The organism is Allobosea sp. GW821-FHT10B12 (assembly GCF_059415545.1).
Map to the genome: position 1 here is coordinate 164364 of NZ_JBWKNL010000002.1, position 112197 is coordinate 276560.

Annotated in this window: 108 protein-coding genes (2 of these 108 running past the window's edge); 48 read left to right on the forward strand and 60 right to left on the reverse strand. The window is 66.7% G+C overall.

All coding sequences use genetic code 11. The features are described from left to right. The 3 genes from AC07O0_RS06065 to AC07O0_RS06075 form a co-directional block, all read left to right on the forward strand. A protein-coding gene (locus AC07O0_RS06065; protein WP_494620991.1) for a vitamin B12-dependent ribonucleotide reductase crosses the window boundary here: on the forward strand, nt 1-1535 show its final stretch. 2191 nt of this gene lie to the left of the window's left edge; 1535 of the gene's 3726 nt are visible here — the last part of the coding sequence; its start codon lies off the left edge, out of view; it ends in the stop codon at nt 1533-1535. Between the two features lie 70 nt (nt 1536-1605). Next, complete coding sequence (locus tag AC07O0_RS06070) at nt 1606-2472, forward strand: protein NO VEIN domain-containing protein (RefSeq protein WP_494620993.1); 867 nt, start codon at nt 1606-1608, stop codon at nt 2470-2472. Between the two features lie 32 nt (nt 2473-2504). Beyond that, nucleotides 2505-2963: a Rid family hydrolase gene (locus AC07O0_RS06075; RefSeq protein ID WP_494620995.1), complete on the forward strand. Its 459-nt coding sequence runs from the start codon at nt 2505-2507 to the stop codon at nt 2961-2963. Here the strand turns inward: AC07O0_RS06075 and AC07O0_RS06080 are convergent. From AC07O0_RS06080 to AC07O0_RS06090, 3 genes are all read right to left on the reverse strand, one after another. Beyond that, on the reverse strand, nt 2918-4672 hold the full coding sequence (locus AC07O0_RS06080; RefSeq protein ID WP_494620997.1) for an ABC transporter permease: 1755 nt from the start codon (nt 4670-4672) through the stop codon (nt 2918-2920). The two genes, AC07O0_RS06075 and AC07O0_RS06080, sit on opposite strands and share 46 nt — an antisense overlap. Further along, nucleotides 4669-5718, reverse strand: a complete 1050-nt coding sequence (locus AC07O0_RS06085) for an ABC transporter substrate-binding protein (RefSeq protein WP_494620999.1) — start codon at nt 5716-5718, stop codon at nt 4669-4671. The genes AC07O0_RS06080 and AC07O0_RS06085 overlap by 4 nt, the downstream gene beginning before the upstream one ends. A 190-nt stretch (nt 5719-5908) precedes the next feature. Next, nucleotides 5909-6949, reverse strand: coding sequence for an alpha/beta fold hydrolase (locus tag AC07O0_RS06090; RefSeq protein WP_494621001.1), 1041 nt, complete (start codon nt 6947-6949; stop codon nt 5909-5911). On the opposite strand from AC07O0_RS06090, the gene AC07O0_RS06095 reads away from it, so the two are divergent. Genes AC07O0_RS06095 through AC07O0_RS06115 form a run of 5 tightly spaced genes read left to right on the forward strand, consistent with a single transcriptional unit; the run spans nt 6909 to nt 11451 of the window. Further along, nucleotides 6909-8069, forward strand: a complete 1161-nt coding sequence (locus AC07O0_RS06095; RefSeq protein ID WP_494621003.1) for a thiolase family protein — start codon at nt 6909-6911, stop codon at nt 8067-8069. The genes AC07O0_RS06090 and AC07O0_RS06095 overlap by 41 nt on opposite strands. A gap of 3 nt (nt 8070-8072) precedes the next feature. Beyond that, complete coding sequence (locus AC07O0_RS06100) at nt 8073-8471, forward strand: Zn-ribbon domain-containing OB-fold protein (protein WP_494621005.1); 399 nt, start codon at nt 8073-8075, stop codon at nt 8469-8471. Between the two features lie 26 nt (nt 8472-8497). After that, nucleotides 8498-9229 carry a dienelactone hydrolase family protein gene (locus AC07O0_RS06105; RefSeq protein WP_494621007.1) on the forward strand — a complete coding sequence of 244 codons (732 nt, stop codon included), beginning with the start codon at nt 8498-8500 and terminating at the stop codon, nt 9227-9229. A gap of 45 nt (nt 9230-9274) precedes the next feature. Continuing rightward, entirely contained in the window at nt 9275-10297 is a 1023-nt protein-coding gene (locus AC07O0_RS06110) for a CoA transferase (RefSeq protein ID WP_494621009.1), read from the forward strand. Continuing rightward, nucleotides 10297-11451 carry a CaiB/BaiF CoA transferase family protein gene (locus AC07O0_RS06115; protein ID WP_494621011.1) on the forward strand — a complete coding sequence of 385 codons (1155 nt, stop codon included), beginning with the start codon at nt 10297-10299 and terminating at the stop codon, nt 11449-11451. Before AC07O0_RS06110 ends, AC07O0_RS06115 begins: the two co-directional genes overlap by 1 nt. Before the next feature lie 120 nt (nt 11452-11571). Here the strand turns inward: AC07O0_RS06115 and gcvA are convergent, their stop codons facing one another. Continuing rightward, nucleotides 11572-12525 carry a transcriptional regulator GcvA gene (gcvA, locus tag AC07O0_RS06120; RefSeq protein WP_494621013.1) on the reverse strand — a complete coding sequence of 318 codons (954 nt, stop codon included), beginning with the start codon at nt 12523-12525 and terminating at the stop codon, nt 11572-11574. Between the two features lie 238 nt (nt 12526-12763). Here gcvA and AC07O0_RS06125 point away from each other — a divergent pair, with 238 nt between their 5' ends. From AC07O0_RS06125 to AC07O0_RS06190, 14 genes are all read left to right on the forward strand, one after another. Next, on the forward strand, nt 12764-13429 hold the full coding sequence (locus tag AC07O0_RS06125; protein ID WP_494621015.1) for a glutathione S-transferase family protein: 666 nt from the start codon (nt 12764-12766) through the stop codon (nt 13427-13429). Continuing rightward, complete coding sequence (locus AC07O0_RS06130) at nt 13426-14595, forward strand: thiolase family protein (RefSeq protein ID WP_494621017.1); 1170 nt, start codon at nt 13426-13428, stop codon at nt 14593-14595. The genes AC07O0_RS06125 and AC07O0_RS06130 overlap by 4 nt, the downstream gene beginning before the upstream one ends. A 5-nt stretch (nt 14596-14600) precedes the next feature. Next, on the forward strand, nt 14601-14987 hold the full coding sequence (locus tag AC07O0_RS06135) for a Zn-ribbon domain-containing OB-fold protein (RefSeq protein ID WP_494621019.1): 387 nt from the start codon (nt 14601-14603) through the stop codon (nt 14985-14987). A gap of 81 nt (nt 14988-15068) precedes the next feature. Next, nucleotides 15069-16433: an MmgE/PrpD family protein gene (locus AC07O0_RS06140; RefSeq protein ID WP_494621021.1), complete on the forward strand. Its 1365-nt coding sequence runs from the start codon at nt 15069-15071 to the stop codon at nt 16431-16433. 152 nt (nt 16434-16585) lie between these two features. Further along, the gene (locus AC07O0_RS06145; RefSeq protein ID WP_494621023.1) at nt 16586-17377 is read left to right on the forward strand and encodes an enoyl-CoA hydratase/isomerase family protein; all 792 of its coding nucleotides are present in this window, start codon (nt 16586-16588) and stop codon (nt 17375-17377) included. Between the two features lie 22 nt (nt 17378-17399). Next, complete coding sequence (locus AC07O0_RS06150) at nt 17400-18107, forward strand: 3-oxoacid CoA-transferase subunit A (RefSeq protein WP_494622357.1); 708 nt, start codon at nt 17400-17402, stop codon at nt 18105-18107. After that, nucleotides 18104-18766 carry a 3-oxoacid CoA-transferase subunit B gene (locus AC07O0_RS06155; RefSeq protein WP_494621025.1) on the forward strand — a complete coding sequence of 221 codons (663 nt, stop codon included), beginning with the start codon at nt 18104-18106 and terminating at the stop codon, nt 18764-18766. Before AC07O0_RS06150 ends, AC07O0_RS06155 begins: the two co-directional genes overlap by 4 nt. Before the next feature lie 24 nt (nt 18767-18790). Continuing rightward, nucleotides 18791-19945 carry an ABC transporter ATP-binding protein gene (locus AC07O0_RS06160; RefSeq protein ID WP_494621027.1) on the forward strand — a complete coding sequence of 385 codons (1155 nt, stop codon included), beginning with the start codon at nt 18791-18793 and terminating at the stop codon, nt 19943-19945. Nucleotides 19946-20244: 299 nt separating this feature from the next. After that, nucleotides 20245-21060, forward strand: coding sequence for an alpha/beta fold hydrolase (locus tag AC07O0_RS06165; protein ID WP_494621029.1), 816 nt, complete (start codon nt 20245-20247; stop codon nt 21058-21060). A 239-nt stretch (nt 21061-21299) separates the two neighbouring features. Continuing rightward, complete coding sequence (locus AC07O0_RS06170) at nt 21300-22844, forward strand: ABC transporter substrate-binding protein (protein ID WP_494621031.1); 1545 nt, start codon at nt 21300-21302, stop codon at nt 22842-22844. A gap of 57 nt (nt 22845-22901) precedes the next feature. After that, complete coding sequence (locus AC07O0_RS06175) at nt 22902-23819, forward strand: ABC transporter permease (RefSeq protein ID WP_494621033.1); 918 nt, start codon at nt 22902-22904, stop codon at nt 23817-23819. A gap of 65 nt (nt 23820-23884) precedes the next feature. Beyond that, nucleotides 23885-24745: an ABC transporter permease gene (locus AC07O0_RS06180; protein WP_494621035.1), complete on the forward strand. Its 861-nt coding sequence runs from the start codon at nt 23885-23887 to the stop codon at nt 24743-24745. 3 nt (nt 24746-24748) lie between these two features. Beyond that, nucleotides 24749-25768 carry an ABC transporter ATP-binding protein gene (locus tag AC07O0_RS06185; RefSeq protein WP_494621037.1) on the forward strand — a complete coding sequence of 340 codons (1020 nt, stop codon included), beginning with the start codon at nt 24749-24751 and terminating at the stop codon, nt 25766-25768. Between the two features lie 7 nt (nt 25769-25775). After that, the gene (locus AC07O0_RS06190) at nt 25776-26735 is read left to right on the forward strand and encodes an ABC transporter ATP-binding protein (protein ID WP_494621039.1); all 960 of its coding nucleotides are present in this window, start codon (nt 25776-25778) and stop codon (nt 26733-26735) included. A gap of 42 nt (nt 26736-26777) precedes the next feature. Here the strand turns inward: AC07O0_RS06190 and AC07O0_RS06195 are convergent, their stop codons facing one another. The 7 genes from AC07O0_RS06195 to AC07O0_RS06225 form a co-directional block, all read right to left on the reverse strand. Next, entirely contained in the window at nt 26778-27179 is a 402-nt protein-coding gene (locus AC07O0_RS06195; RefSeq protein ID WP_494621041.1) for a RidA family protein, read from the reverse strand. 135 nt (nt 27180-27314) lie between these two features. Beyond that, on the reverse strand, nt 27315-27743 hold the full coding sequence (locus AC07O0_RS06200) for a lipocalin-like domain-containing protein (protein WP_494621043.1): 429 nt from the start codon (nt 27741-27743) through the stop codon (nt 27315-27317). A gap of 42 nt (nt 27744-27785) precedes the next feature. Next, nucleotides 27786-28904: an NADH:flavin oxidoreductase/NADH oxidase gene (locus AC07O0_RS06205; protein WP_494621044.1), complete on the reverse strand. Its 1119-nt coding sequence runs from the start codon at nt 28902-28904 to the stop codon at nt 27786-27788. Continuing rightward, nucleotides 28904-30400, reverse strand: coding sequence for an aldehyde dehydrogenase family protein (locus tag AC07O0_RS06210; protein ID WP_494621046.1), 1497 nt, complete (start codon nt 30398-30400; stop codon nt 28904-28906). Before AC07O0_RS06210 ends, AC07O0_RS06205 begins: the two co-directional genes overlap by 1 nt. Nucleotides 30401-30486: 86 nt before the next feature. Next, a complete protein-coding gene (locus AC07O0_RS06215) occupies nt 30487-31365 on the reverse strand; it encodes a carbohydrate ABC transporter permease (protein WP_494621048.1) in 879 nt (292 codons plus the stop codon). A gap of 10 nt (nt 31366-31375) precedes the next feature. After that, a complete protein-coding gene (locus AC07O0_RS06220) occupies nt 31376-32395 on the reverse strand; it encodes a carbohydrate ABC transporter permease (RefSeq protein WP_494621050.1) in 1020 nt (339 codons plus the stop codon). A gap of 4 nt (nt 32396-32399) precedes the next feature. Then, the gene (locus tag AC07O0_RS06225) at nt 32400-33716 is read right to left on the reverse strand and encodes an ABC transporter substrate-binding protein (protein ID WP_494621051.1); all 1317 of its coding nucleotides are present in this window, start codon (nt 33714-33716) and stop codon (nt 32400-32402) included. 242 nt (nt 33717-33958) lie between these two features. Between AC07O0_RS06225 and AC07O0_RS06230 the strand changes: the two genes are divergently transcribed. Together AC07O0_RS06230 and AC07O0_RS06235 are read left to right on the forward strand one after the other, a co-directional pair. After that, a complete protein-coding gene (locus AC07O0_RS06230) occupies nt 33959-36538 on the forward strand; it encodes a N,N-dimethylformamidase beta subunit family domain-containing protein (protein WP_494621053.1) in 2580 nt (859 codons plus the stop codon). A gap of 155 nt (nt 36539-36693) precedes the next feature. Continuing rightward, nucleotides 36694-37230, forward strand: a complete 537-nt coding sequence (locus AC07O0_RS06235) for an Lrp/AsnC family transcriptional regulator (protein ID WP_494621054.1) — start codon at nt 36694-36696, stop codon at nt 37228-37230. On the opposite strand, the gene meaB is transcribed toward AC07O0_RS06235, so the two are convergent. The 5 genes from meaB to AC07O0_RS06260 are packed head-to-tail and all read right to left on the reverse strand — an operon-like array spanning nt 37231 to nt 43160. Further along, nucleotides 37231-38280 carry a methylmalonyl Co-A mutase-associated GTPase MeaB gene (gene meaB / locus AC07O0_RS06240; protein ID WP_494621056.1) on the reverse strand — a complete coding sequence of 350 codons (1050 nt, stop codon included), beginning with the start codon at nt 38278-38280 and terminating at the stop codon, nt 37231-37233. Then, nucleotides 38277-39476, reverse strand: coding sequence for a thiolase family protein (locus AC07O0_RS06245; RefSeq protein ID WP_494621057.1), 1200 nt, complete (start codon nt 39474-39476; stop codon nt 38277-38279). The genes meaB and AC07O0_RS06245 overlap by 4 nt, the downstream gene beginning before the upstream one ends. Then, on the reverse strand, nt 39469-41010 hold the full coding sequence (locus AC07O0_RS06250) for a class I adenylate-forming enzyme family protein (RefSeq protein ID WP_494621058.1): 1542 nt from the start codon (nt 41008-41010) through the stop codon (nt 39469-39471). Before AC07O0_RS06250 ends, AC07O0_RS06245 begins: the two co-directional genes overlap by 8 nt. Then, nucleotides 41003-41410: a cobalamin B12-binding domain-containing protein gene (locus AC07O0_RS06255; protein ID WP_126112509.1), complete on the reverse strand. Its 408-nt coding sequence runs from the start codon at nt 41408-41410 to the stop codon at nt 41003-41005. Before AC07O0_RS06255 ends, AC07O0_RS06250 begins: the two co-directional genes overlap by 8 nt. 4 nt (nt 41411-41414) lie before the next feature. Then, nucleotides 41415-43160, reverse strand: a complete 1746-nt coding sequence (locus AC07O0_RS06260; protein ID WP_494621060.1) for a methylmalonyl-CoA mutase family protein — start codon at nt 43158-43160, stop codon at nt 41415-41417. Between the two features lie 207 nt (nt 43161-43367). Here AC07O0_RS06260 and AC07O0_RS06265 point away from each other — a divergent pair, with 207 nt between their 5' ends. The 3 genes from AC07O0_RS06265 (at nt 43368) to AC07O0_RS06275 (ending at nt 46590) form a co-directional block, all read left to right on the forward strand. Continuing rightward, nucleotides 43368-44384: an SMP-30/gluconolactonase/LRE family protein gene (locus tag AC07O0_RS06265; protein WP_494621062.1), complete on the forward strand. Its 1017-nt coding sequence runs from the start codon at nt 43368-43370 to the stop codon at nt 44382-44384. A gap of 335 nt (nt 44385-44719) precedes the next feature. Beyond that, nucleotides 44720-44965: a hypothetical protein gene (locus AC07O0_RS06270; protein WP_494621064.1), complete on the forward strand. Its 246-nt coding sequence runs from the start codon at nt 44720-44722 to the stop codon at nt 44963-44965. A gap of 131 nt (nt 44966-45096) precedes the next feature. Then, nucleotides 45097-46590, forward strand: a complete 1494-nt coding sequence (locus AC07O0_RS06275) for a phospholipase D-like domain-containing protein (RefSeq protein ID WP_494621066.1) — start codon at nt 45097-45099, stop codon at nt 46588-46590. On the opposite strand, the gene AC07O0_RS06280 is transcribed toward AC07O0_RS06275, so the two are convergent. The 5 genes from AC07O0_RS06280 to AC07O0_RS06300 all read right to left on the reverse strand — a co-directional run bounded on the left by AC07O0_RS06280 (nt 46587) and on the right by AC07O0_RS06300 (nt 53546). Beyond that, on the reverse strand, nt 46587-47534 hold the full coding sequence (locus tag AC07O0_RS06280) for a lysylphosphatidylglycerol synthase transmembrane domain-containing protein (RefSeq protein ID WP_494621068.1): 948 nt from the start codon (nt 47532-47534) through the stop codon (nt 46587-46589). The two genes, AC07O0_RS06275 and AC07O0_RS06280, sit on opposite strands and share 4 nt — an antisense overlap. After that, entirely contained in the window at nt 47524-48324 is an 801-nt protein-coding gene (locus tag AC07O0_RS06285; protein WP_494621070.1) for an endonuclease/exonuclease/phosphatase family protein, read from the reverse strand. The genes AC07O0_RS06280 and AC07O0_RS06285 overlap by 11 nt, the downstream gene beginning before the upstream one ends. A gap of 273 nt (nt 48325-48597) precedes the next feature. Beyond that, nucleotides 48598-50142 (reverse strand): SpoVR family protein, encoded by a 1545-nt coding sequence (locus AC07O0_RS06290; RefSeq protein WP_494621072.1) that lies wholly within the window; start codon nt 50140-50142, stop codon nt 48598-48600. 11 nt (nt 50143-50153) lie between these two features. Continuing rightward, nucleotides 50154-51458 carry a YeaH/YhbH family protein gene (locus AC07O0_RS06295; protein WP_494621074.1) on the reverse strand — a complete coding sequence of 435 codons (1305 nt, stop codon included), beginning with the start codon at nt 51456-51458 and terminating at the stop codon, nt 50154-50156. A 138-nt stretch (nt 51459-51596) separates the two neighbouring features. After that, the gene (locus AC07O0_RS06300) at nt 51597-53546 is read right to left on the reverse strand and encodes a PrkA family serine protein kinase (RefSeq protein ID WP_494621076.1); all 1950 of its coding nucleotides are present in this window, start codon (nt 53544-53546) and stop codon (nt 51597-51599) included. 409 nt (nt 53547-53955) lie between these two features. Between AC07O0_RS06300 and AC07O0_RS06305 the strand changes: the two genes are divergently transcribed. From AC07O0_RS06305 to AC07O0_RS06345, 9 genes are read left to right on the forward strand one after another with little or no spacing between them, the layout of a single operon-like run. Next, nucleotides 53956-54744: an enoyl-CoA hydratase/isomerase family protein gene (locus tag AC07O0_RS06305; protein WP_494621078.1), complete on the forward strand. Its 789-nt coding sequence runs from the start codon at nt 53956-53958 to the stop codon at nt 54742-54744. A gap of 1 nt (nt 54745) precedes the next feature. Continuing rightward, nucleotides 54746-55561: an ABC transporter ATP-binding protein gene (locus AC07O0_RS06310; RefSeq protein WP_494621080.1), complete on the forward strand. Its 816-nt coding sequence runs from the start codon at nt 54746-54748 to the stop codon at nt 55559-55561. Next, entirely contained in the window at nt 55561-56439 is an 879-nt protein-coding gene (locus tag AC07O0_RS06315; RefSeq protein WP_494621082.1) for a branched-chain amino acid ABC transporter permease, read from the forward strand. Before AC07O0_RS06310 ends, AC07O0_RS06315 begins: the two co-directional genes overlap by 1 nt. A 4-nt stretch (nt 56440-56443) precedes the next feature. Beyond that, nucleotides 56444-57484 (forward strand): branched-chain amino acid ABC transporter permease, encoded by a 1041-nt coding sequence (locus tag AC07O0_RS06320; protein ID WP_494621084.1) that lies wholly within the window; start codon nt 56444-56446, stop codon nt 57482-57484. 54 nt (nt 57485-57538) lie between these two features. After that, nucleotides 57539-58720, forward strand: coding sequence for an ABC transporter substrate-binding protein (locus tag AC07O0_RS06325; protein WP_494621086.1), 1182 nt, complete (start codon nt 57539-57541; stop codon nt 58718-58720). 30 nt (nt 58721-58750) lie between these two features. Beyond that, complete coding sequence (locus AC07O0_RS06330; RefSeq protein WP_494621088.1) at nt 58751-59560, forward strand: ABC transporter ATP-binding protein; 810 nt, start codon at nt 58751-58753, stop codon at nt 59558-59560. Nucleotides 59561-59571: 11 nt separating this feature from the next. Next, nucleotides 59572-61395, forward strand: a complete 1824-nt coding sequence (locus AC07O0_RS06335) for an AMP-dependent synthetase/ligase (protein ID WP_494621090.1) — start codon at nt 59572-59574, stop codon at nt 61393-61395. Nucleotides 61396-61406: 11 nt separating this feature from the next. Further along, nucleotides 61407-62588 carry a beta-ketothiolase BktB gene (gene bktB, locus AC07O0_RS06340; RefSeq protein WP_494621092.1) on the forward strand — a complete coding sequence of 394 codons (1182 nt, stop codon included), beginning with the start codon at nt 61407-61409 and terminating at the stop codon, nt 62586-62588. A gap of 7 nt (nt 62589-62595) precedes the next feature. Then, a complete protein-coding gene (locus AC07O0_RS06345; protein WP_494621094.1) occupies nt 62596-63264 on the forward strand; it encodes a TetR/AcrR family transcriptional regulator in 669 nt (222 codons plus the stop codon). A 64-nt stretch (nt 63265-63328) separates the two neighbouring features. Here the strand turns inward: AC07O0_RS06345 and AC07O0_RS06350 are convergent, their stop codons facing one another. The 7 genes from AC07O0_RS06350 to psrA form a co-directional block, all read right to left on the reverse strand. After that, nucleotides 63329-64069, reverse strand: coding sequence for a metallophosphoesterase family protein (locus tag AC07O0_RS06350; protein ID WP_494621096.1), 741 nt, complete (start codon nt 64067-64069; stop codon nt 63329-63331). A gap of 118 nt (nt 64070-64187) precedes the next feature. Then, a complete protein-coding gene (gene phnY, locus AC07O0_RS06355) occupies nt 64188-65639 on the reverse strand; it encodes a phosphonoacetaldehyde dehydrogenase (protein WP_494621098.1) in 1452 nt (483 codons plus the stop codon). A gap of 2 nt (nt 65640-65641) precedes the next feature. After that, a complete protein-coding gene (phnA, locus tag AC07O0_RS06360) occupies nt 65642-66895 on the reverse strand; it encodes a phosphonoacetate hydrolase (RefSeq protein WP_494621100.1) in 1254 nt (417 codons plus the stop codon). A 25-nt stretch (nt 66896-66920) separates the two neighbouring features. Further along, complete coding sequence (phnE, locus tag AC07O0_RS06365; RefSeq protein WP_494621102.1) at nt 66921-67724, reverse strand: phosphonate ABC transporter, permease protein PhnE; 804 nt, start codon at nt 67722-67724, stop codon at nt 66921-66923. Between the two features lie 14 nt (nt 67725-67738). Beyond that, on the reverse strand, nt 67739-68548 hold the full coding sequence (phnC, locus tag AC07O0_RS06370) for a phosphonate ABC transporter ATP-binding protein (protein WP_494621104.1): 810 nt from the start codon (nt 68546-68548) through the stop codon (nt 67739-67741). Nucleotides 68549-68578: 30 nt separating this feature from the next. Then, entirely contained in the window at nt 68579-69454 is an 876-nt protein-coding gene (gene phnD / locus AC07O0_RS06375) for a phosphonate ABC transporter substrate-binding protein (protein ID WP_494621106.1), read from the reverse strand. Between the two features lie 77 nt (nt 69455-69531). Beyond that, a complete protein-coding gene (gene psrA, locus AC07O0_RS06380; protein WP_494621108.1) occupies nt 69532-70620 on the reverse strand; it encodes an iron-containing alcohol dehydrogenase PsrA in 1089 nt (362 codons plus the stop codon). A 108-nt stretch (nt 70621-70728) separates the two neighbouring features. On the opposite strand from psrA, the gene AC07O0_RS06385 reads away from it, so the two are divergent. Beyond that, nucleotides 70729-71622 (forward strand): LysR substrate-binding domain-containing protein, encoded by an 894-nt coding sequence (locus AC07O0_RS06385; protein ID WP_494621110.1) that lies wholly within the window; start codon nt 70729-70731, stop codon nt 71620-71622. A 67-nt stretch (nt 71623-71689) separates the two neighbouring features. Here the strand turns inward: AC07O0_RS06385 and AC07O0_RS06390 are convergent, their stop codons facing one another. Further along, entirely contained in the window at nt 71690-72331 is a 642-nt protein-coding gene (locus AC07O0_RS06390) for an alpha/beta hydrolase family protein (RefSeq protein ID WP_494621112.1), read from the reverse strand. 349 nt (nt 72332-72680) lie between these two features. On the opposite strand from AC07O0_RS06390, the gene AC07O0_RS06395 reads away from it, so the two are divergent. The 4 genes from AC07O0_RS06395 to AC07O0_RS06410 are packed head-to-tail and all read left to right on the forward strand — an operon-like array spanning nt 72681 to nt 76740. Continuing rightward, a complete protein-coding gene (locus AC07O0_RS06395; protein ID WP_494621114.1) occupies nt 72681-73724 on the forward strand; it encodes an ABC transporter substrate-binding protein in 1044 nt (347 codons plus the stop codon). Between the two features lie 41 nt (nt 73725-73765). Beyond that, nucleotides 73766-74620 (forward strand): ABC transporter permease, encoded by an 855-nt coding sequence (locus AC07O0_RS06400; RefSeq protein WP_494621116.1) that lies wholly within the window; start codon nt 73766-73768, stop codon nt 74618-74620. Then, nucleotides 74617-75363: an ABC transporter ATP-binding protein gene (locus tag AC07O0_RS06405; protein WP_494621118.1), complete on the forward strand. Its 747-nt coding sequence runs from the start codon at nt 74617-74619 to the stop codon at nt 75361-75363. The genes AC07O0_RS06400 and AC07O0_RS06405 overlap by 4 nt, the downstream gene beginning before the upstream one ends. A gap of 27 nt (nt 75364-75390) precedes the next feature. After that, nucleotides 75391-76740 carry an LLM class flavin-dependent oxidoreductase gene (locus AC07O0_RS06410; protein ID WP_494621120.1) on the forward strand — a complete coding sequence of 450 codons (1350 nt, stop codon included), beginning with the start codon at nt 75391-75393 and terminating at the stop codon, nt 76738-76740. A 41-nt stretch (nt 76741-76781) separates the two neighbouring features. On the opposite strand, the gene AC07O0_RS06415 is transcribed toward AC07O0_RS06410, so the two are convergent. From AC07O0_RS06415 to ehuR, 11 genes are all read right to left on the reverse strand, one after another. Further along, nucleotides 76782-78173 carry an aspartate aminotransferase family protein gene (locus AC07O0_RS06415; protein ID WP_494621122.1) on the reverse strand — a complete coding sequence of 464 codons (1392 nt, stop codon included), beginning with the start codon at nt 78171-78173 and terminating at the stop codon, nt 76782-76784. 35 nt (nt 78174-78208) lie between these two features. After that, complete coding sequence (locus AC07O0_RS06420; RefSeq protein ID WP_494621124.1) at nt 78209-79726, reverse strand: NAD-dependent succinate-semialdehyde dehydrogenase; 1518 nt, start codon at nt 79724-79726, stop codon at nt 78209-78211. A gap of 126 nt (nt 79727-79852) precedes the next feature. Further along, entirely contained in the window at nt 79853-80632 is a 780-nt protein-coding gene (gene ehuA, locus AC07O0_RS06425) for an ectoine/hydroxyectoine ABC transporter ATP-binding protein EhuA (protein WP_494621126.1), read from the reverse strand. Continuing rightward, nucleotides 80629-81321 carry an ectoine/hydroxyectoine ABC transporter permease subunit EhuD gene (gene ehuD, locus AC07O0_RS06430; RefSeq protein ID WP_494621128.1) on the reverse strand — a complete coding sequence of 231 codons (693 nt, stop codon included), beginning with the start codon at nt 81319-81321 and terminating at the stop codon, nt 80629-80631. The genes ehuA and ehuD overlap by 4 nt, the downstream gene beginning before the upstream one ends. A gap of 10 nt (nt 81322-81331) precedes the next feature. After that, nucleotides 81332-81997: an ectoine/hydroxyectoine ABC transporter permease subunit EhuC gene (gene ehuC, locus AC07O0_RS06435; protein ID WP_494621130.1), complete on the reverse strand. Its 666-nt coding sequence runs from the start codon at nt 81995-81997 to the stop codon at nt 81332-81334. 80 nt (nt 81998-82077) lie between these two features. Then, nucleotides 82078-82929, reverse strand: a complete 852-nt coding sequence (gene ehuB, locus AC07O0_RS06440; RefSeq protein ID WP_494621132.1) for an ectoine/hydroxyectoine ABC transporter substrate-binding protein EhuB — start codon at nt 82927-82929, stop codon at nt 82078-82080. Between the two features lie 106 nt (nt 82930-83035). Beyond that, nucleotides 83036-84049, reverse strand: coding sequence for a N(2)-acetyl-L-2,4-diaminobutanoate deacetylase DoeB (gene doeB, locus AC07O0_RS06445; protein WP_494621134.1), 1014 nt, complete (start codon nt 84047-84049; stop codon nt 83036-83038). Between the two features lie 4 nt (nt 84050-84053). Continuing rightward, nucleotides 84054-85232 (reverse strand): ectoine hydrolase DoeA, encoded by a 1179-nt coding sequence (gene doeA / locus AC07O0_RS06450; protein ID WP_494621136.1) that lies wholly within the window; start codon nt 85230-85232, stop codon nt 84054-84056. Further along, complete coding sequence (gene eutC / locus AC07O0_RS06455) at nt 85229-86242, reverse strand: ectoine utilization protein EutC (protein WP_494621138.1); 1014 nt, start codon at nt 86240-86242, stop codon at nt 85229-85231. Before eutC ends, doeA begins: the two co-directional genes overlap by 4 nt. Next, nucleotides 86239-87255, reverse strand: a complete 1017-nt coding sequence (eutB, locus tag AC07O0_RS06460; protein ID WP_494621140.1) for a hydroxyectoine utilization dehydratase EutB — start codon at nt 87253-87255, stop codon at nt 86239-86241. Before eutB ends, eutC begins: the two co-directional genes overlap by 4 nt. 130 nt (nt 87256-87385) lie before the next feature. Continuing rightward, a complete protein-coding gene (gene ehuR / locus AC07O0_RS06465; RefSeq protein WP_494621142.1) occupies nt 87386-88840 on the reverse strand; it encodes a MocR-like ectoine utilization transcription factor EhuR in 1455 nt (484 codons plus the stop codon). A gap of 60 nt (nt 88841-88900) precedes the next feature. Between ehuR and AC07O0_RS06470 the strand changes: the two genes are divergently transcribed. Next, a complete protein-coding gene (locus tag AC07O0_RS06470) occupies nt 88901-89350 on the forward strand; it encodes an Lrp/AsnC family transcriptional regulator (protein WP_494621144.1) in 450 nt (149 codons plus the stop codon). Nucleotides 89351-89365: 15 nt separating this feature from the next. On the opposite strand, the gene AC07O0_RS06475 is transcribed toward AC07O0_RS06470, so the two are convergent. The 7 genes from AC07O0_RS06475 to AC07O0_RS06505 form a co-directional block, all read right to left on the reverse strand. Further along, on the reverse strand, nt 89366-90667 hold the full coding sequence (locus tag AC07O0_RS06475) for a TRAP transporter large permease (protein WP_494621146.1): 1302 nt from the start codon (nt 90665-90667) through the stop codon (nt 89366-89368). After that, a complete protein-coding gene (locus tag AC07O0_RS06480) occupies nt 90664-91209 on the reverse strand; it encodes a TRAP transporter small permease (RefSeq protein WP_494621148.1) in 546 nt (181 codons plus the stop codon). Before AC07O0_RS06480 ends, AC07O0_RS06475 begins: the two co-directional genes overlap by 4 nt. Beyond that, nucleotides 91206-92246, reverse strand: a complete 1041-nt coding sequence (locus AC07O0_RS06485; RefSeq protein WP_494621149.1) for a TRAP transporter substrate-binding protein — start codon at nt 92244-92246, stop codon at nt 91206-91208. Before AC07O0_RS06485 ends, AC07O0_RS06480 begins: the two co-directional genes overlap by 4 nt. Nucleotides 92247-92289: 43 nt before the next feature. After that, nucleotides 92290-93951, reverse strand: coding sequence for an FAD-dependent monooxygenase (locus AC07O0_RS06490; RefSeq protein WP_494621151.1), 1662 nt, complete (start codon nt 93949-93951; stop codon nt 92290-92292). A 26-nt stretch (nt 93952-93977) separates the two neighbouring features. Continuing rightward, nucleotides 93978-94862: a fumarylacetoacetate hydrolase family protein gene (locus tag AC07O0_RS06495; protein ID WP_494621153.1), complete on the reverse strand. Its 885-nt coding sequence runs from the start codon at nt 94860-94862 to the stop codon at nt 93978-93980. Nucleotides 94863-94923: 61 nt separating this feature from the next. Beyond that, nucleotides 94924-95349, reverse strand: a complete 426-nt coding sequence (locus AC07O0_RS06500) for a nuclear transport factor 2 family protein (RefSeq protein WP_494621155.1) — start codon at nt 95347-95349, stop codon at nt 94924-94926. Then, nucleotides 95346-95924 (reverse strand): VOC family protein, encoded by a 579-nt coding sequence (locus tag AC07O0_RS06505; RefSeq protein WP_494621157.1) that lies wholly within the window; start codon nt 95922-95924, stop codon nt 95346-95348. The genes AC07O0_RS06500 and AC07O0_RS06505 overlap by 4 nt, the downstream gene beginning before the upstream one ends. Before the next feature lie 157 nt (nt 95925-96081). Between AC07O0_RS06505 and AC07O0_RS06510 the strand changes: the two genes are divergently transcribed. Both AC07O0_RS06510 and AC07O0_RS06515 read left to right on the forward strand, forming a co-directional pair. Then, nucleotides 96082-96987, forward strand: a complete 906-nt coding sequence (locus AC07O0_RS06510) for a LysR family transcriptional regulator (protein ID WP_494621158.1) — start codon at nt 96082-96084, stop codon at nt 96985-96987. 173 nt (nt 96988-97160) lie between these two features. Then, nucleotides 97161-98759 carry an AMP-binding protein gene (locus AC07O0_RS06515; protein ID WP_494621160.1) on the forward strand — a complete coding sequence of 533 codons (1599 nt, stop codon included), beginning with the start codon at nt 97161-97163 and terminating at the stop codon, nt 98757-98759. 76 nt (nt 98760-98835) lie between these two features. On the opposite strand, the gene AC07O0_RS06520 is transcribed toward AC07O0_RS06515, so the two are convergent. Further along, entirely contained in the window at nt 98836-99096 is a 261-nt protein-coding gene (locus AC07O0_RS06520; protein WP_494621162.1) for a hypothetical protein, read from the reverse strand. Continuing rightward, nucleotides 99093-99806, reverse strand: coding sequence for a VOC family protein (locus AC07O0_RS06525; protein ID WP_494621164.1), 714 nt, complete (start codon nt 99804-99806; stop codon nt 99093-99095). The genes AC07O0_RS06520 and AC07O0_RS06525 overlap by 4 nt, the downstream gene beginning before the upstream one ends. A 107-nt stretch (nt 99807-99913) precedes the next feature. Between AC07O0_RS06525 and AC07O0_RS06530 the strand changes: the two genes are divergently transcribed. Next, nucleotides 99914-100651, forward strand: coding sequence for a TetR/AcrR family transcriptional regulator (locus AC07O0_RS06530; RefSeq protein WP_494621166.1), 738 nt, complete (start codon nt 99914-99916; stop codon nt 100649-100651). A 48-nt stretch (nt 100652-100699) separates the two neighbouring features. On the opposite strand, the gene AC07O0_RS06535 is transcribed toward AC07O0_RS06530, so the two are convergent. The 10 genes from AC07O0_RS06535 to AC07O0_RS06580 form a co-directional block, all read right to left on the reverse strand. Continuing rightward, a complete protein-coding gene (locus AC07O0_RS06535) occupies nt 100700-101386 on the reverse strand; it encodes an ABC transporter ATP-binding protein (protein WP_494621168.1) in 687 nt (228 codons plus the stop codon). Continuing rightward, nucleotides 101383-102132, reverse strand: coding sequence for an ABC transporter ATP-binding protein (locus AC07O0_RS06540; RefSeq protein ID WP_494621170.1), 750 nt, complete (start codon nt 102130-102132; stop codon nt 101383-101385). Before AC07O0_RS06540 ends, AC07O0_RS06535 begins: the two co-directional genes overlap by 4 nt. Further along, nucleotides 102125-103105: a branched-chain amino acid ABC transporter permease gene (locus tag AC07O0_RS06545; RefSeq protein ID WP_494621172.1), complete on the reverse strand. Its 981-nt coding sequence runs from the start codon at nt 103103-103105 to the stop codon at nt 102125-102127. The genes AC07O0_RS06540 and AC07O0_RS06545 overlap by 8 nt, the downstream gene beginning before the upstream one ends. Before the next feature lie 2 nt (nt 103106-103107). Further along, the gene (locus tag AC07O0_RS06550; RefSeq protein ID WP_494621174.1) at nt 103108-104028 is read right to left on the reverse strand and encodes a branched-chain amino acid ABC transporter permease; all 921 of its coding nucleotides are present in this window, start codon (nt 104026-104028) and stop codon (nt 103108-103110) included. Nucleotides 104029-104174: 146 nt separating this feature from the next. After that, on the reverse strand, nt 104175-105314 hold the full coding sequence (locus AC07O0_RS06555) for an ABC transporter substrate-binding protein (protein WP_494621176.1): 1140 nt from the start codon (nt 105312-105314) through the stop codon (nt 104175-104177). Nucleotides 105315-105373: 59 nt separating this feature from the next. Further along, nucleotides 105374-106135, reverse strand: coding sequence for a maleate cis-trans isomerase family protein (locus AC07O0_RS06560; protein ID WP_494621178.1), 762 nt, complete (start codon nt 106133-106135; stop codon nt 105374-105376). Then, nucleotides 106132-106641, reverse strand: a complete 510-nt coding sequence (locus AC07O0_RS06565; RefSeq protein ID WP_494621180.1) for an acyl-CoA thioesterase — start codon at nt 106639-106641, stop codon at nt 106132-106134. The genes AC07O0_RS06560 and AC07O0_RS06565 overlap by 4 nt, the downstream gene beginning before the upstream one ends. Continuing rightward, on the reverse strand, nt 106638-107783 hold the full coding sequence (locus AC07O0_RS06570; protein ID WP_494621182.1) for an FAD-dependent monooxygenase: 1146 nt from the start codon (nt 107781-107783) through the stop codon (nt 106638-106640). Before AC07O0_RS06570 ends, AC07O0_RS06565 begins: the two co-directional genes overlap by 4 nt. A gap of 51 nt (nt 107784-107834) precedes the next feature. Then, nucleotides 107835-109073, reverse strand: a complete 1239-nt coding sequence (locus tag AC07O0_RS06575) for a hypothetical protein (RefSeq protein WP_494621184.1) — start codon at nt 109071-109073, stop codon at nt 107835-107837. A 192-nt stretch (nt 109074-109265) separates the two neighbouring features. Continuing rightward, the gene (locus AC07O0_RS06580) at nt 109266-109931 is read right to left on the reverse strand and encodes a TenA family protein (protein ID WP_494621186.1); all 666 of its coding nucleotides are present in this window, start codon (nt 109929-109931) and stop codon (nt 109266-109268) included. Between the two features lie 161 nt (nt 109932-110092). On the opposite strand from AC07O0_RS06580, the gene AC07O0_RS06585 reads away from it, so the two are divergent. Both AC07O0_RS06585 and AC07O0_RS06590 read left to right on the forward strand, forming a co-directional pair. After that, entirely contained in the window at nt 110093-110482 is a 390-nt protein-coding gene (locus tag AC07O0_RS06585; protein WP_494621188.1) for a DUF6152 family protein, read from the forward strand. Nucleotides 110483-110488: 6 nt separating this feature from the next. Further along, on the forward strand, nt 110489-110956 hold the full coding sequence (locus tag AC07O0_RS06590; protein WP_494621190.1) for a DUF2214 domain-containing protein: 468 nt from the start codon (nt 110489-110491) through the stop codon (nt 110954-110956). A gap of 6 nt (nt 110957-110962) precedes the next feature. Here the strand turns inward: AC07O0_RS06590 and AC07O0_RS06595 are convergent, their stop codons facing one another. Next, complete coding sequence (locus AC07O0_RS06595; protein WP_494621192.1) at nt 110963-111883, reverse strand: MerR family transcriptional regulator; 921 nt, start codon at nt 111881-111883, stop codon at nt 110963-110965. A 170-nt stretch (nt 111884-112053) separates the two neighbouring features. On the opposite strand from AC07O0_RS06595, the gene AC07O0_RS06600 reads away from it, so the two are divergent. Further along, a protein-coding gene (locus AC07O0_RS06600) for a GGDEF domain-containing protein (RefSeq protein ID WP_494621194.1) crosses the window boundary here: on the forward strand, nt 112054-112197 show its 5' end (the start). The gene runs 1083 nt beyond the window's last position; the window shows 144 of its 1227 coding nt (coding positions 1-144); it begins with the start codon at nt 112054-112056; the stop codon falls past the right edge of the window.

The following is a 112197-nucleotide window of genomic DNA, read 5'->3' on the forward strand; positions in this document are numbered from 1 at the left end:
AGGCGGATATCGCCGAGATCGAGGCCTATGCCGTCGGCCACGGCTCGATGAAGCAGGCGCCCGCCATCAACCCCGGCTCGCTGCGGGCCAAGGGCTTCACCGACGAGAAGATCGAGGCGGTCGAGAAGGGGCTGAAGAGCGCCTTCGACATTAAGTTCGTCTTCAACAAGTGGACGCTGGGCGAGGACTTCCTCACCGGTACGCTGAACGTGCCGGCCGAGAAGCTGGGCGACATGTCGTTCGAGCTCTTGGCCTTCCTCGGCTTCAGCAAGGCCGAGATCGAGGCCGCCAATGTCCATGTCTGCGGTGCGATGACGCTGGAAGGCGCACCGCACCTGAAGAAGGAGCACTACAACGTCTTCGACTGCGCCAACCCCTGCGGGCGCATCGGCAAGCGCTATCTCTCGGTCGAGAGCCATATCCGCATGATGGCGGCGGCGCAGCCCTTCATCTCCGGCGCGATCTCGAAGACCATCAACATGCCGAACGACGCCACCGTCGAGGATTGCAAGAGCGCCTATCTGCTCTCCTGGAAGCTGGCGCTGAAGGCGAACGCGCTCTATCGCGACGGCTCCAAGCTGTCGCAGCCGCTGAACTCGGCCCTGATCGCCGACGAGGACGACGACGCCGACGACGCGACCGAGGCGCTCTACCAGCAGCCGCTGGCGGCGCGCGCGACGCAGATCGCCGAGAAGATCGTCGAACGCGTGGTCGAGCGTGTCGAGCGCATCCGGGACCGCGAGAAGCTGCCGGCGCGTCGCACCGGCTACATCCAGAAGGCGGTGGTCGGCGGCCACAAGGTCTATGTCCACACCGGCGAATATGCCGATGGGCGCCTCGGCGAGATCTTCATCGACATGCACAAGGAGGGCGCGGCCTTCCGGGCGATGATGAACAACTTCGCCATCGCGGTCTCGCTCGGCCTGCAATACGGCGTGCCGCTGGAGGAGTATGTCGAGGCCTTCACCTTCACCCGCTTCGAGCCCTCGGGCTTCGTGCAGGGCAACCAGTCGATCAAGAACGCGACCTCGATCCTCGACTACGTCTTCCGCGAGCTGGCGATCTCCTATCTCGGCCGGCACGACCTCGCCCATGTCGATCCCAGCGAGATCGGCCATGACGTGATGGGCGGCGGCGTCGAGCAGGGCAAGATGCCGGATGCGGCCGGGCCGATCACCTCGACCCCGCTGGCCTCCTCGGGCTTCCGCCGCGGCAAGCCGATCAACCTGCTCGCCATCCAGGGCGGGGCGGCGGCCAATGACGCGGTTGCCCGCTCGGCGGGCACCGTCACCGGCCTTGCCACCGCCGGCGCGACCGCGCTGAAGGAGGAGCCTGAGGCCTATGGCGAGGAGCAGATGAGCAAGCTCGGCTTCGCCGCACCGGCCGCCCAGCCGACCGCCTCCGAGCGCCGGGCCGAGGCGATCATGAAGGGCTATGTCGGCGACAGCTGCGGCGAATGCGGCAACTTCACGCTGGTGCGCAATGGCACCTGCCTGAAGTGCAACACCTGCGGCTCGACGACTGGGTGTTCGTGAGGGATCTCTCTTTTCTCGAAACCCACTCGACATTAACAATGAGGCCGGCCCTATTGGGGCCGGCCTTTGCATGTGGGCTGACGATTTGATGCCGAGTGAGAGCTGGTCTGACGACGAAAACGATCTAACAGTCGTCACATATTTCGAGATGCTTTCAGCCGAGCTGAGGCGAGAGCCGTACGTGAAATCTCGAGCGCGTGACGCGTTGGTACCTTTGCTCAAAGGCCGTTCAGCAAAAGCGGTAGAGTACAAGTTTCAGAATATCAGCGCGGTGCTTCTACTGGTGAGAGAGCCTTGGATCGACGGCTACAAGCCAGCAACTCGCTTCCAGAATAGTTTGATGGACGCTGTCCTAAGGTGGTTTGACGCGCATCCTCTCTGGACGACGCAACAGCTTGAGAGCACCGCCAAAGTCGCTGGAAGAAGCGGCTTCCGCGATGAAGCGAGCCTTTGGATCGGCCCGCCGCCGACATTTTCAAACAGCCCTTCGCCAATCGAGCCCGCTTTGGTCGAACTGGTTGCTCGGAAGTTTGATGTTGCGGCCCGTGATGCGCGCAATCGCGCTCTAGGAGAGGCGGGAGAGGAACTCGTTCTCCGCCATGAGAGGAATACCTTGCGCGCTGCCGGCCAGGAAAATTTAGCGGCCCGGGTTCGCTGGGTTTCACACGAAGACGGAGATGGGGCCGGATTTGATATCGCAAGCTTTGAGTCAGACGGGCGCTCGCGGCTGATCGAGGTGAAGACGACGAATGGCTGGGAACGAACGCCTTTTCACATCACGCGAACTGAGATGGCCGCGGCCGACGCTCATCGCGATAACTGGCATCTTGTAAGGCTCTGGAATTTCGCGCGCTCGCCACGCGCATTCGCGATTCGACCGCCGCTCGATGTTCACGTGCAGCTGACGCCCACGACCTTTCTCGCATCGCTCCATTGAGAGTTGACGCCCTCGGCGATGGAGGATCGCCCATGCCCAACAGCGCCATCATCCCTCCCGAGTTTCGCGCCGCCGCCGAGCAGCTTCGGATGTCGCCGGCGATTCTGTCCGGCGGCTTCGCCTTCCTGACTGGCGTCACCGGCGGCGATGCGCAGGGGCGGATGCCGGAGGAAGCCGAAGCGCAGTTTCGCAACGTCTTCCGCAAGATCGGGCTCGTCCTTGCCGAGACCGGGCTGGACTTCGGCGCGGTCGTCGAGATGACCAGCTACCATGTCGGTCTGCGCCAGCATTTCGATCTGTTCGACAGGATCAGGCTGGAGCATATGAGCGAGCCCTTCGCGGCCTGGACCGCGGTCGAGATCGCAGGGCTCCGGCGCGAGGGTGCGCTCGTCAATGTCCCGGTCTTGGCGGGAGGTCGTGATCGCTCTCTTGCTTTCTCTGACTCTCACACCCCGAAGATCATCGTGCCGCGGCGCTTCATCACCAGGTAGAAGACCGTCGCGATCGTGCTCATCAGCAGCGACCAGAGCAGGCCGAGCGCCGCGACTTCGCTGAGCTCGCCATTGACGGCGCGGTCGAAGATCGCGACCGCGATCGTCTTGGTGTCGGGACCGGCGAGGATGATCGCGGTCGAGAGGTCACGCGAGGCGTTGAGGAAGATGAAGACCCAGCCGGCCATGATCGCCGGCCAGAGCAGCGGCATCACGATCTTGAGCAGCGTCCTGCCGGGCGAGGCGCCGCAGACCCCGGCCGATTCCTCCAGCTCCTTGTGGATCTGCAGCACGCCGCCATAGGTGTAGCGCATGCCGAAGGGCAGGAAATGGATGACAAAGGCGATCACCACGATCGTCAGCGTCGAATAGAGCGGGATCGGTGCGCGCAGCGCCACATCCATCATCGCGACGCTGAGCACGATGCCGGGCAGGATCATCGGCAGCGTGATCAACTGGTCGGTTACGGCATGGAAGGCCTGCCGGCGCGCGACGAGCCAGCCGCAGACCACCATCAGCGCCATGGTCACGCTCGCGGCAGCGGCGGCGGTGATCAAGGTGTTTACGATCAGCTCGAAATAGCCCTGGCTGCCGAGCACGATCCTGAAATTGTCGAGCGTCAGCGACTTGAAGGCCGCGACCCGGACCGGGCGGACGAAGGGCGTCAGCGCGATCCAGAGCAGGGTCAGGATCGGCAGCACCAGCACGACGATGCAATTGGCCCAGATCAGCGCGCCGCCGAGCCAGCGCAGCCGCCCGAGCGGCAGCGGGCGCGGGCGAAAACCCTTGCCGGTCACCGTCGCGAAGCGCGAGGCATTCAGGGACAGGCGGCTGTAGAGATACATCAAGCCGGCGACGAGCACGGTCAGCACAACCGAATAGGCGCTGGCATGGCCGACCCTGGGCGGCACCGCTGCACGGATGTCGTCATAGATATCGGTGGTCAGCAGCTTGATGCCGGCCGAGGTGCCGACGAGCTTGGGCACGTCGAAGGCCTGCAGCGTCTTGATGAAGATGAACAGGCCGGTCGCCAGCGCCGCCGGCGCCGCCAGCGGGATCGAGATGCGCAGCACCATGGTCAGGATGCCGGCGCCGCTCATGCGCGCCGCTTCCTCCAGTTCGGCATTGGCGGTGCGGAAGCTAGCGGCGAAGAGAAGGAACGACATCGGCAGCCAGCCCAGCGTCTCGATCACGACCATGCCGGCGATCGAGTTGACGGTGATGAGGTTGCCGCCATTGCCGGTCAGGTTGCGGTAGAGCTCGTTGAACGGGCCGACCGGGCCGAGCAGGAAGAGCCAGGCCGGGACATAGATGATCAAGGGGATGCCGAGCGACACCACCGTCATCAGATAGGCGAGCGAGCGGTGCGGCGCGTCGGTCCGCTCCACCACCCAGGCGAGCGAGGCGCCGAAGACGAGCGAGAACAATGTCGACAGCGCCGCGAACTGGATCGAGTTCCAGCCGCTGGCGAGGATGCCCTTCTCGCTGGCGAGATGCGTGAAGTTGTCGAGTGTGAAGGCGCCGTGCGAGCCGTCCGGGTTCATCACGAACAGGCTGTTCTGGACCAGCGTGACGACAGGTGGCAGCACCAGGCAGGCGATGACGAGCAGCATCGCCAGCGCCAGCAGATTGGTATGCGCCGGGCGTTTGGCCAGCCCGGCGCGCCGTTGCCGCGGCAATGTCGCGGCAGCGTCGATGACTTCGGTCATTTGAACAGCTCGTCGTAGATCTTCAGCCAGCCCGCGAGCGGCTCGCTCTCCTGCGAGGAGATCTCCGGCGCAAGCAGGGTCGAGGTGAAGCCGCCGGTCACCGGGCCGATCGAGGGGTCCTTCGGCGGCACGTCGGGATTGCCCGGCGGATAGCCGGCCTCGGCGATGATCTTCTGGCCATCATCCGAGAACATGAATTCGAGGAAGAGCTTGGCGGCGTTCGGGCGCGGAGCGCCCTTGACCAGCGCGATGACGCCAAGATTGGCGACGAGCGGCTCCATCTTGACCCAGGCGATCGGGGCCTCCTTGGCCCGGCTGATCACCGCGTGATGATTATAGGTCATCAGGCCGATCGCGTATTGGCCGGAGATCACCTTGTCGAGGATGACGCGCTGGTTGCCGGGCTCGCGCACGATCTTCTGCTTCGACAGCTCGCGCAGATAGGCCATGCCCTTGTCCTGGCCCATTACGGAGAGGACATTGCCGATGAAGCCGGGCGGGCCGGAAATGGCGCGGGTGTCGGACCAGACCATCTTGCTCCGCCATTTCGGGTCGAGCAGGTCCTCATAGGACTTCGGCGCTTCGGCTGCCTTGACCAGATCAGTGTTGTAGGTCGTCGTCAGATAGAGCGCGTAGATGCCGGAATAGAGCTGACTCTGCGGCTTGAAGGTCGGCGCGTATTTGGCGAGCGCCTCGGGCGCGAATGGTTCGATCAACCCGGCCTTGCTCAAAGGCGGGATCGAGGTACCGGGCGAGTCGAACAGGTCGACCTCAATCTTGCCGGCCCGCGCCTGGCTGGTGATCTTGAGGACCGTGTCGGAATCGCCGGTGGTCGCATAACGGACCTCGATGCCGTATTTGGCTTGGAATTTTTCGGCGAGCGGGCGCACGACCTGGCTGACCACCATGCCGGTGTACCAGACGAGCTGGCGTTCGGCCTTGGCCTTGGCGATCAAATCGGCGGCCGGCTGGCTCTGGGCGAAGCCGGCGGTCGGCAACAGCGCGAGCGCGCTCGCCCCGGCGATGAAGCCGCGTCTGGTCTGCATGTCCTTCCTCCCAATCCTCATGCTGCACCGATGCCGGCGCCTGAGTTCCTGGCGGTCTGTCGCCGCCGTGGCGCCCCTCGATCGAGAGGGGAGCATGCTACGGAAACTGCCCGTGCGCTCATGCCTGGTCAAACGAGTAAACGAGACAGGCGTATGAGGAATTCTCAATGGTCCAGGGCTTGACCAACACTCACTGGACACGCGCGAAACCGGCGCGATTAAGGAAGCCCCGGAGCGTCCCCGCTACGAGTTCGGGCGTATCGATTGCCATGACATGGCTGGTCTTCAGGACCATGAACTCGGCTCCTTCGATCTTCGCGGCGACGCTCGCGACATGCTCAGGCGGGCGCGCCGCATCCTGACGACCGGCGACGATGAGGGTCGGGCAGCGTATCGCTGCCAGATCGGCATCGAGATCGAGTCCGGCCAGCATCCGCCAGGTCGCCGCCAGCCCCGCTGGATCGGCGGCTAGGCGTAGTTCCTCATAGCGCGAACGCGCCTTTGCGGCTTCGTCGGCGTAGGCCTGGCGGATGCCGAAGCGCTCGATTGCTGCGATCCGCTGTTCGGTCCGTGCCTGCTTTGTTTCATCAAGCACGGTTGCCGGCGCGAGCAAGGCGAGCGCTGCGATCGCCTGCGGGTGACGCGCGGCGAAAGTGGCGGCCACGGCCGCTCCGACCGCAGCGCCGACGACGGCGACGGGTTCGGTGATGGCGAGCGCAGCGAGGAGGGCGGCAAGATCGTCCGCCGCCTGCGCGATGGCGTAGGGGCCGGGCGGCTTCTCCGATAGCCCGGCGCCGCGCTGGTCATAGCGCAGCACGCTAGCGAAGGGCGCGAGCAGCGGCACGACCGCATCCCAGCTCTCCAGCATGCCGCCCATTTCGTGCAGCAGCACGATCGTCGCAGCCGGCCCCGCTTGCAGTTCGTAGCGCAGTTGGACGCCGTTGGCCTCGATCCAGCGGTTCGGCATGAGATGCTCCTCCCGCTGCGAGCCTTGGCGTTGTCCCGAGCCTGCGTCAAACGAGGGAAACTGAGCCGGGTTTGAGGAATGCTGCGGCATCGGCGCTTGTGAGCATTGCTCAATCGCTCTTTCGGTTAAGTCGTTTGACCCTTCGCCGGCGTTGCGAAAAACCTCCGAAGTCTCACCGGTGATCCGGCCGAGGCTTTCGCGCAAGGCAGAATGAGGTTTCCGCATGACGGGTTCGCTGTCCGGGGTCGCTTCGGTGATCGGCATCGGCCAGAGCGATTGGGTCGGCGACCACCAGCGGGTTCGCGCCGGCGAGCGGCCGCATGATTCCTATGGCTATGGCGCGCAGGCCTTCCTCTCGGCGCTGGCCGATTCCGGCATTGCGCGCGACGAGATCGACGGGCTGATCGTCGGGCCGACCACGGCCTATGAGCGCGTCGGCGAACTGCTCGGCCTCAATGTCCGCTGGGGCGGGCAGGCGGATGCGATGACGGCGGTGATGGAGGCCTGCATGGCGATCCATGCCGGCCTCGCCTCGGTCGTCGCGCTGGTCTACGGCAATGACCAGCGCTCGGCGCAGGTCAACTATGGTGGGCCGGATGCGCAGGGCGGCGGCGCTTTCCTCGCCTATGTCTATCACGCGCCCTGGGGTTTCACCTCGCAGGGCGCGCTCTATGCGATGATGGCGCGCCGCTACATGCATGAGCGCGGCCTGACGGAAGCCGAGCTAGGCGAGGTCGCGGTGGCGCAGCGCCTTGCCGCCTCGCGCAATCCCCGCGCCCTGATGCGCAAGCCGATCACCGTCGAGGATTATCTCGCCTCGCCCTTCATCTGCGAGCCGCTACATCTCTTCGACTATTGCCTGATCAATGATGGCGGCGTCGCGCTGATCATCGCCGAGGCCGGCAAGGCGCGCCGCGTCGGCCGGGCGCCGGTCGCGATCAAGGGCGTCGGCCGCTACGATCTCAACCGCGGCGCGACCAGCCTCGAGCCGCGTCTGCTCGATTATTATTTGCCGGCACAGCAAGCGGTCGCTGCCCAGGTCTTCGAGATGGCCTCGCTCGGTCCCAAGGACATGGACGCGCTGCAGATCTATGACAGCTTCTCGCTGCATATCCCGCTCGCGCTCGAAGGCTATGGCTACTGCCCGGTCGGCGGCGCCGGCCAGTTCATGCGCGAGACCGGGATCTCGCTGGACAAGGGCCTGCCGGTCAACACCAGCGGCGGACACCTCTCCGAAAGCTACATGCAGGGCTGGAACCACCAGACCGAAGCGGTCCGGCAGGTCCGCGGCGAGGCCGGCGACCACCAGGTCGAGGGTTGCCGCCACGTCCATTACAGCTCCGACGTCGCCGGCAAGGCGATCTCGATCATCTACGGAGCCTGAGCCATGGCGAACAGCCAACCCGTCGTCACGCTCTACGACGCGCCGATGTGGGAGAGCCTCTCCCGCGAATGCATGCAGCTCCAGTCCTGCGGCCATTGCGGCACGCTGCGCTATCCGCCGGGGCCGATCTGCACGGCCTGCACCAGTCTCGACTATCGCTGGACCGATCTGTCGGGCGGCGGCGAGATCCTGTCCTGGGTGCGCTTCCACCGCGCCTATTTCGACGACCATCCGCCGCCCTACAACGCTATCGCGGTGCGGCTCAAGGAAGGGCCGATCGTCGTCTCCAACCTGATCGGCCCGGTGCCGGAGGGCGAGTGGATCGGCCGGCGCGTCAGGCTCGCCTATCGCCGTCATCTTGATCGCACGCAGCACGCTTTCATGCTGTCCGAGCAAACCTGACGGCGAGCCGTCGCGCGGAGAAGACCATGTTCGAGAAAGACGTTTCCATCGTGACCCGGCACGGCCGGATGCCGGCCTTCGCCGTCAGGCCGGACGGGCCGGGCCCCTATCCGGTCGTCATCCTCTATATGGACGCGCCGGGCATCCGCGAGGAGCTGCGCCACATGGCGCGCCGGATCGCGAGCGCCGGCTATTACTGTCTGCTGCCCGATCTCTATTACCGGATCGGTACCGTGCGCTTCGACCTGCCGCGGCGCGACGAGCGCATGTCGGCCGTGGTCGGCGCCTGCATGCGCTCGATCGACAATGAGCGCACCACCGACGATACCGCCGGCATGCTCGCCTTCCTCGACGGCGAGGCCGAGGCGAATGCCCAGAAGGTCTCCTGCCTCGGCTTCTGCATGAGCGGGCGCTATGTCGTCGCAGCCGCCGCGAAGTTCGGCCCGCGCATCGCTTCGGCCGCTTCGCTCTATGGCGTCGGCCTCGTCACCGAGGATGAGGGCTCGCCGCACAAGCTGGTCGCGAAGGTGCCGGGCGAGCTCTATTTCGCCTTCGCCGAGACCGACGGAGCCGCTCCGCCGGCGACGATTGCCGCACTGCAGGAAGCGCTCGCCGCGACCAGCGTGACGCATGACGTCGATGTCTTCCCGAACAGCGAGCACGGCTACTGCTTCACTGCCGGCCGCTGCTACCAGCCGGAGGCGGCAGAGGCGACCTGGTCCAAGCTCTTTGCGCTCTGGCAGCGGACGCTGGCCTAAGCCCATGACCTTTGCAGCGCCCAACATGCTCGATCGGACGTGGCTATGACGGCCCGGCGCCCCTATGCCGGCCTCACCGTCGCCGAGGTGATCTCCGACATGGCGGACGACGCGCTCGTGCTCGCCGCGGGCATGGCCGGTCGTATCCTCGCCGATCTCGGCGCCGAGGTGGTCCGCCGGCCGGGGCGCGAGCGTGGCTTCGAAGGCAGCACCGAGCTGTTCCTGTCGCGTGGCAAGACTATGTCGGGCAAAGACGCGGCCGAACTGCTCGGTCGCGCCGATGTCGCACTCGTCGATGGCGCAGTGCTGAACGAGCGAGGGCGAGGGGGCCTCCCCCCTGTCACGGCGGTGCTTAGCCTGTTCGGCGGGAATCTTGCCGAGAGCGACAGGCCAGTCAGCGCCTTCACCGCCGCCGCCTCGGCCGGGCTGCTGGCAATGGTCGGCGATCCCCAGCGCGAGCCCCTGCGCCTTGGCGGTCATCAGGAGGCCTTCGCCCTTGGCCTCTCCGTCTATGCCGGCCTGGCGGCGGCGCTGGCCTCGGCCCGGCCGCTAGCCGTTCCCGTCACGATCCGGGCCAGCCTGCTTGAGACTCTCGTCTGGCTGAACTGGAAGGCCGTGCCGCTGGAGGGCTACGATACGTTGCCGGGCCGGACCGGTGCTGCCGCGGAATGGCAAGTGCTGCGCTGCGCCGACGGCTATGCCGTGCTGGTCTACCAGGAGCCGGATTGGCAGCGATTGAAGGCTGCGCTGGCCGAGCCCGCTCTGGACGAGATGCGCTTTGCGACGCGGGCGAGCCGGCTCGCTTATCTGGGTGAACTCGCCGCAATCATCGAACGACGCTTCCTGGCGCTGACCCGCCGGGAAATCCATGCTTTGGCGCGCCAGCATCGCCTGCCGCTCGGGCCGGTCTGGAGCCCGGCCGAAGCTTTCGACGAGCCGCACAACCGGGCGCGCGGCCTGTTCGAGTCGCTCGGCACCGATTTCGTCGTGCAGGCGCCGCGCCTGCCGCTCGTCTGGCTCGGTCAGGCGGCGGCGCAACAGGCCAAGATCGCAGCGGGAACGGCGTGATGAAGCTGCTGGAAGGCTGCCGCGTCCTCGACCTCGGCATCATCACCGCTGGTGCCGCGACGGCGGCGCTGCTCGCCGATTTCGGCGCCGAGGTGATCAAGGTGGAATCGCCGACCTATCGCGACCCGTTCCGCGCCTGGAGCGCGCAGGACGGGCCCGATGCGATGCCGGCGCTGTTCCGCGCCACCAACCGCAACAAGCGCGCGATCAGCATCGATCTCAAGCGGCCGGAAGGGCAGGCGATCCTGCTGCGCCTTGTGCGTCGCGCCGATGTCGTGGTCGAGAACTTCCGGCGCGGCGTGATGGAAGGGCTCGGGCTGAGCTTCGCCAGGCTGCGCGAGGCCAATCCCGACATCATCCTCGCCTCGATCTCGAGCCAGGGCGAGACCGGCCCCGATGCCGGCCATGTCTCCTATGGCTCGACGCTGGAGGCGCTGAGCGGCCTCGCCTGGGTGACCGGCTATGACGGCGGCAAGCCGGAAGTCTCCGGTCGCGACGTCAACTATCCCGACCAGATCGTCGCGCTGTTCGCGGCCGGGGCGATCGCGACGGCGCTGCGCTCGGTGCGCAAGGGCGATGGCGGCAGCCATCTCGACCTGTCGCAGCGCGATCTCGCCGCCTTCATGATCGGCGATCGCTTCGCTGCCGCCTCGCAAGGCGAGGCCGTCACGCGCCAGGGCAACGCGCAGCCGCATTATCCGCTGCAGGACTGCTTCCTCGCCGCCGATGGCATCTGGGTCGCGCTTTCGGTGCCGGCCTCGGCTCTGCCGCTGCTGTCGGATGCGCTTGCGGCTGATAGTCTGGATCGCCCGGATGCCCTGCGGACGGCGGTTGCCGCCACGATCAAGGCGCGGTCCGCCCGGGAGGCGGTGAGCTTTTTTGTCGAGCAGGGCGTCCCCGCAGCCATCGTCAATGACGGCAACGGCATGATGGCCGATTGGGGCAAAGCCTGGCAGCACGCGCTGCAACACGACGAGCGCGGCCTGATCGTCAAGGGCTTCCCGCTGCAGGTCGACGAGACGCCGCTCGCGGTCGAGCGGGCGGCTCCGCAGGTCGGCGCGCAGACCTATGCCGTCCTTGCCGAGATCGCCGGCTATAGCTCCAACGAGATCGCCGACTTCGCCGCGGCCGGGATCGTCGAGATCGCGCGCTGAGGCCAGAGTAGTTCCACGATTCTCCGAAGCGCGGAACTACTCTGGCACCTTGTTTTATCGCATTTTCTTCACGCGAACCGGTGTCCACTTCGCTCGAAAATGCTCTAGTGGGCCGGCCGCTCAGGCCGGCACCAGGCTCTCGCCTCCGGGCAGCCGCATATGGCGCAGCGCCGCCTCGTATTCGACGGATTGCCCGAGGATCCAGTCTCGGAACTCGGCCACGCCGGGCTTCTTCACCGCATGCTCGACATAGGTGAGGTAGTAGGCGATGCCGTTGTCGTGGATGAAATCGAACGGCGCGACCAGCCGGCCAGCATTGAGGTCCTCCAGCACCAGCGCCATCTGCCCGATGGCCATGCCGATGCCCTCCATTGCCGATTGATAGGCGAGGGTCGAGCTTTCGAAATAAAGGCCGCGATCGCTCTCGATCTGCTCGCCTCCGGCAGCGTCGAGCCATTCGCGCCAGTCACTCGGGCGGACGGTGGAATGCAGCAGGGTCTGCTCGGCGAGGATGTCGATGCCGATCTCGGGGCCGAGGCGCTCCAGAAAGGCCGGGCTGCAGACCGGGATCAGCGCGCTGCCGGCGAGGCGATGCGAGACCAGTCCCGGCCAGTCGCCGTCGCCTTGCTGGATCGCGATGTCGATATCGCCCATCGAGAGCTGATTGATCGGTCGCGGCGAGAGCGAGGTGGCGAGCTGGATTTCGCGCTTCGGATAGAGGCGATGGAACAGCGGCAGGCGCGGCACGAGCCAGCGCAAGGTGAAGGTCATCGGGCAGTGCACCCGCAGCGAGCTTTCGCCCTGCGCGCCCATCAGCCGCTTGGTGGCGCGCTCCATTTGGTCGAAGGCGGTGCCGAGCGCCGCGACATAGTCGTTCGCCTCGGCGGAGATGCGCAGGTCGCGGCCGGTGCGCTCGAACAGTTCGACCCCGAGCACGTCCTCCAGCAGCTTGATCTGCCGGCTGATCGCGCCGGGCGTCACCGAAAGCTCGTCGGCCGCCTTGGTGAAGCTGACATGCCGGCCGGCCGCCTCGAAGGCGCGCAGCGCGTTCAGCGGGGGCAGGCGACGCAGCATATCTCACACGCTTGATGATTTCTCACAGGTGGCCTCCCTTTTAGTCGATTGACGCTTCTGTGCTTTTCGCGTTGCTTGTGGAACATGGGCGATGATGGATCAAATCGCGTGGATCATCAACAGGATGAAGCATGTTTTGCCTCGGTTTCGAGCCGATTTCGATGCGAATGCGAGCGCTGCGGCGAGATTCCGCAGCGGTGCCGCTTCATGTGATTTTTCCTGAGCCTGGGCCGGCCAAATGATGAGGCTTTTCTGGTCGCCGCGCTCGCCTTTCGTCCGCAAGGTCCTGGTCGTCGCCCATGAGGTCGGCCTGAACGAGGCGATCGAGCGCGTGCCGATGGTCATCCTCTCGACCCAGCCGAACGACACGCTGCTTGCCCTCAATCCGCTCGGCCAGATCCCGACGCTGGTCACCGAGGGTGGCGAGCCGATCTACGATTCCGTGGCGATCTGCCACTATCTCGACGTCGTGCGTGGCGATGGCCGGCTGCATCCGGGGGCTCCCGAGGCCCGGACGGCTGCGCTCCGGCGCCAGGCGCTCGGTGATGGGCTCTCCTGGCTCCTGCTCAACTGGCTGGGCGAGCGTTCGCGCCGGCAGGGCGAGCAGTCGGCCATGCGTATCGCCGCCGTGCACAAGAAGCTGCCGCACATCTTCCGGGTGCTCGAGGCGGAAGCCGCGGCGGCGGACGCCACCTCGTTCGATGTCGGTCATGCCGCGATCGTGGCGGCGCTCGGCTATCTCGATTTCCGCTTCGCGCCGGATTTTCCCTGGCATGAGCGCTATCCGCGCCTGGCGCAGTGGTGGCAGGGCGCGCAGCAGCGCCCCTCCGTCGCCGCGACGGTGCACTACGACGAACTCGCGACGGCCGGCTCCGCCCTGTCGCGCCAGAAGGGCAGGGCATGAGCATCAACGGACAGGCCTATATCGTCGGCGCCTACGAGCATCCGCTGCGCAAGGCGCCGGACAAGTCGCTGGCGCAATTGCATGCCGAAGTCGCGCTCGGCGCGCTCGCCGATGCCGGGCTGAGCAAGGACGATGTCGACGGCTATTTCTGCGGTGGCGACGTGCCGGGCACCGGCCCGTTCTCGATGGTTGACTATCTCAACCTCAAGGTCCGACATGCCGATTCCACCAATATCGGCGGCGCCTCCTATATCCTGCACGTCAACCATGCAGCGCAGGCGATCGCGGCCGGGAAATGCGACGTGGCACTGGTCACGCTCGCCGGACGGCCGCGCAGCGAAGGTGTTCCCAAGGGCGGGCTGAAGCGGTCCGACAGTCCGGTCCAGCCGGATTATGCCTGGGAAACGCCGTTCGGCATGACGATCCTCAACGTCTACGCCATGTGCGCGATGCGCCACATGCACGAATTCGGCACGACCCCCGAGCAACTGGCCTGGGTCAAGGTCGCAGCCTCCCATCACGCCCAGCACAATCCCAACGCCATGCTGCGCGACCTCGTCACGGTCGATGACGTACTGAGTTCGACGCTGGTCGCCGACCCCCTGCACAAGCTCGATTGCTGCATCGTCTCGGATGGCGGCGGCGCCGTCATCGTCACCCGGCCGGAGATCGCCCGCCAACTGAAGCGCCCGCTGGTGAAGATCCGCGGCGCGGGGGAGGCGGTGAAGCACACCGCGGGCGGCGCGATCGACCTGACCTATTCGGCCGGCCGTTTCAGCGGGGCTGCGGCTTTCGCCGAGGCCCAGTTGACGCCGGCCGACGTCAAATATGCCTCGGTCTATGACAGCTTCACCATCACCGTGATCGTGCAGCTCGAGGATCTCGGCTTCTGCGCCAAGGGCGAGGGCGGCCGCTTCGTCGCCGATGGCAACCTGATCGCGGGTATCGGCCGCCTGCCGGTCAACACCGATGGCGGCGGCCTCTGCAACAACCACCCGTTCAACCGCGGCGGCATCACCAAGATCATCGAGGCCGTCCGGCAATTGCGCGGCGAGGCGCATCCAGCCGTCCAGGTCGCCAATTGCGATATCGCGCTGGCGCACGGCACTGGCGGCATGCTCGGCACCCGGCATGGCGGCGCCACCCTCATCATGGAGCGGGAGTAAGGCCCATGTCGGTTCTGCGTGAGGCGCTGGATCACCAGCCCGAGACCAAGGCGTTCTGGAGCGAGCTCGCCGAGGGACGTTTCAAACTGCGCCATTGCCGCGCCTGCGAGCGGGCGCACTGGTACCCACGGGTGATCTGCCCGCATTGCGCCAGTTCGGAGACGGAATGGCGGCCGGCGAGCGGGCAGGGCACGATCTATTCCTACAGCATCGCCCGCACCGCGGCTGAGCCCTTCGCCATTGCCTATGTCACCCTCGCGGAGGGGCCGACCATGATGACCAACATCGTCGGCGGCGACTTCGCGGAGATCGCGATCGGCAAGTCCGTCGAGATCGCCTTCGGCCATCAGGTCGAGGACGGCATCACCTTACCGGTGTTCAGGCTCGCCTGAGGCGGCGTCTGCGCCGGACCAAATGGCGCGGCGTGCTCGATCACGCCGCGCGCGACCACAACGACATCAGAGGAAACGACCATGCCGACAGCCCTGTCACGCTCGCTCGCCGGCTTCGTCGCCGGCCTGCGTTATGAGCACTTGCCGGCCCGCGCGCTCGAAGCCATCCGCATCGGCATGGCCGACACGGTCGGCGTCATGCTCTCCGGCATCGACATGCCGGTCTCCCGCCATGTCCTGGCCAGCCTCGGCACGCGCGGGCTGAAGAATGAAGCGCGCATCCAGCTCGGCTCGGAGAAGGCCTCGGTTGTCGACGCGACGCTGGTCAATGCGGTGACGACGAGCAGCGTCGTCTTCGACGATGTCGCCTTCGCCGGCTGCCACACCAGCACGGTGCTGATGCCGGCTTTGCTCGCCGAGGGCGAGCGGATCGGCGCCAGCGGCAAGCAGGTCATCCAGGCCTATGCCGCCGGCTACGAGGTCTGGGCGCGGCTCGCCGAGCGCGATTCCGACAGCTATTCGAGCAAGGGCTGGCATGCCACCGCCTGCTTCGGGCCATCGGCCGTCGCGCTGGCGCTGGCCAATCTGCGTGGTTTCGACGAGGCGACGACGCTGCGTGCGCTCGGCATCGCCGCCTCGATGTCGGGCGGCATCACCGCGAGCTTCGACACCGATGTCGGCCCGTTCCAGATCGGCCGTGGTGCCGCCGGCGGTGTCCTGGCGGCGCAACTGGCCGAGGTCGGCATGTCGGCGCCGGCAGACGCGCTGGAACGCTCCGGGCGCGGCATGCTGGTTGCGCTCTCGCCCAAGGGGGGGGTCGATCTGGAGAGCCCGCTCGCGGATCTCGGCAGCGCCTGGCGCCTCGAAAGTATCGGCATCAACGTCAAGCAGTACCCGTTCGGCAATATCGCGCAGCGGGCCGTGGACGGTGCGCTCGATCTTGCGAATGCGCATGACGTCGAGCCGCAGCAGGTCACGCGGGTCGAACTGCTGATCAGCGACGCGCAATATGCGGTGATCTCGAAGTCGCCCTCGGTGCTGCATTTCGTGCCCTCGCACAGCGTGCCGCTGGCGGTCGTCGCGGCGCTGTTCGAGCGGCGTGTCACCTTCGATGCGCTGGAAGAAGCCTTCCATGGCCGCCCTGAGGTGCAGGCGCTGATGAAGAAGGTCGAGACCGTCGCCGACAGCCGCATCCCGGCCGACACCCAGCCCAATCTCGGCTTCAGCGGCGGCGTCCGGCTGCACCTGGCCGATGGCCGCGTGCTCGAAAGCCCCAGCGTCGACTATGCCCGCGGCCACTGGACGCGGCCGATGAGCGAGGCCGAGCTCTGGCAGAAGTTCTGGTCCTGCAGCGCTAAGCAGCTCGCCCAGCCGCAGGCGGAAAAGCTCTTCGCCAACCTGATCAGGCTCGACGAGGTCGCCAATGTCGGAACGCTCAATCGTTGAACGATCGCGATGGCGAGCGGCCGCAAAGAGCGGCCGCGTCGGGCCTTTGATTGAGGAAAGCTCATCGGCCTGCGCGGTTAACTCGTTTGACCGGTAACGGTGCAGGGGCCTACCTCGGTGGCAGCCAGCGCTTGATCCGGCGGAGAGACTGAATGGCTCCCGAAACCCCATCGCTCCAGTTCAGCCAGGCCGGTCATGTCGCGACAATCGTGCTCGACCGGCAGCAGGCGCTGAACGCGATCGACCCCGAGACGGGCGCCGCGCTCGTCGCCTGCTTCGAGCGCATCGCGAACGATGACGGCATCCGGGCGGTGGTCCTGACCGGGGCAGGCGAACGGGCATTCAGCGCCGGCGCCGACCTCAAGAAGACCGCCGAGGTCACCGGCCCTTATGCGGCGCAGGCCTTCGCCGGCGGTGGCGATAGCAGCTTCGCATCGGCGCTCGATTGCGAGAAGCCGCTGATCGCCGCGGTCAATGGCCTTGCGCTGGGGGGCGGGCTGGAGCTCGCTCTGGCCTGCGACATCCGTCTCGCGGCGCCGCAGGCGCGCTTCGGCCTGCCTGAGGTCAAGGTCGGCACGATTCCTGGCGCCGGCGGTACGCAGCGCCTGCCGCGCAGCATCGGCCAAAGCGATGCGATGCTGATGCTGCTCTCGGGCGACATGATCGATGCACCGGAAGCTCTGCGTCTCGGGCTGATCAGCCGGATCGTTCCGGCGCCGGATCTGCTGGCGGAAGCGCAGGCGCTCGCCGCCAGGATCGCGGCGAATGCGCCGCTCTCCGTCCGGGCGGTCAAGCGTCTGGTCCGCAGCGGCGGCGAACTGCCCTTGCCCGAGGCGCTGCGGCTGGAGCGGCTGGTCTGGGGCATGCTGCGCGATACGCAGGACAGGGCGGAGGGCCGGCGCGCCTTCGCCGAGAAACGCCCGCCCGTCTTCACCGGGCGCTGAGACTGGAAGCGAGAGGCCGATGATCGACAAGCAGGTTCCCGACATGGCTGCGGCGCTGGCTGATATAGGCGACGGCGCCTCCGTCCTCGTCGGCGGCTTCGGCGCGGTCGGCCAGCCCAATGCGTTGATCGACGCGCTGGCGCTGAGTGGGGTGCGCGGCCTGACGGTGATCGCCAACAATGCCGGCTTCGAGCCTCAGACCGGGCTCGGCAAGCTGATCGGCAGTGGCGCTGTCTCGAAGCTGATCTGCAGCTTCCCGCGCGGCTCCACCGCTTTCGACGCGCGCTATGAAAAGGGCGAGATCGAGCTCGAAGTCGTGCCGCAAGGCACGCTGGCCGAGCGGATCAGGGCGGCCGGCGCCGGGATCGGGGCCTTCTATACGCCGACCGGCGCGGGCACACGCCTCGCCGAGGGCAAGGAGACCCGCAATATCGGCGGGCGCGACCACGTCCTGGAATATGCGCTCGGCGCCGATGTCGCGCTGATCCAGGCCTATACCGCCGATCGCTGGGGCAACCTGACCTACAAGGGCAGCGGCCGGAACTTCAATCCCATCATGGCGATGGCGGGCAGGCTCACCATCGCTCAGGTCGCGAATGTCGCCCCGCTCGGCGAGCTCGATCCCAACATCATCGTCACCCCCGGCATCTTCGTGAACCGCGTGCTGACGGTCGCGGGCGGCGATCCGCCTCTGGCGACGACGTCTGCCAGCAAGGAGGGCGCCCGATGACTGCCGCGCTGGATCACACCCCGTTCAGCCGCAAGGAGATGGCCGGTCTCGTCGCGAACGACATCGCCGAGGGCTGGTACGTCAATCTCGGCATCGGACTGCCGACCTTGGTCGCCGACCATATCCCCGCCGGGCGCGAGGTCGTGCTGCACTCGGAGAACGGCATTCTCGGCATGGGCCCGGTGCCTGGTCCGAACGAGGCCGACCCCTGGCTGGTCAATGCCGGCAAGGAGAACGTCACTTTGGTGGCGGGTGCTTCGCTCTTCCACCATGCCGACAGCTTCGCGATGATCCGCGGCGGCCATATCGATCTGTGCGTACTCGGCGCCTTCGAGATCGCCGAGACCGGTGACCTCGCCAACTGGTCGACCTCCGGCAGCGACCGCACGCCCGCGGTCGGCGGCGCCATGGACCTCGCTGCCGGCGCCCGCAATGTCTGGGTGATGACCACCCATGTCACCAAGGCGGGCGAGCCCAAGCTGGTGCGGCATTGCCGCTATCCCCTGACCGCGGCAAAGGCGGTGAACCGCATCTATTCGGATCTCGCGGTCATCGATGTGGCCGAGGGCGGCTTCGTGGTGCGCGCCATGGCGCCGGGGATGACGCAAGGAAGATTGCAGGAATTGACCGGCGCACCCCTCGCATTTTCGTTGAGGTGAGCGCGTGTTGCGGGAGGATACACAATGACGGCGGACACCACCGCAGCGATCGAGGTTCGGGGCCTCGAGAAGATCTTCTTCAACACGCAGGACGGGCCGGCCGGCGGCGTCCGCGATGTCGCCTTCGCGCTCAAGCCCGGCACCTTCTTCACCCTGCTCGGGCCGAGCGGCTGCGGCAAGACCACGACCTTGCGCTGCATCGCCGGGCTGGAGCAGCCGGATCGCGGTTCGATCCGGGTCGGCACCCAGCCGCTCTTCGACGATACTGCCGGCGTCAACGTGCCGCTCAATCGGCGCAATATCGGCATGGTCTTCCAGTCCTATGCGATCTGGCCGCATATGAGCGTGTTCGAGAACGTCGCCTTTCCCTTGCGCGTCTCGAAAGACCACGGCTTCGACCGCTCGCAGATCGAGCGGATGACCAACGATGCACTGAAGCGGGTCGGCCTCGACGGCTATGGCAGCCGCTCGGCGACGCGTCTCTCCGGCGGGCAGCAGCAACGCGTCGCTCTCGCCCGGGCCATCGTGCGCCAGCCGAAGCTGCTGCTGCTCGACGAGCCGCTCTCCAATCTCGACGCGACCTTGCGCGAGGAGATGCGCACCGAATTGAAGCGGCTGCAGCAGGAGGTCGGCGTCACCACCATCTATGTGACGCACGACCAGGCCGAGGCTCTGGAAATGTCCGATCTCGTCGCGGTCATGGACCGCGGCCGGATCGTCCAGCTCGATCATCCGCGCGAGGTCTATTTCCGCCCGGCCAATCGCTTCGTCGCCGGCTTCGTCGGCGCGACCAACCTGCTCGACGGCACGCTCGCCGCGCCGCCCGACAGCCGCGGCATCGCCAGGGTCAGCCTGGGCGCGGCCGGAGAGGTCGGCAGCCTGCTGCAGGACAGTGTCGCGCCGGGCCAACCGGTCGCCGTCTCGATCAGGCCTGAGGCCTTCGTGCTGCGGTCTCCGCAGGAGCCAGTGGCAGAGGGTTCGAGCCGGCTCACCGGCACGGTCGAAATCTCCGGCTTTCTCGGCAACATGATGCGCTATCGCGTGCGGGTGGCAGGCGGCGTGCTCCAGGTCAGCGCCGGGGCCGAGACGGTCTTCGACAACGGCACCGCGGTCTGCCTCGACGTGCGCGACGAGGCCGTGCTGGGCCTTGCCTCCGAGGCTCGGGCCGAGGCGGCTTGAGTCGGGTCTTGTCGATGATGCGATCGGAATTGCTTCTCGGGTTTGAGTTTCGATCGCGTCTTGATGAGAAAATTGACATGGATGGAGAATAGATAATCTGCGTTGATTGCCTTCGTGATTGTCATAACAAGAAGAGGGTGGTCATGAATTCTGGTGGTAAATCTGTTTCCGCTGACACCTTGCAAGGTTACGAGCCGGGGCGGCGGAGGCTTTTGCAAGCTAGCGCCGCGCTTGGCCTGACGGCGTTCGCGTTCTCACAAGCGAGCGTCGCGGGCGCTGCGCCGGCCGCCGATCAGGGCGTGAAGCCGGTGCCGCCTCCGGCTCCGATCAAGGCGACCGAAGGTTTGGTCGAGGTCGGGGACGGGCACAGCATCTGGTATTTCGATACCGGCGGCGACGGCGTCCCGGTGATCTTCCTGCACGCCGGGACGGGCAGCGGGCTGGTCTGGCTTTATCAGACGCCGGTCTTCGCCAAGGCCGGCTATCGCGTCATCGGCTATTCCCGGCGTGGCTATCACGGCTCGGTCGTCGGCGACCCGGCCAAGCCCGGCACTGGGGCCGGCGACCTGCTCAAGCTGGTCGACTACCTCAAGCTGACGAAGTTCCACCTTGTCGGTTCGGCTGCCGGCGGCATGGTCGCGACCGATTTCGCCGTATCGCACCCGCAGCGCCTGCGCAGCGTCGTGCTCTCCAACACGATCGTCGGCATCCGCGACGAGGATTACCGAGCGATCTACAAGCTGATCTGGCCGAAGGAGTTCGATGCCCTGCCGCACGACTTCAAGGAGCTCGGCCCGTCCTATCGCCATCTCGACCAGGAGGGCCGGCGCCTCTGGAACGAGCTGGAGCACAAGGCGAAGACGGGGAAAATGGAAAGCCAGGCCTACGAGAACAACGTGACCTGGAAGTCGATCGCGGCCTGGCGCATGCCGGTGCTGGTGACGACAGGCGATGGCGACCTCTACACGCCGCCCTCGATGGCGCGTCTCGTCCATTCCCGCATCCAGGGCGCCGAGTTCAGCCTCATCCCCGATTGCGGCCACTCCGCCTATTGGGAGCGCCCGGAGATCTGGAACGAGTTGGTGCTGGGCTTCATCGGCAAGCACAGCGCCTGAGTGTCAAAAGGCCATCTCGGGAGCCGGACCAGTCCTGGCTCCCGAGACCTGTTTGGTTTTGAGCGACTGCGTGCTTTCAGCTCACTTGCGTGGCTGACATGGCAAATTTTTGAATTTGATTTGGCTGTAATCGCAATATGAATTGACATATTCGACGGAAAGCGCAAATTTATAGAAATGGCGCCTGTGGCCCGCCGAGGCCTCGACAAGAACGCAGAGCGCCGCGAGGGAGGATCGCGATGTTCAAACGCTCGATGGCGGCGTTCGTCGGCAGTGTTCTGGCCTGTGCAGCGTTCACGACCCCGGCGACGGCAGGAAAAAGCGACGATACGCTGACCTGGGCGACGTCGACCGAGATCGACACCTTCGACATCTATTATCAGGGCCTGCGCGAAGTGGTCATCGCGACCATGTTCAATTGCGACTCCCTGTTCCATCGCGATCCCGCCAGCGGCGAATACAAGCCGCTCCTGGCCTCGTCCTATCGCTGGGTCGACGACGTCACGCTCGAGGTCGAGCTGCGCAAAGGCATCAAGTTCCATGACGGTACCGATCTCGACGCCGAGGACGTGGTCTCGACCTTCCGCCATGTGATGCCGGCCGATAGCGGCATCAATGTCCGCCTCGCGATCGACTGGATCAAGGCGGTCGAGGCCGTCGACCCGCACAGGGTCCGCTTCATCGCCAGGGCGCCAACGCCGGCGGCGCTCGAATTCCTCTCGGGCAACACCGCGATCTACCCGTCAGGCCATTACGACAAGGCACCCGTCGTCAGCGCTGCCGGCGGCAAGACCCGGCGCGACTGGGGCGCGGTCCGGCCGGTCTGCACCGGCCCCTACATCATGACGGATTTCAAGGCCGGCCAGTCCGCTACATTCGTCAAGAATCCCAATTATTTCAAGGAAAGCCCTAAGGGGCAGCCGAAGATCGGCAAGATCGTCTACCGCACCATTGCCGACAACGAGGCGCAGCTCGCCGAACTGCTCGCCGGCACGGTCGACTGGATCTGGGGCGTCCCGCCCGAAAACGTGCCGCAGCTCTCCTCCATGGGCGTCACCGTCAAGACCGCGCCGACGACGCGGATGTCCTTCCTGCTGTTCGATGCCGCCGGCCGCTCGGGCGATACCCCGCTTAGGGATGTCCGGGTCCGCCAGGCGATCTTCCACGCCATCGACCGGGAGGCGATCGCCAAGCTCGTCGGCAACTCGGCCGAGGTGCTGAAGTCGATGTGCTACCCGACGCAGGTCGGCTGCACCGCCGACGTCACCCAGCATGCCTACGACCCGGCCAAGGCCAAGGCGCTATTGGCCGAGGCCGGCTATGCCAAGGGGCTGAAGCTCCCCTTCTACGCCTATCGCGACAAATCCTATTCGGAGGCGGTGCTCGCCTATCTGCGCGCCGTCGGCATCGAGCCCGATTTCCGCTTCATCCAGAACGTCGCGCTGCGGCCATTGATCATCGGTGGCAAGGCCGAGCTCGCCCATCTGACCTGGGGCTCGCAGGGCATGCAGGACGCCTCCGCCTCGGTCAGCCTCTATTTCAAGTTCGGCGCCGACGACTATGCCCGCGACGCCGAGGTCAGGGACTGGATCGAGAAGGCAGACAGCACCATGGATCCGGCCCAGCGCCGCGCCCTGTACGCCAAGGCCCTGGAGAAGATCAACGCCCAAGCCTATGGCGTGCCGCTCTTCGCCTATGGCCGGGCTTACGCTTACACCAAAGACCTCGACTATCCGGTCACCCCGGACGAACTCGCCCATTTCTATCTGGCGCGCTGGAAGTAGCTGGCATCGGGCTGGGCGACCGGCTCCGGCCGGCCGCCTCGCCGCACGGAGTGCGGAATGGGTTCCTTCGTCCTGAAGCGGTTGCTGGTCACCGTCCTCGTCCTGATCGTCGTCTCGATCATCTCGTTCTCGCTCGTCCATCTTTCCGGCGATCCGGCGGTGGCGATGGCGGGCGAGCGCGCCTCGCCCGAGCAGATCGCCGAGATCCGCAAGGCCTATGGCTATGACCGGCCATTCCATGAGCAGTATCTGAGCTGGGTCGGCCGCTTCGTCACCGGCGATTTCGGCCGCTCGACCTATCTAAAGGAGGATGTCGGGTCGGTCCTGGCGCGCCATATCCCGATCACCGCGACGCTCGGCGTCCTCGCGCTCGCCTTCGCGCTGCTGGTGGCGGTGCCGCTCGGCGTCATCGCCGCGCTCTGGCCCAACACGATCATCGACCGGGTCGCGCTGGTCCTGGCTGTGGCCGGGCAGGCGATGCCGTCCTTCCTGTCCTCTCTGGCGCTGATCTACGGCTTCGGCGTGATGCTGCGCTGGCTGCCGGTCTCCGGCACGGCGACATGGCAGCACTATATCCTGCCAGCGGTGGCGCTCGGCTATTACGCGGCCCCGGCGATCATGCGGCTGACCCGCTCCGGCATGATGGACGTGCTGAAATCCGACCATGTCCGAACCGCGCGCGCCTATGGCCTCAGCCCGTGGCGGGTCGTGCTGCGCCATGGCCTGCGCCACGCGATCATCCCGGTGGTGGCAGTCGCGACCGTGCAGTTCGGCTACATGCTCGGCGGCTCGGTCGTGGTCGAGGCGGTGTTCTCGATGAACGGGCTCGGCAACCTGGCCTGGCTCTCGATCCGTCGCTACGACGTCGAGGTCATCCAGGCGATCCTGCTCGTGATCGCCGCGACCTATGCGGTGCTGACGCTCGCGGCCGATCTCCTGAACGCTGCCCTCGACCCCAGGATCCGGACGAGCTGATGGCCGATACCAGCCTCATCGACGGCGCATCGGCGCCAGTCTCAGCAGTATCTGCTGCAAAGCCGATGCCGACGCCCGGTCAGATCGCGCTGCGCCGCATGGCCAGGCATCCCGGCTTCTGGTTCGGCGGGATCGTGCTTGGGGTTTTCGTTCTGGCGGCGATCGCCGCACCCCTGCTGACGCCCTATGACCCTGGCACGCAGGACCTGGCACGGCGCCTGGCTGCGCCGGTCTGGAACAGCGCCGGCAGCTGGCAGCATCCGCTCGGCACCGACCATCTCGGCCGCGACTATCTGGCGCTGCTGCTCTATGGCGCCCGCATCTCGCTGTTCGTTGGCTTCGCCACCGTGCTGATCTCCGGCCTGATCGGCACGGTGCTCGGCGTCGCCGCCGGCTATTGGGGCGGGCGGGTCGATCTCTTCGTCAATTTCCTGCTGACCGTCCGCCTGACCCTGCCGGTGGTGCTCGTCGCGCTCGTCGCCGTCGCCGTGCTCGGCCAGTCGCTGCCCTTGCTGGTGCTGGTCATCGGCGGCCTGCTCTGGGACCGGCTGGTGATCGTGACGCGTACCGCGACGCAGCAGCTCGTCGGGCGCGAATTCGTCACCGCCGCCCGCGCCATCGGCAGCTCGACGCCGCGCATCCTGCTGCGCGAGATCCTGCCGAACATCACCAGCGCCCTGATCGTCGTCGGCACGCTCGAACTCGCCCGCGCCATCCTGATGGAGGCGACGCTGACCTTTCTCGGGCTCGGCATCCAGCCGCCGCTGACCTCCTGGGGCTTGATGATCTCGGAAGCGAAGAGCCAGTTCCTGTTCCGGCCCTGGCTGATCGCCATTCCCGGCACGGCGCTGATCCTGCTGATCCTGGCGATCAACATCCTTGGCGATGCACTGCGCGATGTCCTCTCGCCCGAGGGGAGGGCCTGAGCCATGGCGCCGCTGCTCGAAATCCGTGGTCTCAGCCTGGACATCCCCGTCAATGACGGGCTCTTGCGCCCGATCCGCAGCGTTGATCTCACGGTCGAGCGCGGCGAGACTGTCGCCATCGTCGGCGAATCCGGCTGCGGCAAGAGCCTGACCTCGCTGGCCGTGATGGGGCTGCAGCCGCAGAACGCGCGGCTCTCGGCCGAGCGCCTGGCCTTCCAGGGCGAGTCCCTGCTCGGCCTCGACCGGCGGCGCTGGCAGGCGATCCGCGGCAAGCGCATCGCCATGATCTTCCAGGACCCGATGACGGCCTTCGATCCCTGCTATCGCATGGGCGACCAGATGGCCGAGATTCTGCGCCAGCATCGCCCGGTCTCGCGGGCGCAGGCGCGCGAGCGCATCGTCGCCCTGCTGCGAAGGGTCGGCGTGCCGGCGCCGGAAGACCGGCTCGATCAGTTCCCGCACCAGCTCTCGGGCGGGCTGCGCCAGCGCATGATGATCGCGACCGCCTTGCTGTGCGAGCCCGAGCTGATCATCGCCGACGAGCCGACGACCGCGCTCGACGTCACCATCCAGGCCCAGATCCTGCGGCTTCTCGCCGAGGTGCAGAAGGAGACTGGCATCGGGCTTATCCTGGTTACGCACGATATCGGCGTCGTCGCCGGCCTCGCCGACCGGGTGGTGGTGATGTATGACGGCGAGGTCGTCGAGAGCGGCACCACCGACGAGGTGCTCGGCAGCCCGCGCCATCCCTACACCGCTGGGCTGATGCGCTCGATCCCGGTGCCGGGGCGCACCCGCCGCGGCCAGCCGCTCGGCTATATCCCCGGCCTCGTTCCGCGCCCGATCGCGCCGCTGACGGCCTGCGGTTTCCTCGATCGCTGCGAGTTCCACCACGAGGCCTGCGCGGCAGCGCCGGTCTCGCTCCGTAACGCCGCCGGCGGACGCCAGTTGCGCTGCCTGCTGCCGATCGAGGCGCCGCACCAGCCGGCCGCGCCGCTCGCCGCCGCTACGGCCATCGCATGAGGACAAGATGAGCCTGCTCGAAATCACAGGCGCGACGCGCAATTATCAGGTCAGCGCCGGCCTGCGCCGTGGGCGGGTGCTGCAGGCCGTGCGCGGCATCGACCTTGCGGTCGAGGAGGGCGAGATCCTCGCCATCGTCGGCGAGTCCGGCTGCGGCAAGAGCACGCTGGCGCGGCTCCTGCTCGGCATCGAGGAGCCGAGCTCGGGCAGCATCACGGTCGGCGGCAAGCCGATCGGCGCCTATGGAAGGGTCGAGCGCGCCAAGCTGATCCAGCCGATCTTCCAGGACCCGTATTCCTCGCTCAACCCGCGCATGACGGTGGCGGGCGCGATCGCCGCGCCGCTCGAAGTCCGCGGCGTCGGCAATGGCCGCTCGCGTCTCGCGGCCGTGCACGAGATCATGGATGCGGTCGGGCTGGCGCGCTATCTTGCCGGCGCCTATCCGAGCCAGCTCTCGGGCGGGCAGCGCCAGCGCGTCGCCATCGCGCGCGCCTTGATCGGCGAGCCCAAGATCCTGATCTGCGACGAACCGACCTCGGCACTCGACGTCTCCGTGCAGTCGCAGATCCTCAACCTGCTGGCCCGTCTGCATCGCAGCTTCCGGCTGACCATCGTGCTGATCAGCCACAACCTCGCCGTCGTCGGCCATCTCGCCGACCGGGTCGCGGTGATGTATCTCGGCAAGGTCGTCGAGGCCGGGCCGACCGAGGCGGTCTTCGCCGAGCCGCGCCATCCCTATACGCGCGAATTGATGCAGGCGATCCTGCCGCCGGAGCCCGGCCGCGGCCTGCCGGAGCTGCATCTCAAGGGCGAGTTCCCGAGCCCGCTCGCCCCGCCGGCCGGCTGCGCCTTCCATCCGCGCTGCGTCCGGGCCGGTGATGTCTGCCGCGAGGCCGTGCCAGAGCTCGCCGGGCGCGAGCGCCTCGTCGCCTGCCATTATCCCCTGCGCGAGCCCGTCCATGCCTGATGGCGGAGCAGCCCTTCGGCCGCTCCGCTACCGATTGTTAGGTCAATCCCGCTTGGCTGCGGTGAGATCGGCTTCGATCAACCACTCCGATAGAGCGAGGCCGGCGACGACGACTGCGGTCGTGGCCGGCGGATTGCCCTTGAAATAGCGGTTGCGGATATTGGCGTAGGTGATGATGTCGGCCGGCTTCAGGCAGTAGGCGGTGATCTTCACGACATCGGCAAAGCCCATGCCGGCCGAGGCGAGGATCGCTTCGAAATTCGCCATCAACTGCTCGACCTGCTCCTCCAGCGTCGCCGGCAGCGTGCCGTCGCGGCGCACGCCGACCTGGCCGGCGACATAGAGCTGGCGGCTGTTGGTCGGGACCTCGACGCCATGGGCGTAGAGGTTCTGCGTCGGCGGCGCGACGGCGTCGGGGTTATGACGAAGGTTGGCTGAGGTCATCGCTCGTCTCCTGTCGTTTCACGAAAAGCCGATGCATGCGCCGCCGCTCACGCGCAGCCGCGATCGATCGCCCTGGCGGGGCATCGGATCCGCCAGGGCGTCGCTCAGTGAGTTGTCGGTGCGCTCAGCGCGGGATCAGCGCACGCGATCCCAGATCAGCGTCGAGATCGTCAGCCTTCCGTCCCAGGGGCTGTGAGAGGGGCCGGCGATGATGGTCAGGGTGTCGCCTTCGAGCTTGAAGCGACGGACCTGATCGGTGCCGGACCAGGCCTCGTTCCACGAGATCTCGACATGATGTGTCACCGTCTCGCCGTCGACCGAGTAATGGCCGGCATAGGCGGTCAGGGCCTTGAACAAAGCGAGCGCCTCCTCGTCTGTCGGGCCGAGGCCCTTGGGCGGTGCCCGTTCTTCCGGTGCATTGATGATCGAGAAGCGGCGATCGGCGGTGTAGGTCAGCAATCCCTGCGGCTTGTCGCCTCGTGGATAAAGCACCTCGCCGGTTTCCGGCATTTCCTGCCTGTGCGATTTCAGCCGCCAGGTCGAGATCAGGCCTTCAGGGATCATGTCGGTCTCCGCAACAGGATGAATGTGAGATGGCGGCCGGAATCAGCCGGCGGCATGGGCTCGTGGGCGCAAGGTCGCGCCCTTCCAGAGCGAGGGATCAGCGCCGCGATATTGCTGGGGATAGGCGAGCTCGGCGCCGAGCGCCTCGGCCGCATGCCAGACCCAGCGCGGATCATCGAGGAAGCCGCGCGCCAGCGCGACCATGTCGACCTGCCCTGACGCGACCGCGTCCTCCGCCATGCGTGGATCGACGATCAGCCCGACGGCCTGGGTGACCATCCCGGTCGCCTGGCGCAAGGCTGCGGCGAGCGGCAGCAGGTAGCCCGGCCAGGAGATGATCTTCTGCTCGCCGGAGAGGCTGCCGCGCGACAGGCAGACATAGTCGAAGCCGATCGCCTTGAGCTCGCGCGCATAGGCGATCGTCTCGACAAGCGAAGCCGCATCGGTCGCATCCTCGGCATCGAGCCTGGCGCCCAGCGCCTTCCGCGCCGGCCAGGCTTCGCGTAGCCGCCGCGCGATCGCGAGCGGGAAGCGCATGCGATTATCGAGCGAGCCGCCATAGCCGTCCTGCCGCCGGTTGCTCTGCGCCGACAGGAAGGAGTGCAGGAGATAGCCATGGGCGCAGTGATATTCGACGACGTCGAAGCCGATGCGGTCGGCCCGCCCGGCCGCATCGACGAAGGCCGCGGCGATGCGCTCCATGCCGACTTCATCCAGCGCCTCCGGCACGGCGCGCCTGCCGTCATAGGGCAGGGCGCTCGGGCCGACGATCGGCCAGCCGCCTTCTTCGGGCTTAAGGCCGTGCCCGCCATCCCAGGGCATGTGGCAGGAGCCCTTGCGCCCGGCATGGCCGAGCTGGATGCCGAGCGGCATGCCGCCGCCGGCATAGCGCAGCATCGTCACCACCCGGGCGAGCGCGGCCTCCTGCACGTCGGAATAAAGCGCGAGGCAGAGCGGCGAGATCCGCCCGGCCGGCTCGACCGCGGTGGCCTCCAGCAGGAGGAGGCCGGCCCGCGACATGGCGAATTGCCCGAGATGGGCCATGTGCCAGTCGGAAGCCGCGCCATCGGGCGCGCTGTACTGGCACATCGGCGAGATGACCACGCGGTTGGGGAATGTGACCCCGGACAGCGTGATCGGCGAGAACAGCCTGCTGGTCATCAGGCGGTCCGCAGCCAGACCGACTTCACGTTGAGATAGTCGTTGAACTGCTGCACGCCGGATTCGCGGCCATAGCCGCTGCGCTTGTAGCCGCCGAAGGGCATCGCCGGATCCATCATCTGGTAGCAGTTGATCCAGACCGAGCCGGCGCGGATCGCCTTGGCGAGATAGTGCGCCTTGCGCACGTCATTGGTCCAGACGCCGCTGCCGAGCCCGTACATGGTGTTGTTGGCGCGCCGCGCGACTTCTTCCAGGTCGCTGAAGGGCAGGCTCGACACCACTGGCCCGAAGATCTCCTCCTGTGCGATCCGCATCTCGTCGCGCACGCCGGCGAAGACCGTCGGCGGGATGAAGTAGCCGCTGGCGAGCTCGTCCTCGGTCAGCCTGCGCCCGCCGGAAAGGAGCTTCGCGCCCTCCTGCTGGCCGATGTCGAGATAGCTGGAGACGCGGCTGAGCTGCTGCTCGGAGACCAGCGGCCCGATCTGCACCTCGGGATCCAGGCTGTTGCCGACCTTCAGCGTCCGGCTGAAAGCGGCGACGCGCTCCATGAACTCGTCATAGATCTTGTCCTCGACGAAGAGGCGGGTGCCGGCGCTGCAGACCTGGCCGGAATTGCCGAAGCAGCCCATGGCGGCGCCCGGCACGGCGAGGTCGAGATCGACATCGGCGAAGACGATGTCTGGCGACTTGCCGCCGAGTTCGAGCGTCACCCGCTTGAGATTGCCGACCGAGGCCTGGACGATCTTCTGCCCGGTCTCGAAGGAGCCGGTGAAGGCGATCTTGTCGACATCGGGATGGCCGGCGAGCGCCGCGCCCGCTGTCTCGCCGAAGCCGGTGACGATGTTGACGACGCCATCGGGCAGGCCGGCTTCGAGCAGGAGCTCGCCCATGCGCAGGGCCGAGAGCGGCGATTCCTCGGCCGGCTTCAGCACGGCGGTGCAGCCTGTGGCGAGGACCGGGCCGATCTTCCAGATCCAGGAGACGAGCGGGCCGTTCCACGGCGTGATCGCGCCGACGACGCCGACCGGTTCCTTCAGCGTATAGGTGACGAACTCGCCGGGCATGGAGTTGTCGACGGTCTCGCCATGCAGCGCCGTCGCCATGCCGGCATAATAGCGCAGCAGGCCGAGCAGGCGCCGCCGCGAGGCGCGCGTGCGGCTGATCGGAGCGCCCATGTCGAGCGTGTCGATCAGCGAGAGCTCGTCGAAATGCTTGTCGACGAGATCGGCGAGCTTGAGGATGACCTGCTGGCGGTCATAGGGCTTGAACTTGCGCCAGGGCCCGTCGAAGGCGCGCCGCGCCGCTGCGACCGCGGCATCGATGTCCTGCCGATCGCCTTCGGCGACGCGGGCCAGCACCTGGCCGGTCGACGGGTCGATCGTCTCGAAGGTCTTGCCGGAGGCGGCGTCGACCCAGCGCCCGTCGATCAGCAGTTTCTTCGGGCCGCCTTCGAGGAAGGCGAGGTGCATGTCGGGCTTTCTTGGCACGATCGTCATCGGATCTGTCCTTTCGCGGATGCGCGGTTTTGAAAGGCCCGCCGGCGCGTTCTGATTGCGCACGCGGCGGGCAGTCCTGGGGAAGATCAGCCCTTCACCGACCCGGCGGTGAGCCCCTGGACCATGTAGCGTTGGAAGACGAGGGCGAGGATCACCGCCGGAATGGCCGAGAGAAAGCCCGAGGCAGCGATCACCGAGTAGTCGATATTGGCCTGGCCCAGCATGCCGGCGACGGTCGGCGGCAGGGTCGTGGTGCCTGGTTTCGAGTTCAGCACCTGCGCCACCAGGAACTCGTTCCAGCACAGGACGAAGGTGAAGGCGCCGGCGGCGACGAGCCCGGGCCCCGAGATCGGCAGGATCACCTTCACGAAGGCTTGCATCCGAGAGCAGCCATCGACCAGCGCACTCTCCTCGAGCTCACGCGGGATCGTCTCGAAATAGGATTTCAGGATCCAGATCGTGAAGGGGAAGGTGAAGGAGCAATAGGCGAGCACGAGCCCGCTCAGCGTGTTCTGCAGGCCGAGCTGGCGCATGATCAGGAACAGCGCCGGCATCAGCACCACGACCGGCAGCATGCGGGTGAACAGGATGGCGTAGAGCGTGATCTTCATCACCGGGTGCTGGAAGCGGGCATAGGCGTAGCCGGCACCGCTCCCCAGCACGATGTTGAGCGCGGTGACGATCAGCGTGACGACGACGCTGTTGCCGAGCGAAGGCAGGATCTGCGCCGACTGGTGCTGGGCGTGGAATTCGACGAGGCCGAAGATCTTGGCGTAGTTGGTGAAGCTCGGATTGGGCGGGAAGAGGGGCATTGGTCGTGCCAGCAGATCGCGCTGCTCGCTGATGCTGCTGATGAACAGCCAGAGGAACGGCCCGATCAGCCAGAGCGCGACCAGCGCGACGAGGCCGTAGAGGCCGAGTGTCGGCCAGAGCTTGCTGTGGTTGCGCGCGATGACGGTCGGCATGGCGCGCCTCCTACTCGCTCTGGAACTTCGAGAGGACGAGGCGGTGGTAGACCACCGTCAGCACGACGCAGATCAGCGTCAGCGTGAACAGGATCGCCGTGCCCGGGCCGAACTTGAAGAAGCTGAAGGCGGTGCGGTAGCCGAGCCAGGTCACCGTGGTGGTGTCGTTGCCGGGGCCGCCCGAGGTCATCACATAGATGAGGTCGAGCATCAGGAAGCCGTTGACGGTCGCGAGCACCAGGACGAGGAACATCATCGGCCGCAGCGAAGGCAGGGTGATGTGCCAGAGCTTGCGCCAGAAGCCGGCGCCGTCGACCGAGGCCGCGTGGTAGAGGTCCTGCGGGATCGATTGCAGCCCGGCCAGGAACAGGATCGTCGCGAAGGGCGCCTGGTTCCAGACATAGACGACGATCAGCACGTTGAGCGCCGTGAAGCCGTCGCTGAAGAATGACAAATAGTGGTCGATCAGGCCGAGCCGGTAGAGGATGCCGTTGATCGCGCCGAAATCGGCGTCGAGCATGCCGAGCCAGAGGATGCCGACCGCGATGCGCGACATCGACCACGGCACCAGCAGCATCGCCCGCATCAGCCCGCGCCCGGCGAAATGGGCGTTGAGCACCAGCGCCATGGCGAGGCCGATCACCACCGCCTCGATCACGAAGAGCGCGACGAAATAGACGGTGCGCAGCAGCGCCCGCCAGTAGAGCGGGTCGGACAGGACCTTGCTGTAATTGGCGAGCCCGGTGAAGCGGTAGAGCGGCAGCCGCATGCCGAAGATCGTGATCGCCGTGCCGCCCGGCCGCAGCAGGTCGACCTCGGCGAAGCTCAGCCAGATCGAATAGACCAGCGGCAGGAAGACGATCAGCAGGATCACCAGCAGCGCCGGCGAGACCAGCGCCGCCGCGAACCAGCCCTCGGACTGCACAGCCTGCCGGTCCTTGCGCGCGAACCAGCGGGTTCGGCCTGAGCCGGAGGCCGCAGCCTCCGGCTGGAGCGTAAGATCGGGCCGGCCGGTGTCGAGCGTGGTCATCCGCTCAGGCCAGCGACTTGTGCAGGGCCACGAGCGCCTTGATCGTCTCGGCGACCGACAGGTTCTTGCGGATCATGTCGTGCAGGATCGTCACCGAGCGGGCGTCGTATTCCGGGTACCACTGCTCCTTGAAGGCGCCGCTGACCTTGCCCTTGTCGTATTGGGCCCGCAGCGTCGGCAGGTCGACCCAGTTGGCATAGGAGGCGACGACGGCCGGCTCCTTGTAGAGATCGGGGTAGACGTTATCGAGGCCCGAGCCGATCGCCCATTGCTGCTGCACATACCAATCCTTGTGCAGATTGCCGCCGACGAACTGCATCAGCTTCCAGGCGCTCTCGATCGACTTGGTGTTGGCGTTGAGCACATAGGAGTCGGTCCACATGTAGGTGCTGCCGACCTTGCCCGGATAAGGCGTCATCTTCGCCTTCTTCGGCGCGAGCAGGGATTCCTTGGTGTCGCTGGCGATCGTCTGCAGATAGTTCGAGATGTTGCTGTGATAGGCGTAGCGCCCGGTGAACATCATCCGGTGCACGTCGGTCGAGGACGGCTTGGTGAAGATCTCGGGCGTGACCAGGCCGAGCGCATAGACCTTCTTCCAGCGCTCCAGCACCTGGGCCACTGCCGGGTCCTGGTCGATCACCAGTCTGTTCTTGGCGTCGAAGACGGTGGCGCCCTCGGCGAAGCAATCGGTCAGGAACTGCGGCGTCGTGCCGGTGATCGTCGGGTTCCAGTTCGGCAGATACGGGTACTCGGCGATCTTGTCCTTCTTCAGCTTGACGCATTGCTCGATCAGCTCGTCGAAGCTCGCCGCCGGCTTGTCGAAGCCGCCCTGCTGCAGCATCGGCTCGTTGTGCATCAGGATGTAGAGATTGACGAAGTAGGGCAGCGCGATGAGCTTGCCCTCTTTGCTCAACAGGCTCTCGAGATTGGCCGGCATCATCGCCCGCTTCAGCTCGTCCGCCTCCGGCAGATCGTCGAGCGCGCGGATCAGCCCCGTCTGCGCCCAGCGCTCCCGGAAGGTGTGGAAGCAGTACATCACGTCGACGATGTCGCCGGCGAAGGCGCGTGATTCCAGCGTCTGGTGGAATTGCGGCCAGGGCAGCGTCGAATAGGCGACCTGCTCGCCATAGGTCTTGTTGTAGAAGTCGACATAGCCCTGGACCATGTCCGGCCGGAAGGTCCAGCCGACGAAGTTGATCGGCGCTGCCGCCTGTGCGGCGCCGAAGCGGCCGGCTCCCGCCAAGGTCGCTGCTGAGGCGGCGCCTGCTCCCACGATGAGCTGCCGCCGGTTGATCGAACCCGTCCTGCTGAGCGTCTCCATGTCGTCCTCCCCGGACCGGCGTTGATCGCCGTTACCGCGACATTAGCGACGTGATTGTGCTCATTCAACAGAAATATCGTTCTTATATTGCGCTTTATGCAAAATTATGAAACCAGTTAGGCGTTTTCGGCGAGCAAGCCTCCGCGCCATGGCGGATTCGGTCAGCTCGGGCATGCGCCGAGCGCGCTGGTGGAGCCCGGGAGGGCCGGGCAGATTGCCGCCACGGGGAGTGAAGGCCTGCGATGTACGAGATCGATCCCTCGCGCCTGGATCTGGCACATGAGTTCCGGCGCCGTCCGCTCGGCCATCACAGCCCCGAACTCCAGGCGGTGCTCGACCGGATGCGCAGCGCCCCGATCGAGGGCAAGCACTGCCTGATCGTCGAGACCCCCAAGGCGCGCTGGCTGCTGGCGCGGATGACCGGCAATCCCCTGCGGCCCGTGCCGGTGCCCGGCGTTGTCTTCACCGATCTCGCCGAAGCCGAATGGACCGTGTTCAAGCTGCGCTGGCATGCGATGACCGGCCACGATCTCGCCACCGCTTTGGGTGAGCTCGCCATCCCGGAGCCGCCGGCCGGTGGGCCGCCGGTCGTCGGGCCCGATCCGGCCAGGGCCATCCTCGCCTATGCCGACCGCATCAGCGCCGCGCCGGGAGACCGCATCGACTTCAAGGTGAGCACACCGGGGATCGCCGGCTATCGCGCCGATATCGTTCGTCTGCGTGCGCCGCAGACCGGCCGAGGCGGGGAGGGCTATCGCGAGACGGAGATCGCGTCGCCCGCCAGCGGCGACTATCCGGGCGGCGAGCAGGCGCTGCGGCTCGGCTCCTATGTCGAGTTGCCCGCATTGCCCGTGGCGCTGGAGAGCTTCAGCTTGCAGGTCCTGGCCTGGCCTACCTTGATCGGGAAGCAGCCGCGGGCGCTGCTCGGTGCCTGGTCGCAGCGCTCGAAGCGCGGTTTCGGGCTTTATCTCGATGAAGGTGGCGCACTGGCGTTGCGGCTCGGCGATGGCAGTGAGGTCGTCAATGTCTCGACCGGTGTCCCCGTGGCCGAGCGGCGCTGGCATCTGCTCTCGGCGAGCTTCGATGCCGCTTCGCGCCGGATCGAGCTATCGCAGCGTCCGCTGGAGGATCACAGCGTCCACACCGGCCGGGCGGCCTCTGTTGCGCGCGATGTCGCAATCCTGCCGGCTGCGCCGAATGCGCCGCTGATGATCGCCGCCTGGCCCGATGCGAGCGCTGACGGCCTGGCGCCCGGCGCCCATTACAACGGCAAGCTGGAGGCGCCGCGCCTGTTCGCGACGGCGCTTTCGCGAGAACAGCTCGACCAGCCGATTGCGGCCGAAGAGGCCGGCGAAGCGCTGCTCGCCGCTTGGGATTTCTCGCAGGAGATCGGCTCCGACCGGATCATCGATCGCGGGCCGCACCAGTTGCACGGCAGGACGGTCAACCTGCCGACCCGTGCGGTGACCGGGCATAACTGGGACGCTGCCGAGATGGATTGGAAGCGGACGCCGCAGCAATATGGCGCGATCCATTTCCATGACGACGACATCGACGATGCCCGCTGGCAGACGAGCTTTATCTTCACCGTTCCGGAGGATTTGCCGAGCGGCATCTATGCCGCGCGCCTGCGCGGCGATGGCGCCGAGACCTATGTCCCGTTCTTCGTCCGCCCGCCGCGCGGAAAACGCACCGCCAAGGTCGCCTATCTCGCGCCGACCGCGACCTACACGATCTACGCCAACAACAAGGCCCGCTTCCTCGCCTCGGGCACCGAGATGCTGCGCGGGCACCTGCTCGATTTCGACGTCACCGACATGCAGCTGCTGCACTACCCGATCGGGCTGTCGACCTATTGTGTGCACAATGACGGCAGCGGCGTCTGCTACGGCACGCGCCTGCGCCCGATGACGAATGTCCGGCCGAAGGGGCGGCTCTGGAACTTCTCCAGCGACCTCTTCGTCGTCGACTGGCTGGAGGCGATCGGCTGCGACTATGACGTCGTCACCGATGACGATCTGCATCGCGAGGGCGCGGGCCTGCTCGACGGCTACCGGGCTGTGCTAACCGGTTCGCATCCCGAATATGTCTCGCTCGAGATGATGAATGCGCTGGAAGGCCATCTGAAGGGCGGCGGCCGCCTGATGTATCTCGGCGGCAACGGCTTCTACTGGCGCGTCGCCTATCACCCGCATTCGGACGGGATCATCGAGGTGCGCCGGGCCGAGGACGGCACCCGCGCCTGGCATGCGGCGCCGGGCGAATATTATATGAGCTTCACCGGCGAATATGGCGGGCTCTGGAGCCGCCAGGGCCGCTCGCCGAACACGCTGGCCGGTGTCGGCTTCATCGCCCAGGGCTTCGACGCCTCCTCCTATTACCGCCGCCGGCCCGAGAGCCGGGATCCGCGCGCCGCCTTCATCTTCGCCGGCATTGAGGACGAGATCCTCGGCGATTTCGGGCATCTCGGGGGCGGCGCTGCGGGCGATGAGATCGATGCTTGCGATGTCAGCGCCGGTTCGCCGCCGCATACGCTGGTCCTGGCTTCTTCCGAGAACCACACCAACGCCTTCCACATGGCCAATGATGCGGTGCTCGTTCCGAACGGGGCGACCAACGCCTTGCAGAGCGCCCGCATCCGGGCAGACATGGTGTTCTTCGAATGCCCGTCGGGCGGCGCGGTGTTCTCGACCGGCTCGATCGCCTATGTCGGCAGCCTCGCGCACAACGGCTACGACAACAATATCTCGTGCTTGACCCGCAATGTTCTGGAGCGCTTCCTCGATCCGGCTCCGTTCGCCATGCCCGGCAAGGGCGGATGACGAGATTGCGCAATTCCGCCTGAGACCGGCGCAATCCCGGCGTTTCCGTGGCTTGCGGCAGTCAGTTCTGCTCTTTTCGGCGGCGCAGCAATTGCGGCTCGCCCGGCCGCCTCCTATGGTTTTGCGATTCGAAGGCGCAATTGCAGGAGAAGCGGGTGGCGGCTCTGGACGAAATCGACGTCGGCATCATCAATCTCCTGCACAAGGATGCCCGCGCTCCCGCCAAGTCCATCGCCGAAGCGCTCGAAATCCCTGAGTCGACCATCCGCAACCGCATGGCGCGGCTGGTCGAGTCCGGCGTGATCGAGTTCGTCGCCCTCTCCAACCCGCTGCAGCTCGGCCACTCCGTCTGGGTGATGATGGAGATCGAGGTCGAGACGCGCCGGATCCGGCAGGCCGCGCGCGAATTGTCTGCGATCCCGGAGATGTATTTCGTCTACATCACCACCGGCGGCTTCGACATCTTCGCGGGCGCAACCTTCTCCGACAACACCGAGCTCGTCGACTTCGTCACCAACCGGCTGTCACAGGTCGAAGGCATCGTGCGCGTCAACACCCGCACCATCCTCGAAGTCCACAAGCGGGCCTTCAAGTTCATGCCGAAGCCCTCGGTGATGCGCCCGAGCAAGGCCCCCCGCGAGCAGGCGGTGAAGGCCGAACCGGCGCCGAAGAAGAGCGGCAAGGCGCGTTGATCAGCGCAAGCTGCGCCTGACCAGCTCCGCCACCGCCTCGGCCGGGCTCGTATCGCTGGCGAGGACGCGCTCGATGCTGCCGGCGAGAGCCTCCGCGGCCTGCCCGGTGCCTCGCAGATAGGGCTCGATCAGCGCTGAGCCGAGGGTTCTCAGCATCTGCGCCCGAATACGGCTGCGCCGACGCAGCGCTAGCCGCCCGCTCTCGCCGCACCAGCCGAAGAAGGCATCGATCGCTTGCGCGAGCTCGGCGATGCCGTCGCCGCTGCGGGCGCTGACGAGCTGGACGGGTGGGCGCCAGAGCGTGCCGTCACGCGCCGGGTCACCGTGCCGGCGCAACACGGCGAGGCGGCCGGGCGAGGAGGAGGGCTGCGCCGTTACCAAGGCAGGGGCGGTCTCGTTGACGCCGGGCGTGCCGGCATAGGCGACGCCGATCGCGCCGTTGATCTCTGCGACGGTCGCCTTGGCACCGGGCAGATCGCCCTTGTTGACGGCGTAGACGTCGCCGACCTCCATCAGCCCGGCCTTGGCCGCCTGGATATCGTCGCCGAGGCCCGGCACGAAGACGACCAGCGTGCAGTCGGCGGCATCAGCCACGGCGATATCGGCCTGGCCGGCGCCGACCGTCTCGATCACGACGCGATCGAATCCGGCCTCGTCAAGCAGCGCGACGATATCGCAGACGGCCGCGCTGAGGCCGCCGCCTTCGCCGCGCGCCGAGATGCTGCGCAGATAGACGCCGGGCAAATCGGAGCTGCGGTCCATGCGGACGCGATCGCCGAGCACGGCGCCGCCGGAGAACGGGCTGGACGGATCGACCGCGAGGACAGCGACGCGCTCGCCAGTGCCGGCCCAATAGGCGGTCAGCGCGTCGACCAGCGTCGACTTGCCGGCGCCCGGCGGACCGGTGACGCCGATCACTCTGGCCTTCGCCGGAGCCCGGTAGGCGCCCGAGAGGATCTCCTCATAGCCGGTAGCGCGATCCTCGACCGTGCTGATCGCGCGCGACAGCCGGCGGATCGTCCGGCCGTCGAGCGCTCCTGCGCCGCTCATGCACCGACCTCGAGCAGCAGGGCATCGCCCTGGCCGTAGCCGCCGCAGATCGCGGCCGCGCCGCGCCCGCCGCCGCGCCGCGTCAGCCCGTTGACCAGCGTCATGGCGAGCCGCGCGCCGCTCGCACCGAGCGGGTGGCCGAGTGCCACGGCGCCGCCATGGAGGTTCGTCCGGGCTCGGAGCTTTTCAGCCGTGCCGACATCGCCATCGGCGAGGCGCAAAGTGCTGACCAGCGGCGTCGCGGCGAAGGCCTCGTTGATCTCGATCAGGTCGAGGTCTGCGGCGGTGTGTTCGGCCTTGGCGAGCAGGCGGGAGATGCTGATCGCCGGCGTATACGAGCCCGAGGTCGGCCCGTCCGCGACCTGGCCGTAATGCGTGATCTCGGCCAGGATCGGCAGCCCGCACGCCTCGGCGAGCCGGCGCGAGACCAAGAGCAGGAAGGCGGCACCGTCGTTGAGGCCGGGCGCGTTGCCGGCGGTGATCGTCTCGCTGTCATAGACCGTCCGCAACGTTGCGAGCTTTTCGCGCGACGTATCGCGGCGGGGAGACTCATCCGAGGCGATGCGCTCGTTGCCGCTCTTGCCGGGCAGGTCGAGCGGCACCCGCTCGGCCTCGAAATAGCCTGCCGCTTCCGCCGCAAAATAGCGCTCATGGCTGCCGGCTGCCCAGTCGTCCTGCGCGGCGCGGTCGATGCCGTGCCCGATCGCCTCGCGCGAGGTATAGGCCGCGATCGCGGCGTTGACCGTCGGCGAGCGCAGCAGCAGCGGGTCCTCGGCAGTGACCGGCCCGAGTGGCTTATCGCGCCGCCGCGGCCAGAGCAGCGGCGTCTGGCTGAGATTGTCGACGCCGCCGCAGATCACCGCATCGGCGAAGCCGAGGCGGATGTCGCGCCAGCCGAGGCCGATCGCGCTCATGCCCGAGCAGCAGGCGCGGTCGATGGCGAGCGAGGGCGTCTCCTGCCGCAAGCGCGACAAAAGGACCGCTTGCCGCGCCGGGGTGAAGGCGGCCGAGGCGATCATGCCGACGCCCATATAGAGCGCCTCGACCGCGGCGGGCTCGAGCTCGGTCCGGTCGAGCACCGCATCGATCGCGATGGCGGCGAGGCGCGGCGCGAAGACCTCGGCGAGAGCACCGCCGAAGCGGCCGAACGGAGTGCGTGCGAAGGCGGTGACGATGACGTCGTTGCCGTCAGACATGATCGGCCTCCCGCTGCGGTTCGGCGAGGCGCTGGCGCAGCAGCTTCTTGTCGACCTTGCCGTTCGGGTTCTTCGGCAGGGCGTCCTCGATCAGGATGCGCTTGGGCGCCTTGAAGCCGAGAATGGCGCGGCAGCCAGCGCGGACCTCCTCCGCCGAAAGCGCGGCACCCTGCACCGGCGCGACGAAGGCGATCGCGACCTCGCCCCATTCGGGATCGGGCAGGCCGAGCACCGCCGCCTCGGCGACGTCAGCGAGGCTGGTCAGCACCGCCTCGACCTCCTGCGGGTAGATGTTGAAGCCGCCGCTGATCAGCATGTCCTTGCTGCGCCCGGTCAGCGTGACCAGCCCGTCCTCGCTGATCCGGCAGAGATCGCCCGACCAGAGCCAGCCGTCGCGCAATACCTTCGCTGTTTCCTCCGGCATGCCCCAATAGCCGCGCATGACATGGTCGGCGCGCACGGTCAGCTCGCCGATCTCGCCGGCGGGAACCGGGCTGCCGTCGGGCGCACGGGCGACGATCTCGACGAAGCTGTAGGGCCGGCCGATGCAGCCGATCCGCGCTGCGCCATTGGCGTCGAAATGGTCTTCCGGCGGCAGGAAGACGCAGGTCATCATCGCTTCGGTCAGCCCATAGTTCTGGGTCAGGATCGGGCCGAAACGGAGGAGGGCCTTCTCCAGCGTATTGCGTGGGATCGGCTCGGCGCCATAGCCGATGAAGCGCAGCGAGGAGGTGTCGATCCGGCCGATGCGCGGATGGTTGACGATGCGCGTCAGCACCGTCGGCACGCAGGTGAAGGCGGTGACGCCCAAAGCCGGGATCGCATCGAGCAGGGTATCGACGCCGGAGATGAGCACGCTGGTCGCGCCGCGCAGGAACCAGGGCGCGAAATAGGTGCCGCTGGCATGGGTGAGCGGGCCGATATGGGCGACGACGTCGTCGCGGCGCATGTCGCGGTCGAGCAGCATGTTGCGGGTCACCGCCAGCCAGTGGTGATGTTCCAGCATGACGCCCTTCGGCCGTCCCGAACTGCCGGAGGTGTAGTTGATCGAGGCAAGATCGTCCGGCGCCGGGTTGCGGTCGGTCGCTGCAGCCGCGGGCTGGAGCAGCTGGGCGAAGTCCGGGCCGCCGCTGGCCGGGCCGCCATCGACCGGACAGAACCAGAGCGCTTTGCCGGCAGGCAGCAGGGCGGCGGTTTCCGCATCGTGGAACACGGCCGCCGCGCCGCAATCGGCGAGGATGGCTGCAGCCTCGACGCCGGTCAGCCGAGCGTTGAGCGGCACGCGCACCAGCCCGGCGCGCTCGATCGCGCTCTGCAGCATCAGATACTCCGGCCGGTTGGCCATGAAGAGCCCGACACGAGCGCCGGCGGGCAGGCGCTGCGCGAGATTGCCGGCGAGGGTGGCGGCGATCTCGTCGAATTCGCGGAAGGACCAGCGTCGTTCGCCGGCGATCAGTGCGATGCGCCCGGCAAAGCGCTGCGCCGCCCGGCGCATCAGCTCGGGAAGGGTCGGCGGTGCGAAAGGCTCAGTCATGGACGGTCTCGGCCATCAGATAGTCGACGATCTCGGCGATCGCTGTGCCCGACAGGAAGACGCGCGAGACGCCCGCCTTGCTGAGCTCGGGGATGTCTTCCTGCGGGATGATGCCGCCCGCCATGATGCGGATGTCCTCCGCCCCGTTTTCGTCGAGCAGGCGGCGCAGGCGTGGCAACAAGGTCAGGTGGGCGCCGGAGAGGATGCTGATCCCGATCCAGTCGACATCTTCCTCGACGGCGGCACGCGCGACCTGTTCGGGCGTGCGGCGCAGCCCTGTGTAGATCACCTCCATGCCGGCTTCGAGGAGGCCGCGAGCGACGACTCGGGCGCCGACATCGTGGCCGTCCAGGCCGACCTTCGCCATCAGGACGCGGATCTTGCGGTTCGACAGCGTCATCGGCTCAGAATTCGGTCGAGGGGGAGAAATGGCCGAAGATGTCGCGCCAGATCTCGACGATCTCGCCCACCGTGGCATAGGCCCGCACCGCTTCGAGCACCGAAGGCGTGACATTGGCGCCGGATGCAGTCGCCTCGCGCACCGCCGCCAGCGCAGCACTGACGCGGGCTTCGTCGCGCTCGGCGCGCACGCGTTGCAGGCGTGCCACCTGATCGATCGCGGCGCCCGGATCGATGCGGAAGGCGGTGTTGGCGACATCGGGCTTCTGTGGCCGCTGGTTGACCGTGACCCAGGGCCGCTGGCCGCTGTCGATCGCCTTCTGCCGGCGCACCGCACCCTCGGTCATCAGGCGCCGGCCGATGCCGTCGCGGATGACGGCGAGGGCGCCGCCTTTCTCCTCGATCATGCCGAGCGCATCGAGGATCTGGCGCTCGACGCCATGGGTCAGGCTCTCGACATAATAGGAGCCGCCGAGCGGATCGACCGTGTCGGCGAAGCCGTGCTCGCTGGCGATCACCTGCTGGGTCCGCAGCGCGACCTTGAGCGACTGCTCGCCGGGCGTCGAGACCGCCTCGTCATAGGAGGCGATGTAAACGTAAGACGCGCCGCCCAGCACATAGGCGAGGGTACCGAAGGCGATGCGCGAGATGTTGTTGAGCGGCTCCTGCAGCGCCTCCTGGCCATGGCCGTAGACGGTCAGGCGCAGGGCCATCGCGGCAGGCAGAGTCGCACAGTAGCGCTCGCGCATGCGCCGCGCCCAGATCCGCCGCAGCGCGCGCAGGTTGGCGATGCTGACGAAGAAGTCGTGGCGCTCGTCGGCGAACATGTGCAGAAGCGGCGCGACCTCGTCGATCGAATGGCCGCGCGCCAGGAGATCGTCGAGATAGTAATGGGCGTTGGCGAGGGCGATCGCTGTGCCCAGGCTCGAACCGGCGCCGCCGGCATTGATGTGGTTGACGCAGACGGTCATCGGCGACCAGTTCGGCGCATTGTCGATGCACCACTCGACCGCGTCGCAGGCGAGCTTGGCCGCCGGTTCCGCCGGCAGGATCTGGGTGCCGCGGGCGATGTATTCCTTGAGCGGGTCGTTCTGCAGATTGACGACGTAATTCGCCCAGGGAATGCCCTGCTTCTCGCCGAGCGCCGCGAACAGCGCCAGGACGATCGGGCCGATCGAATTGCCGAGCGTGCCGACGCGCTTGATGCTGTCGAGCGGGATGCCGTCGAAGAGCTGCTCCATATCGGCGAGCGAGCTGACGGCGACGCCGACCTGGCCGACCTCGGCGGTGGCCATGGCATGGTCTGAATCGTAGCCGCACTGGGTCGGCAGGTCCAAGGCGACGAGGATCTGCTCGGCGCCCCAGTCGATCAGGGTGCGGAAGCGCTGGTTGCAGCGCTGCGCCTCGCCGAAGCCGGAATAGGCGGAGACGACGAAGGGCTCGCCCCGGTTCATCGCGCCGCGATCGCCACGGGTGAAGGGGAACTCGCCGGGGAAGCCGAGATCGGCGCCGTAGTCGAAGCCGATCGCGCCGAGGTCCGCCGGCGTGTAGAGCGGCTTCACCTCGAGGCCGCAATCGGTGACGAAGGCGCGCTGCCGTTCGGCCCGAGCCGCATCCGGTGCGAAGGTCTCGCGCCGCCAGCGCGCTTCCTCGGCGATCAGCTCGGTCGCCGCGCTGCTGTGCCGCTCGGCCGGCTCAGGCAGCTCCTCTTCGTCCAGATCGTGTCGGCGGCTGGCCAGCATTCTCGTCATGATGTTCTCCCGCAAGGCGTCGTCGCCTGCGCCGTCGCGCCGCGAGCGAACCTCCCCGGTTTCTCCCTGTGAAAGCTGCTCATTGCGCTAACAATGGCATTCACTATTGCTGTATCAGCGATTTTAATATCATAGTAAAGCAGAAAGCGCGACAAAGAGCGTGTAGGATTGTTGGAAGCGCAACGGCGCGACGGGAGGATGGACGCCATGGGCATTTCGCGACGGCATCTGCTGGCCGGTTCCGGCGCAATCGCAGCGAATGGGTGGGTCGAGGCGGCCAAGGCCGACTGGCAGCCGAGCCCGCGTTATCCCGATCCGGCGGTGCAGGCGCTCGATCCGAGCTTTGCCAAATACACGGTGTTTTTCGCCGCGGTGGAGCGCATCGCCACCGGTAACACCCGCTACACCGAAGGCCCGGTCTGGTTCGGCGACGGGCGCTATCTGCTCTGGACCGACATCCCCAACAACCGCATCCTGAAATGGGAGGAGGAGACCGGGGCGGTCAGCATCTTCCGGCGCCCGGCGAACTACGCCAACGGCCTGACGCGGGACCGGCAGGGGCGACTGATCGCCGCCGAGCATGGCCGGCGCGTCACCCGCACCGAGCATGACGGCAAGATCACCGTGCTGATCGACAGCTATGACGGCAAGAAGCTGAACTCGCCCAATGATGTCGTCGTCGCCTCGGACGGCGCGATCTGGTTCACCGATCCGCCCTTCGGCATCTCGGGCAACTATTCCGGCGACAAGGCGACGCCTGAGCTGCCGAACAATGTTTACCGGGTCGATCCCACAGGCAAGGCGAGCGTCGTGGCTAGCGACGTTACCGCGCCCAACGGGCTCTGCTTCTCGCCGGGCGAGAAGAAGCTCTACGTGGTCGATTCCTTCTCGAAACCGGTCAGCATCCGCGCCTACGACGTCGTCGATGGCGGCACGCGCCTCGCCAACGGCTCGGTCTTCTTTTCCTGCGGGGAGGGCGAGGCGCCCGACGGCATCCGCTGCGATATCGACGGCAATCTCTGGTGCGCCTATGGCGCCGTGAAGGAAGGCATCGACGGGGTGCTGGTGCTCTCGCCCGAGGGCAAGCGCATCGGCAGGGTCGCCCTGCCGGAGCGGGCGGCGAACCTCTGCTTCGGCGGCCCCAAGCGCAACCGGCTGTTCATGGTCACCGGCCGCGGCGTCTATTCGCTCTATGTCAACACACAGGGTGTTCCCGGAGGCTGAGGAGAAGTCTCCCCGCCGCGACGTCTCATGGGGACGGGGCAAGCGCCTCCGTCGCGGGAAAGCCGCGGCGGCGTTCGCGCCGACATCTCCTCGTGAATCGATGTTCGCCTGCGCGAACCCTGGGCCTCATTGCTCCACAGGCGTCACTTCGTCTGGGAATGTCCGGTTTCAGACAGGATGCCAGGTTCCGCCGTTGGCGCTCAGCGACAGCTCACGTCTCCGAGCACCGGCCGGCTCTGGGGCGGATACCGAGCAGTCTCGTATAAGCGACTCGTATTCCAGTGGTTTGGTCGCTAGCGTAGCGAGTGTGAGTTGCGTAGCGATGAGGTGGTGTCATGCCCAACGCCGACGCCGTGGTGATCTCGTCTTATGAGCAGCGGAAGGCTGCTGTGCTGCGAGCCGCGCAGCTGATCTCATCCTCGAGAGGCTCCGATGGTGAGTGGGAATTCGAGATGCTGACCGAGGCTATCGCGGACTTCGATATCCGCCAGGAAGCTCTCGGCTACATCGAGATCCCGCCGGCTTTCATGCAGTTCCTGTCCGGTGGGCATCAGGGCCGGGTTTCAGGCAGCCGGCGCTGAGACGAACAGGGCTGTTCGGTAGGCGGCGCGCTGGAGCGTGATGCTGCGCGCTTCACTGACGCGGGCCGATCGTCCCCGGTCGCTCGAAAATGCGGAACAATGCCCCGCCGCGGAACGTTGCGCGCTCCGTGATGAGCTTGTCCTCGCGCTTGAACGCATTCTGGAAAGAGGGCCGGTCGCGGCATCCAGCGACCCCTCGATCCCCGGCTTCGGTGTTCTGCCCCGGCCGCAACTGCCTCGATGTCGTGCAGGCCGAGCGTGCAGCCGTCCTCGTCGACGGCTGCGACTATTTCCGTCACCTCGAAAGCAGCCTTCGCCAGGCGAGGCAGTCGATCATCATCATCGGTTGGGACTTCGACGGCCGCATCCGCCTGCGCCCGCAAGCCAGCGAGGAGGAATCGCCGCCGCTCGGCCCGCTGCTGCGCGCGCTGGTCGAGGCGAAGCCGGAGCTTTCCGTCCATATCCTGATCTGGAGCATCTCGGTGCTGCACGGGCCGAGCGCTATCGCGCCCGCGCTGTTCGGCAGCGATTGGCAGCATCACCCGCGCATTCAGCTCAAATTCGATATGCACCACCCGTTCTATGGTTCGCACCACCAGAAGATCGTTTGTGTCGATGGTGCGGTCGCCTTTGTCGGCGGCATGGACCTCACTGTCCGGCGCTGGGATACGCCAGAGCATCTGGCCGAGGACGCGCGCCGAGTCGACTGCGATGGCGAACCCTACCCACCCGTCCACGATGTTCAGATGGTCTTCGATGGTCGTGCTGCGGCCACGATATGCACGATGGCGAGCGAGCGCTGGCACAGCGCGACCGGAGAGCTCCTTAGCTTCCCGGCGGGCGAGTGCGACCGATCCGGCGGTGCACCATGGCCCGATGATCTGCTGCCGGACTTCCGCGATGCGGCCATCGCGATAGCGCGGACCGAGCCGGCCTATGCCGGGCGCTGCGAGATTCACGAGTCATCGACGCAGGCGCTCGACATGATCGCTGCCGCAGAGCACTCGATCTACATCGAAGCGCAGTACCTGACCGCAAGGACCATCGGCGCGGGGCTGTCGCGGCGGCTCAAGGCGTCCAACGGGCCGGACATCGTCATCGTGATGACGCAGGAATCCCGCGGACTGCTCGAACGCCTCGCCATGTCGGAGAACCGTGATCGGCTGCTCCGCCGCCTCGCCCGGGCGGATCGTTTCGGCAGGCTTCGCGTCTGTTATCCGGTGGTCCCCAGCGGAAGCGGCAAGGCCGAAGTGCTGGTTCACGCCAAGCTCATCATCGTGGACGACCGGATGGTCCGGGTCGGCTCCTCGAACCTGAACAACCGCTCGATCGGCCTCGACACCGAATGCGATGTCGCGATCGAGGCTGGCAGCCCGGACGATCGCAGAGCCATTGCCGGGATCCGCAACCGGCTCCTGGCCGAGCATCTGGGTTGTTCGGTCGGCGATATCGATGCCGCGATCACAGCCGCCGGACTGGCGGTCGCAATCGATCGGCTCAATCATCGACCTCGCGGGCTAAGGCCGTTCGATGTGGACAGATCCGGCGGTCCGTTCCGCTCGCTTCCGGGAACGCGCTTTCTGGATCCCGTGCGGATCTTCCGCCTGCCCTGGCCGTTCCGCTAGCCTCTCCGCTCGGACAGCAGGGAGAACGCCAGGAGCGCCGCGCCGGGGAGCAGCGGCACGAGAAAGTAGACGGCACGGAAGATGATCAAGCCGGCGACCACGCCGGCGCCTGGCAATATCGTCGCAACGACCGCCTCGATGACGCCCAGGCCGCCGGGGGTGTGAGCGATCAGCGAAGCGATGTTGGCCAGCACATAGCTCGCGGCGACATCGGGGTAGGAAACCGCCCCCACGCTCGACAGCGCCTGGTGCAAGCAGGCGGCGACCAGTGCGAAGTTCAGGGGGCCGATGACGAATTGCGCCGCGGCCAGGCGCGGGCTCGGCAACTCGATCTCCCAGGAGCCTATGCGCCATCGGCCGCTGATGAAGATGCAGAGGACGAGATAGGCCACCAGCGCGATGATCAGGCCGACGGCCATGGCGACGACGGCGCTGACCGGCAGCCCGGTCAATTTAACCGCGAGATCCGAACGCAGCAGGAGTGCCAGGGCCGCGAGCGTGCCGAGGCCGATGCCGACGGTCGCCCCGCAGAACAGGATCACCTTGGCGACCTCTCCGACGGTAAGGCCCGATCGCGCGTAGAAATGATAGCGGATCGCGCCGCTGCTCAGCGCCGCCAGGCCGATATTGTGGCCGAGCGAGAGGCTGGTGAACGAGGTCAAGGCCGCCCGCCGGTAGGGCAGTGGCTTGCCGGCATATCGCAAGGCCAGGAAATCGAACAAGGTCAGGCAGGCATAGCTGCACAGGGCGAAGCCCAGCGCCGCCACCACCCGGGCCGGAGCTGCCGAGCGCAGCAGCTCGCTCAGCTCCGCATAGCTGTGGCCGCGCAAGGTCCTGTAGAGTAGGTAAGCCGCGAGCGAGATCGCTGCCAGCGCCAGGGTTGCTCTGAGGATGGCCGGCCAGCCTCGGCTGGACCGATCCTGCCCGGTAGCTTCAATGGCCATGGGCATCGACAAGACTGATCTTGCCCTCCTCGGCCGGGATGCGCAGCTGCGCAATCAGCGGCAGGTGATCCGATGCGACTCTGGTCAATGGCGACCGCACGGCCTCGGCGCTGGCGACCTCGATATCCTCGGAGACGAAGATGTGGTCGATGCGCAGTAGCGGGCGTCGCGACGGGAAGGTGGGGGCAGGGCTCCCCGGCGCCCCTGCAAGATGAGCATCGCGCAGCCGAGCCGCGAAGCTGCGATAGACCGAGCTGCCTGGCAGGGAGTTCAGGTCGCCGACGACCGCGTAAGGCGGACGGCACCGTTCGAGCCAGTCACCGCCGAGCAGTGCAATCGCTTGTGCTCTTCTCTCCCGGCGCCTCAGCCCGAAATGCGTGTTGATCACCTGCAGGCGAATGCCGTCGATCACCGCCTCGACCCAGATGGCGCCGCGCGGTTCCGATGGCCAGGGTTTGTGCAGGCGAGGCAGGAACCCGACCTTGACGAGGCGTGACGGGCACCGCGTCAGCACCGCGTCGCCATATTGCTCCTCCGCAATGCGCAAGGCCGGATGGAAATGGCTGGCGAAGCCGAGCTTCTGCGCGATGAGGCCGGCCTGATCGACGCCGCCGCTGCGCAGCCTGCCGACATCGATCTCCTGCAACGCGACGATGTCGGCGCCACAATCGGCGATCACATCCGCGATGCGATCCGGCGACAGGCGTCGATCGGTGCCGAGGCAGCGGCGGACATTGTAGGTCGCAAGGGTTACGGGCACCTGGGCCGGCGGCTGAGCGGAGCGGGTCATCTGCAGTAAATGCCGGAGCGCGACCGAAGTTCACCTTCGACGAGGGCAGGCGGCGTCATCTCCTGCTGCGGATGCCTGGCCGAGAGCGTAGACCCGGAGCAGCATCATGACGTCGAAGACGACGCGCCTGCTATGGTCGAGCCGGCCGGCGACGAGACGCGCAATCTTGAAAAAACGCGAGAACGACGACTGCGGCGATGATCTTTGCCTGCAAGGTGGCATTGGCATAGATCATCGCGGCATAGCCGCTTGACTGAGGTCAATGGGGAATGGTCAGTCAGTAAGCTCTCGGCTGGATCGTTCGTAAACCGCAGCCCCCGTCTGCGCGTCGATGCCTTCGAGACTGACCTCATAGCCCCAGAGCCTCTGGACATGGCGCAGCGTCGTATCGCAGCTGCCGCTTTCCAGCATGATGCCGTCGCGGACCTTGTGCTGCAGGCGCAGGTGCCGCTGGCCGAGCAGGTCGACATCCACGACCTGGATGTCCGAATGGCTGGCGCCGATGTCGTATCTCTGGGCCAGGGCGGCGCGGATCTGCGCGTAACCGCGCTCGTTGTGGATCGAGGCGACGCTATAAAACGACTCGTTCGCCACGTCGGAGAGCGTGAACAGCCGCCATTTGCGGATCAAGGCCGGGCTGAGGAACTGGCGGATGAAGGATTCATCGCGGTGGTTGGCCCAGGCGTCGAGCAGGATCGCCCGCCAATCGCCTGTTCCGGCGATCTCGGGGAACCAGTCGCGATCCTCGGCAGTCGGTTCGGTCGCGATGCGCTGGATGTCCTGCATCATGTCGAGGCCGAGCGCATAGGGGTTGATGCCGGAGAAGCGGGGATCGTCGAAGCCCGGCTGGAAGATGACGTTCGAGTGGTTGCGCAGGATTTCCAGCATGGCGCCTTCGCTGATCCGGCCGCGGTCGAACAGTGCGTTCATCACCGTGTAATGCACGAAGGTAGCGCAGCCCTCGTTCATCACCTGCGTCTGCCGCTGGGGGTAGAAATACTGCGCGATCACCCGGACGATTCTGAGGATCTCGCGCTGCCAGGGCTCGAGGATCAGGCTGTTCTTTTCGAGGAAATAAAGCAGGTTCTCCTCGGGAAGATTGAGCGCCTTCTTCCATTCGGCGATCGCTTCCACCGGCACCTTACCACCGTCCGCCGGGCGCGGGACGGTGCGCCAGAGATCGTTGTAGGAGCGCTCTTCGTATTCCAGCCGCTCGCGCAGGCCCTCGCGCTGCTTGTCGGAGGAGAGCCTGGGCGGGCGGCGATAGCGGAACACGCCCTGGTCCATCAGGGCGTGCGCGGCGTCGAGAATCGCCTCTACCGCGGAAACGCCGTGCCTTTCCTCGCAGCGGTTGATGTAGCCCTTGGCGAAATCGAGATAGCCCAGGATGGCGTCGGCATCGGTCCATTGCCGGAACAGGTAGTTGTTCTTGAAGAAATGGTTGTGCCCGAGCGCCGCATGCGCCGTCACCAGGGCCTGCAGGGCCATGGTGTTCTCTTCCATCAGATAGACGATGCAAGGGTCTGAATTGATGACGATCTCGTAGGCGAGGCCGCGGCCGCCCTTCCGGTAGAGCAATTCGTGATGGAGGAAGTGCTTGCCGAATGACCAGTGCCGATACATCAGCGGCATGCCGATCGAGGAATAGGCGTCGAGCATCTGCTCGGAGGAAATGATCTCCATCTGCACCGGATAGATGTCGAGGTGCAGCTCCTCCTTCGCCACCGCCTCGATGACGTCGTAGGCATGCGACAAGGTCCCGAAATTCCAGTCGGAGCCGGAGAACAGCAGTTGGGCTCGGGACGCATGCTTGTGCATCGGGGCTCCCCTCAATTGCGCGGCCGAGCCGGCTGCCGGGTGAAGAGCTGGCGGAAGACCGGATAGATGTCGGAGGCCTTGGCGATGCGGCTCATGTCGAAATTGGGCCAGCGCTCCTTGACCGTGAGATAGGCGCGCCAGAGCGAGGTGCCGTTGTCGGTGGAGCCGAAGATCTCGCTCTCGCGTTCGTCGATGATCTCGACATAGGCGAAATATTGGCACAGGCCCATGATCCCATCGTCCAGCATGTGCAGGCAGCGCTCGGAATCCGTGGCGAGATTGTCGCCGTCCGAGGCCTGGGCGGCGTAGATGTTCCACTCCCGGCTGGGATAGCGCTTCGCGATGATGCCCTGCATCTCCTCCAGCGCGGTGGAGACGACGGTGCCACCGCTCTGCGGGCTGTAGAAAAAGGTCTCCTCGTCGACCTCCTGCGCCGTGTGGGTGTGGCGGATGAAGACGATGTCGGTGCGGTCGTAGCGCCGCTTCAGGAACAGGTGCAGCAGCACGAAGAAGCGCTTGGCCAGATCCTTCTCGCGCTCGCCCATCGAGCCGGAGACGTCCATCAGGCAGAACATCACCGCGTTCGCATTGGGCTGAGGCTGCGCGTCGAAGCGATTGAAGCGGATGTCGACGGGATCGACGAAGGAGATCACCCGGCGCCGGCGCTCCAGCCGGTCGAGCTCGGCGCGCAAAGCCGCGGTGTCGGCGCCGGCCGCGCCCGGCCCATCGGCCTCGATCCTGGCCAACTCGGCGAGGATGGCCTCGACCTCCGCGCGCTTGGGGCGCTGGAGGGCGATGCGGCGGCCATGGCTGTTGCGCATGGTGCGGGCGATACTGATGTTGGTCGGCGACCCGCTCGTCGAGAAGCCGGCCCGCCGCGGCTTGAAGGCGAGGATTTCCTTGAGGTTGAGCTTGACCATGTCGGGAAGCTCCAGATCCTCGAAGAACAGGTCGAGCACTTCCTCGCGCGAAAGCACGAAGCGGAAATCGTCCTCGGAATCCTGCAGGCCGGGCGACGATCCTGCTCCGCCGCCCTGGCCGGGCTTCGGCATCTTGTCCCCGGGCGAGAACTGCTTGTTGCCGGGCAGGACATGCTGGCGCCGGCCGCTGTCCCCGGCGGCGCGGAAGCTAGGCTCGCGCGTGCCCTTCGCCGGGATCGAGACGGCATGCTCGCCATCCGCATCGGCGATCTTGCCGGAGCGGATCTGCTCCTGGACGCTGCGCTTCAGCTCCGCCCGGACCCGGTGCAGGAAGCGCTGGCGATTGCCCAGGCTCTTGTCCTTCGGGTTCAGGCGGCGGTCGATGAAGATCGGCATGGCAGGCTCCCGCCGGCATCTTTAACTTTGCATCGGCTTGATCCGAAAACCGCACCCCACTTTCCGGGCCGATGCTCTAAACTCAAAGTAAGAGACGGATTCACCGATCAGGTCGATCCAACCTGATCGGATCCGGCTTTAGCCCGCCTTGTTGACGCGCATGTACCAGTCGACCAGGCGCCGGACCTGGCGCTCGGTATAGCCACGCTCGACCATGCGCTGCACGAAGCCGTGATGGCGCTTCTCGGTCACGCTGTCCTGCTTCGAGCCGAAGCTGATCACCGGCAGCAGGTCCTCGACCTGGCCGAACATCCGCTTCTCGATCACCTCGCGCAGCTTCTCATAGCTGGTCCAGGATGGGTTGCGGCCGTTGTTCCTGGCCCGCGCGCGCAAGGTGAATTTCACGACCTCGTTGCGGAAGTCCTTGGGATTGGCGATGCCGGCCGGCTTCTCGATCTGCGATAATTCGTTGTCCAGGACCTGCCGGTTGAGGATCTGGCCGGTATCGGGGTCCTTGTAGTCCTGATCCTCGACCCAGGCGTCGGCATAGGCGATGTAGCGGTCGAACAGGTTCTGGCCGTATTCGCCGTAGGACTCCAGATAAGCCTTCTGGATCTCGTGCCCGATGAACTCGGCATAGCGCGTCGCCAGCTCCGACTTGATGAAGTCGAGATAGGCCGCTTCCGTCTCCTTGGGGAACTGCTCGCGCTTGATCGCCCCCTCCAGGATGTACATCAGGTGTACGGGGTCGGCGGCGAGCTCCTCGGTGTCGTAGTTGAAGGTCTGCGAGAGGATCTTGAAGGCAAAGCGCGTGCTGACGCCGGTCATGCCCTCGTCGACGCCGGCGGCGTCGCGATACTCCTGGATGGCCTTGGCCTTGGGCTCCAGCTCCTTGAGGTTCTCGCCGTCATAGACGCGCATCTTGGTGTAGAGCGGCGAGTTCTCGAATTCGGCCAACCGGGTCGAGACCGAGAAGCGGCTGAGCAGGTCGAGCACCTCCGGCGCGCAGGGGCTGCCGGCCAGCTCGCTATCTCGCAGCAGCTTTTCGTAAATCTGCCGCTCCTCGGTGATGCGCAGGCAATAGGGCACCTTGATCACCAGGATGCGGTCGAGGAAGGCCTCGTTGTTCCGGTTGTTCTTGAACTGGAGCCATTCGGACTCGTTGGAGTGCGCCAGGACGATGCCCTGATAGGGGAAGGCGCCGAAGTTCTCGGTGCCGTTGTAGCTGCCCTCCTGGGTCGCGGTCAGCAGCGGATGCAGCACCTTGATCGGCGCCTTGAACATCTCGACGAATTCGAGCAGGCCCTGCGTCGTCCGGTTCAGCCCGCCGCTGTAGGAATAGGCGTCCGGGTCCGATTGGCTGAAGTTTTCGAGCTGGCGGATGTCGACTTTGCCGACCAGCGTCGAGACATCCTGATTGTTCTCGTCACCCGGTTCGGTCTTGGCGATGCCGACCTGGCGCAGGCGTGAAGGGGTCAGCTTGACGACGCTGAACTTGGAGATGTCGCCGGAGAGCTCGTCGAGCCGCTTTGCCGCCCAAGGCGAGATCAGGCCGGTCAGGCGGCGTCGTGCGATCCCGTACTTGTCCTCGAAGAGGTCGCCCATGCGGTCCGGCCGGAACAGGCCGAGCGGCGATTCGAAGACCGGGCTGATCCGGTCGCCGATCTTGAGCGTGTAGAACGGACGCTCCTCCATCAGCTTCTTGAGCCGCTCGGCCAGCGACGACTTGCCGCCGCCTACAGGGCCGAGCAAATAGAGGATCTGCTTGCGCTCCTCCAGGCCCTGCGATGCGTAGCGGAAATAGCCGGCGATCCGCTCGATCGTATCCTCCATGCCGAAGAAGTCGGCGAAGGATGGGTAGATCTTGATCGTCCGGTTGGAAAAGATGCGGCCGAGGCGCTCGTCCTGGCTGGTATCGAACAGTTTCGGTTTTCCGATCGCGTCGAGCATTCGCTCGGCGGCAGAGGCATACATCGACTTGTCTTCGCGGCAAGCCAGCAGGTACTCCTGTAGGCTCATCTCCTCCTGCGAATAACTACGGTAATCCTCAGAGAACAGGCGGAATATCTCGCTGGCCTTCTCGCTCATGGTAGCCATCCCGCGGCAGCCGGAGCCGTCGGCGACAGCCCCATCAATCAACCGACGACGGCCTCGCAAGTTCCTGCACAACGGCCGCCCTCGCCCGCGCATTATGCGACAACGGACGGGCTGTGGCGACCGGTAACCAAGCGCTACTCAGCCGGATGTAGCGGCATGCCGCTCTTTTTTTCGACAGACGAGCAGTTCGATCCTGATGACAGGCTTGCATTTCCTCGCGCCATGAGTGCGGATCCCGTCCGCGACAATTTGACCGCCCGTTCCGTTTTGACAATTCCAGTCGTGCGCAATTGCACATAGCGCATCTCGCCGGCTTTCGCCTTACTCATGAGTAAGGTCATTAATACCAAGTAGGCGAGCGACACCGCGGCGGAACGATCGTGGGCTCGAGGGGAACGTCATGGACCAGGCCGGGAGCCCGGTGCTGCTCACGATCGAGCAGACCGTCGCCATCGTCACGCTCAACCGTCCGCACGTGCTCAACGCGATCGACGCGCAGCTGGCCCGCGGCCTTGCGGATGCGGTCGCACAGGTCGAGCAGGACGGCACGGCACGCGTCCTGCTGCTGCGCGGGGTGGGGCGGGCCTTCTGCGCCGGTGGCGATGTCGCCAGCTTTGCGGGAGAAGACCCGGCAGCCGCGGTCGAGGCGATCATCGACCCGTTTCACACCGCACTGCGCGCGCTCGACGCGCTGAAGCTGCCGACGCTGGCTGCCGTGCAGGGCCCGGTCGCCGGAGCTGGCTTCAGCCTCGCCATGGCTTGCGATCTCTGCATCGCCGCCGACGATGCCGTCTTCACCATGGCCTATTCCCGCATCGGCGCTTCCCCGGACGGCTCGGCGACCTATCGGCTGCCGCGCTTGGTCGGCGAGCGCAAAGCGCTCGAACTCGCCTTGCTGGCCGAGCCCATCGGCGTGGCCGAAGCGCAGGCACTCGGCCTGGTCAACCGGGTAGTGCCGGCCGCTTCGCTGCAATCCGAAGCCGCGGCACTGGCGCGCCGCCTGGCGCAAGGACCGACCGCTGCCTATGCCCGGATCAAGCATCTCGTCGGGCGCTCGCTCGGCAACGACCTTCCCGCCCAGCTCGATCTCGAGCGCGAGGCTTTCCTCGCCGGCACGCGCACGGCAGACTTCCGGGAGGGCGCGCAGGCCTTCCTGGCCAAGCGACCGCCGCTATTCGAGGGGCGCTGAGATGGTGGCTTCCCCCATTCTGGAGGTCTCGGGCGTCTCGCTCGCCTTCGGCGGGGTGCGGGCGCTCAGCGACGTCTCGTTCAACGTGCCGGAAGGCGCGATCACTGCCGTGATCGGTCCGAACGGCGCCGGCAAGACCTCGCTGTTCAACACCATCTCGGGCTTCTACCGGCCGCAGGCCGGCAATATCCGCTTCGCCGGCGAGAGCCTGGAGGGCGTACGAGCCCCGCAGCGCGCCGCGCGCGGGCTTGCCCGCACCTTCCAGAACATCGCGCTGTTCCGCGGCATGACCGTGCTCGACAACATCAAGCTCGGCCGCCACGCCCATATGCGCACCGGCGTGCTCGATGCGCTGTTCTATTGGGGCCGGGCCCAGAAGGAGGAGCTGGAACTCCGGGCCGAGATCGAGGAGCGCATCATCGACTTCCTCGAGATCCAGCACATTCGCAATGCCTCGGTCGGCACGCTCTCCTACGGTTTGCAGAAGCGCGTCGAGTTGGCGCGTGCGCTCGCCATGCGCCCGCGCATCCTGATGCTGGATGAGCCGGTCGCGGGCATGAACCGCGAGGAGACCGAGGACATGGCCCGCTTCATCCTCGACGTGAAGGAGGAATGGGGCGTCACCATCCTGATGGTCGAGCACGACATGGGCATGGTGATGGACATCTCCGACCATGTCGTGGTGCTGAATTTCGGCCAGGTCATCGCCAGCGGCACGCCGCGCGAGGTCCAGGGCAACGAGGCGGTGATCGCCGCCTATCTCGGCTCGGGCGATGTCGGGGCGATCGCGCGCCGGATCAAGGCGGAGGCGGCGTGATGGACGCGCTCTTCCTCTTCGAAGTCACCCTCGCCGGGCTCGGCGCCGGCGCGCTCTATGCATTGACCGGCGTCGCCTTCGTGCTGATCTACAAGGCCACGCGCGTTGTGAACCTCGCCATCGGCGAGATCCTGATGCTCGGCGGCTATGCCTTCCTCGGCTTCGCGGCCGGGCTCGGCCTCTCGCCCTGGCTGGCGCTGCCGCTCGCCATCGCGGCCGGCGGCGCGCTCGGCTGGCTGGTCGAGCGCGCCCTGATCCGGCCGATGCTGGGCGAGAGCCCGATCTCGGTGTTCATGGTGACGATCGGCCTCGGCTCGATCCTGGCCGGCGTGGTTCAGCTCGGCTGGGGCGCCGACCCGCTGCGCTTGCCCGAATTCATGCCCTCGGCACCGGTCTTCCTCGGCGATGCCTATCTTGCACCCAAGGTCGCGATCGGCTTCGTCGCCGCGGCCGTGGTGATCGGGCTCTTCCTCGCCTTGTTCCGCTTCTCGCGCGGCGGCGTCGCTCTGAAGGCGACGGCGGCCGACCAGGGCGCGGCCTATTCGGTCGGCATCGACGTTCCCCGCGTCTTCTCGATAGCCTGGATCCTCGCCTGCGCCACCGCAGCCGGCGCCGGCGTGCTGGTCGGGGCGATCGGCGGGATCTCGCCGACCATGGGCGTGTTCGGCCTCTCCGTCCTTGTCGTCGTCATCATCGGCGGACTCGACTCGATCGCCGGCGCGCTGGTCGGCGGCCTCCTGATCGGGCTGGTCGAGGCGCTCGCCGGCGCCTTCCTCGGCGGCGAATTCAAGCTCGTCGTCACCTTCGCGCTGCTGCTCGTGCTGCTGATGGTCCGTCCCTACGGGCTGTTCGGCACCCACGAGATCGAGAGGCTCTAGCGCCATGCGGATCGGCACGCTCAAGACCAGCTATGCCGCCGACGAGGCGCTGTTCGACACATCCGTGCAGCGCACCCTGCTGGTGCTGCTCGCGCTCGCTGCGATCGCCTTTCCGTTCGTCGCCAGCCCGTACTGGCTCTTTCTCGCCTGCCTCTGCGCGATCAATGTCGCCAGCGCGACCGGGCTCAACCTGCTCACCGGCTATACCGGCCTCGTCAGCCTCGGCCAGGCCGCCTTCATGAGCGTCGGCGCCTATACTGTCGCGGTGCTGGAAATCCGGCTCGGCACGCCCTTCCTGCTAAATTTGCTGATCGGCGCAAGTTTCGCCGCGGCGATCGGCGTCATCGTCGGCATTCCCAGCCTCAAGGTGAAGGGGCTCTATCTCGCCATCGCGACGATCGCGGCCTCGGTCATCCTGCATTTCCTGTTCTCGCACTGGTCGCTGACCGGCGAGTCGCGGGGCCTGTCGATGCCGCCCGCGCGCCTGTTCGGCCTCAACCTCGACCAGCCCTTCCTGCTCTACTGGCTGATCATGCCGGTGACCTGCCTGATGGTGCTGGGCGCTGCCAACCTCCTGCGCACCCGGATCGGGCGCGCCTTCATCGCCATCCGCGACCGCGACATCTCGGCCGAGGTGCTTGGCATCCCGCTGCTGCGCTACAAGCTGACGAGCTTTGCGATCTCGTCCTTCTATGCCGGCCTCGCCGGCGGGCTCTGGGCCTATTTCTTCCGCGTCGTCACGCCGGAGAGCTTTCCGCTGGTCAATTCGATCTTCTATCTCGCGGCGATCATCGTCGGCGGCATGGGCACGATCCTCGGCGGCATCCTCGGCGCGGTCTTCATGACGCTGGTGCCGGAACTGCTGAAGTTCGTCGCGAACTGGGCAACGCCGTTCTATCCGGACGCGCTCGCCGCGCTGGCGCCAGTGCGCACCATCGTCTTCGGCGGGCTGATCGTCGGTTTCCTGATCTTCGAGCCGCGCGGCCTCGCCGAGATCTGGCGGCGCCTGCGGCGCTTCTTCCATCTCTGGCCGTTCAGGACCTGAGAACTTCGCTGAAACGGCTGCCGGCAAGAGCAGCCAAACCTTGGGGAGGATGACATGACCAAGCTCATCGACAGGCGCCAGCTTCTCGCCGGCACCGCAGTGCTCGCCAGCGGATTGGCGCTCGGCGTCAGGCCGCTCGCAGCACAGGAGGGCGGCGACATCGTGCTCGGCGGCTCGATCCCGCTGACCGGCGTCTTCGCCTTCGCCGGCGTCGGCATCCATGCCGGCATCCAAGACTATCTCAAGATCCTGAATGATGGCGGCGGCATCAAGGGCCGCAAGATCAAGTACGTCGCCGAGGACACCGCCTACAAGGTCGACGCCTCGGTCGCCGCCTTCAACAAGATCACCGGCCAGGACAAGGTCTCGCTCTACTATGGCGACTCCACCGGCTTCTCGAAGACGATCAATCCCGAGCTCGAGCGCCGCGGCAGCATGATGATGGCCGGCGCCTCCTTCGCGACCGAGCTCAACGATCCCAAGAAGTTCCCGCTGCAGTTCATGGCGGGACCCGACTACACCGAGATGTTCGGCATCCTCTTGCGCTACATCGCCAAGGAGAAGCCGGGCGCCCGCGTCGCCTTCGTCTATTCCGACAGCGAGTTCGGGCGCGATCCGATCGGGCCGAGCGAGACCGTCGCCAAAGAGCTGAAGCTCAGCGTGGTCGAGAAAATCGTGACGCCGCCCGGCAGCGTCGACGTCTCGACCGAGGTGCTGAAGCTGCGCCGCGCCAACCCGGACTTCACGATCTTCCACGGCTATGTGCTGGCGCCGATCCCGGAATTCGTCACCCAGGCGAAGCAGATGGGCATGAAGAGCCAGTTCATGGGCACGTTCTGGACCATGGACAACTCGACGGTGCAGCGCATGGGCGATGCCGCAGAGGGCTTCATGGGCGTGATGCCCTACCGCTATTACTACGACAAGGAAGGCACCGCGCCGATGCTGGAGAAAATCCGGCAGATGCGGCCTGAATACCAGTCGACCGGCTACCTGCAGGGCTTCGTCACCGCCATGCTGATGGCCGAGGCGGTGAAGCGCACGCTCGACGCCGGCAAGGAGCTCAACGGCGCCAATCTCAAGGCCGGGCTCAACAGCATCAAGGATTTCGACACCGGCGGCCTTTTCGGCGTGCCGATCTCGATCCCCGGCAATTCCGTGCCGGTCGGGCGCATCTACCGCTTCGACGCCAAGGCCAAGCAGATGCAGCCGGCTTCCGACTGGATCAAGCTGTAGTCACGGCTGCCGGATGAAGGGCTAGAGGTCATGGCCGGTTCCGCGGTGCTCGACGTCAACAATGTCGAGGTGGTCTATAACCGAACCGTGCAGGTGCTGCGCGGGCTGTCGCTGCAAGTGCCGCAGGGCGAGATCGTCGCCCTACTCGGCTCGAACGGCGCCGGCAAGTCGACGCTGCTGAAAGCGGTGTCGAACCTGCTCTCGCTTGAGGATGGCGACGTCACCGCCGGCGCCATCCGCTTCCGCGGCGACGACATCGCCAGCCTGACTCCGCACGGTCTCGTTCGGCGCGGCCTCTTCCATGTGATGGAGGGGCGGCGGATCTTCGAGGACCTCTCCGTCGAGGAGAACCTCACCGCCGCGACCTTCGCGCTGACCGGGCGCAAGCTGCCCGCAGCCGATTTCGACCTAGTCTACAGCTACTTTCCGCGGCTGCACGAACGTCGCAAGGGCCTCGCCGGCTACCTCTCCGGCGGCGAGCAGCAGATGCTGGCGATCGGGCGCGCCCTGATCGCAAGGCCTTCGCTGATCCTGCTCGACGAGCCCTCGCTCGGCCTCGCGCCCAAGCTGGTCGAGGAGATCTTCGCGATCATCGCCCGCATCAATGCCGAGCAGAAGGTCTCGATGCTGCTGGTCGAGCAGAACGCCGCGGTCGCCTTCGCCGTGGCGAATTACGGCTACATCCTCGAAATGGGCAAGGTCGTGATCGATGGGCCGGTCGAGAAGCTGATGCGCGATCAGGACGTGCGCGAATTCTATCTCGGCCTCGGCGGCGCGGGGGCCGAGCGCAGCTATCGCGACATCAAGCACTACAAGCGCCGCAAGCGCTGGCTCTCGTGAGGACGGCGGCGATGCGCGAGCTTCCGAACCTCACTCTGCCGCAAATGCTGCGCGAGAACGCCCGGACGATGCCGGAGCGTGTCGCGATCAGGCAGAAGGATTTCGGCATCTGGCTGCCGATCAGCTGGGCGCAGTACGACCAGCGCTCCCGCCATTTCGGCCTCGGACTGCGGGCACTCGGCCTCGCCGAGGGCGGTCATGTCGGCATCCTCTCCGAGAACCGCGCCGAATGGGTTGTCGCCCAGCTCGGCGCCGGCATGGTCAATGCTGTCGCGATCGGCGTCTATGCGACCAGCCCGGCCAACGAGGTCGCCTATGTGCTGGGGCATTCCGAGGTCGAGATCGTGGTCTGCGAGGACCAGGAGCAGACCGACAAGGTGCTGGAGCGGCTGGAGGAACTGCCACGGCTGAAGCGGATCGTGGTGATCGATCCCAAGGGGCTGCGGGGTTACGCCTCGGAACTGGTCGTCGCCTTCGCCGAGGTGCTGCGGCTCGGCGCCGAGCACGAGGCGAAGCTTCCCGGGCTGGTCGAATCTTGCCTCGCCGCGCAGACGCCGGCCGATATCGGCCTGATGGTCTATACCTCCGGCTCGACCGGCAAGCCCAAGGGCGCGATGCTGAGCTATCGCAACATGCGCGCCCAGGCGGCCGGCGTCGTCGAGCGGCTCGGCTACGATGCCACGACGACCAACCTGTCCTATCTGCCGCTCTGCCATGTCGCCGAGCAGATGCTGAGCACGATGGCGCCGATCTATTCAGGCTCCTGCGTCTCCTTCGGCGAGTCGATCCGCACCGTGCAGGAGGACCTGCGCGAGATCGCGCCGACTCTTTTCCTCGGCGTCCCCCGCATCTGGGAGAAGCTGCACGCCGCGATCCACATCAAGCTGATAGAGGCCGGCGGCTGGCGCCGGGCCCTGTTCGAGGCCGGCCTTGCCGCCTGCGAGCCCTTCGCGACCAAGCCGAAGGCGGTACGCAGCCTGCGCGAGAAGGCGATCGCGGGCTTCTACCACCTCGTCATCTTCCGGGCGCTGCAGAACTTCATCGGCCTGCGCAAGGCCAAGGTCGCGCTGACCGGCGCGGCACCGATCCCGCCGCGCATCGTGCAGTTCTTCCGCACCCTCGGCGTGCCGCTGGTCGAGGTCTACGGCCTGACCGAGACCTCGGGCATGTCAGTCGGCCAGCGCCGCGAGCACCTGCTACCTGCTTCAGTCGGCGAGGCCGTCGCGGGCACCGAGCTCAAGCTCGGCGATCAGGGCGAGCTGCTGCTGCGCGGCGACATCGTTTTCGAAGGCTATTTCCGCAATCCCGAGGCGACGGCTGGCGTGCTGCGCGAGGGTTGGCTCCACACCGGCGACGTCGCCGTGATCGAGGCCGGACAGGTTCGGATCGTCGACCGGCTCAAGGACATCATGATCACCGCCGGCGGCAAGAATCTCAGCCCCTCGGAGATCGAGAACACGGTGAAGGGCAGCGCCTTCATCAAGGAGTGCATCGTCGTCGCCGACGGGCGCCGCTACCCTTCCGCCCTGATCCAGATCGATGCCGAGACCGTCGGCAAATGGGCCGAGGAGAACCGCATCGCCTTCACCCATTTCCGCAGCCTCGCGGAGCATGAGCGCGTGCGCGAGTTGGTCTCCGCCGAGATCGAGCGGGCGAACAGCCAGCTTGCGCCGGTGGCGCAGCTCAAGCGCTTCCACCTCCTCGTCAAGGAACTCGACCATGACGATGACGAGGTCACCGCGACGATGAAGGTGCGCCGCGCCAACATCGCAAAAAAATATGCCGCCGAGATCGAGGGCCTGTACAAGCCCGAGCGGCAGGCCGAACCAGCCTGAAGGAGAGTTCCATGAGCCGTCATGTCGTCATCACCGCGGGCGTGCGTACCGCGATCGGAACCTTCGGCGGGGCGCTGTCCGGCCATGCGCCGACCGCGCTCGGCGCAGCTTGCGTCGGCGAGGCGCTGCGCCGGGCCGAGCTGCCGGCTTCGGAGGTCGGCCATGTCGTGTTCGGCAACGTCATCCTGACCGAATCCAAGGACGCCTATCTCGCCCGCATCGCAGCCATCGACGCGGGCATTCCGGTCGAGGTTCCGGCAATGACGCTGAACCGGCTCTGCGGCTCCGGAGTGCAGGCGATCGTCTCCGCGGCGCAGGCGATCATGCTCGGCGACTGCGACACCGCCGTCGCCGGCGGCGCGGAGACGATGAGCCGGGCGCCGCATCTGCTCTCGACGGCCCGCTTCGGCCAGCGCATGGGCGACACGGTCGCCAGCGACCATCTCACCGGCATCCTGACCGACCCGTTCGGCAACGGCATCATGGGCATCACCGCCGAGAACGTCGCCGAGCGCTATGGCATCGACCGCGAGGCGCAGGACGAGTTCGCAGCCGAGAGCCAGCGCCGCGCCGCCGAGGCGATCAAGAACGGCCGCTTCCGCGAGCAGATCCTGCCGGTCGAAGTCCGCAAGGGTCGCGACACCATCAGCTTCGACACCGACGAGCATCCCAAGCCGGGCACCACGGCGGAGACGCTCAAGGGCTTGCGCCCGACCTTCAAGAAGGACGGCACGGTGACGCCCGGCAACGCCTCGGGCATCAATGACGGCGCTGCCGCCATGGTGCTGATGGAGGAAGGCCGCGCCGGCCGCGAGGGCAAGCCGGTGCTCGCCCGTATCGTCGGCTATGCCCATGCCGGCGTCGAGCCCGGCGTGATGGGCATCGGCCCTGTGCCGGCGGTGCAGGCGCTGCTCAAGCGCACCGGGCTTTCGCTCGGCGATTTCGACGTGATCGAGTCGAACGAGGCCTTCGCCGCGCAGGCTTGCGCCGTCGCCAAGGAACTCGGCTTCGATCCAGCCAAGGTCAATCCCAATGGCGGCGCGATCGCGCTCGGCCACCCGGTCGGCGCGACCGGCGCGATCATCACGCTGAAGGCGGCCTATGAGCTCGCGCGCACTGGTGGCCGCTACGGGCTGGTGACGATGTGCATCGGCGGCGGCCAGGGCATCGCACTCGCGATCGAGCGGGCCTGAGCCGGACATGGCGACAGCCCTCTGGAAGACGCCGGCGCAGCGCGAGCACGAGCGCGCCCTCAAGCGCGAGGCTGTGCTGCGCGTCGCGGCGCAGGCCTTCAGCGAGCAAGGGTTCCACCGGACCTCGCTCGACGATGTCGCGGAGCGGCTGAACGTCACCAAGCCGACGATCTACCACTATGTCCGCAGCAAGGACGAGATCCTGTTCGAATGCGTGCGGATCGGACTGGAGCGGCTCGATGCCGCCGCTGCCTCGGCGCAGGCGAGGCGCAGCGGCGGCAGCGGGCTCGAGCGGCTGATCGTGCTCTGGACCGAATACGCCCATATCGTCACCGAGGAGTTCGGGCGCTGCCTCATCCTCGTCGGCGAGGATCCCCTGCCGGCCGAGACGCGCAAGGAATTGCGCGCCCTCAAGGGCAAGATCGACAAGCGCTTCCGCGGCCTGATCGAAGCCGGTATCGCCGACGGCTCGATCCGCGCCTGCGATCCCAAGCTGCTCGCCTTCGCGGCGGCGGGCGCGCTGAGCTGGATCGCCCGCTGGCACGATCCCGCCGGACCGCTCTCGGTCGAGCACATCGCCCGCGAGACGATCGGCCTCTTCGTCAACGGCATCGGGGCGAGCGGTCTCGGGCCGGAGTGCCGTTCCGACTCCGGCGGCTCCGACGCTGCCGAATGAATGCCAGGCTACAGCCTGCTTTCGGCGGTGTGCCGTCGCCAGCAGGTGGCGCGCAGGGACCGTGCTATCGCGACGACAGCGACCGCCCGGTTCGCAAGGCATGGGCCCAATCAGTCCGGCCGTTGGCTTCTGCACGCCGGGCTGCACCGTTCCAGTCATAGGCGACGGCGTGATGCTCGATCTCGACCGCATCCGCCATCGCAACAACAGCGAAGCGGGCATGCGGCGCGCCGCTCTCCGAGACATGGATGCTCGGCTCGGTGGCGTGATAGGCCGGATTGCCGACGCTGCCGGGGTTGACCACGACGATGCCGTTGTCGAGCCGCAGCAGGCGCGCCTGATGGCTGTGCCCGCACAGGATCACACCAGAACCGGCGGCACCGATCAGCGCCTCGACCGTTTCCGGGCGAGCGGCCACCAGGCGCCCGTCCTCGATCTCGTCGAGGAGATAGGTGTCGTCGTCTTTCGGGCTGGCGTGAAAGCAGCGTGCCCCGCCGATCTCGAGCTCGAACGGCAGGCCGGCGAGCCAGCCCCGCGCCTCGGCATCGAGGTCTCGCCAGGCGAAGCTGTCGGAGGCGCCGAGGCCTTCCGGAGACGCCGCGCCAAGGGCCCGGTCATGATTGCCGCGGACATGGCTCATCGTGCTGGCGCGCAGGAGCCGCACGGTCTCAGCCGGCCAGAGCGGACCCGAGGCGCAGTCGCCGAGATTGACAATCCGATCGACAGAGAGCCCGGCGAGCCTGGCAAGCACGGCCTCGAGAGCCGGCAGGTTGCCGTGTACGTCGGCGATGACGCCTAACCGCATGTTGCAAATCCCGAATCTGCAGCCGGTCTTGCGCCGGCCAATCTTGTGATGGCGCGTCCCGGGTTTCGCGCCAAGACTCGGGACGTCGTGCTTTTCGGGGTCGCCCCGGCCGAGAGGGTCACGCCGCCCAGGGCAGGGACCAGGTCTTGACGTTGGTGAAGGACTTCATCGCCTCGACGACGCCCTCCTTGTAGCCGAGGCCGGAGTCCTTGATGCCGCCGAAGGGCGACATCTCGATGCGGTAGCCCGGAACCTCCCAGAGATTGACCGTGCCGACCTCAAGCTCGGCGACGAAGCGCTGGATGTAGTCGAAGCGGTTGGTGCAGATGCCGGACGACAGGCCATAGGCAGTCGAGTTCGAGATCGCGATCACCTCCGCGATGTCGTTGGGCACGCGGATGATCGGGATGACCGGGCCGAAGGTCTCCTCGTGCACGAGCTCGCAGGTGTGGGGGATCTTGTCGACTACGGTCGGGTGGAAGAGGGCGCCCTCGGCGCGCTTGCCGTAGAGCACTTCGGCGCCCTTCCTCACGGCATCGTCGACGCGGGTCTGGAAGAGTGCGGCCGAGCGGGCGTTGATGACGGTGCCGACATCGGTCGCCGGGTCCATCGGATCGCCGCATTTGAGCTTCTTGGCCTTCTCGACGACGAGCTTGGAGAAGGCGTCGGCGACGCTCTCAACCACCAGGATGCGCTTCACCGCCGTGCAGCGCTGGCCCGAGTTCTTGGTTGCGCCGGTGACCGCGAGCTCGGCCGCCTTGTCGAGATCGGCGTCCTCCATGACGATCAGCGGGTCGTTGCCGCCGAGCTCGAGCACGATGCGCTTGTAGCCGGCGGTCGCGGCGATGTGCTTGCCGACCCGGACCGAGCCGGTGAAGGTCACCAGGTCCGCATCGGGATCGGTGATCATCGCATCGCCCATGGTCGAGGGATTGCCGGTGACGACCGAGAGCATCTCCGGCGGCAGCCCGGCCTCGTAGAGCACGTCGGCGAGCGCCAGCGCCGTCAGCGGCGTCAGCTCGGTCGGCTTCAGCACCAGGCGGTTATTGGTCGCGATCGCTGGCGCCAGCTTGTGGCTGACCATGTTGAGCGGGTGGTTGAACGGGGTGATCGCCGAGATCACCCCGAGCAGCGGCTGGCGCGTGGTGAAGATCTTGCGGGCCTTGCCGTTCGGCGAGATGTCGCAGGAGAACATCTCGCCATCGTCCTTGATGGTGAGCTGGGCCGCGAAGGACCAGACGTCATAGGCGCGGCTGGCCTCGTAGAGCGAATCCTTCCAGCACAGGCCAGCCTCGGCGGTGATCAGCCGGGCGAACTCCTCCTTGCGGGCGAACAGGAGTTCGGCGGTCTTCTGCAGGATGCGCTGGCGCTCATAGCGCGAGAGCTTCGGCTTGAACGCCTTGGCCTTGGCGAAGGCCTCGCGAATATGCTCGGGTCGGGCGGCAGGGATCAGCCCGACCACGCTGTCGTCATAAGGGTTGCGGACCTCGACCATGTCCTCGGTCGAGACCAGCTTGCCGGCGATGCGCATCGCCTCGCGCCGCACCGGCGGCTTCACGGTCGCGTTCATCGTCAGTGCACCAGGTTGAGGGCGACGTCGAAGACGTCGAAATTGCGCAGAATGCGGCCTTCCGGGACGGTGATCGGCCGATTGGCGATCATCGGCACGCGCTGCTCGGTGATGCCGCCATGCGAGCGCAAGGGTTCGGTCAGGCCGGAGAGATCATGCCGGTCGGGCGACGTGCCGATCACCTTCTGCCGGGTCGAGATCGCGACCACGTCGCCGATCCGGTCGGCCGGCAGTTCGAAGCGTTCGCAGGCCTCGGCCGCGGTCACCGCCAAAGCGATGCCGTCGAGGCCGGAGATGCGGGCCGCGACTTCTTCCTGGCTGGCGCCCTCGGGCAGATAGACCGTGGCGAAGGAGCCGAGCGCGCCATGATGCACGACGTAAGGGTCGGTGATCGGCAGGATCACCCGCATGGTGCCGCGGCCGTACCACTCGTCCATCAGGCTCTGCAGATAGACGACATCAGGCTCGCCATTGGGCAGATGCTTGTCGTTCATGCCGTGATCGGCGGTGATCACCAGCGTGCAGCCGAGCGCATCGAGCTTGCCGACGTAAGTGTCGAACATGGCGTAGAAGCTGTCCGCCATCTGCGACCCCGGCGCCGCCTTGTGCTGCACATAGTCGGTGGTCGAGAGGTACATCAGATCCGGCTTGAAGCCCTCGAGCAGCTTGACGCCGGCGGCGAAGACGAACTCGGAAAGGTCGGCCGAATAGACCGACGGCACCGGCAGGCCGACGAAGCCGAGCACGTCGTCGATGCCATTCTCGCTCCGGTTCGCCTTGTCGGCCTTCTCCGAGGAGAAGGCGATCGCGGTGCCTGCCGAGAAGTCGAGGCCCTTGCCGAGCAAGGTGCGCAGCTTGTCCTTGGCGGTGACCATCGCGACCTTGAGGCCGGCCTTCTGGAACTCGGCGAGGATGGTCGGGGCGCGCAGGAAGCGGGCATCGTTCATCATCACCTCTTCCCTGGCCTCGCGGTCATAGAAGAAGTTGCCGGCGATGCCGTGGACCGCCGGCGGGCGCCCGGTGATGATCGAGAGGTTGTTCGGGTTGGTGAAGCTCGGGATCACCGAATAGGCGTGCGTGCTCGCCCCCGCCTTCATGATCCGATCGAGATTCGGCGTCAGCCCCCTGGCGCTGGCGGCTTCGATATAGGCCGGCTCCGAGCCGTCCATGCAGATCACCACCGTCGGGCGAACCGGGCGGGCATAGCTGCGGCCATTGGCGACGACGTCGGCGCCAAGCTTCGAATGCATGTTCATGTCAAACTCCTTGGGTCGGCGCCGATCAGCGGATCAGGGCGCGGACGCGGGACGAGACCAGATCGGCGATCAGGACCATGGCGAGGATCACGAGGATGCAGGTCGCGGTGTCCTGGTACTTGAAGAGCTTCATCGAGGAGACGAGTTCGAAGCCGATGCCGCCGGCCCCGACCATGCCGAGCACTGTCGACTGGCGGACATTGGTCTCGAGCCGGTAGAAGATCGTCCCGAGCCACGCCGGCAGGACCTGCGGCAGCACGCCGAAGAAGAAGGTCTTGAACGGGCCGACGCCGGCCGAGCGGAAGGCCTCCAGCGGCCCCTCGTCGATATCCTCCATCGCCTCGGCGAAGAATTTGCCGAGCATGCCGGCGCCATGGATGGCGAGCGCCAGCACGCCGGCGAAGGGGCCAAGCCCGATTGCGGCGACGAAGATCAGCGCCAGGATGATCTCGTTGATGCCGCGCATGCAGTTGAGCAATTGCCGCGTCGCATGGAAGACGACCGGGCTCGGGCTGAGGTTGCGCGCCGCGAAGAAGCAGACCGGCAGGGCGATGACGACGCTGAGCAAAGTGCCCCAGACCGCGACCTGCAGGCTCTCCAGCGCCGGCCGCCACAGCCGTTCGAGGAATTCCGGATTGGGCGGCACCATCCGGACGAGGAAGTCCCACATATAGGGGATGCCGTTCCAGAGGTTGTTGGCGTTGATCTGGGAGCCGACCGCCGCCCACCACAGGAAGACCAGTGCGGCGAGCGTGACGAAGCCGACGCCCCACCAGCCGAAGCGTCCCTGCGGCGGGCGGATGACGAGTTGCAGCGTTCCGAACGACATGTGCTTGCTCCCCGTCAGGCGGTTGCGGTGGCGATCATCGGCGCCAGCACGGGCTGGCTGGCCGGACGAGGCTTGAGGACGCGGCTGATGCCGGGGTCTTCGAGGCCCGGATAGATCTGGTGGACGATCTCGGAGGTGAGCTGGTCGGGCGTGTCGTCGAAGATCACCCGGCCGCCGCTCAGGCCGACGATGCGCTCGCCGAACTCGACGGCGTAGTCGACCTGGTGGAGGTTGCAGATCACCGCGATCCCTTCCTCCTTGCAGATCGCCTTGAGGTAGCCGAGCACGATGCGCGAGGTCTTGGGATCGAGGCTCGCCACCGGCTCGTCGCAGAGGATCACCGCCGGCTGCTGTGCCAGCGCCCGGGCGATGCCGACGCGCTGCTGCTCGCCGCCGGAGAGCTGGTCGCCGCGCGAATTCGCCTTCTGGGCGAGCTCGACCCGGGCCAGACAGTCCATCGCGATCGCGACATCCTCTTTCGGAAAGAGCTGCAGCATCGAGAGGAAGGACGACAGGCCGGCCATCCGGCCGACGAGCACGTTCTTCAGCACCGACAGGCGCTTCACCAAATTGTGGTGCTGGAAGATCATCGCCACCGGTCGCTTGCCGGCAGCGCCGCGCTTCAGGTCGAGCACCTTGCCGTCGATGACGGTCCGCCCGGCGTCGGGCTCAGCCAACCCGTTGATGCAGCGCAGCAGCGTCGACTTGCCGGCGCCGCTGGGGCCGAGCACGACGAGGAACTCGCCGGCTTTGACGCTGAGGTCGATGCCCTGCAGGACCGGGCGGCCCGCATAGGACTTCCTCAGCCCTTCGATCTTGATCATGCCGCTTCCTCCGCCGGTCGCGTTCCGCGACTACTTCATCTTGGTGAGATCGAGCTTCAGCACCTTCGCGGTCTCGCGAATGATGTCGTAGGCTTGGTCATTGGTCTCGACGAAGCGGTTGAGCTTGCCCTGGTCGGCCCAGGTGATGTCCCGGATGTTCAGGAAGGCCGACTTGATGTTCGTCTTCAGATCCTCGGGCAGGTTCTTGCGCCAACAGGTCGGCGATTCCGGGATCGGGTCCGACTCCCAGACGACATGGATGTCGGCGCGATCGACCAGTTTCTTCTGCACGGCCGCATCGAGGATGCGGTCGGCGATCGTCGCGGCATCGACGCGCTTGTTGGCGACGGCGAGCGCATTGGCATCGTGCGAGCCGGTGAAGAGGACGCGGCCGAAATCCTTCTCGGGATCGAAGCCAAGCTTCATCAGCCCGGCCTTCGGGAAGAGGTGGCCTGAGGTCGAGGACGGATCGACGAAGGCGAAGGTGCGACCCTTCAGGTCCTTCCATTCGCCGATGCCGCTATCCTTCCGCGCGATGATTTGGCTGCGATAATAGCTGCGGCTCGACTTGGCCGTCTCGGCGGTCGCGAAGGCCTCGATGGCTGCGACCGTGGTGCCGAGCACATAGGAGAACGGGCCGAGATAGGCGACGTCGACATGGTTCGAGCGCATCGCCTCGATCACGCCGTTATAGTCCGAGGCGACGAAGCCCTGGACGGGGATGCCGAGATTCTTCTGGAGCGCGGCGAGGAGCTGGGCGCTCGATTCCAGCATCGCCCGCGAATCCTCGGACGGGATCAGCCCGACGCGGACCAGTTTCGTCTGAGCCCGGACCAGGGCCGGCGCCGCCAGCAGTGCTCCAGCGGCCAGTGACCCTTTGAGTATCGTGCGACGCGTGTTGTTCATGTCATCCTCCCAAGATGATCGGGCGATCTTTTGATCTGCCGTGTGAACCGTTGCGGGCGTCGTTGCCCGTCTTGATTTCAGGCGGCCATGGCCGCCTGTCTGCCGATGAAGTTGCGGCCGCGCTCGCCTTCGAGCGCCTTGCCGACCAGACGGTTCCATTCGCCGGCCGAGACGCCATAGGCGGAAGGATCGGTCGCGACGCCGAGATCCCTGAGGAAGGTGCCGAGCCGCTCGGCGCCGGCTTCGAGGTCGGGGCCGAAGACCCGGCGCAGCGCCGCGTCGCATTGCGGCTGCGCACCCATCGCCCAGCGCATCACCATCGGCAGCGAGAAGGAGCAGGCGATGCCGTGGATCGTGCCGCTCTTCAGAGTGATGTCGTAGGAGATGTTGTGGGCGAGCGCCGTCCTGGTGTTGGAGAAGGCAAGGCCCGCCAGCAGGCTGGCGCGCATCTGCCGGGCCCTGAGCTCGACATCGTCGAGGCGCTCCAGCAGGCGCGGCAGCGTCTCGATGATCTCGCGGGCGGCCTCGACCGCGTAATTGGCCGAGACCGGATTGCCGTTGACGTTCCAGATGCTCTCCAGCGCGTGGGAGAGGGCATCGAGCCCGGTCGCCAGCGTAAGCCCGCGTGGCGCGCCGACCGTCAAGGCAGGGTCGAGCACCGCGGTCTCAGGATAGAGCCGGGGATGGGCGAGCGAATACTTGCTGCCATTGGCGGCGTCCCAGACCGTCGCCCAGGAGGTAACTTCGCTGCCGGTGCCGGCTGTGGTCGGCACGGCAATAATCGGGATGATCGCGGCCTCGTCGAGCGGCGTCTTCTCGGTCAGGTGGCGGCGCACCGTCTCGAAATCGCCGTCGCTGGCCGCCAGCACCTTTGCCGCATCGATCATCGAGCCGCCGCCGAGCGCGACGATGACCTCGGCCGGCTCGGCCGCGCCGAACTGGCGGCAGGACTCGGCGAGATCGGCGCAATCCGGATTGGTCTCGATGTTGGTGATCGACACGACCGGCGCACCCGCGACCGCCGTCAGCCGGGCGGAGAACTCGCGAAAGAGCGGCTGGTCATAGGTGACGAGGGCCCAGCGCCGCTTGCCGATCAGCCCGGCGACCTCGTCGAGCAGCCCGTTGCCGAACCGGATCTTCACGGGATTCCAGTAAGCCCAGTTCATGCGGTCCATCCCTCGCAATGCGCCTTGCCGGCTTCATTGCGAGGATGCTCACAGACCTCTGATCTCATAACAAATTGATTTTTTGATCCGAATGGATAGCAATTATCTATGCGTTACACTCAGCTCAGATCCTTCCACAATGTCGCGAATGCCGGCGGTTTCAACGCCGCGGCCGAGGCGTTCAACATCAGCCAGCCGACCCTGACGGCGCAGGTCGGCGCGCTGGAGGAGGAGTTCGGCGTCGAGCTCTTCGTCAAGCGGGGGAGGCGGCGCGAACTGAGCGATACAGGGCGCGAGTTGCTCGCCATCACCACGCGCCTCTTTGCCGAGGAGGCCGAGGCGCTCGCCTTCCTGACGGAGTCACGTGAGCTCAGGACCGGCCGGCTCTCGATCGGCGCGGTTGGGCCCTTCCACGTCACCGAGATGCTCGCCGCCTTCAACCAGGCCTATCCGGGCATCGAGCTGGCGGTGAAGATCGGCAACTCGACCGAGGTGCTCGACGATCTCGCCAGCTATCGCTGCGACGTCGCGGTCCTCGCCTATATCGACGAGGACGACCGGCTCCTGACTATCCCTTATCGCCGCCATCCGGTCGCGGTGTTCGTGCGGCGCGATCATCGCCTGGCGGGGCGCCGCAGCGTCCAGCTGCCGGAGCTGGAGGGCGAGCCGATGATCGTGCGCGAACAGGGGTCGACGACGCGGCGGGCCTTTGAGACAGCATTAGCCAGGACAGGAACCAAACCGCATCTCGTGATGGAGATCGGCAGTCGCGAGGCCGTCCGCGAAGCCGTGATCCGCGGTCTCGGCATCAGCTACGTCTCGGAGGCAGAGTTCGTGCCGGACAAGACCCTGAGCCTGATCCCGATCGAGGGGGCGGAGGTCTATACCTACGCGCATGTGGTCGTGCTGAAGCAGCGGCAGACCAGCCGCATCATCAACGCCTTCCTCGATGTCGTGCACCGCACGCGCGGTGCCTTCGATGCCGGCGCGTTCGAGGCGTGAACTGCGTTCCGATATCGCCGCAAGACCAGTGGCCAATGCTCGTTTCGCGGGTTTGCTCCGGGGGCGCCTAGCCAGCCGCGCGCACCACGCGCTCGGCCCATGCCGAGACTGTCTCGGCCATCGTCTTGAGATGGTCAGCGGTCGAAAAGCCGGAGATGTTCTTTCGTGGCTTCAGGTCGTGATCGCCGTCCTCAAGCCATAAGAGCTCGATCCGCGGAGACAGTGTGTAGGTCGACACTTCGTCCCGGGTGCCGAATTCGTCCCGCGTCCCCTGCGCAATGAGCGTTGGCGTCTTCAGATCGGCAAGGTGAGCCGTTCTGAGCTGCTCCGGCTTGCCGGGTGGATGAAAGGGGTAGCCGAGACATATGAGCCCATGGACCCGCCCCGCCTCGAAGAGCTCGTCGGCGACCATGCTCGCCACGCGGCCGCCCATCGACTTGCCACCGATGATGAGGGGGCCTTTGGCGCTGAGCGCGTCGATGGCGGCGAGGTATTGCGGATTCAGCTTTTCGGCGCGCGGCGGCGGCGCGCGATGCCCGTTCGTCCGCCTACCCGCCATATAGTCGAACTCGAACCGCGCGATGCGAAAGCCTGCGCTGGCCAGGGCCTTGGCGGTTGCGGTCATCGATGGCGAGTCCATCGGGGCGCCGGCTCCGTGAGCCAGCAGGATGGTCACTCTGGCTTCGTCGAGACCGTCGAAAAGAAACATCATGCCGTCCTGTGCCCGGGCCAAGCCCCTGCGTATCGCTTGAAATCTTACTGCACTCGTTCGCTGGCGCCAGCACGCCGCGACGGGACCGCAACGGCGATGCGCGGCGATCTACAGCCGAATCTCTCCGGCGTGCCGACAAGGCCCAATCCTGGGTTGTGATCGTCAGGCCATCTCGGATGCACGACGCGTTCGTTCTAGCGCCGCGCCACAAGGTCGGAAAATTCTTCGCGACAGCGCAGTATATTAAAAAGAACGTTCGTTTGACTTAACGAACGATCCTTTCGCAGAATTCGACCACCCGGCGGCTCGACACAGTTCGAGGCCGGATTGGGCGAAAGGGACGACCATGGTCGACGCGACCGAGCCTTCGAAACGTATCGAGATCGACCGCCGTGCGCTGCTGGCGACGACCCTGCTGATGCCGCTCCTGGCCACCGCGGCCGGCAGCGCGAAGGCGCAGAGCCCGCTGCCGAGACAGATCCCTGCAGGGACGAAGCTGGTCGTGGCCGATCAGAACGAGGCCCTGCAGACGCTGATCCGGGCTTCCGGCGTGCAGGCCAAACTGTCGAGCGCGGTGACCTACGCCAATTTCCTCGGCGGGCCGGCGATCCTGGAAGCTTTCCGAGCCGGTGCGCTCGATCTTGCCACCGTCGGCAACACGCCGCCGATCCAGGCGCATGCTGCCGGTGAGAAGATCCCGATCGTTGCCGCGCGGGTCTCCTCCGAGACCGATTACTTCCTCGCGGTCCGGCCGGGCCTCAAGATCGGCAGCCTCGAGGAGCTGAAGGGCAGGAGCATCGCCTATGGCGAGGGCACCGGGCGCCAGCCTTTCGTCCTGAATGCGCTCAAGCTCGCCGGGCTGACACGCAAGGACGTCAAGCTCGTGCCGCTGCGGGCGGCCGATTTCCCTGATGCGATCCGCACCGGCCAGGTCGATGTCGCGGCGCTCAATGAACCGCACTTCTCGCGCTATCTCGCCGATTTCGCGGATCGGGGCGCAAGCGCGCTGCCGAAGGAGCAGAATGATCGCCTGCCCAAGAGCCTGACCTATCTCTATGCGAGCAAGAAGGCACTCGACGATCCGGCGAAGGCGGCGGCGATCCGCGAGTTCGTCGCGGGCTGGATCGATGCCAGCCGCTGGTCGCATGCCAATGTCGAGGCCTGGGTCGACGCCTATTACGTCAAGCGCCAGAACCTGAAGCCCGAAGACGGGCGCAAGATCGTCGGATCGGAGGGAGCTTACGAGTTCCCCGTGCTGGCCAGCCTGATCGCCAAGCAGCAGGCGCTGATCGACGTGATCTACGAGGCCGGGGACCTGCCGAAGCGCCTCGATGCGCGCGAGGAATTCGATCTGCGCTTCGACGACGTCATCTCCGCCAAGATCAACTGAGCAAGACCAACCGACGCCCCGCTTCGGATGGAAGGAGTGCCATGAGCATCGTCACTTATGCTCCCGAGCTTCAAGCTGACGTGGCGGCTGCGCACTCGGCTGGAACGCCTGCAGGCCGCCTACCGAAGCTGGCACCCGGCCGGCTGCCGCCGGGCGCGATCCTGTTCGGCCCGGTCGCGCTGGTCGTCATCTGGGAAATCGCTTCCGCCCTGGGCTGGCTTTCGCCCCGCTTCCTCGCGGCGCCCTCGACCGCGGTACTGACCGGCTTCGAGCTCCTGCGCAACGGCACCTTGGCCGATCATTTCCTTGCGTCGGCGAAGCGGGCCTATCTCGGGCTCGGCATCGGCGTCGCGATCGGCCTCGCGATGGCGCTGGCCGCCGGCCTCAGCCGGATCGGCGAGGCCTCGCTCGACGGGCTGGTACAGATCAAGCGCGCCGTGCCGACCCTGGCCCTGATCCCGCTCGCCATCCTCTGGCTCGGCATCGGTGAGGCGATGAAGATCGCGCTGATCGCCTCCAGCGTCCTGGTGCCGATTTACATCAATACGCATGCGGCGCTGCGCGGGATCGATATCCGCCATGTCGAGCTCGCTCGCAGCGTCGGGATCTCCCGCGGCGCCTTCCTGCGCGAAGTCGCGCTGCCCGGAGCGCTGCCTGGCTTCTTCACCGGCCTCCGGCTCGCCGTGACCACCTGCTGGACGGCGCTCGTCGTGCTCGAGCAGATCAACACCACCGAGGGCATCGGCTACCTGATGAACCGCGCCCGCGATTTCGGCCAGACCGACATCATCGTCGTCGGCCTCGCGATCTACGCCATCCTCGGGCTCGGCTCCGATTTCGCTGTCAGGGCTTGGGAGCGCAAGGCGCTGTCCTATCGCAAGGCGCTGGCGTCATGAACGCTTCGGCACACCCGCTGCGTCTGCCGCCGGCCGGTGAACCCGCCGCCGTCAGCCTGCGCGGCGTCACGCGTCGCTTCTCGGGCCGCAGCGTGCTGAGCGATGTCTCGCTCGATTTCGCGCCGGGCGAGTTCGTCGCGCTGATCGGCAAGAGCGGTTCGGGCAAGAGCACGCTGCTGCGCGCCATCGCCGGGCTCGACGACGGCGTCGAGGGCGAAGGCCGGATCAACGTCCCTGCCGATCGCTCGGTACTCTTCCAGGACTCTCGGCTGCTGCCGTGGAAGACCGTGCTGCAGAACGTCGTCTTCGGCCTGCGTGCCTCGGATGCGGACGATCGCGGGCGGGGTGCGCTCAGCGATGTCGGCCTGGCCGGACGCGAGAGCGCCTGGCCGAATGCACTCTCCGGCGGCGAGCAGCAGCGCGTGGCGCTGGCGCGCTCGCTGGTGCGCCAGCCGCGCCTGCTCCTGGCCGACGAGCCGTTCGGTGCGCTCGACGCGCTGACCCGGATCAAGATGCACGAACTGCTCTTCCGGCTGATCCGGCAACATCAGCCGACCGTGCTGCTGGTCACCCACGACGTGGACGAGGCGATCAAGCTCGCTGACCGCGTGCTGGTGATGGACGATGGCCGCATCATCGTCGACCGGCCGGTCGCACTGGCGCATCCGCGTCTCAAGGATCCGCATTTCGAGGCGCTGCGCGGCGATCTGCTCGCGGCGCTCGGTGTCTCCGACGCTTTCTAGAGCTCCCTCTTTCCAAGTGGACCGGCCATGTCACGCGAGCTGCATCTCAACCTCTTCATCCATGGCCGCGGTCATCACGAGACGGCATGGCGCCATCCATCGTCGACGAAGAGGGCGCTGAGCGATCTCACCTATTATCGCGACCTTGCGCTCGCGGCCGAAGCAGCCAAGCTCGATTCGATCTTCTTCGCCGATGCGCTGGCGCTGGGCGAAGAGGTTGCCCATGCCGCCCGCGGCGAGCTCGAGCCGCTGACACTGCTCGGCGCGCTCGCTGCATTGACCGAGCGTATCGGGCTGATCGCGACGGCCTCGACGACCTATAACGAACCCTACAATCTCGCCCGGCAATTCGCTTCGCTCGACCATCTCAGCGGCGGACGCGTCGGCTGGAACATCGTGACCTCCTGGGCGCCGGGGGCCGCCGTCAATTTCGGCCAGGAGGCGCAGGTCGGCATCGACCAGCGCTATGCGCGCGCCCATGATTTCGTCGAGGCGGTGTCCAGGCTCTGGGACAGCTGGGCCGCAGACGCGATCGTCGACGATCGCGATGCCGGCATCTATGCCCTGCCGGATCGTGTCCGGCGTGCTGAGCATCGCGGCAGCCATTTCAACGTCGCCGGAGCGCTCAACATCCCGCGCTCGCCGCAGGGGCGGCCGGTCTTCGTCCAGGCTGGCGCCTCGACCGACGGCCGCGCCTTTGCCGCCCGCTATGCCGAGGCGATCTTCACCGCCCATCTCAGCAAGGAGAGCGCGATCGCCTTCTATGCCGACGTCAAGACGCAGGCGCGCACGCTCGGCCGCGGCCCGGACCAGATCGTCATCCTGCCGGGCCTCAGCGCCGCGATCGGCTCGACCGAAGCGGAGGCGAAGCGGGTCTGGGAGGAGTTGAACGAGCTGTCACACCCCAGCGTCGGGCTGGCAAGGCTGTCAGGCCGCTTCGGCGGCCACGATTTCTCGCATCTGAAGCTCGACCAGGTTCTGTCCGTCGACGATTTTCCCGATCCGGCGCAGGTGCAGGCCTCCCGCAGCCGGGCGCAGTCGATCACCGCGCTCGTCGCGCGCGAGCGGCCGACATTGCGCGGCCTGCTGCATAGCCTCGCCGGCGCGCGCGGCCATTTCACCGCGACCGGAACCCCGGAGCAGATCGCCGGCATCATCGAGGACTGGTTCACCTCCGGCGCGGCGGACGGCTTCAACGTCATGCCGCCGATCCTGTCGGCCCAGTTCGAGATATTCGCCAGCGAGGTCATCCCGCTCCTGCGCAAGCGCGGTCTGTTCCGCAGCGAGTATCGCGACGGGACACTGCGTGACCGGCTGGGACTGGACCCGGTCCCGAGCCGCTTCGACGCAAACGAGCCAGCGAAGCGTTCGGCCTGAGGTGCAGGCGCAGCTGAGACCGTAATGTCGGCTGACGTCGGCTACTGGTGCGAAAGGATCGTGGCCACGGCGCGCCGGGTCGCGTCGACGACCTGATCGGCCTCCTGCCTGGTCAGGCAGAGCGGCGGCGCGAAGCCGAGGATGTCGCCCTGCGGCATGGCGCGGGCGATGACGCCCTGTTCCAGCAGGGCGGCGGCGATGCGTGGGCCGACCTTTTCGGAAGGATCGAAGAAGACGCGATCATCCCTGTCGCGAACGAACTCAACCGCTGCCAGCAGGCCCTCGCCGCGCACCTCGCCGACATAGGCGTGGCCGCCAACGGCGTCCTTCAGCGCCGCGTTGAAATAGGCGCCGACCTCGCCGGCATTGCGCACGAGGTCGAGCTCGTCGACCAGTTCGAGATTGGCGACGCCGGCGGCTGCACAGAGCGGATGCGAGGAATAGGTCCAGCCATGGCCGATCGGGCCGAACTCGTCCGAACCCTGTTCCAATACCCGCCAGAATTTCTCGGCCACGATGACGCCGGAGAGCGGCGCATAGGCCGAGGTCAGGCCCTTGGCGATGGTGATGAGGTCGGGCTCGATGCCGTAATGGTCCGAGCCGAACATGCTGCCGAGACGGCCGAAACCGGTGACGACCTCGTCGGCGATCAGCAGGATGTCGTATTTCCTGAGCACAGCCTGGATTTTCGCCCAATAGCCGGCGGGCGGTGGCACGATGCCGCCGGTGCCGAGCACCGGCTCGCCAATGAAGGCCGCGATCGTCTCCGGCCCTTCGGCCTGGATCAGCTCCTCAAGCCTGTCGGCACAGTGCTGCGAGAACTGTTCCTCGCTGAGACTGCGATCCTCGCGGCGGTAATAGTAGGGCGCCTCGGTGTGCAGGACCGGCGCCTTGGGCAGGTCGAACAGGTTGTGGAAGGCGGCAAGGCCGGTGAGGCTGCCGGTCATCACGCCCGAGCCGTGATAGCCGCGCCAGCGCGAGATGATCTTCTTCTTTTCCGGCCGCTTCATGACGTTGTTGTAGTACCAGACCAGCTTGAGATTGGTCTCGTTGGCGTCCGAGCCCGAGAGCCCGAAGAAGACCCGGCTCATGCCTTTCGGCGCGCGCTCCACCACCATCTTGGCGAGCCTGATCGAGGGCTCGGAGCCATGGCCGACATAGGCATGGTAATAGGGCAGCCTGGCCGCCTGCTCGGCGATCGCGTTGGTAATGGATTTCCGGCCATAGCCGACATTGACGCAATAGAGCCCGGCGAAGGCATCGAGGCTGCGCTTGCCGTCGCGGTCGACGATATAGACGCCCTCGCCCCCGGCGATGATGCGGTTCGGCGTCTCGCCGCGGGCATGCTGGCCCATATGCGTCGAGGGATGGAAGAAGTGGTCGCGGTCCCAGGCGTCCAGTTCGTTGTCGGTGCGGGCGGGGTGGTCGAGCATCAGAGTAATCCTTCGCGAAAGCGGAAAAAGGCGCCTCAGTTCAGGTCGAGGCAGACATATTTGAGGTCGGTGAAGGCCTCGAGGCCGTGGCGCGAGCCCTCGCGGCCGAGGCCGGATTGCTTCATCCCACCGAACGGGATCGGCGCGCCGGTGATCTTGACGCGGTTGACCGCGACCATGCCGTAGTCGAGTGCCCTGGTCAGGCGGGCGGCGCGAGCACCGTCGCGAGTCACGACATAGGCGACGAGGCCGTATTCGCTGTCATTGGCGCGGGCGATGACCTCGTCCTCGCCTTCGAAGGGGGCGATGGCGGCGACCGGCGCAAAGGTCTCCTCGCGCATGATCAGCGCCTCCTCCGGCACATCGGCGAGCACGGTCGGCGCCAGGAAGAGCGGGCCGGGCATGGCGCGCTCCGGCGTCAGCCGCTTTGCGCCGCGCGCCAGAGCATCAGTGATCTGGGCTTCGGCCTTGCGCCTGGCGGCGGCGTGCATCAGCGGGCCGATCTCGACGCCATCCTCCAGGCCAGCGCCGACCCGCAGCGCCGAGGTCCTCTCGGCGAAGGCGGCGCAGAAGCGCTCGTAGAGGCCGCGCTGCACATAGATCCGGTTGGCGGCGAGGCAGTCCTGGCCGGAGGTCGCGAATTTGGCGTCGATGGCGATCGCGACGGCGCGGTCGAGATCGGCATCATCGAAGACGATCAGCGGAGCATGGCCGCCGAGCTCCATCACCACGCGCTTGACCGTCGCGGCTGCATTGCGGGCGACGATCCGGCCGATCTCGGTCGAGCCGGTGAAGCTGACGGCGCGCACCCTTGTGTCGGCGCAATAGGTCTCGGCGATCGGCGCGGCGTCGCCGGTGACGACGTTGAAGACGCCCGCCGGCAGTCCGGCGCGGTCGGCGAGTTCGGCCAGCGCCAGCGCCGAGAGCGGCGTATGCGACGAGGGGTGGGCGACGATGGTGCAGCCGGCGGCGAGCGCGGCCGCGGCCTTGCGCGTCAGCATGGCCGAGGGGAAGTTCCACGGCGTCAGCAAGGCGGCGACGCCGACCGGCTCGCGCGACAGCGACATCTGCGCACCCGGGAGATGGCTGGTCACGCCCTCGGCATTCACCCGCAGCGCTTCCTCGGCGTAATAGGCGATGAAGTCGGCGGCGTAAGCGATCTCGCCGCGCGATTCCGCCAGCGGCTTGCCCTGTTCCAGCGTCATCAGCAGCGCGAGGTCCTCGGCGGCCGTCAGCATCGCCGCGTGCCAGCGCCGCAGCAACGCGGCACGCTCCTGCGGCAGCAACGCTTTCCATGTCGGGAAAGCGGCGTGAGCCGACTCGATCGCCCGCGTCGCTTCGGTCGTGCCGAGCGCTGCGACCTGTGCGACGAGAGCGCCGGTCGCGGGGTCGGTGACCGGGAAGGTCTCGCCATCCGCGGCGGCGGTCCAGCGCCCGCCGATATAGGAGAGCTGCCGCAGTAGGCGCCGATCGGAGAGGCGCGATAGGCCGGGATGCTCGGCCGGTTTGGCGATCGTAGCTTCTCGCCTCGCTGTGCTCGTCACTGCGCTCATGACCATCCTCCCTCGGTTGACGACGAGGCTAGGCGGAAGGCTGACGAGACTGTGTTCGAAGTGCCGGTTGCGTGCCGAGACAGTCTCGGAAGTTCGGGGCGCCGCCGATAGAAACTCGGCGCGCCTTCAGCCCAGCACCGAGGCCAGGAATTCGCGGGTACGCGGCTGCTCCGGCGCGCTGAAGATGCGTTCCGGCTCGCCCTGCTCGCAGATGCGGCCCTTGTCGAAGAAGCAGACCCGGTCGGAGACCTCGCGGGCAAAGCGCATCTCGTGGGTGACCAGCAGCATGGTGAGGTCGTGCTCGCTGGCGAGCCCGCGGATGACCGAGAGCACCTCGCCGACGAGCTGCGGGTCGAGCGCCGAGGTCGGCTCGTCGAAGAGCAGCACGCGCGGCCGCATGGCGAGCGCGCGGGCGATGGCGACGCGCTGCTGCTGGCCGCCGGAGAGCTGGGCGGGATAATGGTCCTTCTTGTCGGCGAGGCCGACCATGGCGAGCAGGTCGACGGCCCGGCATTCGGCCTCGCCGCGCGGCAGGCCGAGCACCCGCAGCGGCGCCTCGACGACATTGCGCAGCACGGTCATGTGCGGGAACAGGTTGAAGCTCTGGAAGACCATGCCGACATGGCTGCGGATCTGGCGCAGATGCCCGTCCGAGGCCTTGAACGGGCCGCCGGCATTCGGCTCGTGATAGGGCATGCCGGCAAGCGTCAGCCGGCCCTCCTGGAAGGGCTCCAGCGTCATCAGGATGCGCAGCACCGTCGACTTGCCCGAGCCCGACGGGCCGATCAGCGTGACTTTCTCGCCGCGGGCGACGCTGAAGTTGAAGTCGTCGAGCACGGTCAAGGCGCCGAAGCGCTTGGTCACGCCGGCGAATTCGATGATGGGCGCCTGAGTGGTTTCGGTCATCGCAGCGGGATCCCTGCTTTCGGCAGCGCCTTCTGCAGCCGGTGCAGACCGGCCGAGCAGATCAGCGTGAGGAGGAGGAAGATCAGGCCGACCAGGGTCAGCGGCACGAGGTATTCGAAGGTGCGCTCGCCGATCATGTTGGCCAGGCCCATCATCTCGAGCACGGTGACGACGGAGAGCACCGGCGTCTCCTTGATCATGGCGACGAGGTAGTTGCCCATCGCCGGCAGGATGCGCGGCACGATCTGCGGCACGACGATGTCGCGATAGGTCTGCAGCCGGGAGAGGTTCAGCGCGGTCGCCGCCTCCCATTGCCCGCGCGGCACCGCCTCGATGCCGCCGCGATAGACCTCGGAGGTATAGGCCGAGTACTGCAGCCCGAGCGCGAGTGCCCCGGTGAGGAAGGCCGGCAGCGTGATGCCGTAATCCGGCAGCACGTAGTAGAGGAAGAAGAGCTGCACCAGCAGCGGGGTGTCGCGCAGGAACTCGACGACGATGGCGGTGGTCCAGGACACGGCGGTGTAGCGGCTGCGCCTCAGCAGCGCGAAGACGAGGCCGAGCACCAGTGCGATCGCAAAGCCGGCGGCGGCCGCCTGCAGGGTCACGGTGAGGCCGATCAGGATGATCGGCAGGATCGAGGACGCGTAGCTCAGCGGCGTCGTCGTATCCCATTCGAAGCCGTACATCATGCGCGGCCCCTCACGAATGCGCCGCGCGCGGGAAGGCGGCGCCGCGCCGGACCAGCCGCTCGATCAGCCGCATGATCAGCATCAGCACCAGCGACATCGCGAAGTAGCCGACCAGCGTCAGGCTGTAGACGCCGGCGCTGTCGAGGGTGAGGTTGCGGATCGACTGTGCCCGGAAGGTCAGGTCGGCGATCGAGATCAGCGAGACCAGCGAGGACAGCTTCAGCGTCTCGATGGCGAGATTGCCGAAGGCCGGCATCATCTCGACCAGCGCCTGCGGCAGGGTGATGTGGAGAAGCGTCTGGGCGCGGCCGAAATTCAGCGCCCGCGCCGCCTCGTGCTGCTGGACCGAGACCGATTGCAGCGCGCCACGGACGATCTCGGAGCCATAGGCGCCGACATGCAGCGAGAGCACCAGGATGCCGGTGGCGACCGGCTCGAAGCTGATCCCGACGAGCGGCAGGGCGTAGTAGAACCAGAACAGCTGGACGAGCAGCGAGGTGCCGCGAAAGAGCTCGGTGTAGCAAAGCGCGACCAGCGACAGCACGCGCCCGCCCTCGACGCGGGCGATGCCGGCCGCGAAGGCCGCGACGGCGCCGATCGCGATCGCCGCCAAGGTGATCCCGGCGGTGATCAGCGCGCCCCGCGACAAGGCGGGCAGATAGGACAGCCACTCCATCCGGCAGGCTCCGCGACGAGGTTGAACAGGCGTGGAGCTCCGCCCACCATCCGGCGGGCGGAACGATGTCGATCAGAAACCTATTTGCCGGCGCAGAGATCCTCGACCTTGCGATCCGCCGCTGCCTTGATGCTGGCTTCCGAGAGGCCGTAGGTGCCGAGGATCTTCCTGTAGTCGTCGGTCTTGCGGAACTCGACGAGGGCGACGTTGAAGGCGTCACGCAGTTCCTTGTCCTCGGGCCGGAAGGCGAAGCCGCCGAAATTGCGGACCGGCTTGCCGTTGACGACCGGATCGGTGAAGGGCGCGACCTGCTCGACATTGGCCTGGCCCTTGGCGAGCGAGGCGACGGTGAGTTCGGTCGCAGCATAGGCGTCGGCACGGCTCTGCACGGTGGCGAGCGCGTCGGCATTGGCGGTGATGAAGATCACCTGGCTGTCCTTGACGCCGACGGCGCGCAGGAAGTCGATGTTGTTCGCGCCCGAGACGACCGCGACCTTCAGCGACGGATCCTTGGCGATGTCGGCATAGGTCGTCAGCTTCTTCGGGTTGCCCTTCTTCACCAGCAGGCCCTCGCCATAGGACGAGTTCGGCTCGGTGAAGGAGACCTGCTTGCAGCGTTCGGGCGAGATGTTCTGCTCGGCCGCAACGAAGTCGAAGCGCTTGGCCTTGAGGCCGGGGATCAGCGTGCCGAACGGCGTCACCGACCAGTTGGCCTCGGCGACGCCGAGCTTCTTCAGCACGGCATTGGCGACATCGGGACCGATGCCGGCCGAGGTGCCGTCATCCTTCATGTAGGAATAGGGCACCTCATTGGCCGTCGCGACGCGGATATAGCCCTGGTCCTTGACGTCCTTGAGCGTGGTCGCGCCGGCGGCGGAAAGGCCGATGGTAAGAGCAATGGCGGAGAGACCCGCGATCTTCAGAAACGGCATCTGCAATTCTCCTCTGGTTGATGTTTCTCCGCATGCCGATTGCTTCGGCTTCTCTGGCGTCTTCGCGCCGGCGGTTTGGCTTGGACCGGTCGCCCGGCCGAATGGGTCAGGGCGCCTCCGTCAGCACGGCGAGCACCGAGAGGCAGTCGCCCGCCTTGATCAGTCCGGGGACGTGGCGCGCAGCGAGGACACCGTCCATCGCGGCCTGGTACTCGGCCGGGGCGAGCCCGGTCTTTCCGACGGGATAGACCCGGGCGATGACCTCGCCGGCGCGCACCGGTTCGCCGAGGTCGTGCTCGAAGACGATCAGCCCGTCATCCCCAGCGAAGCTGAAGCAGTCGGCCGAGGGCATGTCGAGCCAGCTTGTTGGCTCCGTCTCGGGCGTTCCCGCGAGGATTCCGGCATGCCTGAGCAGATTGCCGGCGCCGCGCCGGGCGATGCCGATGCTGCGGGCGCTCGCCGTCCCGGCGCCGCCGAGCTCTGTCGTGACGAAGACCTTGCCCATCTCCTCGACGGTAGTGTCGAGCATGCCGACGGCGTCGATCTCCAGCATCTTCATCGAGTAGGGCGCGGAGAAGGCGGCGACCGCCGCAAAGCAGCGCGCCTCCTGCGCCTTGTCCGGCAGTTCGTGTGCGGCGGCATAAGGCAGGAAATCGAGCGTCTTTCCGCCGGAATGGAAGTCGAGCACGATGTCGGCCAGCGGCACGAGATGGCGCGTGACGTAGTCGGCGATCTTCTGCGTAACGGTGCCATCCGGCCGGCCGGGAAAGCTGCGGTTGAGATTGCCCTTGTCGATCGGCGAAGTCCGTGTCCCCGCCCGGAAGGCCGGATAGTTCAGCGCCGGAACGATGATCACCCGGCCCGAGATCCCGGCCGGATCGAGGGTCCGGGCCAGCTCGAACAGCGCCGCCGGCCCCTCATATTCGTCGCCATGGTTCGCGCCGGTCAGCAGCGCGGTCGGCCCGTCCCCGTTAGCGATCACGCAGATCGGGATCATCACCGAGCCCCAGGCGCTGTCGTCGCGGCTATAGGGCAGGCGCAGATGGCCGTGCTGGACGCCCGGCGCCGAGAGGTCGATCGTCGGGGTCACCGGCGAGGGGCGGGGCGAGGCGGTCAGCATCGCCTCAGGCCTTGACGAAGAGCTGGCGCGGCACGTTCGACAGGCATTCGACGCCGGTCTCGGTTATCGCGATGCTTTCGGTGATCTCGAGGCCCATATCCTCGAGCCAGAGGCCGGTCATGAAATGGAAGGTCATGCCGGGCTTGAGCTCGGTCCGGTCGCCGGGGCGCAGGCTCATGGTGCGCTCGCCCCAATCGGGCGGATAAGACAGGCCGATCGGATAGCCGGTGCGATTGTCCTTGATGATTCCGTATCGCTTCAGCACGGCGAAGAAGGCATTGGCGATGTCCTCGCAGGCGTTGCCCGGCTTTGCCGCGGCGAGCCCGGCCTCCATGCCTTCGAGCGTCGCCTTCTCGGCATCGAGGAAGGCCTGCGTCGGCTTGCCGAGGAAAACGGTGCGCGAGAGCGGGCAATGATAGCGCCGGTAGGCGCCGGCGATCTCGAAGAAGGTGCCTTCGCCCGAGCGCATCGGCTTGTCGTCCCAGGTCAGATGCGGGGCGGAGGCATCGGCGCCTGAGGGCAGCAGCGGCACGATCGCGGGATAGTCGCCGCCGAACTCGGCCGTGCCGCGGATGCCGGCATCGTAGATCTCGGCGACGAGGTCGCATTTGCGCATGCCGGGCTCGACGACCTCGACGATGCGCTGGTGCATCAGTTCGACGATGCGGCCGGCCTTGCGCATATAGTCGAGCTCGGTCGCGCTCTTGACCGCGCGCTGCCAGTTCACCAGCCCGCCGGCATCCTTGAAGCGGGCGTTCGCCAGATGCTTTTGCAACGAGGCGAAGGCGGCCGCCGAGAAGTAGTAATTGTCCATCTCGACCGCGATCGAGAGCCTGTCCCAGCCGCGCTCGGCGATGATCTGCGCCAGCAGGTCCATCGGATGGCGCTCGGTCGACTGAACATAATGGTCGGGGTAGCCGATGATGTTGTCATGACCGATGTAAGCGGTGCGCTTCGCACCGTTCGCATCCTGCTTGCGGCCATACCAGATCGGCTCGCCCGTCGGCGGCACCAGCACGCATTGATGGACATAGAACGACCAGCCGTCATAGCCGGTGAGCCAATGCATGTTCGAGGGGTCGGTCACGACCATCAGCTCGACGCCGGCCCGCTCCATGGCGGCGCGGGTCTTGGCGAGGCGCTCGGCATATTCCTCGCGGGTGAAGTTCAGGGTCACGGTCACGCGGCGTCTCCCGCTTCGGCTTTGGTGTCGATGGTCTGCCCAGCGCCGGCAATGCGGGCGCGGGCGGCGGCGAGATTGGCGATCGCGGTGTCCTGCACGCCGGTGCCGGTCAGGTCGGCGAAGGTGATCTCGTCGGCGCGCGTGCGGCCGGGGCGCTGGCCGGCGATGACCTCGCCGAGCTCGGCGAAAGCCTGATCCGCTGTGGCAAGACCAGCGCGGATCGCATAAGCGAGCTCGCCGAGGCGCCGGGTCTGGCTGAGCCGGTCGGCGACATAGGTTGCACGGGCGAAGGCGGCCGGATCGATCTCGTTCTTGTGCTCGCTGTCGGAGCCCATCGCGGTGATGTGCTGGCCCGGTTCGAGCCAGTCAGCCATCAGGATCGGCTGCTCGGCCGGCGTCGTCGTGACGATGATGTCGGCGCCGCGCACCGCGGCGTGAGGATCGGCGATGGCGATGACGGGAAAGCCGAGCTTGCTAGACAGCTCGCTCGCGGCCTCGTTCGCCTTCTGCGCATCGCGCGCCCAGATCCGCGCCTCGCGGATCGGCCGCACCAGCGCCAAGGCTTCGAGCTGCAGTCTCGCCTGCATGCCGGCGCCGAAGATGGCGGCGACCGCGGTATCCGGCCGGGAGAGATGACGCGCCGCGACGGCTCCGGCCGCGGCTGTCCTGACATCGGTGAGGTAGCCGTTGTCCAGCAGCAGCGCCTCGACCAGCCCGGTGCGGGCACTGAACAGGATCATCAGCCCGTTGAGGCTGGGCAAGCCGAGCTTGGGATTGTCGAAGAAACCGGGGCTGACCTTGATCGCGAAACCGTCGAGGCCCGGCACATAGGCGGTCTTCACATCGACCTCGCCGCGATGCTCGGGAATGTCGAGCCGCAGGATCGGCGGCATGGCGACGGGCTTGGTCGCAAGCGCTGTGAAGGCTTCCTCCACACAGGCGATCGCGCTCAGATCGAGCCCGACGATGCGGCGCAGTTCCGCTTCGGTGAGGACGAGCATGCGGCTCATGCGACGATGCGCCGGTGTACGACTTCGTCGATATTGCGGCCGGAGACGATCAGCACCGTCGGCCCCTGCGGGCTGACCTTGCCGGCGAGCAGGGCGGCGATGCCGACCGCGCCGGCGCCCTCGACGATCTCGTTCTCCACGAGCGCGGCATGGCGGATGCCGGCCGCGATCTCGGCCTCGCTCAGCAGCACGACCTCGTCGATCAGGTCGCGGCACAGGGCGAAGGTGACGCGGTTGGCAAGGCCGATGCCGCCGCCGAGCGAATCCGCCAGCGTTTCCTCTTCGACCACCTCGACCGGCCGGCCGGCCGCGATCGCCGCGGCCATGGCGGCGCCGCGCTCCATCGAGATGCCGATGATCCTTGCGGAGGGCCGCAATGCCTTGACCGCGACGGCGATGCCGGCCGCCAGTCCGCCGCCCGAGAGCGGGATCAGTACGCAGGCGAGCTCGGCCAGGTCCTCGACCAGTTCCATGCCGATCGTGCCCTGGCCGGCGACGACGTCGGGAGCGTCGAAGGGCGGGATCGGGGTGAGCCCGTGCACGGCGACCAGCCGCTCGACCTCAACCTGCGCATCATCCTGCGAGCGGCCGACGATACGGACCTCAGCCCCCAGCGAGCGGATCGCCTCGATCTTGTTCGCCGGCACCAGCGCCGACATGCAGATGGTGGCGGCAAGGCCGAGCTCATGGGCGGTGTAGGCGACGGCGCGGCCATGATTGCCGGTCGATGCGGTCACAAGCCCGCGCCGGCGCTGGTCCTCGGCCAGTGCCAGCACCGCGTTCATCGCGCCGCGCAGCTTGAAGGCGCCGATCGGCTGGCGGGTTTCGAGCTTGAGATGGACAGGCTGGCCGCAGAGACGACTTAGGGAAGGCGAGGTCACAAGCGGCGTGCGTTCGACCCGGCCGGCGATGCGCGCCGCGGCGGCTTCGATCTCGGGCAAGGCCACGGAGGCCGGCGATGCGGCCGGTCGATCTGCTTCGGCAGTGGCAAGGTGCGGTTTGATCACCGGCATTCCCCTCTCGCTTGTCATGCTGCGAGGGGGAAAATTTCATGTCAATTATTATATTGTCATGATTCAATTATGCCAGACACGGGCCAAAGGCGGCAATGGCACGGCAAAGTGGGCCCATTCGCCACCGCCCTCAGCCGATCGCACCGATATCGAAAACCGGCGGAAGTTGCTCGAAAGTCTGGCCTATCGTCGTCAGCGTCCGGGCCAGCAACTCATGGCTCATCCGCCCGCCCAGGCAGATGCGGATACCGCCGCCATAGCCGGCGCCGGCGACGAAGGGGTCGGAAGGAGTCACGGCGATACGCCGGTCGGCAAGAGAGCGCACCAGGCTGTCCTCGGTCCAATGCGCAGGCACCTTGAGCCAGGCGCAGAGCGAGAGCGGATGGCTCGAGGCCACGTGCTCGCCAAGTGTCTCCGAGACGATGCGCTGCCGTGCCTTCGCTTCATCACGCTGAACGGCGAGCAGCCTTTCCGCGGTGCCGTCCTCGACCCAGCGCGTCGCGATCTCGGCCGGCAGATAGGTGCCGCTCCAGCTCGTCACACGCAGGATCGAGGCGGCGCGGATCGAGTATTGCGGCGGCACGACGAGATAGCCGACGCGCAGGCCGGTCAGAACCGTCTTGGTGAAGCTGGTCAGGAAGAAGCCGAGATCGGGCAGCATCGCGGTGATCGACGGCAGCGGCTCGGGAATCAGCGGCTTGTACACCTCGTCCTCGACGACGAAGACGCCATGGCGCAGTGCGATCTCGGCAATGGCGCGGCGGCGCTCGGGGCCGGCGACGTGGCTCGTCGGATTGTTGAGCGTCGGGATGAGGACGAGCGCCCGCACGCCGCCGGCGCGGCAGGCAGCCTCGAACGCCTCGGGGCGAATGCCTTCCGCATCGGTCGGCAGGCCCTTGAGGCTGAAACCGAGGACGTTGGCGAGCCCGATGACGCCGTGATCGGTCAGGTTCTCGGTCAGCACGAGGTCGCCGGGGCGCACGACGCAGGCGAGCGCCAGGAAGAGCGCATGGGCGGCGCCGTTGGTGATCAGGATGCGCTCGGCGGAGGTCTCGACGCCGAGTGGTTCGAGCCAGAGGCGCGCCGCCTCGCGATGGCGGTCGAGACCGGCGATCGGCCGGCATGGCCGCATGAAGGGGCTGGTGTCGCCCTCGGCCAGCGCCGCCAGCGCCTGGCGCGAGGCGGCTTCGTGCACATCGAGATAGACGCCGCGCACGATCGAGAGATCGACGACCTCGGTCGGGCTGCGGTCGAGCATCAATCGCCCAGCCTGCTCGGTGACGCGGCTCTTCACGAAGGTTCCGCGCCCGACCTCGCCGCTGAGATAGCCCAAGCGCTCGGCCTCCTTGTAGCTGAGGCTGACGGTCTGGACGGAGATGCCGAGCTCGCGGGCGAGGTCGCGATGGGTCGGCATCCGGTCCATCGGCTTCAGGATGCCGGCGTCGATATCGGCGATGATGCGCTCGGTCAGCGCCGCATGCTTGGTCGCGCCCTTCTGCTTCGTCAGGACCGGGTGCCATTCGACGGCCTTCTCGACAATCGGAGAAAGCCTGTTGCCGGAAGGCCGTTCGGCTTGACGGAACATGGGATTGTCTCGTTCTTAGGAAGAAGCATTCATGACATTATGCACGCGCGGCCCCCGAAGATGAAGCTCGATCCCATCGACCTCAAGATCGTCGCTGCCCTGCAGCGCGATGGCCGCATGACCAAGCTCAAGCTCGCCGAGACGGTGGCGCTGTCGCCGGCGGCCTGCTGGGAGCGGCTGCGCCGGATGGAAGAGGCCGGCGTGATCAAGGGCTACACCGCGATCGTCGACCTGGAGCCCGATGCGCCGCGGACGACCGTGATCGTCGAGATCAGCCTGAAGAGCCACCAGCAGGCGGATTTCCGGCGCTTCGAGGAGGCGGTGGCCAGGGAGCCTGCCATCGTCGCCTGCGATGCCACGGGCGGCGGCATCGACTACATCATGCGGGTGGTCGTGCCGGACATCGACAGCTATCAGCGCCTGATCGACCGGCTGCTCGATCCCGCGATCGGGATCGAGCGCTACTACACCTATGTCGTGACAAAGAGCATCCCGACCGCATCGGCCTAGCTGATCGCGGGCGGGCTAGTTGAACGAACGTGGCAGCCAGAGCGCCAGATCAGGCCAGACCAGCAGCATCGCGATCAGCACGAAGGGGGCGATCAGGAAGGGCACGACGCCGCGATACATCGCGCTGAGGCTGATCTCGGGCGCCTGCGTCCGGATCACGAACAGGTTCATCCCCACGGGCGGGTGGATCAGCCCGATCTCGACGACGATGACGAGCAGCACGCCGAACCAGATCGGATCATAGCCGGTCGACAGCACCAGCGGCAGCAGCACCGGCACCGTGACCAGCACCATGCCGATGCCTTCCAGGAAGCAGCCGAGGAAGACGTAGAAGGCGATCAGCAGCAGCATCACGGCGAGCGGCGAGAGGCCGAGCGCCGCGATCCCCTTGACCACCGATTGCGCCATGCCGGTCTGCACGACGAAATAGGAGAAGATCGTCGAGCCCAGCACGATCAGGATGAGATTGGCGGTGATCCGAGTCGTCTCGGTAAAGGCGGTGGTGACGTCGCCGCGGGCGAAGCCCCTGCGCAGCAGGCCGAGCAGCAATGCGCCGAACGCGCCGACGGCGGCGGCTTCGGTCGGGCTGAACCAGCCGAGATAGATGCCGCCGAAGGTGACGAGGAAGAGCGCCGCCACGTCCCAGATGTTGAGGACAAGCCGCAATGCCTGCGTCTTGCTCTCGTTCGGCAGTTTCGGCGCGGCCTCGGGCCGCAGCCGCACCCAGACCCAGACCGTCAGCAGGTAAAGCGCGGTCAGGACGAGGCCGGGGATCAGCGCGGCCGCGAAGAGCTTGATGATCGAGAGCTGGGCGATGATGCCGTAGATCATCAGGATCAGCGAGGGCGGGATCAGGATGCCGAGCGTGCCGCCGGCCGCGACCACGCCAGCCGCCAGCGCCGGCGAATAGCCGGCCTTCAGCATTTGCGGGATCGAGATCCGGCTCATCGTCGCGGCCGTCGCCAGCGACGAGCCGCAGACGGCGCCGAAAGCGGCCGAGGCGCCGACCGCCGCCATGGCGAGCGAGCCGCGCATGCCGGCGAAGATCGCGTTGCTCGCCCGGAACAGGTCGCCGGAGAGGCCGGCCATCGTCGCCAGCGCGCCCATCAGCGTGAACAGCGGCAGCACCGAGAGCGCATAGGCGGAGGAGAGCTCGAGCGGCACCGCGCCGAAGACGAGGCGCGCCTTGGCGAAGCCGTCGATCGCGGCATAACCGACGAAGCCGGTGAGGCCCAGCGCGACGCCGACCGGGATCCGCGCCAGGATCATGCCGACCAGCGTCGCCATGCCGATCAGGCCGATGGAGGTCGCGCTCATGACGCTGCCCCGTTGTTGCCATGCAGGACTGGCGGAGGAGATACGGCAGCGTCGGTAGCGCGCGGGAAGCCGCGCACTTGCCCGATCGCGCGGCTGAGAACGACGAAGACCGAGACGACGAGCGCGAGCTCGATCGCCAGCAGCAGCAGGAAGATCGGCACCGGCAGATCGGGTTTCTGGTCGCCGAAGCGATAGGCGTCGGCGAGCGGCTGGATCAGGGTCGCCGCCAGCAGGGCGAGGAAGGCGAGCGTCGCGATCTCGCCAGCGAGCCGCATCGCAGCCAGCATGCGCGGGCGCACCATCGTATCGAACAGGTCGACCTTGATCTGCTCGTCGCGGCGGAAGCATTCCGGCAAGGCGAGGAAGGCGACGAGCACCAGCGTGACCTCGACCAGGTCGAGCGTGCCGTGCAGCGGCTTGTTGAAGGCGAGCCGGGCGCCGATGTCGACCATGGTCCAGAGCACCATCACCGCGAGCGCCAGTGCTCCGGCGATGGTTAGCAGTCGCACCGGGTCGAGGCGGCGGAGCTTGCCGCGGCTCATTTGGCGGCGCCCACCGCGGCGCGCAGCTCGTCATAGAACTGCCTGGCCTTGATGCCCTTGGCCTCGACCCTGGCGATGACGCTCGCGGTGATCGGCTTGGCCAGCTCCTCGAAGGCGGCCCGCTCGGCGCCGCTGAGCTCGGGGATCTCGGCATTGGCGGCGCGCAGATAAGCGCGACCCTCGTCTTCAGCCTGGTCGTAGATCGCGCCGACCTTGCGGGCTGCGGCTGGACCGGTCGTCTCGTCGATCAGCTTGCGCAGGTCCTCGGGCAGCGACTTGTACTTCTCGGCGTTCATCACCAGCGCGAAGGTGCCGGCGGCGGCGTCGAGCTGCGTCACCGATTTGACGCTCTCGGCCATCTGGAAGGACTTGGCCGCCTCGTAATTGAAGAACATGCCGGCGATCGTGCCCTTTGAGAGCGAGTCAGCCAGCTCGGCCGGCGCGACGGCTGCCGGCGTCGCACCCCAGGCTTCCAGCATCGCCGAGGCGATCGGGCCGTTATGGCGCATGCGCAGGCCGCGCATGCCGGCGGGGCTCTTCACCGCCGGCCGGTTGAAGAACAGGCTCAGCGTTGGGGTCGCGATGAAATAGAGCAGCTTGGTGCCTTCGTGCTCGGCGGCGAGCTTGCCGGAAAGCTCGGTCAGGATGCCGGAAGCCTCGGCCGTGCTCAGCGCCTTGGCGCTCGCCCCCTCGCCACGATTGAAAGCGTAAGGAAGGTGCGAGATCTCGGTCAGCGGGAAGCGGCCGGGCAGGGCGCCGTGCAGGAAGAAGGCGATGTCGGCGACGCCGGTGCGGGCGAGATCGTATTGCCGCGGCATTGGCCCCATCTGCGCCGCCGGGAAGATCGCGAGCTTGAGCCGGCCGTTCGAGCGCTGCGCCAGCTCGGCGCTCCAGGCTTCCAGCTGCTTGTGCATCTGGTGGTTCGGCGGCAGGTAATGCGAGACCTTGAGCTCGATGGTCTGCGCAATGGCAGTGGCGCTCGCCAGCGAGACCGCCAGCGCCGCGCCGAGCAAGGCTCTGATCACTCCCCGTTTCATCGTATCCTCCCCGTTCGTTGGTCTTGTTTCTTATGCGTCGTCCCTAGGCGGCCGTGGCGGGTATCCCGATCGTGGCCGCCAGCCTCCTGTGGCCGGTGACGATGGCGAGCAGTGCCTCGCAATCGGCCGGCAGCACGTCGCCGCGCCAGGCGACATGCTGGTCGGGCCTGATCAGGGCGAAGCGCGCTGCGTAACGGGCGGGCAAGCGGCGATCGCCCGGCAGCAGCAGTTTCACAGGTACGCTGAGACGCGTCGCGGCGGCGAGCAGCGGCGCTGCCTCCGCACCGTCGCCGGCGGTGGCGAGCAGCGTGAAGCCCTGGCCGAAATGGTCGTAGAGCGAGGAGCCGTCGGCGAGCCAGAGATGCGGCGCGAGGCAGCCCGGATGGGCCGAGGGCACATAGAGCATGAAGTGCTCGGCCGGTGGGGCGCTGCCATCTGGCACGATGATGGCTGAATCCTCGTAGCGCGTGCCGAGCACGATGCCGAGGGTGCGGAATTCGCGCAGCTTGGTCGCCTCGATCAGCTCGCCGACCTCGCGCCTTGTCGCATCGCCGAGCGGACCCGGCTCCTCCAGGCCCTGGCGGACGAGCTGGTTGCCGACGGCGCCATAGTTGATCACCGCCTCGGCGATGGTGCGCTCATGCACCTTGCGCCGCTCGGCCGCATAGCTCGCCAGCAGTTCCGACCCACCCCAGCCCTGCAGCACCGCCGCCAGCTTCCAGCCGAGATCGACCGCGTCGCCAATGCCCATGTTCATGCCGAAGCCGCCGAAGGGCGGGTGGAGGTGGCAGGCATCGCCCGCGAGAAAGACGCGGCCCTTCTCATAGCGGTCGGCGACGAGGCGATGCGCGACCCAGGGATCGCGGCCGACGATCTCGATGTCGAGGTCGGCGAGGCCGGTGCCGCGGCGGATCAGCTCGACGGGATCGACGCTGGCCGGGTCGACATCGTTGGCGAGCTTGGTCGCCATGAAGAACCACAGGCCTTCGCTGTCCATCGGGCCGAGCAGCGAGGGAACCTCCTCGTTGACCATCCAGTACATGATCGCCGGGCCATGGGCGTGGCGCGAGGCCAACTCCGGTGCCCGGAAGATGATGTTGTAGTTCTTCGAGAAGGCGCCTTCGCCCTCCATCCTGGCGCCGATCGCCTCGCGCACCGAGCTGCGCGCGCCGTCGGCGCCGATCAGATAGGCGCTGGATACTTCATGCTCCGCACCGCTGGTCACGTCCTTGAGGCGCGAAACCACGCCGCGACCGTCATCCGCGAAGGAGGTCAGCTCGGTGTTGAAGCTGATCGTGACGCCCGGCAGCGAAGCGGCATGCTGGCGCAGCACCTCCTCGAGCACATATTGCGGCACCCATTGCGCCTCTTCCGAATAGAGGTCGTTGCGGGCGCGGCTACCGTTGAGCGCATTGCCGAAGCGGGCGAGCTCGGGGCCGTTCATCCGCGTCGCGAAGACGACGTTGGAGGGATAGTCCGGAGGAATCGGCGAGGCCGCGCGCAAAGCGTCGGCGATGCCCCAGCGGCGCAAGTGCTCGCGGCTGCGGACATTGGTGGTCTTGGCGCGCGGCGAATAGCCGACGCGGTCGTTGCGCTCGACGACGAGGCAGGCGATGCCGCGCTGGCCGAGCTCGATCGCGGCCGCGAGGCCGACCGGCCCGGCGCCGGCGATCAATACGTCGATGTCCTTGCCGGTCTTGCTCACGGTTCTCAGCTCCCCATGATCCGCGGTCAGGCCGCGGCCCGCTCGGCTGCTTCCTGCGCGATCGGGTTGACGAGGAGGCCGATGCCCTCGACCTCGATCTCGCAGACATCGCCGGGCTTCATGAAGAGCTGCGGCTTGCGCGCCACGCCGACGCCGGCGGGCGTGCCGGTGACGATGATGTCGCCGGGCTCCAGCGTGATCGCCTCGCTGATGATCGAGATCAGGCTCGCCACGTCGAAGACCATGTCGTCGGTGCTGGCGCTCTGCACGGTCTCACCGTTCAGCCTGGTGGTGAGCCTGAGGCCGCGGGCGCCGGGCGGCAGTTCGTCGGATGTGACCAGCGCAGGGCCGAAGGCGCCGGTGCCGTCGAAGTTCTTGCCCATGGTCCATTGCGGCGCCTTGAACTGGTAGTCGCGCACAGAGCCTTCGTTGAAGACGGCGTAGCCGGCGACGTGGTCGAGCGCGTTTGCCTTGGACACATGCTTGCCACGCCGGCCGATCACGGCCGCGATCTCGCCCTCATAGTCGAGCTGGTCGGACAGGCTCGGCCGGATCAGCGGCGCCCTGTGGCCGATCAGACTGGTGGCGAAGCGGCCGAACAGCGTCGGATAGTCCGGCTGCTTGAAGCCGCTCTCGGCCGAATGATCGGCATAGTTCAGCCCGACGCAGATGATCTTGCCGGGATGTGGCACCACCGGGAGGAAGGTCGCGCGCTCGGGATCGAGCGCCGCCGCGGCCGGCGCGCCGTCGAGCGCCTTGGCGATTGCCGCGCGAGCCGCATCGCCGCCGGCGAGGAAGGCGATCATATCGCTCGGCAGGCCCGGGCCGGCTTTGGCGAGATCGATCAGCTCCTGGCCGCGATAGGCGGCGAGGCTCGGCTTGCCGCCGCTCAGGATGGTGGCGAGACGCATGGTGTCCTCCTCCTTGGGCGCCTCCAGCCAGCGTGGCGAGGCGATGAATCTGTCGGGGTCGTCAAGAGGCGCCGAACAGGACGGCGAGCCGCCTTTCGGCGAAGAGCCAGGTGCCGTCCGGCTCCCTGGCATAGCGATCGGCGTATTCGGCGATGAGCAGCGGGGTGGCTGATCCCTGGCCCGGCCCGTCATGGCGATAGAGCGTCAGCGCGACCCAGCCGCGGGCTGCATCAGGCCCGGCCGGCTCGATCAGGATATTGCTCTGGAGGTGGCGCGAGCGGCGTTCGCTCATCGCGGCGCGCTGGCGGCCCCATTCGGCGATGGCCGTTCGGCCGATCTTATCGGGGCCGATGCCGCAGAGGGCTGCATCGTCTGCGAAGAGTTCACCGAGCATGCCCGCCTCGCCGTGGTCGATCAGCCAGGCGTGGCGCTGGATCAGCTGCTCGATCGCGAGCCGATCCTCCGTGGCGAGCCCGGCGCCGCTCATGCCGGCAATCCGAGATCGGGCGTGCCGGCGGGCTGATAGTCGCCCCGGCGCATCGCGACATGCAGATCGTCGAAGCTCTGGCCGCCCTTATGGGCCTGATAGACCCGCTCCGGATCGAAGAAGGTGCCGATCGGATTGGCGGCGAAGTCCGGCGAGGAGCGCATCCATTCGCTCGACTGCCGCCAGTCGCCATAGGTGTCGCATTGCAATTCGACGAAATTGCCCTCGGGATCCTTGTAGTAGATCGAGATCGTCATGCCGTGGTCGAGACTGAAGGCCGGTTCGATGCCCTCGTCGCGCAGGCGGGCATAGGACGACATCAGGTCGGCGAAGCTCTCGTACTCGAAGGCGCTGTGGTGCATGCCGTTATGGCTGCGCTTGTCGGGATCGTCGCCCAGCCCGGGCGCCGAGAGGAAGGCGACGCGGTGATTGGCCTCGTCATTGGTCGTCCAGGCATTATGGGCGTCCTGGAAGTTCGGCCGGGCGCCGACGACCGTGCCGTACCACGCCACCATCTCGTCGAGCCGGCTCGTCTTGAAGGTGACGTGATGGAATGCGGGCTTGATGATTTCCATGGCGTCCTCCCGAAAGGGCCGTCTCCCGGTTCTCCGAGGCGGCCGCTGCTTTGTTCGTGAGGAATGGCTAGCCCTAGCATAGATACCTGAACAGATGGCAAAATTGCAGGAGCGATAGCAAACCGGTATCGCTAGGGAGAGCTGCGAGGCCGGGCCGATGAAGCTGGATCATTTCGAAGAGGTGGTGGCGATCGCCGAGCGCGGCAGCATGCGGGCCGCCGCCCGGCATCTGCAGATCGCGCAGCCGGCCCTGACGCGCAGCCTCGCCTTGCTGGAGCGCGAGCTCGGCGCGCCCCTGTTCGAACGCCGCGCCCGCGGGGTGGTCGCGACGCCGCTTGGCGAGGCCTTCGTCGCCCGCGCCAGGTCGATCCTGACCGAGATCAGGCGCACGCGCGAGGAGGTCGAGCAGCTACGAGGCGCCGGCACCGGCACGGTCACGGTCGGGCTCTCGATCGCGGCCCATCTCGCTCTGCTGCCGCCGTGCCTGCGGCCGTTCCGCATGCGCTATCCCGACATCAGGCTGCATATCATCGAGGGCTTTTATCCCACTCTCGAAGAACGCCTGCGCGATGGCACAGTCGATTTCTACATCGGCCCCGATGGCGGCGCGCAGCCGGTGCCGCAGCTCGGCCGGGAGGTGCTGTTCCACAACCGCCGCATCGTGCTCTGCCGCGCCGGCCATCCGCTGGCGGCGGCGACCTCGCTGAGAGAGCTCGTCGGCCAGGACTGGGTCACGACCTCGATCACTGCCGATGCCAGCGACGAGATCAACGCCTTCTTCGCCCGCCATGGCCTGCCGCCGCCGCGCCTGGCGGTGCGCAGCCAGTCGGCGCTGACCCTGCTGACCTGTCTCGCCAACAGCGATCTGCTGGCGATGGTCCCCGCGCAGTGGGAGCGCTTCGAGATGACCGGAAAGGCGCTGACCACGATCAGGGTCGAGGAAGAGCTGACGGCGCCGCCGCTGGTGCTCGTCCAGCGCTCCGACCTGCCGTTGACGCCCGCCGCCTTGCATCTGCTCGACCTGATGCGCCGGGCGACGTCGCGCTTGGCCGCCGAGCCGTAAGTGAAGGGCAGGGCGGTACGGGCTTCGCTTTCGGCAGGCGGCGATCCGTCGTCATCCGGCGCTCAGCCTTCGCTGTTCATCGTCTCGATCATGCGGCGGTAATGCGTGCTGTAAGTTTTAATTGACACTATATCAATTAATGTAAGGATAGAGGACAATCGGGAGGAGACAGGATGGCGAGCATTGGGCAGGAGCCGCGTCAGGCGGTGCCGCAAACCGCGTTGGAGGCGCTTGCGTCATCCGTCGAGCGCACCCCCGGCAAGACGGTACTGGTCGGCAGCGGTACGCGGATGACCTTCCTGGAGCTGCAGAGGCAGTCGGACAATCTCGCATCGGGCCTGCTGGCTGCGGGACTTCGCCCGGGCGATACGGCTCTGTTCCAGATGGGAGCCATTCCCGATACGGTCGTCGCGCTCTTCGGCTGCCTCAAGGCCGGGATCGTTCCGGTCTGTACGCTGCCGCAGCATCGCGGCCATGAGATCCGTGCGATCGGCGCCATCACCAAGCCGCGCCTTCACATCGTCCAGGCGGATTATCCGTCGAGCTTCGATCTGGTGCAGTTCGCCCGGGAGATGCGCGACGAGATCGCTACGCTCAGCCATACCATGGTGGTGCACGGCGCCGCGGCCGAAGGCGAACTCGATTTCGCGCAGCTGGTCGAGACGTCCCGCGATGCCGCTGTCGACCCAGTTCGGCCCGGTCCGGACGATGTGCTGATGCTGCAGCTCTCGGGTGGATCGACCGGCCTGCCGAAGGTCATCCCGCGGCTGCATGGCGAGTACATGGCCTATGTCGCGTCCTGGGAGCGACTGCTGGGGCTCGGCCCGGACGACGTCCATCTCTGGTCCCTGCCGCTCATCCACAATGCGGCGATGATCTATCACCTGTTCCCAGCGATCAGCGGCGGGCGAAAGCTGGTGCTCATGCAGCGTTTCGACGCGCGGGAGTTCTTCACCCTGATCGAAACGGAACGCGTTACCTATTCGGGCAGCATCGGCCCCGTCGCCAGCGGCATCCTGGCCTATGACCGTATCGCCGATCACGATATCTCGTCGCTGCGCTTCCTGACCACGCTGAGCGGCGCGGACCGGATCGAGGCGCATGTCGGTGTCCCGGTGATGAACGCCTACGGCATCACCGAGGGATTGCTGACCTGCGCGCGCCCCGGCGCGCCGCATGCGGCGCGGCACGGCACGGTCGGCGTCCCGGCTTCTCCGCTCGACGAGATTCGTCTGGTGGATCCCTTCGGCAACGAGGTTCCGCTCGGGGAGATCGGCGAACTCTGCTTCCGGGGCCCCTCCCGCTTTGGCGCCTATATGGGAGACCCCGCGCAGACGAGCGGCAAGTTCACCGCGGACGGCTTCTTCCGGACGGGCGACCTCATGCGTGCGCATCAGATCGACGGTGAGCGTCACTATTCCTTCGAGGGGCGGCTGAAGGACAATATCGACCGTGGCGGCGAGAAATTCGGGACCGAGGACATCGAGGCACTGATCAATCAGCATCCGGCGATCGCCGATTCGAAGGTAGTCGCCATGCCCGATCCCCAATACGGCGAGAAGGCTTGCGCCTATCTCATCGCCGCCCCCGGCGCGGCGCTGCCGGATGTGAAGGAGCTGGGTGCCTTCCTGGGGGCTCGCGGGCTGGCGAATTTCAAGCGGCCCGAGCGGATCGAAGCGATCGACGCCTTCCCGACGACGCGGGTCGGCAAGCTCGACCGGCAGGCCCTGCGCGACATGATCGCGGCCAAGCTTCGCGAGGAGCAGGGCTGATCATCCCATCTATCGGCAAACGAAACCGGCCGGCCGCGATCAGCGGCCAGCCGGTTTATCGTGTCTGTCCAGCGCTTTAGAGCGGTTTGTTGGTGCCGACGACGCGGACCTCGTCGCGCCCCCAATCGGCGATCTCGCCATTGAGGCCGCCGGTGAAGATGCCGTACCAGACGGCGGGCTTCATCTTCATGGCCTTGCGGCTGAAGCGCAGCTCCGTCGCCGCCTCGATCGTCCAATAGCCCTTGACCGGACCCGAGACCGTGACCCCGTCCTGGCCTTGGGCAGTTTCGACCATCGGCCGAAACTCCGGGACGTCGACCACATAGACCGTGATCATGCCGGCTCTCCCTTGTAGGCGTCCACCAGCTTGGCCTTGCGGCGCCAGACGGTGTCGATGTCGGCGAGCAGCCTGTTCCCGGCACGCGCCTCGGCCTCGGTCTCCATGGCGGCCTGGATCGTCAGCCTGGCGTCGACCTCGTCGATCACCTCGGTTTCGCGCAGCCGCAGCGTGACCTCGACAGGGTAGCCATTGGGATCGGTGAAATAGATGGATTCCAGGATCTCGTGCTTCGTATAGGGCGAGACCTTGATGCCCCTGGCCTCGAGGGTCTCCTTCCACTGGATGAGTTGCGCTTCCGTCTCCACCGCCCAGGCCGTGTGGGTGGCGAAATAGAAGTGATGCTCTTCCGGCACGTATTTCTCGGGGCGCTCCGAGCCGATGTAGTAGAAGAAGGCGATCGTCGCGCCTTTGCCGGCATCGAAGAAGAAGTGCAGGAAATCGTGGTGGCCCGGCGGGCCCCAGCCCCGGGCGCTGATCGCATGCACCAGCGGCAGGCCCAGGATGTCCCGATAGAACTCCACGGTCTCGTTCAGCTTCCAGGTCGGCCGGGCGGTGTGGTCGACGCCATTCAGCGACAATCGCACACCGTCGAGACTCGCGTGCCTGAGGCCCACCATGCTCCCGTCGCCGACGCCCATCGCCTCGTTGAAATTCGATGCGGAGGAAGCGTCCTCGCGCTTGCCCAGCCGGGCTGTCGTTTCGGTCATCTCGCTACTCCCTTGCCATGGTTGCATCCGCAGCATAATCAGTAATTGAGACTATATCAATATTGTTTCCGGCTGGCATCGCAATTCCCGCCATGTCAATATCGGGCATGGACGCAGAGAAGGTGAAAGTGCCTCGCGGGCGAGGCCGCCCGCGGCTCGATGGGCAGAACGATATGGGCCTCGTCAACCGCGAGGCTGTCGTCGACCTCGCCTATGATCAGGCAAGGCAACAATCCCTGGACGATATTTCGTTTGTCGGCCTGGCCAAGGAACTGGGCGTGGTTCCGGGCGCCTTGCACTATCATCTCGGCACCAAGGACGACCTGATATCTGCAATCCTGAACCGCTTTTACAAGGATCTGCAGGTGAGACTTGCCGGACTCGAGCCGAGCTCGAGCTGGCGCGACCAGATCGGCAACTTCGCCAATGCGCTGCGGGATGCCTACGGTACCCATCGCGGCGCGGCGGAGCATATTCTCATGCACGCGAAGTTTCGCGTGTTCCAGAAGGTCCGCGAGGGAGAAACCGACTACGGCGCGCTCTACCTCGACCGGGTCTTTTCCATGTTCAAGGAAGCGGGTTTCGACCCGAAGCAGACAGCGCAGTTTTACCACGCCCTGGCGCTGCACTGCCTGACCGCGGCCGGCTCGGAAGCGTCGCGGCTCGCGCCGGTGGAGCATGAGGCCTTTCTGCTCAAGAAGGCCGACAGCTACCCGAATGGCGCGATGCCCGGGCTGAAATACGCGCTGCGCCAGTTCGCGCACGTCAATGCGAAGGAAACCTTCCAGATCGGGCTGCAGGCGCTACTCGACCGGTTCGCTGCAGAGCGTTCAAAAGCCCAGTAAAATCAGAGCTGAGGACCGCGTTTTCGTCCTTGCTGCGATAAGCGGCGCCTAGACACCGAGATACCGATCGAGGACCGCATGGGTCAGCGTCGCACTCGTCCCCTGATGCACCGTCCTGCCCTTTTCGAGGATGAAGCAGCGGTCGACGGTCGGCAGCAGTTCGGACAGGGTCTTGTCGACCACGAGAATGGACTGCCCGTTGGCCTTCAGCGTGCGGATGACCGACCAGATGTCCTGCCGGACGATCGGCGCCAAGCCCTCCGTCGCCTCGTCGACGACGAGCAGCCGCGGATTGGTCATCAGCGCCCGTCCGACCGCCAGCATCTGCTGCTCACCGCCTGACAGCGAGCGGGCATACTGGTTGCGGCGCTCGCCGAGGCGCGGAAAGAGCGCGACGACGCGATGCTCGTTCCAGGGGCCGGGCCGGGCTGCGGCGACGAGGTTTTCGTGGACGGTGAGGTTGGAGAAACAGCGCCGTCCTTCCGGCACGAGCCCGACGCCGAGGCGCGCGATGTGGTGGGAGCCCATGCCGGCGATTTCCCGGCCATCGAAGCGCACGCTGCCGCCGCGCGGCCGCGAGAGACCCATGATCGAGCGGATGGTGGTCGTCTTGCCCATGCCGTTGCGCCCCATCAGGGCGACGACTTCTCCCTCTTCGACATCGAGTTCGACGCCGAACAGCGCCTGCGACGCGCCATAGAACGTCTCGAGCCCGGAGACCGCGAGCAGGCTCATGGCATATCTCCCAGATAGGCGCTGCGCACATCCGTATTGCGGCGGATCTCCTCGACGGTTCCCGTGGCGATGACGCTGCCATAGACAAGAACCGATATCCGGTCGGCCAGCGCGAACACGGCATCCATGTCGTGTTCGATCAGGAGGACCGGAGCTTCCAGCCGGAGCCGATCGAGGAAGGTCGTGAGCGTCTTGGCGCTCTCGGGCCCCATGCCGGCCATCGGCTCGTCGAAGAGGAAAGCCTTGGCGCCGAGCGCCAGGGCCATAGCGATTTCGAGCTGGCGCCGTTCGCCATGCGAGAGCTCCGCGGCCGGGACTTGCGCGCGCCCGGCAAGCCCCGCCCGTTCGAGCGCCGCCATGGCGGGCTCGATCAGCGAGACGTCGCTGCGTACCGGACGAAAAAAACGGAAGCTCGATCCCTGCCGCGCCTGCACGGCGAGCATCACGTTGCGGAGCGCCGAGAAGTCCGGAGCAAGCGAGGAGATCTGGAAGGTGCGCCCGAGCCCGAGGCGGGCGCGGCCGGCCATGTCGATCCCCGTAATGTCCTGCCCGCCGAAGAGGATCTCGCCGGCGTCCGGCTTCAGGAGGCCGGAGATGAGATGCATCAAGGTGCTCTTGCCGGCGCCGTTGGGGCCGATCAGCGCATGGACCTCGCCAGGCCTGAGATCGATGCTGACGTCGTTCGTCGCCCTCAGCGCACCGAAGCTCTTCTTGAGGTTGCGGATCTGGAGCAGCGGCTCAGCCATGACGGAGCCTCCCGGCCAGCATGCCGATCAGCCCGCCGCGCGCGAACAGGACGACGCCGAGCAGGATCAGGCCGAGGAAGAGCTGCCAGCGCTCGGTCAGGCCGCCGAGTGCGAATTCGAGGAACACATAGAGCATCGCGCCAGCGACCGGGCCGAACAGCCGGCCGACGCCGCCGAGGATCACCAGCACGATCAGCACGCCCGACATGTGCCATGACAGCATGGACGGGCTGACGAACTTGTTGAGGTCGGCATAGAGGGCGCCGGCCAATCCGGTGAGCCCGGCCGAGAGGGCAAAGGCGACGAGCCGCACACGGAAGGGCGCGACGCCGACCGCGGCAAGCCTGATCTCGTTCTGCCGGGCTGCTTCGAGCACCGTGCCGAAGCGCGAATTGCGCAGGACGGCGAAGGCGGCGAGCCCGGCCATCAGCACCGCGTAGCAGATGAGGAAGAAGGTCAGTGACTCCGCCGTGTCCAATCCTGGCAGCGTGTTGCGCACCGACAGGGCAAGGCCGTCCTCGCCGCCATAGGCCGGCCAGGAGATCGCGAAGTAATAGACCATCTGAGCGAAGGCCAAGGTGATCATGATGAAGTAGGCGCCGCTTGTGCGCAGGCTGATCGCGCCGATCGGCGCGGCGACGAGCGCAGCGAGACCCATCGCGGCGATCCAGATCACCGGCAGCAGATCCGTGGCGGACAGCGTGAAGGGTGCTGCTAAGATCGGCTCAGCATTGAAGGCATGGGTCGCCATGACGCCGGCGACATAGCCGCCGATGCCGAAGAAGGCGGCGTGGCCGAACGACACCAGCCCGCCGACGCCGAGCGCCAGGTTGAGGCCGGTGGCAGCGAGGCCGAGCACGGCCATCCGCGTCGCCAGATCGATGTAGAAGGGTTCGTCGAGGGCGAGCGCGACGAAGGGCAGCGCCAGCAGGAGAAGCGCCAGCGCGGTGTTGAGAATGGTCTCGCGGCTCATGGTCAGGCGCTCCCCGTGAACAGGCCGCGCGGCTTGAAGGCGAGGACCAGCGCCATCACCACATAGATCAGCATGGCGGCGACCGCCCCGCCGACCAGCGCGCCCTGGGCCGGTCCGAGGACGGCGCCGAACAGCTGAGGCAGGAGGATGCGGCCGAGCGTATCGACGACGCCGACGATGAGCGCGCCGACCAGGGCGCCTTCGATCGAGCCGATGCCGCCGATGACGATGACGACGAAGGCCAGGATCAGGACCGGTTCGCCCATGCCGACCCGGACGGATTGCAACGCGCCGATCATGGCGCCCGCGAGCCCCGCCAGCGCTGCCCCGAGCGCGAAGACGATCGTGTAGAGGCGATTGATGTCGATGCCGAGCGCGCCGATCATCTCGCGGTCGTTTTCGCCGGCGCGGATGCGCATGCCGAGCCGCGTCTTCGAGATCAGGAGCCAGAGCCCGAGCGCCACCGCCATGCCGACGAAGATGATGGCGAGGCGATAGACCGGGTACTGGGCGCCGCCCGGCAGGGCGACCGCGCCGGACAGGAGGGGCGGGGCGTTGAGATAGAGCGGGACCGAGCCGAACAGCCAGCGCGTCGCCTCGGAGAAGATCAGGATCAGCGCGAAGGTCGCCAGCACCTGGTCGAGATGGTCGCGGCCATAGAGCCGCCGGATCACCACGACTTCGACCAGCGTGCCGGCCGCAGCCGCAGCCGCGAGGCTGGCGACGAGGCCGAGCCAGAAGGAGCCGGTCATGGCCGCGACCGCGGCGCAGGCGAAGGCCCCGATCATGTAGAGCGAGCCATGGGCGAGATTGATCAGCCCCATGACCCCGAACACCAGGGTCAGCCCGGCCGCCATGAGGAAGAGCATGACGCCGAATTGGAGACCGTTCAGAATCTGTTCGACGAGAAGTGCGCTGGACACGACGGGCCTTTCTGCAAAAGACCAGAGGGTTGCTGTCTCGAGGGCTGCTCGCTTTCGGACGCCACGCAACACAGGCGTGACGGCTGCCGGCCTTCGTCTGACGACGGGGCCGGCCCGCGAATGCGCAAGCCCTCGGGGGGCCTATGTCAGATCTTGCAGTCCTTGACGTAGGCGTCCTGGTGAGCGGTGAAGGTCTTGCCGACGACCCTGTTGGTGAGCGCGCCGTCGACCTTGACCACGTCGCGGACATAGATGTCCTGGATCGGATGGTGGTTGAGGCCGAAGCGGAAGCTTCCCCTGACCGACTTGAAATCGGCCGCCTCCAGAGCAGCACGGAAGGCGGCGGCGTCCTTCACGCTCGCCTTCGCCACCGCCGAGAGCAACAGGTTGGCGGTGTCGTAGCCCTGGCTTGCATAGATCGACGGCCGGCGCTTGTACTCTGCCCTGAATCCGTCGACGAAAGCCTTGTTGGCTGGGTTGTCGAGGTCCTCGGACCATTGCGAGGTGTTTCTCACGCCAAGCGCGATGTCGCCCATGGCGCCCAGGACGTCCTGATCGAGGGAGAAGCCCGGACCGGTGACCGGAATTGTCACCCCAGCCTGTGCGTATTGCTTCATGAAGGCGATGCTCATGTCGCCCGGCAGGAAGAAATAGACGGCATCGGCGCCGGAGGCGCGGATTTGCGCGATCTCCGCCGCATAATCGGTCTGCCCGAGCTTGGTGTAGAGCTCGCCGGCCAGCTCGCCCTTGTAGAAGCGCTTGAAGCCCCTCAGCGCGTCAGTACCGGCTGGATAGTTCGGCGCGAGGATGAACATCTTCCTGTAGCCGGCTTCATTGGCATGGTTGCCCATGGCCTCGTGCATCGCATCGTTCTGCCAGGAGACGTTGAAGTAGAACGGGCTGCACTTTGCTCCCGCCAGCGGCGACGGGCCGGCATTGGGCGAGAGGTAGAACTTCTTCTGGGCGACCACGCCGGGCACCACGGCCATGGCGAGGTTGGAATAGAGGATGCCGGTCAGCACATCGACCTTGTCGGCCTTGATGGCCTTCTCGGCGAGCTGGACGGCGCGGGCGGGCTCGCCATTATCGTCCTCGATGACGAGCTGGACGTTCTTGTTCCCGGACTGCTTCAGCGCCAGCAGGAAGCCGTCCCGCACCTCGATGCCGAGCCCGGCGAGCCCGCCGGACAAGGTCGTGATCATCCCCACCTTGACGGGCTCGGCGAGAGCGGCAGTCGAGACGCTCGCGGTCAGTGCCAGGAGCCCGGCGGCCAGCAGTTTGGTCATTTTCGTTTCTCCCCTTGGGTTTTCTTGGTTTCCTGCCGCATTCGCGCGGCCGGCAGGCTTCAGGCGGCCACGGCCAATCCCGGCGCCAGCGCAGCCCCGGCGCCGGGGGCGACCGGTTCGAGGGCGACGGATTTGAGCATTGCCCGGACGGTGCAGGCCGCGGCCGAGGTGACGGGAATGCCGAGAGCGGCCTCGACGGGCGCCAGCGCCGCGAGCGAGGGCATCTGCACGCAGGCCGACAGGACGACGACGTCGACACCGCGCGTATCCAGACGCTTGACGTCCTCGATCAGGGCCCTGGGGTCGCGGGCGGCGACGGCGAGGTTGTCCTCGATCTCCAGCGCCAGGCTGTCATGGACCGTGAAGCCTTCGTTCTCGATATAGGCCGTGACCTTCGCTGCCAGCGGCTTCATGTAGGGCATCAGCAGGCTGACGCGCCTGGCGCCCATCTCCTTCAGGCCGTCGACCAGGGCGCCGGCCGAGGAGACGACCGGAATGGCCTTGCCTTCCTGCGCAACCGCACCCTCGAGATTAGCCTTCGAGACGCAGTGATAACCCAGGCCCTGGCTCATGATCGCGACCAGGCAGGCATAGCCCATGACATCGACATCGGCGTCGGCGAGTTCGCGCGCGCAGCGCAGGCTGTCGCGGTCCATGGCCGCGAGCTCTTCCGCCGTGACCTTCTTCATCCGCATGCGGCTCGAATGGAAGGTGAAGCGCTCGGGCCGGATCGTCTCCCGGGCGCGCAGCATCGCCGGGATCTCGGTCTCCATCGTGATGTTCGAGCTCGGGACGATCTGTCCGATACGGTAAGTCCTCATGCCTTGTCCTCCGGCTGGTGGGGATGCGCGGTCGCGTAGGCTTCGAGCCTCGACCGCAGCGCCTGCGGCAGCGCCACGCCGGCCTTGCTGATGCGGTCGATGGTGATGGGCGAGATGCGGGCGACGAAGGCCACCGGCCCCTGCCGCTTGCCCTCGGCAACGACCAGCCGTGCGGTGACATGCAGGTCGAACGTGCGCGAGCGAATCTCGCCGATCCTCGCCTCCATCTCGAACTGGCTGTCGAGCGGCAGGCGGCTGCGGAAATCGATCTCGACGCCGCGAACCGGGAAATCGACGCCGGCGGTGACCTTCATCGCGTGGATCGGGCCGCCGAGCATCAGGCTGATGAAGGCTTCGTGCGCCGATACGACATAGTCGAGGAAGCGCGGCGTATAGGCGACGCCGGCCGGATCGCAATCGCCCCAGCGGACGACGCGGCGGATCACCAGCGGCTCGTCGGAGATGATCTCCTCGGTCGCCGGAAAGAAGGCATAGGGCATCGTCATCGCACGGACCCTCCGGCCTCGGCGGCGCAGGCCGTCATGAAGTTGGGGTAGTCGGCGGCGACCCTGGCCGCGTCGACGCGGCTGGTGCGGGTCAGATAGCCATAGGCGAAGTCGTAGGGGCCGCTCGCGGCCGCCATGTGCCGGCCCATCTCCTCGTACCAGCTGTAGCTCTCGCGGGCGGCGCCGATCAGGATATCGGCGGCGGGCTTGCGGCCGGCCACATAGGCGGAAAGGGCGGCGGGGATGTCGCGCCTCCCTTCGAGCGCGCTGACGAGCGCAATCGAATCCTCCATCGCGATCCGGGTGCCCGAGCCGATCGAGAAATGCGCCCGCCTGACCGCGTCTCCGATCAGCACGCGATGGCCATGGATCCAACGCTCGTTCCAGACCGGCTGGAAATTGCGCCATTCGGACTTATTCGAGATCAGTGGCTGGCTGTGGAGGTCCTCGGTGTAGAGCTGCTCGACGAACGCCTTGCGCTCGTCATCGGTCATCGCGCCGAAGCCGCAGCCGTCCCAGGCCGCGCGATCGCACTCCATCACGAAGGTGCACATGCGATCGGTGTATGGGTAGTAATGCGCGCAGAAGGCGCCGCCGCCGGCATTCCGGAAACTGAGCGTCGGCCGGTCATGCCGGCGTTCGGCGCCGTACCAGGCGAAGGCATTCGACAATTCGCTGCCTTGCGTGCCGAAAGCGGCCGAGCTCGCCGCACGCAAGGTCGAGTTGGCGCCGTCCGCGCCGACCACCAGATCCGCGTCGTCGAGGGTGGCGGGATCGCGGATGTCATCATGATGCGTAACTTGGACGCCGACTTCGGCGCAAAGCTCGTTGAGCAGCGTCAGCAGCTGCAGCCGCTCGACCGCGCCGCCATAAGCCTGCCCTTCGATCGAGACAGCCCGGCCATTGAGGATGATCTCCTGGTTGCCGAGCGGCTTGGTGATCCCTGTCAGGCGCTCGAAGCTCGCGGTATCGGCGGCGGCCAGTTTGGCGAGGCCGGCGCCCGCGAGTACGACGCCGAAGCCGAAGGTCGCGCCAGGGGCGTTCCGTTCGTGGACATGGACCTCGACGCCGCGCAGGCGCTTGCGCGCGAGATAGGCGAAGTAGAGTCCCGATGGCCCGCCGCCGATAATGTTGATCTTCATATTCACATTGCCTCAATTTAAGGCCGCAAGTTCCCCATCGGAAGGCAGGGTTCAGGTCAGGAGCCTGTCCTCGAGCCACTCACGGATCGCCTCACCAGCAAGGGCTTGCCCGCTCGGCTCTCCTGCCAGCACTGGCTGGCCGTGATGGTTGCCGCGGATGACCGCGATCCCCTTGTCCGCGGTGCCGAGCGCAGCCCAGATCGCGTCGAGATCCCCGGGGAAGACGCAGGCATCCGCCGTGTAGCGGATGACGAAGGTGGGTTGCGTGATCGCCGGCGCACAGCGCAGGACGCTCGCGCGCGAGGACAGGCCCGACCAGGTCGAGAGCCAGCTTTCAAGGGTGCAGACGCGCCCGAAGCCGACGCCGTTCATGTTGGTCTTGAACGGATCATTGCCCCATAGGGAACCGACGAGTCTGTCCGTCGGATCGAGGCTCAAGTCCCAGTTGCGCAGATCGGCATCGGTGCGCGGTACTTCGAAAATCTGCTGCCAGCCCGCGGTGAGCTTCTCGACATCGATGCTGCCGTCGGAGAGGTTCTTGCGGGCGGACATGCGCAGGCGAAGCATCTCCCGCGCCTTGGCGTCGATGGTCTCGACGCGCCTGCGCTGCGCCTCGCGATAGCGCGCGACGAACTCGGGAGCGTATGTCGCTCCGTCTGGCCTGAAGCCGTTCGCGGCACTGAATGGAAAGAGAGAGGGGTCGACCGACAGCGGTTCACGCTCATCGACGACGGACGGGTCGAGCGAATTCATCAGCAGGATTCCCTGCCCGGGATGCGGGGCGACCATGACGACGATGTCGGGCCGGGCCATCGGTGCCTCGGCCAGACGTACGGGACGGCCGGCCGGCGTTCGCTTCTCGCGTAGCTCGGGCGGCAGGCCAGCCTGCTCGGTGTAGTACGCATAAAGCCCGGCGCCGCCGGAATTGCCGACCAGGACGATCTGCTCGTAACGCTCCTTGAGGAAGGAGGTGCCCGCATCGACGTCGAGCAGAGCGAGCTCGTGCTCGAGCCGCGTGTCGTTGCCGGCCGAGCGCGACGCCTGGACCCAGACGGCAGCACCAGCCTTGAGCAATTCCGGGACGAGATAATGGGTCGCGAGGATCTCGCGCGGATGCATGATGCAGCAGACCGACTTCTCGCCACCCATGCGATAGAGGAAGCCGTTGACATTGGCGCCATCCACGGTGGTCAGCGAATGCACGGATGCGATCAGGCCATGGGGCAGGTCCGCCTCGTTCCACTGAGCGCCACGCAGACCTGCCAGTGGGATGTTCTGCGGTGCGTTCACGGTAGCCTCCCCATCGCTATGGCAGGTCGTAGCCATTAATTGAGATAGTGTCAATATTAAATTATTGCACGATCCGGGCGCTATCCGCAGGCCTCGTCTGGCGCTCAGCGCAACGGCGGGCACCAATCCGGGCCAGCTTGAGATGCCCTAGGGCAGGCTCGGGCATGGGCCTGCGCGGCGGGGAGAGCGAAGCTATTTCGCCCCTTGGAGGCCCATCTGCCAGAAATCGGCCTCCAGACGCGAAGCCTGGCCGAACAGGGCGGCGAGCTCGCTAAAGCGTGCTTCCGTCATGGCGCGGGCGGCGAGGGCGTCGAGATGGCGGCGGGCGTCGCGGGCGACCTGCTGATAGGGCTCGCCGGCATATTCGCCGATCCAGTCGCGATAGGGATGGCTGTCGAGCACCGGCCCGAGGCCGGCGGCCAGGCGCGCGCCGATCTCGGCATAGCCGATGACGCAAGGGGCGAGGGCGACATGCAGGTCGAGCAGATCGCCCGAGACGCCGCAATCGAGCACGAAGCGGGTGTAGGCGACCGTCGTTTGGTGTTCGGGCGCGGCTTCCAGCTCAGCGGGCAAAAGGCCCCAGCGGCCGCAGAGTCGCACATGCAGGTCCATTTCGAGATCGAGGATGGCGGAGAGCCCGGCCTTGGCGGCGCGCATGTCGGCGAGGGTGCGGCTCTTATAGGTCGCCAGCGCATAGGCGCGGGCGAACTGGATCAGAAAGAGATAGTCCTGAACGAGGTAGGTCCGGAAGGCCGCCTCGGGCAGCGAGCCGTCGCCCATGCGTCGGACGAAATCGTGCTCGACATAGGAGGCCCAATCGGCCGCCGCCGCGGCTTTCAACCTGTCGAAGATGTCCACGGCCTGAGCTTCCTTTCGGGTCGGATTCGCGCGGCAGTCATAGCGCAAACCGTCCCTGCGTGGTGCGCCACGGATGACGCAGCTTTGATCCGCCCCGGCGGCGACAAGGCGCCGATGCCGGGTTAGCCTCCGCGCGTTCGTGCAACCAGGAGGGTTCGACGATGACCCGTTTCGTGATCGGCCGAAGGGCGCTGCTCTGCGGCGCGGCTGTTTCCGTACTCGCGCTGCCGGCCCTGGCGCATCATGGCTGGGGCTGGGCTGTCGACGAGCAGAGCGAGCTCAAGGGCACGATCCGCTCGATCTCGATGGCGCCGCCGCATCCGACGCTGCAGGTCGCGGCGACCGACGGCGTCCTCTGGCAGATCGACCTCGGCAATCCCAATCAGACGGCGCGGGCCAACTTCACCGCCGAGACGGCGAAGGTCGGCGATGCCATCACCGTGCTCGGCAACCGCCATCAGGACGCCAGCAAGAAGCAGATGAAGGCGGTGCGCATCACCATCGGTGGCAAGAATTACGACATGTACCCGGAGCGGATCAAAACGAACTGAGCCCCCGTGGCCACGCTGATCGACTGGCTCGGCAGCTGGCCGGGGGCGGTGCTGCTGCAGCGTTCCGGCACGGCCTACCTCTTCGTCAACGCCGCGCACATCCTCGGCATCGGCCTGCTACTCGGGGCGATCCTTCCGCTCGATCTCCGGCTCGCCGGCGTATTGCGTGCTTCGGCGCTGCCGCTGGTCGGACCGATCCTGATCCGGACGGCCGCATTCGGGCTGACCCTAGCGCTGGCGACGGGCTTCTGGCTGTTCACGGTGAAGCCGGGCGAATATCTCGGAAACACCGCCTTCCTGATCAAGCTCGGCCTGCTCGCCTTGGCGTTGGGCAATATCGCGCTCCAGCATCATGGGCTGAAGCCGGCGCTGGCCGGCGGCGAGATCGGCCTGCGGGTTCGCCTGCTGGCCACTCTCTCCGCCTCGCTCTGGCTCTGCGTGCTGGTCGCCGGGCGCTGGATCGGCTTTGTCTAACGAGCGTCAGACGACGAGCGCCGCCATCGCCTCGTTGATCCACCACCATTCACGGCCGGGCGCGTCCTCGCCGCGCAAGGTCGCGAGCAATTGCTGGTAGCGCAGCGAGCGGTCGTGATGCCGGCGGTACTGGTCGAGGTGCCAGGCGCGGAAGGCATCGTCGGGCTGGCGTTTCATCGCCCCGGCCGAGGCGTTCAGCCAATCGCGGGCGATGGTGCGGCCGGCTTCCGAACCGGGAGCTTCGCCTGCGGCCATCGCCTTGCGAACCTCAGCGAAGATGCGCTCGGCGGCGGCGTGATAGGCGGCGGGGTCGAAGTCCGGCGTCCACATCAGTTCGGCGTCGGCCTTGGCGCGGGCGATGACCGTCTCGTCGCTCAGCATCGCCCGGAGCTCGGCGAAGGCGTCGATCTGCTCTGGCGTCGGATCGTCCGGGAGCTCGGGCGTGCCGGCCTCGATCGCCTTCTGGCGCCAGTCGGGATTCATCCTGTCGCCGGTGACCTCGTCATAGAAGCGTTCGGTCAAGTTGCGCATCTCGGCATTGGACAGGCTGGTCATGGTCCATAGTCTCCTGAGGTCGTCTGCGGTGGGTTCGGGATTGCGCAGGGCGGCGCGCAAGGTCGCGGCGATGCGGCGCTTGCCGGCGATCTCGGCCTCGAGCGCGGATAGGCGCAGCGCCAGCAATTCGGCGAGCGAGCCCTTGCGGGCGAGGATGCCCTGGATCGCGGCGAGGCCGACGCCCATGGCGCGCAAGGCCTGGATCAGGTCGAGGCGCGCCGCATCGGCGTCCGAATAGACGCGGTAGTTCGCCGTCGTGCGGGTCGCCGGCGGCAGCAGACCCTTGTCGGAATAGAAGCGGATGCGGCGCACGGGCAGGCCGCAGAGGCGGGCGAGCTCGCCGATGGTGTAGCGTTGGTCGGTGGCGGTCATGGGGCTGTCCTAACGTCTCCACCAGATGGAGGGTCAAGCGGCCCGCGATCCAGCAATCGTTCGAATGCGAGGGATCGCGACAGGGGGATCGAAACCCTGTCCGGCAAAAACTGTGCGTCTCTCGCAATGCGTCAAAGCGGCGTTAGCCAGTCGCGGCCATCTTCCTGCGCGTGCACGCCCCACGCCACGACCCGATCTCCCGGCACGCCGAACCGGCGAGCGAAGCGCCGAGCGCCGCCGCGCCGGCACGGCGCATCGACGGCCTCGGATTCGAGCCGGCACTGGAACGCGAATATCGGCTGCACATGCGCGCC

Coding starts and splice junctions, on each gene's coding strand:
- AC07O0_RS06070 (WP_494620993.1), top strand. CDS start 1,606: ATGTGGGCTGACGATTTGATGCCGAGTGAGAGCTGGTCTGACGACGAA.
- AC07O0_RS06075 (WP_494620995.1), top strand. CDS start 2,505: ATGCCCAACAGCGCCATCATCCCTCCCGAGTTTCGCGCCGCCGCCGAG.
- AC07O0_RS06080 (WP_494620997.1), bottom strand. CDS start 4,672: ATGACCGAAGTCATCGACGCTGCCGCGACATTGCCGCGGCAACGGCGC.
- AC07O0_RS06085 (WP_494620999.1), bottom strand. CDS start 5,718: ATGCAGACCAGACGCGGCTTCATCGCCGGGGCGAGCGCGCTCGCGCTG.
- AC07O0_RS06095 (WP_494621003.1), top strand. CDS start 6,909: ATGACGGGTTCGCTGTCCGGGGTCGCTTCGGTGATCGGCATCGGCCAG.
- AC07O0_RS06090 (WP_494621001.1), bottom strand. CDS start 6,949: ATGCCGATCACCGAAGCGACCCCGGACAGCGAACCCGTCATGCGGAAA.
- AC07O0_RS06100 (WP_494621005.1), top strand. CDS start 8,073: ATGGCGAACAGCCAACCCGTCGTCACGCTCTACGACGCGCCGATGTGG.
- AC07O0_RS06105 (WP_494621007.1), top strand. CDS start 8,498: ATGTTCGAGAAAGACGTTTCCATCGTGACCCGGCACGGCCGGATGCCG.
- AC07O0_RS06110 (WP_494621009.1), top strand. CDS start 9,275: ATGACGGCCCGGCGCCCCTATGCCGGCCTCACCGTCGCCGAGGTGATC.
- AC07O0_RS06115 (WP_494621011.1), top strand. CDS start 10,297: ATGAAGCTGCTGGAAGGCTGCCGCGTCCTCGACCTCGGCATCATCACC.
- gcvA (WP_494621013.1), bottom strand. CDS start 12,525: ATGCTGCGTCGCCTGCCCCCGCTGAACGCGCTGCGCGCCTTCGAGGCG.
- AC07O0_RS06125 (WP_494621015.1), top strand. CDS start 12,764: ATGATGAGGCTTTTCTGGTCGCCGCGCTCGCCTTTCGTCCGCAAGGTC.
- AC07O0_RS06130 (WP_494621017.1), top strand. CDS start 13,426: ATGAGCATCAACGGACAGGCCTATATCGTCGGCGCCTACGAGCATCCG.
- AC07O0_RS06135 (WP_494621019.1), top strand. CDS start 14,601: ATGTCGGTTCTGCGTGAGGCGCTGGATCACCAGCCCGAGACCAAGGCG.
- AC07O0_RS06140 (WP_494621021.1), top strand. CDS start 15,069: ATGCCGACAGCCCTGTCACGCTCGCTCGCCGGCTTCGTCGCCGGCCTG.
- AC07O0_RS06145 (WP_494621023.1), top strand. CDS start 16,586: ATGGCTCCCGAAACCCCATCGCTCCAGTTCAGCCAGGCCGGTCATGTC.
- AC07O0_RS06155 (WP_494621025.1), top strand. CDS start 18,104: ATGACTGCCGCGCTGGATCACACCCCGTTCAGCCGCAAGGAGATGGCC.
- AC07O0_RS06160 (WP_494621027.1), top strand. CDS start 18,791: ATGACGGCGGACACCACCGCAGCGATCGAGGTTCGGGGCCTCGAGAAG.
- AC07O0_RS06170 (WP_494621031.1), top strand. CDS start 21,300: ATGTTCAAACGCTCGATGGCGGCGTTCGTCGGCAGTGTTCTGGCCTGT.
- AC07O0_RS06175 (WP_494621033.1), top strand. CDS start 22,902: ATGGGTTCCTTCGTCCTGAAGCGGTTGCTGGTCACCGTCCTCGTCCTG.
- AC07O0_RS06180 (WP_494621035.1), top strand. CDS start 23,885: ATGCCGACGCCCGGTCAGATCGCGCTGCGCCGCATGGCCAGGCATCCC.
- AC07O0_RS06185 (WP_494621037.1), top strand. CDS start 24,749: ATGGCGCCGCTGCTCGAAATCCGTGGTCTCAGCCTGGACATCCCCGTC.
- AC07O0_RS06190 (WP_494621039.1), top strand. CDS start 25,776: ATGAGCCTGCTCGAAATCACAGGCGCGACGCGCAATTATCAGGTCAGC.
- AC07O0_RS06195 (WP_494621041.1), bottom strand. CDS start 27,179: ATGACCTCAGCCAACCTTCGTCATAACCCCGACGCCGTCGCGCCGCCG.
- AC07O0_RS06200 (WP_494621043.1), bottom strand. CDS start 27,743: ATGATCCCTGAAGGCCTGATCTCGACCTGGCGGCTGAAATCGCACAGG.
- AC07O0_RS06205 (WP_494621044.1), bottom strand. CDS start 28,904: ATGACCAGCAGGCTGTTCTCGCCGATCACGCTGTCCGGGGTCACATTC.
- AC07O0_RS06210 (WP_494621046.1), bottom strand. CDS start 30,400: ATGACGATCGTGCCAAGAAAGCCCGACATGCACCTCGCCTTCCTCGAA.
- AC07O0_RS06215 (WP_494621048.1), bottom strand. CDS start 31,365: ATGCCGACCGTCATCGCGCGCAACCACAGCAAGCTCTGGCCGACACTC.
- AC07O0_RS06220 (WP_494621050.1), bottom strand. CDS start 32,395: ATGACCACGCTCGACACCGGCCGGCCCGATCTTACGCTCCAGCCGGAG.
- AC07O0_RS06225 (WP_494621051.1), bottom strand. CDS start 33,716: ATGGAGACGCTCAGCAGGACGGGTTCGATCAACCGGCGGCAGCTCATC.
- AC07O0_RS06230 (WP_494621053.1), top strand. CDS start 33,959: ATGTACGAGATCGATCCCTCGCGCCTGGATCTGGCACATGAGTTCCGG.
- meaB (WP_494621056.1), bottom strand. CDS start 38,280: ATGAGCGGCGCAGGAGCGCTCGACGGCCGGACGATCCGCCGGCTGTCG.
- AC07O0_RS06245 (WP_494621057.1), bottom strand. CDS start 39,476: ATGTCTGACGGCAACGACGTCATCGTCACCGCCTTCGCACGCACTCCG.
- AC07O0_RS06250 (WP_494621058.1), bottom strand. CDS start 41,010: ATGACTGAGCCTTTCGCACCGCCGACCCTTCCCGAGCTGATGCGCCGG.
- AC07O0_RS06255 (WP_126112509.1), bottom strand. CDS start 41,410: ATGACGCTGTCGAACCGCAAGATCCGCGTCCTGATGGCGAAGGTCGGC.
- AC07O0_RS06260 (WP_494621060.1), bottom strand. CDS start 43,160: ATGACGAGAATGCTGGCCAGCCGCCGACACGATCTGGACGAAGAGGAG.
- AC07O0_RS06265 (WP_494621062.1), top strand. CDS start 43,368: ATGGGCATTTCGCGACGGCATCTGCTGGCCGGTTCCGGCGCAATCGCA.
- AC07O0_RS06270 (WP_494621064.1), top strand. CDS start 44,720: ATGCCCAACGCCGACGCCGTGGTGATCTCGTCTTATGAGCAGCGGAAG.
- AC07O0_RS06275 (WP_494621066.1), top strand. CDS start 45,097: ATGAGCTTGTCCTCGCGCTTGAACGCATTCTGGAAAGAGGGCCGGTCG.
- AC07O0_RS06280 (WP_494621068.1), bottom strand. CDS start 47,534: ATGGCCATTGAAGCTACCGGGCAGGATCGGTCCAGCCGAGGCTGGCCG.
- AC07O0_RS06285 (WP_494621070.1), bottom strand. CDS start 48,324: ATGACCCGCTCCGCTCAGCCGCCGGCCCAGGTGCCCGTAACCCTTGCG.
- AC07O0_RS06290 (WP_494621072.1), bottom strand. CDS start 50,142: ATGCACAAGCATGCGTCCCGAGCCCAACTGCTGTTCTCCGGCTCCGAC.
- AC07O0_RS06295 (WP_494621074.1), bottom strand. CDS start 51,458: ATGCCGATCTTCATCGACCGCCGCCTGAACCCGAAGGACAAGAGCCTG.
- AC07O0_RS06300 (WP_494621076.1), bottom strand. CDS start 53,546: ATGAGCGAGAAGGCCAGCGAGATATTCCGCCTGTTCTCTGAGGATTAC.
- AC07O0_RS06305 (WP_494621078.1), top strand. CDS start 53,956: ATGGACCAGGCCGGGAGCCCGGTGCTGCTCACGATCGAGCAGACCGTC.
- AC07O0_RS06310 (WP_494621080.1), top strand. CDS start 54,746: ATGGTGGCTTCCCCCATTCTGGAGGTCTCGGGCGTCTCGCTCGCCTTC.
- AC07O0_RS06315 (WP_494621082.1), top strand. CDS start 55,561: ATGGACGCGCTCTTCCTCTTCGAAGTCACCCTCGCCGGGCTCGGCGCC.
- AC07O0_RS06320 (WP_494621084.1), top strand. CDS start 56,444: ATGCGGATCGGCACGCTCAAGACCAGCTATGCCGCCGACGAGGCGCTG.
- AC07O0_RS06325 (WP_494621086.1), top strand. CDS start 57,539: ATGACCAAGCTCATCGACAGGCGCCAGCTTCTCGCCGGCACCGCAGTG.
- AC07O0_RS06330 (WP_494621088.1), top strand. CDS start 58,751: ATGGCCGGTTCCGCGGTGCTCGACGTCAACAATGTCGAGGTGGTCTAT.
- AC07O0_RS06335 (WP_494621090.1), top strand. CDS start 59,572: ATGCGCGAGCTTCCGAACCTCACTCTGCCGCAAATGCTGCGCGAGAAC.
- bktB (WP_494621092.1), top strand. CDS start 61,407: ATGAGCCGTCATGTCGTCATCACCGCGGGCGTGCGTACCGCGATCGGA.
- AC07O0_RS06345 (WP_494621094.1), top strand. CDS start 62,596: ATGGCGACAGCCCTCTGGAAGACGCCGGCGCAGCGCGAGCACGAGCGC.
- AC07O0_RS06350 (WP_494621096.1), bottom strand. CDS start 64,069: ATGCGGTTAGGCGTCATCGCCGACGTACACGGCAACCTGCCGGCTCTC.
- phnY (WP_494621098.1), bottom strand. CDS start 65,639: ATGAACGCGACCGTGAAGCCGCCGGTGCGGCGCGAGGCGATGCGCATC.
- phnA (WP_494621100.1), bottom strand. CDS start 66,895: ATGAACATGCATTCGAAGCTTGGCGCCGACGTCGTCGCCAATGGCCGC.
- phnE (WP_494621102.1), bottom strand. CDS start 67,724: ATGTCGTTCGGAACGCTGCAACTCGTCATCCGCCCGCCGCAGGGACGC.
- phnC (WP_494621104.1), bottom strand. CDS start 68,548: ATGATCAAGATCGAAGGGCTGAGGAAGTCCTATGCGGGCCGCCCGGTC.
- phnD (WP_494621106.1), bottom strand. CDS start 69,454: ATGAACAACACGCGTCGCACGATACTCAAAGGGTCACTGGCCGCTGGA.
- psrA (WP_494621108.1), bottom strand. CDS start 70,620: ATGAACTGGGCTTACTGGAATCCCGTGAAGATCCGGTTCGGCAACGGG.
- AC07O0_RS06385 (WP_494621110.1), top strand. CDS start 70,729: ATGCGTTACACTCAGCTCAGATCCTTCCACAATGTCGCGAATGCCGGC.
- AC07O0_RS06390 (WP_494621112.1), bottom strand. CDS start 72,331: ATGTTTCTTTTCGACGGTCTCGACGAAGCCAGAGTGACCATCCTGCTG.
- AC07O0_RS06395 (WP_494621114.1), top strand. CDS start 72,681: ATGGTCGACGCGACCGAGCCTTCGAAACGTATCGAGATCGACCGCCGT.
- AC07O0_RS06400 (WP_494621116.1), top strand. CDS start 73,766: ATGAGCATCGTCACTTATGCTCCCGAGCTTCAAGCTGACGTGGCGGCT.
- AC07O0_RS06405 (WP_494621118.1), top strand. CDS start 74,617: ATGAACGCTTCGGCACACCCGCTGCGTCTGCCGCCGGCCGGTGAACCC.
- AC07O0_RS06410 (WP_494621120.1), top strand. CDS start 75,391: ATGTCACGCGAGCTGCATCTCAACCTCTTCATCCATGGCCGCGGTCAT.
- AC07O0_RS06415 (WP_494621122.1), bottom strand. CDS start 78,173: ATGCTCGACCACCCCGCCCGCACCGACAACGAACTGGACGCCTGGGAC.
- AC07O0_RS06420 (WP_494621124.1), bottom strand. CDS start 79,726: ATGAGCGCAGTGACGAGCACAGCGAGGCGAGAAGCTACGATCGCCAAA.
- ehuA (WP_494621126.1), bottom strand. CDS start 80,632: ATGACCGAAACCACTCAGGCGCCCATCATCGAATTCGCCGGCGTGACC.
- ehuD (WP_494621128.1), bottom strand. CDS start 81,321: ATGATGTACGGCTTCGAATGGGATACGACGACGCCGCTGAGCTACGCG.
- ehuC (WP_494621130.1), bottom strand. CDS start 81,997: ATGGAGTGGCTGTCCTATCTGCCCGCCTTGTCGCGGGGCGCGCTGATC.
- ehuB (WP_494621132.1), bottom strand. CDS start 82,929: ATGCCGTTTCTGAAGATCGCGGGTCTCTCCGCCATTGCTCTTACCATC.
- doeB (WP_494621134.1), bottom strand. CDS start 84,049: ATGCTGACCGCCTCGCCCCGCCCCTCGCCGGTGACCCCGACGATCGAC.
- eutC (WP_494621138.1), bottom strand. CDS start 86,242: ATGAGCCGCATGCTCGTCCTCACCGAAGCGGAACTGCGCCGCATCGTC.
- eutB (WP_494621140.1), bottom strand. CDS start 87,255: ATGCCGGTGATCAAACCGCACCTTGCCACTGCCGAAGCAGATCGACCG.
- ehuR (WP_494621142.1), bottom strand. CDS start 88,840: ATGTTCCGTCAAGCCGAACGGCCTTCCGGCAACAGGCTTTCTCCGATT.
- AC07O0_RS06470 (WP_494621144.1), top strand. CDS start 88,901: ATGAAGCTCGATCCCATCGACCTCAAGATCGTCGCTGCCCTGCAGCGC.
- AC07O0_RS06475 (WP_494621146.1), bottom strand. CDS start 90,667: ATGAGCGCGACCTCCATCGGCCTGATCGGCATGGCGACGCTGGTCGGC.
- AC07O0_RS06480 (WP_494621148.1), bottom strand. CDS start 91,209: ATGAGCCGCGGCAAGCTCCGCCGCCTCGACCCGGTGCGACTGCTAACC.
- AC07O0_RS06485 (WP_494621149.1), bottom strand. CDS start 92,246: ATGAAACGGGGAGTGATCAGAGCCTTGCTCGGCGCGGCGCTGGCGGTC.
- AC07O0_RS06495 (WP_494621153.1), bottom strand. CDS start 94,862: ATGCGTCTCGCCACCATCCTGAGCGGCGGCAAGCCGAGCCTCGCCGCC.
- AC07O0_RS06500 (WP_494621155.1), bottom strand. CDS start 95,349: ATGAGCGGCGCCGGGCTCGCCACGGAGGATCGGCTCGCGATCGAGCAG.
- AC07O0_RS06505 (WP_494621157.1), bottom strand. CDS start 95,924: ATGGAAATCATCAAGCCCGCATTCCATCACGTCACCTTCAAGACGAGC.
- AC07O0_RS06510 (WP_494621158.1), top strand. CDS start 96,082: ATGAAGCTGGATCATTTCGAAGAGGTGGTGGCGATCGCCGAGCGCGGC.
- AC07O0_RS06515 (WP_494621160.1), top strand. CDS start 97,161: ATGGCGAGCATTGGGCAGGAGCCGCGTCAGGCGGTGCCGCAAACCGCG.
- AC07O0_RS06520 (WP_494621162.1), bottom strand. CDS start 99,096: ATGATCACGGTCTATGTGGTCGACGTCCCGGAGTTTCGGCCGATGGTC.
- AC07O0_RS06525 (WP_494621164.1), bottom strand. CDS start 99,806: ATGACCGAAACGACAGCCCGGCTGGGCAAGCGCGAGGACGCTTCCTCC.
- AC07O0_RS06530 (WP_494621166.1), top strand. CDS start 99,914: ATGGACGCAGAGAAGGTGAAAGTGCCTCGCGGGCGAGGCCGCCCGCGG.
- AC07O0_RS06535 (WP_494621168.1), bottom strand. CDS start 101,386: ATGAGCCTGCTCGCGGTCTCCGGGCTCGAGACGTTCTATGGCGCGTCG.
- AC07O0_RS06540 (WP_494621170.1), bottom strand. CDS start 102,132: ATGGCTGAGCCGCTGCTCCAGATCCGCAACCTCAAGAAGAGCTTCGGT.
- AC07O0_RS06545 (WP_494621172.1), bottom strand. CDS start 103,105: ATGAGCCGCGAGACCATTCTCAACACCGCGCTGGCGCTTCTCCTGCTG.
- AC07O0_RS06555 (WP_494621176.1), bottom strand. CDS start 105,314: ATGACCAAACTGCTGGCCGCCGGGCTCCTGGCACTGACCGCGAGCGTC.
- AC07O0_RS06560 (WP_494621178.1), bottom strand. CDS start 106,135: ATGAGGACTTACCGTATCGGACAGATCGTCCCGAGCTCGAACATCACG.
- AC07O0_RS06565 (WP_494621180.1), bottom strand. CDS start 106,641: ATGACGATGCCCTATGCCTTCTTTCCGGCGACCGAGGAGATCATCTCC.
- AC07O0_RS06570 (WP_494621182.1), bottom strand. CDS start 107,783: ATGAAGATCAACATTATCGGCGGCGGGCCATCGGGACTCTACTTCGCC.
- AC07O0_RS06585 (WP_494621188.1), top strand. CDS start 110,093: ATGACCCGTTTCGTGATCGGCCGAAGGGCGCTGCTCTGCGGCGCGGCT.
- AC07O0_RS06595 (WP_494621192.1), bottom strand. CDS start 111,883: ATGACCGCCACCGACCAACGCTACACCATCGGCGAGCTCGCCCGCCTC.